Genomic DNA, 91,741 nt, shown 5'->3' with positions numbered 1-91,741 from the left:
AAACTCATAAAAGGGATTCCCAAACAGGCGAAGATATGATTCAACGCTTCTCAAATCATTGAGGAGGTTTTGATGCGCCGCCGCCGGTATGAACTGACAGATTATGAATGGTCGATCATAGAGCCTTTGCTGCCGAACAAGCCGCGCGGGGTGCCTAGGGTGGATGACCGCCGGGTGATCAACGGCATCTTGTGGCGCTTTCGGGCGGGAACGCCGTGGGCAGACATTCCCGAAAGATATGGTCCCTACACCACCTGCTACAACCGGTTTGTCCGCTGGCGCAAGGCCGGGGTGTGGGACCGACTGTTCGAGGCGGTGAGCAAAGCCCATGACGGTGACATCATTATGATCGACAGCAGCTGTGTCCGTGTGCATCAACAAGGGGCCACGGCAAAAAGGGGGATCAGGACGATGGCTGCATGGGCCGTTCCCGGGGTGGACTGACCACCAAAATCCACGCCCTCGTCGATGCGGATGGTCTGCCGATCAGGCTTTCGCTGACTGCTGGACAGACCCACGACAGCAAACCGGCCCTTGATCTGATTGAGGACATCAAGGAGGAAGCGATCTTGCTCGCTGACAAAGCCTATGATACCGACGCGCTTCGTGCCTTCACCACAGCGCGCAGAGCTTGGGCCAATATTCCGCCAAAAGCCAACCGCAAGCAGTCCTTTACCTTCAGTAAATGGCTGTACCGACACCGTAATCTCGTCGAGCGTTTCTTCAATAAGCTCAAGCACTATCGGGGCATTGCAACGCGCTATGACAAAAACCCGGAGAATTTCCTCGCCGCTGTAAAACTGGCTTCAGTCTGTATCTGGTTGAAAAATTATGAGTCTACGACCTAGTCCATACGCTTGTGTTTGCGCCGTTTCTCGAACGCCATGTACGACCAAGGCATACTGCCAACATAAAGCGCGCCGATGATAATCATCACAAGCCACGTGCGCACAAACAGCCCCGCGATCACGATACCAATCAGCAGCATCACCGGCACAAACCACTCACGCGGTATCCGCAGCGCTTTCAGCGAAACCGTGGGTATGGTTGAAACAATAAGCATGGCAATCGCAACGGTGTAAACTGCCACGACGGGCGCATAGTCCTTCACAAAAGTGTTCTCAAGTGCAAAGTCCACCATCAAGGGGGCCAGCAACAGATTTGCCCCCATGGGGGCGGGCACACCGGTCAGGAAGCCAAGCCGTTTCCTTGGCTCTTCTTCATCATCAAGGCGTGCATTGAACCGCGCGAGGCGCAAAGCCATCGCTGTCGCATATATCAGGGCAACGGCCCAACCAAGGCGGTCCAGCGACTGCAACCCCCAAAGATAGAGAACAACGGCCGGCGCCACGCCGAAAGCCACAACATCGGAGAGAGAATCAAGCTCGGCACCGAAACGGCTCGTGCTCTTCAAAAGCCGCGCCACCGTGCCGTCAAGGCCGTCGAACACACCAGCAAGCAAAATGGCAAATACCGCCAGTTCCCACTTCCCTGCGAGCGCAAACCGGATCGAGGTAAGGCCTGCCATGAAGGCAAAAAGCGTCACGGCGTTCGGCAAGATGGTCCGAATGGAAAATGCCCTGAAAAGCAACGCCTTCTCTTTTGCCATGTCGCCCTCCTCCTGCGTCATAAACGTCCGGTGTCCGTTGCGTTATTTCGCAGCGCGCGCGATAACAGTTTCGCCGCCAATCATTGTCTGACCAACCTTGACGGTCGCCTCAAGGCCCTTGTCGAGATAGATATCGGTACGACTGCCAAAGCGGATCAGGCCAAAAAGTTCGCCCCGGCCGACGCTTTGGCCGATCTCGAGATCACACAGGATACGCCGTGCCACAAGGCCCGCCACCTGTGCGAAAGCAACATCATGGCCGTCCACTGTCGTCATGCGGATAAGCTGACGCTCATTCTCCTCGCTGGCCTCTGTTGCTGCAGCATTCAGGAACTTGCCCGGCACATGCGCCAGGCCCGTGATTTCACCGGCGGCCGGTGTGCGGTTCACATGCACGTTAAAGACAGACAGGAAAATCGATACCCGCACCCGTGGTTCGTCGCCCATGCCAAGCTCCGCAGGCGGTGCCGCTTCGCTCACCGCGCACACGGTACCATCGGCCGGGCTGACAAGCACTCCCTCTTCGTCAGGTACGACACGCTCAGGGTCGCGAAAGAAATAGAGGCACCAGGCGGTAAGAATCAACCCGATCCAGCCAAGCGGCTCCGCGAGGAAAAACAGGCCCACCGAGACGGCAAAAAATATCACCACAAAGGTGTGCCCTTCCTTATGGATTGGCGTCATCACTACATCCGTTGCCTTCATATTTGAACCCTTTAGGTAACTGAAATTGCGCACACACTGGCGATTTGCAGGCCCGGCGTCAAGTCACGCCGTAGCCATGCCTGGCTTTTTAAGTTGTATAAAACATTCCCCTTGCGCTGTCGCCGGTGTTTCGTCCAAAACAGAATGAGGGTGTCATTAACACTTGCTTAAACAGAACGCGCGATTTTATGCATTATGGCACACCACATTTGTGATGAGGGAAATCAGGCTCCATGAAACTGCACGAAACGCTGGACAAGGTACAAGGGCATCTCGACAGCCTTGACGACCCCCAGTTCGACAAGATCGACTTTGAGTGGGAAGGGATCAAGTTTCACGCCGTGGCTGACAGTGACCCGGAGGGCGGCAAAATCCGGCTATCCGCAAAACTGGGCCAGCTCTATTTTACCGTTGAAGACGCCGCACAGCGCACAATGGCGATCGAGCGTGTTTACGCTACAAACCGCGGCATTGATGGTGCCTATAAAATCGAAAAAAACGGCCACGTCAGCTTCAATAGCGTTACACAAACCGACCACCATTTAGCAGGCACAGACCTGATGGGCGCGCTTACACTGATCCTTCTGGAATCTGAAACACACCTAAGGGCCCTGCGTTCGCACCTCAAGCCGGTGGATGACTAGCCCTCGGCCCCGTTAGTCGCCGCCTTGTTGGGTAGGCGGAAAATCTGCCCCGGATAAATCAGGTCTGGATCGCGAATCTGTTCGCTGTTTTCCTTGAAGATCACCGTGTAGCGCACGCCCGAGCCATATAACTGGCGTGCAATTTGCCACAAGGTATTGCCTGGTTTGACAAAAACACCGCCCTCGGCCGCTTGCGGATCAATCGGCGACCCTGTTCGGAACGGCTGCTCAATCCGCAACTGTACCTGCCCGTCACCAATTGTCTGGTCAACCCGAATAAGGTGGTTACCGGCGGTCAACATACGGTCCTTAAGCGGAATGCTCCAGCGGCCACTGTCCGTCGCACGAACACTGCCGATAAACTCATCGTCCAGATAAAGCCTGACATCAACGCGCGGCAACGATCGCCCGGTAAACACCGCAGCGCCGCCGTCGCCATAATCGATGGTATCGACACTCAGACTTTCGCCCACTTCACCGAAGGCAGCCACGCCCGGTTTTTGCAGAACCGTACTGGCGCCGTCGCCGCTTTTTGGCGTCAATACAGCAACCACACCATTTTGTTCACGCTCGACAAACCGTTTGTCGTCACGTTCGGGCACCGACACAACAACCACGTTGTCGGCCTCGGCAATCCGGTTATGGTTTTTGTCCACGGCTTTGAGGTTAAGTTCAACTGACCCCGCCTCCAGCGGCTCCTGAAGGATCATCACCCACTCGCCGTCATCATTGGCGACAACCTCCGAGATTTTCTTGCCGTTTGCATAAAGTTCCACGCGTGCGCCCGGGGTCATGCGGCCGGCAATAACGCCGGTCCCCCCGCGAGAGATGCGTACGAGGTCAAACTCCGGCACCACCTCGTTCGCCGCTTCGGCTTTCTGGTTGGTATCGGTTTGCTGGGTCGCACTATCTGGTGAAATTGTGTCTGGCGCTGGTTCGCCACCAAAAATAACATACAGCACGGCAGCAACACCGATCAAAGCGGTTACCGCTCCAATCGCCATCCTGCGCATGTCGTCGCTTTTGCTTTCAAGTGGGCCCATATCACACCATACTAGTCTTTCAATAAAGCCTTAACAATCGGGCCTTTATAATGAAAGATGATTTTATTAAAAACATGTCAAAACTTTGACCTCAAACGCTTTCTCTTATCCCACATATATAAAGGATTAAAAAGTGCGAGCCTTGTCCAGCGTATCAGTCTCTCGTGAAAGTAATATCAAGACAGTGTGTGTTTATTGTGGCTCCCGCATGGGAAAAGGGCCTGAATATGAAGCATTGGCTAACGAACTCGGCGGCGTGATTGCCAGCGAAGGCATGAATCTGGTCTACGGCGCAGGCAGCGTGGGCCTGATGGGGGTTGTGGCGCGGGCGGCGCGTGATGCAGGGTCGGACGTCATCGGCATTATTCCCGAGCATCTGGACGCCGTGGAGATCACACAAGAGGGCCTGAGCGAACTGCACGTCACGCGGAACATGCACGAACGGAAAAAAATGATGTTCGACCGGTCAGATGCCTTTATCGTGCTGCCCGGAGGCCTGGGCACATTGGATGAGACCTTGGAAATCATGACATGGGCCCAACTCAGCCTTCACAAAAAACCAATTATCCTCTTGAACCACAAGGGATATTGGTCGCCGCTGCTGGAACTCATCAATCATGTGGTTACGGAAGGTTTTGCTTCCAGGGAAAATGCCGCTTTGCTTCAGGTGGCGGAGAATGTGACCGAAGCGATGAAGCTTCTTGCAAACGCCTCACCGCAAAAGGAAGCATCAAACAGCGAATTGATGTAAAAAAGGCGCAAATGAGTAAAATTTGCCCCTGTTCACTCTTCAACTATATGAATTGTGATGATAGGGTGCGCGCAATTTCGCGCCGTCTTCTCCCGGGCGCACTATTACCCCATGGGACAAAAACTAGTTTGAGGGACCAATGAGCAAAATTACCGTAAAAAATCCTATTGTGGAAATCGATGGCGACGAGATGACCCGGATCATCTGGCAATGGATCAGGGAACGCCTTGTCCAGCCGTATCTGGACATTGATCTGCTTTACTACGATCTCTCTGTCACCAAACGGGATGAAACCGACGACCAGATTACCATTGATGCTGCAAACGCCATCAAGGAACACGGTGTCGGTGTAAAGTGCGCGACCATAACACCTGATGAACAGCGTGTTGAAGAATTTGACCTCAAGAAAATGTGGCGCAGCCCGAACGGCACGATCCGCAACATCCTGGGCGGGACTGTTTTCCGTGAGCCCATCATCATGAAAAACGTGCCGCGTCTGGTTCCGGGCTGGACCAAGCCGATTGTTATCGGCCGTCACGCTTTTGGTGACCAGTACCGTGCGACAGACTTTCTTGTGCCCGGCGCCGGCAAGCTGACGATGAAGTTCGAACCGGCAGACGGCGGCAAAGCCATTGAACGCGAAGTTTATGACTTCGAAGAAGCCGGTGTCGCGATGGGCATGTATAATGTCGATGCCAGCATCCGTGATTTTGCCCGTGCGTGCATGAACTATGGCCTGAGCCGCCAGTGGCCGGTATATCTCTCTACCAAAAACACGATCCTGAAGGCCTATGATGGCCGTTTCAAGGACCTGTTCATGGAAGTGTTCGAGGCCGAATTCAAAGATAAGTTCAAAGACGCTGGCATCACCTATGAACACCGCCTGATTGACGACATGGTAGCCTGTGCGATGAAATGGGCCGGAGGTTTTGTCTGGGCCTGTAAAAACTATGACGGTGATGTGCAATCTGACACCGTGGCGCAGGGCTTTGGTTCACTGGGGCTGATGACCTCCGTCCTGATGACGCCGGACGGAAAAACGGTGGAATCCGAAGCCGCACACGGCACGGTAACGCGCCACTATCGTCAGCATCAGGAAGGCAAGGAAACGTCTACTAACCCGATTGCGTCCATCTTTGCCTGGACCCGTGGTCTGAAGTATCGTGGTAAAATGGATGGCACACCTGAGGTAATCAAGTTTGCCGAGGCCGTTGAAAAGGTCTGCATCAACACCGTTGAAACCGGCAACATGACCAAAGACCTCGCGCTTCTTATCGGCCCGAACCAGTCGTGGATGACCACAGGCCAGTTCTTCGACAAGATCGACGAAAACCTGAAATCAGAGCTTAGTTAAACTCAGGACATCGGAAACAAATTAATGAAAAGGCCGCTCACTGAGCGGCCTTTTTTGTATCTGGTCTGTTTTTCTAGCTCGCTGCAATAGCGGCTTCAATGGCGCTGATCGCGTCAGTGGCCCTGGCGCCATCAGGTCCCCCCGCCTGCGCCATGTCGGGACGGCCGCCGCCGCCCTTGCCGCCCAGCGCTTCCGCGCCTACGCGCACAAGATCCACAGCGCTGGCCTTCGATGTCAGGTCATCGGTAACCCCAATAAGTATGGCAGCCTTGCCATCGTTCGTCGCAATCAGGCAGACGATGCCGCTGCCCATGGATTTTTTGGCGTCATCCGCCATACCGCGCAGGTCGCGAGGCGGCACACCATCAAGCACCTGTCCAATAAACTTTATCCCTGCAATTTCCTTAACCGCCGGGCCACTGGAGTTCCCACCAAGCGCGGCCTTTTTGCGCGCCTCTGTCAGTTCTTTTTCAAGCGTTTTACGCTCGCCCTGCAGGGCCGCGATCCTCTCAGGCAATTCCACGGGATTTGTTTTCAACTGTGACGCGGCTTCCTTCAGCAGCTTTTGCTGACCAAGCAGATGGTCAAGCGCGGCAGCACCTGTCAGCGCCTCGATGCGGCGTACACCTGCGGAAACCGCGCTTTCCCCGACAATTGTGAAAAGCGCAATATCGCCAAGTCGTTCAACGTGTGTACCGCCACACAGCTCAACCGAATAATGCGGTTTGCTTTTGTCCGGGTTATCCCCCATGGAGACAACACGAACCTCGTCACCGTATTTCTCGCCAAACAGCGCCATGGCGCCCGCGTCAATCGCATCATCATAACTCAGCAGTCGTGTTTCCACGGCTGCATTATCGCGTACAATGCGGTTCACTTCACGCTCAACTGCCGCCAGTTCGTCTTCCGTCAGCGCTTTCGGATGCGAGATATCAAAACGAAGACGGTCCGGCGCCACGAGCGACCCCTTCTGGGTCACGTGTTCCCCGAGTTCACGGCGTAGTACTTCATGCAGGACATGGGTGGCGGAATGATTGGCCCGTAACCTGTTGCGGCGATCTGTATCCACGATCATATCAAGCGCGTCGCCGACCTTGACAAGCCCTTCCTTAACCTGGGCTTTATGAACGTGAAGCGCGCCAACCATTTTTGCCGTGTCGGTTATCTTAAGCTTGACCCCGGCGGCTTCCATGGTTCCCGTGTCTCCCATCTGGCCGCCGCTTTCGCCATAAAATGGTGTCTGGTTGGTCACCACCATAACATCGTCGCCAGTCTCCGCGCGTTCAACACGTTCACCGTCTTTTACAAGGGCAACAACCTGGCCCTCAGCCACCTGCGTCGTGTATCCGACGAACTCCGTCGCGCCTTCTTCGTCCTGGATATTAAACCAGACCTTTTCCGTCGCTGCGTCGCCTGAACCAGCCCATGCCGCCCGGGCTTTAGCGCGCTGTTCTTCCATGGCAACCTTGAAGCCGTCCACGTCCACACCGCGATTTTGGCCCCGAAGATGGTCCTGCGTCAGGTCAAGCGGAAAGCCGTAGGTATCATACAGCTTGAACGCAACCTCACCGGGCAGTTCCTTGTCGTCAGCAATTTTTTCAAGTTCGTCTTCAAGCAGCCGCAGTCCTTTGTCCAACATCTGGCGGAAACGGGCTTCCTCAAGCTTCATGGTCTCTTCAATAAGCTTCTGCGCACGGCCCAGTTCAGGAAACGCCTGGCCCATTTCACTGACCAGCGTCGGTGCAAGCTGATGCATCACCAGATCCTTGGCGCCGAGCAAATGTGCATGGCGCATGGCACGGCGCATAATGCGGCGCAGCACATATCCACGGCCTTCATTGGACGGCAGAACCCCGTCTGCAATCAGGAAACTGCAAGCGCGCAGGTGGTCCGCAATCACCCGGTGCGAGGCCTTGTTCTCTTCCGTTTCCCTGGCCCCCGTAGCCTCAATCGATGCTTCAATCAGACGGCGGAAGGTATCGATCTCATAATTGTCATGTGTCCCCTGCATGACGGCAGCAATCCGCTCAAGCCCCATGCCGGTATCGATGCTGGGTTTTGGCAGGTCTATCCGTTCACCGGACGCAAGCTGTTCAAACTGCATGAACACGAGATTCCAGATTTCTACAAATCGGTCACCATCTTCATCCGGGCTGCCGGGAGGGCCACCCCAGATATGGTCGCCGTGATCATAGAAAATCTCAGAACAGGGACCACAGGGCCCCGTATCGCCCATAGACCAGAAATTATCCGCAGTCGCGATGCGGATGATGCGTTCGTCGGGCAAGCCCGCAATCTTTTTCCATAGATCAAAGGCCTCGTCGTCTTCGTGGAAGACGGTCACCGTAAGCTTGTCCCTGTTCAGTCCGTATTCCTTGGTGATCAGGTTCCAGGCAAACTGGATAGCATCGTCCTTGAAATAATCGCCGAACGAAAAATTACCAAGCATCTCAAAAAAAGTGTGGTGACGCGCTGTATAGCCTACGTTATCCAGATCATTATGCTTACCGCCTGCGCGCACACATTTTTGCGATGAAGTCGCGCGCACATAGTCGCGGGTTTCAGCCCCGGTAAACAGGTTCTTGAACGGCACCATACCCGCATTGATAAACATCAGGGTTGGATCATTGATCGGCACCAGGGGTGCGGACGGCACGCGCTCGTGGCCTTTCGATGCAAAGAAGTCCAAAAAAGTTTTACGGATGTCGTTCGCGCCCGCCATAGGTATAAACCTTTACTTCATGTTACAGACCGCCAGCCAAGCGTCAGGCTGATGGCAAATTAAACTTCTGGCTCTTGTAACGACAGGCCGTTTCGCTGTCCAGCCAATGTCACACCTGTTGTCAGCTTTTTCCGCCTCATCACTCCAATAAAAAAGGCGGCACACCGCCGCCTTTTAACCAACTACACCTGAGAGGAACTAGTCTGCGGTCTCTTCCCCTGGCGCAACGAGCATGGCTTCGTTCACAAGCCCTGCATTTTGCCTGATCGCCCGTTCAATCTCGTTTGAGACATCCGCATTCTCAACAAGGAAGCGTTTGGCGTTCTCCCGCCCCTGTCCGATACGCTGGCTTGAATAGCTGTACCAGGATCCGGACTTTTCAACCACGCCAGCTTTAACACCGAGATCGAGGATTTCACCTGTTTTGGACACGCCTTCCCCATACATGATGTCAAATTCCACCTGTTTGAAAGGCGGTGCCAGCTTGTTTTTCACAACCTTGACCCGCGTGGCGTTACCGACAATCTCGTCCTTGTCCTTGATCGCGCCGACCCGGCGAATATCAAGACGAACGGATGCATAGAACTTCAGGGCGTTGCCGCCAGTCGTTGTCTCGGGGCTGCCATACATTACACCAATTTTCATCCGAATCTGGTTGATGAAAATAACAATGGTATTGGATTTCGAAATTGACGCCGTCAGCTTGCGAAGCGCCTGGCTCATCAAACGGGCCTGCAAGCCCACGTGACTATCGCCCATCTCGCCTTCAAGTTCCGCCCGCGGGGTAAGCGCTGCCACAGAATCCACAACGAGGATGTCAACAGCACCGGAACGGACGAGAGTGTCGGCGATCTCGAGTGCCTGTTCGCCAGTGTCCGGCTGACTGATGAGCAACTCGTTAACATCCACACCGAGTTTGCGCGCATAAACCGGATCAAGCGCGTGTTCGGCGTCGACAAATGCAGCGATACCTCCCTTTTTCTGAGCTTCGGCAACCGCGTGCAGAGCCAAGGTTGTCTTACCGGAACTTTCTGGGCCATAAATCTCAACGATCCGACCTTTAGGCAGGCCACCAATCCCGAGTGCGATATCAAGGTTTAGCGAGCCTGTTGAAATGGTTTCAATCTCGATACCACTCTCGCGTTGCCCGAGCTTCATGACCGAACCTTTGCCGAAGGCTCTGTCGATCTGGCCCAGTGCCGCTTCGAGTGCTTTTGTCTTATCCATGGATGTTCCCTTTACCAACTGCAGTTCCGGCATTGACATGATTGGTCCCCTTATTCCACAGGCGTTAATCCCTTGCAATGACCGTTTTGTACCTTCTTTGTTCTCATTGTGCAACAGGTATTCTCATTTTGTTCTCACAGCCAGGCCGGAACATGGTTCAATCAGCCCAGTATACCTTTGACCTGTTCGGCCAAATCTTTGAGGGAAAAAGGTTTTGGCAGGAAGAGGAAATCTTCATCCTCAAGATTTTGCCGGAACATATCCTCGGCATAACCAGAGACAAAGATCACCGGCAGATCAGGGAATACCTTGCGCGCTTCCCGCACCAGCGTCGGCCCATCCATGTTTGGCATGATAACATCGGAAATAAGGAGGTCTACGGTATCGTCACCATCAATCAGGATATCGAGTCCTGCCTCGCCCGATGATGCTTCAAGCACGCGGTAGCCTTTGTTGCTCAAGGCGCGGCTTGCGAACATCCGGACTGGGTCTTCGTCCTCCACAATCAAAATGGTGCCTTTGCCGGTGAGGTCTCGCGCGGGCGCCTCGGTACGTTTGGCATCCTGGCCTTCCTCGGCTCCCCCTGTGTGGGCCTTGAAGAACAGCCGGAAGTTAGTGCCAACACCCTCTTCTGATTCAACAAACACAAACCCGCCGGTTTGTTTGACAATGCCGTATACGGTCGCCAGCCCGAGTCCCGTGCCCTGTCCAACTTCCTTTGTTGTGAAAAACGGCTCAAAAATCTTGGCGAGGTTATCCTTGGGAATGCCGCAACCGGTATCAATAACCTCAACCAGCACATAATCATCCGGAACGATCACATCATATTGCTCGATGAGTTTGTGGTCAGCGCCTACCATACTGGTTCTAATCTCAAGCTTTCCGCCGCCCGCCATCGCGTCGCGCGCATTCACCGCCAGGTTGATAATCACCTGCTCAAGCTGCCCCTGATCAACTTTCACCGGCTGCAAATCGCGGCCATGCATCACCTTCAGCTCGATATTTTCGCCGATCAGACGGCGGATCAGGTTGGAAAGTTCAGCCAGGACATCCGTCATCATCAGAACTTTCGGCCGCAGCGTCTGCTGACGGGAAAACGCCAGCAGTTGACGCACCAGATTGGCGGCCCTGTTAGCGTTTTGTTTGATCTGGATAATGTCGGAGAATGACTGATCGCCCGCATCGTGGCGCACCAGCAGCAGATCACAAAAACCGATAATTGCCGTCAGCAGGTTATTGAAGTCATGCGCCACGCCGCCGGCCAGTTGCCCCACAGCCTGCATTTTCTGCGCCTGGACAAACTGGCGTTCCAGACTTTTCTCCTGGGTCGTGTCCATCATATAGAGGATCACCATGGACTCTGTCCCCGACACAACTGGTGAGGAGACGATCTGGCCAACGCGCTCCGGCTGTGCGTTATAAACCACGTCGAGGGGAAGTGACGCCGGGCGGCCTTCGCATCCGTTTTCTATCAGCGCCTTCAGGTCATCGCGATCATCCTGCTTCACCAGATCAAGTACACTGTCACCCGGCTGAACCCGTTTCCCTGCCGGATGTAACCGCAATGGTCGATTAAACTCCAGCAACCTAGCCTGCTTGTCCACAACCGCAACGGCAACCGGCGCATTATCGAAGATTGGGTCGATCAGGATTTTATGGTCTTCCGCAAACTGTCCAACCCCGGCCCGATTGGACTTTTGCAGGAAGCGGTAGCGTCCGATCTGGCGCTCATGCTCACGCGTTGCGAGCGGCACATCGATCACGTCCACATCAATGCGCTGATTATTGCCAACAAGTAGCTGGCTGTCGCCAGACCGAAGCTGAATTTTGATCGGCATCTGACCCGGTTCAAGCTCAAGCCACTCGCGCATCACTTTGTTGATGTAATGCAGTTTGCCATCACTGTCTTCGAGCACAACCGCACAGCCGAGTTGTTCAAAGACAGGCGCATCCCAATTGCCAATAATGGCCCGTTCATGCTCCAGGCGCTGCCGGTCACCGTCGCAGGCGACATGCCACATGATGTGCCGTTTGACGCGCTTTCCGGAGACGAGGAGCGAGTTTCGTTCGTCGTCTGGTGTAATGAATTCCCGGTCACCAGACCCCGTGGTCAATACCGTCGCTAGCAGGCTACCAAGGGCTGCCTGATCTTTCTTTCCGCGCAGAAGGTCCTGGATAATTCTAGGCGCACCGAACGCCAGTCGTTCAAATGCAGCGTTCGAGGCAACAACCTCGCCGCTGAGATTGGTTATCACGACGGCGCGCCGTTCAAGCGCCACAAGCGCATCAACCAGATCCTTGTCGACGACCTCCCGCCTGCCAACGGACTGCCCCACTTGCCCCAGGGCACGTAAAAGAGTGAGCGCTGTGGCAATCAGGAGCGCGCCGCTCACAACAACAGCGACAAAAAAGCCCCAGATCACCCAAATCAGGAAAGCGATACCCGCTGTACCCACAAGCGCCGCAAGCGCGATGGTCAGGAGTTTAATGCCGGACTTTGCCTCGCTATCAACCAAGGCTTCCTTTACCGGTAGCGGCAGGCGGCTTTCCATAAATCAATCTCTCCCCGACATTTCAGAAACTGTAGGCCTGATCTCAGGTCACGTTCAAGCCCTCTCAGCGCTTACGTCCTGAAAAGCCAGCCTTCCTCAACTTCATAATATAGCTGATGACGCCGGCAACCGCCTTATAGTGCTCGGGCGGAATCTCCTCATCAATATCGACGCCAGCATGCAGCGCGCGCGCAAGCGGCGGGTTTTCGATGATGGGGACACCATGCTCTTCCGCCATTTCCCTGATCCTAAGGGCAACTGTATCAACACCTTTGGCCACAAGCTTCGGTACGTCCATGGTGCCATGTTTATATTCCAGAGCAACCGCATAGTGCGTCGGGTTGGTAATAACGACATCAGCCTTCGGGATATTCGCCATCATGCGCTGCATGGCGCGTTCACGCCGGATCGAACGCAGCCTTCCTTTCACGTGCGGGTCACCATCGGACTGCTTGCGTTCGTCTTTGACCTCCTGCTTCGTCATACGCAACTTCTTGATATATTGGTATTTCTGATAGGAATAATCGATCGCTGCGACGATGGTCAGGAAAATCAACACCGCGATCATCAGCCGGACCGCCATGGTGTAGATCAATCCCATCAAATCAATGACCGAGAGATACATGATGGTGTCGATCAGCTCTCGCTCGGGCAAAACCACAATCAACACGGCCGATGTCACCCCGATAAGTTTCAGGGTTATTTTCACAAATTCGATGAAAATCCGGGTGGAGAAAATCTTCTTAGCCCCTTTGAGCGGGGATAATTTGCTGAGGTCAGGCTTTAATTTCTCAAAAGTAAAGGTGGCCCCATGCTGGATATAGCTGGCGGCGAGAGCAATAACGACAAAAATGCTGAAGGGGATGATGATGATAAAAAAAACTTCGCGAACCAGCGCAAAAATATTCGCTGTGGCGCCCACCTGCTCCGTATCCATCAGGTGGATGTTGCCCATAAATACCTGCAGGCGCAACGCCACGGATGACGCCATAAAAGGCCCCAGGCCAGCAACAACTGCTGTAGCCGCAGCAAGCATAAACCAGGTTTTGAGTTCCTGGCTCGAGGCAACCTCGCCCTTCTCTTTGGCATCCTGCAGCTTTTTGGCTGTCGGCTCCTCGGTTTTCTGACTTTCGTCTTCGTCAGCCATCGCTCACCCCAAAAAACCCAGCAGGAGATCGCGAAAACGATCAAGAAACAGCTGCATCATGCCGCCAATAAGCAGCATCATAATGGAAAAACCCATAAAAATGTTCACCGGCATACCGATGAAAAACACCTGAAAGCCCTGCACCATGCGGGAGATAAGCCCGAGACTGAGGTTGAAAATCAGGCCATACGCGATGAATGGCGACGCCATATGAAACCCCAGCAGGAAAGAGTCCGAGACCATCTCGGTCACCAGCGTGGCAAAGTCGGCATAGGGTAAAACTTCCCCGACTGGAAACTTCTGGTAACTGTGCGCCATCCCCAAGATCATGAGATGATGCAGGTCAAAAACCACAATCAGGGTAATAGCGATATAGGTCATGAACGCGGCAACAAGCGCGCTCTGTGACCCCTGCGCGGGGTCAAACGATTGCGCTGCGGCAAGGCCGGTCTGGAAGGCAATCACGGTGCCCGCCACATGCGTGGCTGACATCAGAATTCTGGTTGCCAGGCCAATGATGATCCCGACCAGAAATTCCCGGAACATGAGAGCAAATAACCCAAACACGCTTTCAGGCATAGGAGGCATCAGGTCGCGAACGCTGCTGTATACAATGACCGAGATCGTCAGTGCCAATCCAGCACGAATACGGCCCGGCACCGAGCTTTCACCCAGAATTGGCATTACCATCACCAATGCGGCAAGGCGAACGGTAACGAGCAAGAAACCAAAAGCTTCGACCGGTAATACGTTGCCTAACATGGGCTTAACCGCCCGATATGATACGCTCTGATATCCTCAGCATGAAGGCAGACAAATTTCGCCCCATGTAAGGCAGCGCAATTAAAAGTACGGTAAACACAGCGATGATTTTGGGGACAAAGGTGAGGGTCATTTCCTGAAGCTGTGTAAGGGTCTGGAAAAAGGCGATGGCAACCCCAACCATCAGGCCAACCGCCAGAATTGGCCCTGCAGTCAGCAGCAGCACAATCAAAGCATCTCTCGCGACCTCAAGTACATCAGGACCGGTCACCTGCTACCCCCAAAGTTTTGGTGCATCAATGCCTAGATCGGCATCTTCAGAATATCGTTGTATGCCGAGATCACTTTGTCCCGTACACTGATAACCGTATCAACAACCATCTCAGCATTAGACACAGCAGTCACAACGTCCACCATATCCGCTTGGTCGACCAGCGCCTTGGCACTTGTCACCTCTGCCGTGGTGGTGGCTTTCTGCACGTCGCCAACTGCCTGGTCAACGAGTGCGCCAAACGCCGAGTCCGCCTTTACGCCGTCCGCCCCATCGCGTGCACCAAGCCCACCGGGCTGCATTTGCTTTGTCGCTTGCGAATAAGCGTTAACGGCATCAAGCTGTTTGATATTCATCACTTACTCCTAGCGCAGCAGGTCCAGGGTCATCGTCGCCATACGACGTGTCGCCTCGAGCGCGTTGAGGTTTGACTGATAAGTCCGTTGCGCCTGCCGCATGTCCATCATTTCAATCAGACCATTCACATTAGACGTCTTGATATACCCTGCCCCATCAGCCGCCGGATTACCCGGATCGTATTTCTTGCCGAACTCTTTCTGATCATACGCAACAGCGCCAGGCTTGACGAGCGTCACACCGTTCGCACGGTCAAGTTCGGTCTCGAAGGTAACAATTTTGCGGCGATATGGATCAGCCCCGGGCTCCATTGCGATAGAGTTCTGGTTGGCAATATTCTCAGAAATGACGCGCATACGTACCGACTGGGCCCTAAGACCCGCCGCCGATGCCATCATGGCTTTTTGTAAATCCATTGCCTGTCTCTCAATCGCGGTCCAGAGGAAGGGCGGTCAGGTTCTACCGACCACCATCCTTGCCAATAGCTTTCTTCAAAAGCCCCAAATTCTTTTTGTAGAGGTTGACAACCATGCCGTATTTCATCTGATTATCGGCCAAAGTCATCATTTCCTCTTCGAGAACCACTGAGTTTCCATTCGGTGATTCTTCACGTCCCTTGATCTCCACAATCCGGGAATTGTCGGCGCTGCCACCGGAAATATCCATATGCCGCCCGCTTTTGGCCCTCATCTGAACAGTCCCTGAGGTGCCAGCCGACATCTCTTCCACAAGGCCGGAAAACTGCTGTTTTTCCAGTTCCTTGGCGCGATACCCAGGGGTATCGGCTTGTGAAATATTTTCCGTAATCACGGCCTGATTGTTATTCAACCAGTTAAGGCGCTGTTTGAGCGCAGCCATAATCGGTATGTTTGTCAGATCCATCGTCTCTCCGGACATATCGCCTGAATTAAACTTATATACACCATAACATGACCCAAAACGGGTTAACAAGTTGCAAACAATCCTAAATTTTCTTGGACAGCCCCAGCCCTTATGTCCTTGCATTTTTAAGGGAACTGACGCTGAATATCAGGATGAGCGAAGCTGAAAACAAGCATGTTCCCGGCACAAAAGCCGTCGCGGTAACGCGCGCCGACAACAATAGTGCGCCTCGGATCTCCGCAAAAGGCCATGGGTATGTCGCTGAAAAAATTCTCGACATTGCCTTTGCTGAAGGCGTTAGGGTTCGGCAGGACAAAGACCTTGTTGAACTGCTGGATGCCTTTGATGTTGACTGCCCCGTGCCTTTTGAGGCACTGCATGCGGTGTCGCTGATCCTTGAGCGTGTCTACGCCGAGAACCACAAACTTGAAACCACAAGAGCCGGGCCGCAACAGGACTCGGTTGAAGCCCCTGTTGCACAACCCATGACAGATACGGACCGCTGAATATGGAATATCTTGGTGTTTTCTCCGTTTTGTTCATGATGCTGGGCGCGCTTGCGCTGATGGCATGGCTCGTACGGCGGTTTGGCCTCCTGCCCGGCACACACCGCCAGAAGCCCGGCGACAAGGAACTGGAAATAATTGCAAGCCGTCTTCTCGACGCCAGAAACCGGCTGATTGTTGTGCGCTGGCGTGACCGGGACTATCTTATCGGGACTGGTGCAAACGGGGTCACCCGCATCGATAGTAAAGGTCCGGGATTCGCTGAAATGATTGAGGCCGGCGGTGATGCGAAAGAAGGGGAAAACCGTGGTTAAATTTGCATTACATCGCAAACTGATCACCAGAAGCATGATCATTCTGGCACCACTGGCCATCGCCCTGCTTGTCGGCATGGCGCCCCCTGCCATTGCGCAGTCAGTCAATATCGATCTTGGCCAGTCCGGCTCCCTCAGCGGACGAGTTGTGCAGCTTATTCTCTTGATGACAGTTTTGAGCCTCGCACCCAGTATTCTGGTCATGATGACAAGTTTCACACGCATGGTAATCGTATTTTCGCTGCTCAGAAGCGCAATGGGCACCCAGCAATCACCGCCAAATATCGTGATCGTTTCGCTTGCGCTTTTCCTTACGGGCTATGTTATGATGCCCACATTCACGGCGGCATGGGATCAGGGCATCCAGCCACTCATCAACGAAGAAATTGATGAAGTTGAGGCCTATAACCGGGCGTCGGTACCCATGCGCAATTTCATGTTGTCTCAGGTCCGAGAAAAAGACCTTGAACTATTCATGACTCTGGCCAACGACCCAGAAACGGAAAATGTGCAAACGGTCCCGATGACTACGCTCGTGCCGGCGTTCATGATTTCCGAGATCCGTCGTGCATTTGAAATTGGCTTTCTGCTGTACGTGCCCTTTGTCGTGATTGACATGGTGGTGGCTTCGATCCTTATGTCGATGGGTATGATGATGCTGCCACCCGTGATGATTGCCATGCCATTCAAGCTGATATTTTTTGTCCTCGTGGACGGCTGGAACCTGGTGGCGGGCTCGCTGGTGCAGAGCTTCGGGACCGCTCCGCCGCCGGGCGTCGGCCAATAGAAGAACACCACACAAGATAATTAGTTAACCTAATTAAATTATCGTAAGTTGTGATATACCAATGAGATTAGTCTGGCTTATCCTCATCGACGATGGGCGGTTCGCCAATCTGCTCCCACAGCTCGATCTTGGTGCCTTCAGGGTCAAGTATCCAGGCAAATTTACCGTATTCATACTCTTCCATTTCCCCTATCTGCTCGATACCGGCCCTTTTTAGCCGGTCCAGCAGAGCCTCAAGTCCCCGCACTCGCAGGTTGATCATGAACTCGCGGCCGGAAGGGCGGAAATATTCGGTTTCTTTTTTGAAGGGGCCCCAGACAAAATAGCCCGCTTTCTCGGGATCATCATCCTCGCGAAACACAAAGCTGGCCCCGGTCCCATCAAAAGGAAAGCCCAGCTTGTTGCGGTACCAGTCAACAAGGCCTTCGCGATCACGACACTTGAAAAAGATACCTCCCACACCGGTGATGACACCGTCATTGTCGCTCATCGTTTTTCTCCCTCAACTTATTACCGGGAGAGTCTAGCCCCTGGGGTCGCTTTTGACGACCCCAGATTTGCATGACCTTCGAGGTTAATAGACCTCTTCCTTGGTCTTGAGAAACCGCAACGACGGAAAGTCATCTTTAGCCTTGTCAAGATGCCAGGTGTTACGCGCGAGGTAAACTGGTGCACCAGCATGATCCACGGCCATCGACGCCCGGTTCTGTTCACCAAACTTTTTCAGTTCGCGCGGGTCACCCTCTACCCATTCCGCCGTCATCAGGCTTGTCGGCTCGAAGCGGCACGGAATCTGATATTCTGTGCGGATGCGATCCGCCAGCACATCAAACTGCAGCGGGCCAACAACGCCCACCACCCAGTCACTCCCCAGGTTAGGCTTAAAAACACGGGCAGCCCCCTCTTCCGCAAGTTGCTCAAGTGCCCGGCCAAGATGCTTGGCTTTCATCGGATCATCCGCCCGCACTTTTTGCAGAATTTCCGGCGCAAATGACGGCACGCCGGTAAAGCGAATGATCTCGCCCTCCGTCAAGGTGTCACCAATGCGCAGATTGCCGTGGTTGGGGATTCCGATAATGTCGCCAGCATAAGCTTCTTCAGCGACCTCTCGGTCCTGAGCAAGGAAAAGCTGCGCATTATGGATTGCCAGGATCTTTCCGCTGCGGACATGCTTCATCTTGATGCCCTTGCGGAACCGACCGGATACCAAACGTACAAACGCAATACGGTCGCGGTGCTTGGGGTCCATATTCGCCTGAATTTTGAAGACAAATGCGGACACCTTCTCCTCCAGCGGATCAACCTTGCGCTCAAGCGCCTTACCGGCCCGAGGTTTTGGTGCAAAGTCAGCCAGCCCTTTGAGCAATTCCTGCACACCAAAGTTATTGATAGCCGATCCGAAGAAAACAGGGGTCAATGTGCCTTCAAGATAAGCCTCACGGTCAAAGGCCGGGCACAATGCGCGCACCATCTCAACATCAGCGCGCAATTTTTCAACGGCATAGTCAGGCAACAATTCATCAAGCTTCGGATCGTCAAGGCCACGGCATTCAATGCCTTCGGTCACGAGGTCGCCCTTACCGCGATCAAACAGAATAAGCTGATCGTGAATCAGATCATAACAGCCCTTGAATTCACGCCCCATGCCTATGGGCCAACTGGCTGGCGATACATCCAGCGCCAGCGTCTGTTCCACCTCATCCAACAGCTCAAACGGGTCCTTGGCTTCACGGTCCAGCTTATTGATGAACGTTGTGATCGGCATGTCCCGCAGACGACAGACTTCGAACAGCTTGCGGGTTTGAGCCTCGATGCCCTTGGCGCTATCAAGCACCATCACTGCGCTGTCAACCGCGGACAGGGTACGATAGGTATCCTCCGAAAAATCTTCGTGGCCCGGCGTGTCGAGAAGATTGAAGGTCCGGCCTTCATAGTCAAACGTCATCACAGACGATGCGACAGAAATACCGCGCTCCTGCTCCACCTTCATCCAGTCAGAGCGCGCCCGCCGACGCTCACCCCGGGCTTTCACTTCCCCGGCCGCCTGAATGGCGCCACCGAAAAGCAGCAATTTTTCGGTCAGGGTCGTTTTACCCGCATCCGGGTGCGAGATGATGGCAAAGGTACGCCGCCGATCGATAGGGCCGCCAAGTGTCATTACGAATCGTCCAAAATTCAGCCCCGAGCTGCGGGAGCAGTTGAAATTCTGCGCGCACCCTAGCGCTTTTTTCACTGAATGAAAGGAGAATTAAGGACAATTTTAATCAAATTTGTCGCAAAAATGTCACGCTCGATCATTTTCTAGCGCCATCTTCCGAAACACCCTTGGCTCTCCTTGCAACCTAAGCGGATTTCATGTACTGCCCCGTCCATTAACCATATAGGTGGCAGGCACCATCTGTAAGGCGCAGATTTCTGCGAAAAATGATCAGGCAACTTGTATCAACTACGTTAACTATGAGGCTGCCCGTGACTACCTTACATACACTTTCATATGACACCTGTTTCCACAGCTTTTCCTTTGAAGGGTTCCCAATTCACCTGAAGGAATACTCAAAGGGGCTGACGGATATACCGCTTGTTTTTATCGGCGGTGCATTTCAAAACATTAGCCAGGTTGAGAAGTTGAGCATGGCCCTCGCCAAAGAAAGCTGGGTCATTGTCATCGACACGCCCGGCAATGGCGATACCGGCGTACTGCCACATACCTTCTCATTCGAGTTTATTTGTCGTGCCATCCACTTTGGCCTTAAACGCCTTGGTGTGGATGTCATCAACCTTCTGGGCTGTTCATATGGCAGCATTATCGCAATGCGCTATGCCCAGATGTATCTTGGCGTGGAAAAACTCATCCTGGCATCGGCCATGGAGAAACTTCCCGATGCACTGGTTTATGAATTTAACCTGCTGCTGTTCCAGCTTGAATGGAACCGCATGGAAGAGTTCGCGGCCGGGTTCACCAACCTGATGACCAATCTGGACCTCAGGGAAAGCAACAAGCTTTGCCGCATCACCGCTGGCAAACTTGAAAACGCACTACTTAATGCGACAACCGGCATCAAAGAACAGTTCCGCCACAACACGCTACGCATTCTGCGTGACGGCAAGACAGACCTTTCGTTGATGCCGGACGTTGATGCCACGGTCTTTACCGGGGAACATGACCATTTTGTGCCCGTTGCCGCCAATCAGCGTGTCGCGGACAGTTTCAGGCGTGGACGCTTCATTGCGGTGCCTGATGCGGACCATATGATCCATGTCGAGAAATTCCGGACCATGATTGATATCGTATTGGGCGCGGTAAGAGGTGACCTCGATGCCGAACCGGTTAAACAGGCCGCGTAACAGCTGACACCTTCAACAAGACAAAAAGCCGGGAAGTGGTGCCAGCCACCTTCCCGGCTTTCGCCATTTAATACGCCTGCCCCGTTCCGGGATGAGGGAAAGGGGAGGGAAAATTCACCCGAAATCCGGCCTGCGTAACTCGCGTCTCGACACTGTTGGCGCGCTCTTCAGCGGCGCACCCAAACCAGCCAAGGATATTAATGGACCATATAGTCCAGAAAAAAAATTTTGCAAGACCCAAAGATCGTTTTCGTAAAAACTTCGTCATTTTCCTAAGCAGCATGATAGAATTAATGACAGCGCTGCCAATGCCGGTGCGCTGCGGATTGCAGCAGGCTTTAATTTCGTTGCCTTTGCACCAGTTCGGTGTCACTAGGTGAGCAAACATCGCGGTGCTGTATACAGCCATCCGCCACCCAATGTGAGGGAGAGTTCCCGTGAATACGATAACCATGCTTGGCCTTCTTGCGGGCAGCCTTACCACCATAGCCTTTGTACCGCAGGTTCTTCGTGCCTGGCGGACCAAGTCAACGAAGGACGTATCACTCAGCATGTTTACTATTCTGTGCGCTGGTATCTTTATGTGGATCGTTTACGGCTTTGTAATTGGTGATCTTCCTGTGATCATCGCCAACGTCATCACCTTTGGGCTGGCAAGCTCGGTCATCGTTGCCAAGCTCCGTTTCGGCTGAAATAAAAAATTCACAACAGTCATGAAAAAGGCCGGAGATAACCGGCCTTTTCCATTTAATCGATATCCGGCAACGCGCTCTACTTGAGTGAACGCTCAAAAAAATCGAATGCCCTGTTATACAGGTGCGCCTGCACATCCCCCCGGATGCCATGCTTCTTGCCCGGGTATGTCATCAGTTCAAACGGCTTGTTCTTATTCTGCAGCACCGACATCAGCTTCACGGAATTGTCGAAGAACACATTGTCGTCTGCCATGCCGTGGATCAGCAACAGATCACCGTTGAACGTGTCTACATAGGGGAAAACACTGGACTTGTTATAAACATCGCCCGGCGCGTCAGGGTGCCCGAGATAACGTTCCGTATACCCCGTGTCATACAACCGCCAATCGGTCACCGGCGCCACAGAGACACCAGCCTTGAAGACATCGGGCTCCTTGAAGAGCGCCATCAGGGTCATATAACCGCCGTAGGACCATCCCCAAATGCCAATCCGGTCACCATCGATATAATCGCGGCCTTTCAGATAGTTGACACCAGACACCTGATCATCAATCTCGACAGTTCCCATGGCATTCTTGATATGGCCTTCAAACGCGAGGCCCCGGTTCCACATGCCGCGGTTGTCCAGCACCATCACTACATAACCGTTACGGGCAAGATAGTTGTTGAAATCAAGCTTCCACTCCCGCCTCACACGCTGGCCATGCGGTCCGCCATATGGTGCCATTACCGCGGGATATTTTTTTCCTGCTTCGAGGGTGGCCGGGCGGTACAGACGATAATACAGGTCTGTGCCATCGCTGGCTTTGATCGTGCCAAATTCTGTCTCTACGGAACCGTCATTATAGGGAGCAAACGGATGCTCACTGTCCAGTTCGTTGGCAAGCACCGCAGACCTGGTGGTGCCGTCAGCCAGCGAACGCACCATTATCTGAGGTGGCTGGTCCGGGCTTGAAAACTTATCAACGAAAATACCATCACCCACTTCCACCTGATGCCAACCCGCTTCGCGGCTTATGCGCACCACTTCGCCGCCCTTGAGCGCAACGGAATACAGGTGTTGTTCGATCGGACTATCCTTGTAGCCCGTGAAATAAACAAGGCCAGCCCCCGCATCGACCTTCTCAATTTCATTTACAACCCAGTCGCCTGCGGTTAACGCCCGGATTTCCTTACCATCCGACCCATAAAGATAAATGTGGCGATAGCCGGTTTTCTCGCTCGTCCAGACAAAACGCCCGTCAGCCAGAAAATTCAGGTTGTTGTGAAGGTTCACCCAGATGTCTGACTTTTCGCTCAACAGAGTTTCTACACCACCATTTAAATCGGATGCGATCATATCAAGCAGTGTCTGGGAGCGGTTAAGGCGCTGAAAAATGACATTGCTGCTGTCGGCTGTCCAACCAACACGCCCCAGATAGATGTCCTCCTCATCACCCAGTGACACCCAGTGACTTTCGCCGGAGGCGACTTCAGCCACGCCCAGTTTCACTGTAACATTGGCACTACCGGCCTCCGGATAACGCTGCTTGAGGGTCACAACACCGCCATCTGGCTGTACTTCATAGCGGTCCTTGACGATCACCCCGCTTTCATCAAACTGTTCATAAGCAACCTTGGTCTCATCTGGTGACCACCAGTAACCGGTATACCGCCCCAGCTCTTCCTGTGCGATAAACTCGGCCATGCCATTGGCTATCGTATCGCTCGAACCCGTTGTGAGCTGCTTTTCAGTGCCGCTGTCCACGTTCACAACAAACAGCTCCCGATCTCGCACGAAGGAAACATACGTCCCTTTCGGGCTAAACTTGATGTCGGTTTCATATTCGGGGGTTTTAGTGAGACGCTTTACCTTCCCCTCCAGCGGCAGGACATATACATCACCCCCGAGCGGAAACAGAAGTTTGGTGCCATCGCCGGACCAAAAGTAACTGAGAATGCCAGATTTGCCGGTCAGCGTGCGGTTACGCTCGCGCCGAGCCTTTTCTTCCTCGCTCAACTCCTCCGCTTCGCCGCCCAAAAGCACATTTGAGTCCACAAGAAGCGTCGCATCACCTGTCGTGACATCAAATTCCCACAGGTCCAGTTGCGCCTGATTCTCTTCCTTGCCACGCAGGAATGTCACCCGCTTGCCATCTGGCGACAGCTGAAGCCCTTGCACAGTGGGGCCACTCAGGCTTGGGCTGCCAAGCAGGCGTTCAATTGTAAGGTCATCCGCTTTTGCTGCCGCCGTCATTGATGCGGCACATACCAGCGCCGCCGCAATATTCATCTTCTTCATTGGTCCACCCTGTTTATGATTAGAGCAGCAAAACTGCCGCCCTTCCCTTCTCTGTTATGTGTTTTCCCGGTCTTTGGGCACACAAAGCTGCCGGAAACCAGCCGCGACAAACGGCACCATGCGTTCATACGCGCTTACCATATCCTCGGACTTCGCCACCCCGTCCGACAACTGATCAATACGGCCAGTATGAGCGAAGGTCAGTGTCAGAGCCCCGGAAAGGAAATGGTAGCTCCAGTAGATATTTTCAGCTTCCGCGTCCGGCAGCGCCTTTTTCAGCGCATCCATGAACCGGCGCACGAGCGGGTCGAAATATTTGGTCATAAGCTGCCCGCCCCATTCCGGCGAGTTGTTGATCTGTGCGATCAACTCAAAATAATGCAGCCAGCCTTCATCTTCCTGATAGCCATGGGCCAGAAGCGGCTTGAGGAAAGCATCAATGATATCTTCCACCGATGGGCCGTCCTCGCCTGCGTCCGCCTGACATTTCTCAAGCGCTTCAAGGCGTGTCTTGTTCAAGACCTCGGCGCGACGCAGCAGCACAGCGTCAAAAAGGCCGCGTTTACTGCCAAAATGATAGCTTGCCAGCGCAAGGTCTACCTTGGCCCTGTCTGCAACCATACGCATCGAGACACCATCAAAGCCATGCTTTGCAAACAAAGCTTCAGCCGCGTCCAGAATTCTGTCTTTACGTTTGACCCGCCGGTTCGGTGTGGTTTTTGCCACTCTTCCCCCTCCATTTCCTTCACTCTTAGCCCAAGGCGACTATGCACGTAAATCCCAAACAGCACTAAATTCAATGATCGTTGAATTTTTATATTGACATTTCAACGGATGTTGAATTTTAATAAGACCAAGGTCGATAAATCTACTCACAACCCTGGGGAGGGAAATATGAGAGTATCTAACGCACTACGCGTTGCCCTGATGGGCTGCGCAGGCTCCGCTGCGATGGTGGTCGCCAATCCAACTCTGGCGCAAGAGAGCGCAGATACAAGCGTGATGGCGCTGGAGGAAATCCAGGTCACAGCGCGCAGACGCACAGAAAGCCTTCAGGATGTTCCAATTGCCGTTTCTGCATTTTCCGGAAGTGATCTTGCCCTGCGCGGCGCAGCCGACATCACAGAACTGGCACAAATGGCGCCAAGCGTAACGCTTGAGCCTTCCCGCGCGACCAGTTCCACCCTTACAGCGTTCATCCGCGGCGTAGGTCAACAAGATCCGCTCGCGGGTTTTGAGCAAGGGGTAGCGCTATACCTTGATGATGTTTACATGGCGCGCCCTCAAGGCGCCCTCCTCGACATCTATGACGTTGAACGGGTTGAAATTCTGCGCGGCCCACAGGGCACACTTTATGGCCGTAATGCGGTCGGTGGCGCGATCAAATATGTCACCAAGCGCCTGTCGGACGAGCCCGAGTTTGGCCTCAAGCTTTCTTATGGCAGCTATAACCAGATTGATGCCGTCGCCAAGGCTTCCATGCCGGTCAGTGAGAAGGTTCGCGTCGGCGCAACCGTCGCATCGCTCAATCGCGACGGGTTCGGTGAAAACCTAACCACAGGCGAAGAACACTATAACAAAGAGATCCTTGCCGCACGCGCCAGCATCGAGTTCCTGCCAAGCGACAGTTTGTTCGTCCGCATTTCCGCCGACTACACAGATGATGATTCGAATGCGGTGGCGGGCTATCGTCCCTATCCCGGCGCGGTCAGCGGCACACCGGTAACCGATAGTGTTTATGACACTTACGCTGGCGCCACCGAGAACGGTTCCACCAGCGGTATCAACGGCAATAACGAAGTCACGGCAAAAGGCATCCAGGGCACAATTGAATGGACAGCCAGCGACACAGTGACGCTTAAATCCATCACGGCCTACCGTGAAGACTATACCGAGTCTGTCATCGATTTCGACAGCCTGGCAGTCGATGACATGGACGCTCCCGTTATTTATGATAACGAGCAATTCAGCCAGGAATTCCAGCTTCTTTACACTGGCAACAAATTGTCCGGTGTGTTTGGGTTTTACTATCTGGACGCCAGTGCATCGAACGACTTTGACGTAGTGCTCGGCCAGCTTGGCCGCGTTGCTTATGGCGACGAACTGGTTGCCTACACGGGCGGCACGGTGGATACCAAGGCATGGTCCCTGTTCGCTGACCTCACCTATGAGGTGAACGATGCGGTTTCCGTCTCTGTTGGCGGTCGGTACACAAACGACAAGCGCTCCGCCGATATTTTCCGCGGCAACTATCTTGGTCAGGGCTCACCCTTCTTCGGCTTCGACGACAGCATCTTCCTTGCTGCAACAAGCGACTTTGAAAATGACCGCACTTTCAAAGATTTCTCGCCGCGTGTCGCGCTTGATTACAAGGTCAGTGATGATGCTCTTGTCTATGCCTCCTTCAGCCGCGGCTTCAAGGCTGGCAGCTTCGACCCGCGCGGGGCAAACTTCTCCTCACCCGAGGTAGAAGACGGTTTTGATGCCGAAACACTCGATAGCTACGAGATTGGCCTCAAGTCCACATGGTTGGATGGCCGCGCGCGCACCAATATTGCCGCTTTCTACAGCGATTATAAAGACATGCAGATCCCCGGATCCCTACCGATCGACAGTGACGGTGATGGCACCAACGACGGCTTTGTCGGCACCGTGACCAACGCTGGTAAGGCAACGATCAAAGGTATCGAATTTGAAGGCACTTTCCTTCTTTCCGAAAACCTGACCCTGCAGACCTCGCTGAACCTTCTCGATGCCGAGATCAAAGAATGGCTGTTGAATGGTGTAAACGTCGCGGACCAGCGGGCCGTGCAGAACACGCCCGAATTCATGTCCTATGTCGGCATGACCTACATGATGCCAATGTCAAACGGCAGCACCATCAGCTTCAACGGCAACTGGTCGCACAAAGGCTCGATCGTTCAGTTTGAAACGCCGGTCACGGAGATTGATCAGGATGCCTACAGTCTCTTTAATGCCAGCATCGTCTGGACGTCAGAGAACGGCAACTATTCACTTGGTCTGCACGGCAAGAACCTTGGTGACAAGGAATACAAGACCGCGGGTTACAATTTCCCGACCCTCGGCCTTGAGAACAACATCACCACCTTCTATGGACCACCACGCACCATTACGGCAACGCTTGGCGTGAAGTTTTAAACCCCAGGTATGGGGCCGGAGAGAAAGGTCACTCCGGCCCCTGCCCGCCGCCCAAGGCGGTAATCCATTCAACTCTTGATGTGGGATCGTCAAATGGCTGCATTTGATACCAGTGCTCCGCTGTTGCCGGAAATCCTGTCACTGCATGGCAAATGGAAAGACAGCAAGCCCGCGCTTGTATGCGAAGAACAAGTGGTGTCGTGGCACCAGTTTGAAGACAATACAAACCGTATCGCGAACGCGCTGATCGAGACCGGCATCTCCCGCGGCGCCATGGTGGGCGTTGTCATGAGCAACGGCATCGCAATGGTTGAAGTACTTGTGGGTATCATGAAATCAGGCGCTTGTTCGGTACCGATTAACCTGTCGGTCAGCGACGAAGCGCTTGAAGCCATGCTCAATGATGCAGATATCAGCGCGCTGTTTTGCACAACAGACCAGCAAACCCGGCTTCAGCCTTACCTTAAGTCGCACCCGGATGTCCTTACGGTAAGCGACACTGCCCTGGCTGCCTTCAGCAAGGATGCAGATACAAATCTACCCGCCCCAGGATTAACCGGGGACGACCCGCTGAATGTTATCTACAGTTCTGGCACCACGGGTATGCCAAAAGGCATCCTTCATGTGCATCAAGGCCGGCGAGACTGGGCATATGATCTGGCAATTGCCCTGAGATACCATTCAGCGGCGAAAACCCTGTTTACCATCGGGCTGTATTCCAACATCAGTTGGGTTGGCATGCTGTGCACACTGCTTTCCGGCGGCACCATGGTCATCGCACCAAAGTTCGACGCCCACGACGTGCTGCAGACCATACAGGATCGGGGCATAACCCATTTTGCGATGGTGCCGATCCAGTATCAACGCCTGATGGAGGTACCCGGGCAGGCCGATTTCGACCTCTCCTCCATCGAGGCCGTCATGAGTTGTGGCTCGCCACTCCACGCAACCCTGAAAGAGACCTTGTTCAAGCGTCTTGGCCCCAAAGCTGTGATTGAGCTATTCGGCCTGACCGAGGGTGTTATCACCACCCTTGACCCGGAGGATGCTGAAGGTCGCATGGCCTCCGTTGGCAAGCCCCTTATCGGTACCGACATCAAGATTATCGGTGACGATGACAGGGAAGTACCCCCGGGCCAGTCCGGCGAGATTGTTGGTTGTGGCCGTATCGTTATGCCCGGTTACCTGAACCGCCCCGATGCAACGATCGAGGCGACATGGACAGATGAAACCGGTAAAGGCTGGCTCAGAACCGGGGATATTGGACAATTGGACGATCAGGGCTACCTCTATATTGTCGACCGCAAGAAAGACATGATCCTCTCGGGCGGACAAAACATCTACCCGCAGGATATTGAAGCGGTATTGATCAAACATGAAGCCGTCAATGACGTGGCTGTCATCGGCATACCCAGTGAACGCTGGGGCGAAACGCCACTGGCAATTGTGGTGCCCGAAGCAGGTTCAAACCTGGATAGTGTCGCGCTCGCCAATTGGGCCAACGCCCTGCTTGGCAGGCAGCAGCGCATATCCGGTGTAACGCTGACGGACGCGCTGCCGCGTAACCCAAACGGCAAGATACTGAAGCGCGAGCTTCGCAAGATTTATGGGGGAAACTGACATGGGGGAATATACCGATTGTTATTTCACCAACCCGGACGGGCTGAAGCAGCACTACCGGGACTATAATAGCGCGGGGGCCGATGCCCCCGTTGTGCTTTGCATGCCCGGGCTGACACGCAACCCAAAGGACTTCGAGGCGATCGCAGACCACCTTGCAGGCCGTTGCCGTATTATCGCGATCGCAAACCGCGGCCGTGGCCTGTCGGAGTACGATCCTCAGCCCAGCCGTTACACCCCTATCACCTATGTTGCGGATGTCATGACCCTGTTGAAACACCTTGGCGTTGCTCAGGTGATTGCGCTGGGTACATCGCTGGGCGGATTAATGACCATGCTCATGCAGGCGATGTATCCGGGCGCCCTCAAGGCCGCGATAATCAACGACATCGGGCCGGAAGTGGACCCAAAAGGCATTGAGCGCATCAAAAGTTATGTTGGCAAAGGCACGCCGCCGCAGACATGGCAGGAAGCAGTTCGCGCCGTCAAAACAGCCAACGCGGGCGTGTACCCGAACTTCACCGACACGGAATGGGAAGGGTATACCCGTAACCTCTATGCAGACAATGGTGGCAAACCGGTGGTGCAATATGATCCCGCCATCAGCCAGAATTTCGAAAGTGCCAATGACCAAAGCGCCCCGGACCTCTGGCCAGCCTTTGCTGCGCTCCATAACATCCCGGTTGTGGTTTTGCGGGGTGAGCTATCGGATATCCTCTCTGCCAACACGCTGGCGCGCATGGCCGATGAACATCCGGACCTTGTGCCGGTCACTGTGCCAGGCCTTGGCCACGTCCCGTTGATGAGCGAACCGGTTTGCAAGGCTGCAATCGACGGCCTGATCGCACGGTTTCTGTAATAATTTCCACCTTTTTATGGACACACCATACGGTCTGTGGCAATGCTGCGGACCGTATTTTTATTTCGTGGAGTGAGCCGTGAGTGAACAATTATTGCCAATAAGCGCCCAAGATGTTTACGAAGCTGAAAAGGCAATCGGCGGCAGCATTAAACGCACGCCAATGGAAAAGTCACAAACGCTCTCCCAGATTACCGGCGCCGAATGTTGGTTCAAGTTCGAGATTTTCCAGTTTACAGCTGCTTATAAAGAGCGCGGCGCACTGAATAAGCTGCTGTCGCTGCCGGACGGCACAAAGGGTGTGATAGCGGCGTCAGCGGGCAACCACGCGCAAGGCATCAGCTATCATGCCGGGCGCCTTGGTATTCCGGCCACCATTGTCATGCCCGAAGGAACGCCCTTTAACAAAGTCAAACGCACAGAGGAACTGGGTGCACGTGTTGTGCTTACGGGCGCCAACTTTGAAGACGCCACCAAAGCGGCCTACGCGCTTGCAGACAAGGAAAACCTGACCTTCATTCACCCTTTTGATGATCCTCTGGTGATGGCAGGCCAAGGAACCGTGGGGCTTGAGATGCTGGAAGATGTGCCGGAACTCGACACTTTGGTTGTGCCCATCGGCGGCGGCGGTCTCATTTCCGGCATTGCGACAATCGCCAAGCATATCAATCCAAAAATCCGTATTGTGGGTGTGCAAACCGAAGCCTTCCCGGCCATGAAGGAAACCATTGAGGGTAAATCGCTGCGCGGCGACAATATCTCGATCGCTGAAGGCATTGCCGTAAACAAACCCGGCCTGAAGACACAGGACGTTGTTCGTTCACTCGTGGACACCATTGTCACTGTGCCCGAACGACACATCGAAGCCGCCATCATAACGATCATGGAGATCGAGAAAGTGGTCGTGGAAGGTGCTGGTGGCATTGGCCTGGCCGCGGTGATGCACCACCCGGAACTGTTCAGGGGGCACAAGGTTGGCATCGTGCTTTCGGGCGGTAATATCGACAGCCGCCTGCTAGCGAGCGCCATTATGCGCGGCATGGCACGTGACGGCCGCCTTGCCCGTCTGAGGATCACGATGATGGACCAGCCCGGCGCACTTGCGAAAGTGACAGATGTCGTCGCAAAGGTGGGAACCAACATTATTGAGATGCGCCACCAGCGCGAGTTTGGCGCCCTCTCCCTGAAGCAGACGGAAATGGAACTGGTGATTGAAGCGAAGGACCGCGATCATGCACAAAGCCTTGTCGACGCGCTGGAAGATGTTGGTTTCAAGGTCGATTTCGCCAAGACGGTATAGCCTCCCGCACATTTCCAGGCGTTGATGTCGCTGGGTACTTTTACCCTTTCTTGAGATGTGGGCTCTGTATGGCTAGAGGCTCACATCTATTGTTCTACCCGTAGCGTTTCACCGGTGCGCAAACTCCACCACCATCCCATCCGGCCCATTGCACTGGAAAGTAAGCGCGCCGTTGATGCTACCCAGCAGCCTGCATATAGCTACGCCTGATGTAGTCAGCCGCTCATGTATGGCCCTCATGTGCGCTTCGCTATCCATGTTGAAGCCAATATGAAAGCCGCCCGGATAAACCACCGCTTTTCCGCCCGCTGATTGGCTGAGAACAAGCACAAAGCCCCCCGCGTCCTCAAGGAGCGCGAGGGTGCCTTTATTCAAGACCAGCGTGAGATCCAGATACCGGGAAAAACGTTGCCGCGGTACAGACGTCACTCACCGGCAGGTCACAATGATAGAGGATCATGCCTATTTTCTTTCCTTCGCGGCACTGGCAAAGGAGCGCACGAAAGGCATACCCCGACAGACAGACAGCAACTCGTTTACTTGCTGGCTGTCGGGAGCTCCCGCACACGGGATACAGATCATCCTGTTTCAGTGGATCGAGCCGACTTACCCGTTAAAACAGCCCTGCTCTTTTTCGACGCATGTAATAACGCGTCAGGCTCCGCCGGAAAACAATAAGGCCGGGAAAGTTACCCTTCCCGGCCTTATTGTATTTTTGTGCCTGTATTGTTATTCCGCCGGGATGCCCTTGGCTTCCTTTTCTTCGATCTCACGCAGTTTCGCAGCCACATAGCCTGGTGACTTGGTATATTTCGCAAACATATCGTAGAAGACCGGCACGATGAAGAGGGTGAAGAAGGTGGCCACAATCACACCACCGAACACCGTCACACCGATCGTCTGCCGGCTGGCCGCGCCAGCGCCGGACGCGATCATCAGCGGTACTGCCCCCATGGCGGTGGACAGGCCCGTCATCATGATCGGCCGCAAGCGCAGGGCCGACGCTTCGAGAAGCGCCTCCCGGATATCCTTGCCTTCGTCCCTCAACTGGTTCGCAAACTCGACAATCAGGATACCGTTTTTCGCAGCAAGGCCGATCAGCATAATCAGGCCGATCTGGCTGTAGATATTGAACGTGCTTCCGGCAAGGTAAAGGCCGAGCAAGCCACCAAGCACCGCCAGCGGTACCGTCAGCATGATGACAAACGGGTGCACAAAACTTTCAAACTGTGCTGCAAGGATCAGGAACACCACAACAAGGGCCAGCGCAAAGACAAAATAGATGTCGCTACCTGCTTCCTTATATTCGCGGGTGGCCCCCTTATAGTCGATCGTTGTCACATCCGGGATCACTTCGCGGACAAGGTTTTCCATATATTCCGTGACCTCGCCAATGGTATAGCCCGGTGCCACGTTGGCCGATACGGTCAACGCACGCACACGGTTGAAGCGGCGCAGGTCACCGGCGCCGGAATCCTCAGCAACATCCACAAGGTTCGTGAGCGGGATCAGGTCACCCGTCCGGGCGGAGGCCACATAGATATTCTCCATATCAAGCGGCTGCCTGCGATCCAGTTCCTGCGCCTGCAGGATAACGTCATACTCTTCGCCATCATCCACATAGGTGGTGACCTTCCGTCCCCCCATCATGGTTTCAAGCGTGCGGCCGATCTCCCGGATGGAAACACCCATGTCTGACGCCCGCTCCCGGTTGATACGCACGCGGTATTGTGGTTGGGTTTCCTCATAGTCGGTATCTACATTCACCAGGCCGGGATAGTTAGCCAATTCATCGAGGATGATCTGTTTGAAGCGGCCAAGTTCGTCGTAGGTCGAGCCACCGATCACAAACTGGAAGCTCTCCGAGCCGCCACCACGGGTCAGGCCTGTGCTCTCTATAGGAATCGCCTGCGCGCCCGGCACGTTGTTCATGAGCTTGGGGCGTAGCTCCTCAAGAATCTCGGTGGAGCTTCGCTCACGCTCGTCCCAGGGCTTCAGGATAATAAAGCCCCACCCGCTACCGCCATCAACGCGCAGCAGGAAACGCTCAAGCTCGCCGGTATCGAGAAAAGGTAGCACCTGCTCTTCAATTTTGAGCGCCTGAGCAACCATGAATTCATGGCTTGCTCCCTCTGGTCCCTTCACCCGCATAAACAGGTTTCCGCGATCCTCAATCGGCGCCAGTTCGCTTGGTATCCGGCTCTGGAGGCCTGCGATCAAGGCAAAACAGGTCACGAAAGTCATCGTCACAATAACCTTGTTGCCAAGGCATATCCGCAGAACGTGGGTATAGCCGTCCTGCAGGCGTTTGAAGGTACGGTCGAGCCACTTTGCAAAGGCCGGTTTTTTATTCCTGCGGCGAACAAGCAGGGAACACATCATGGGTGTCAGGGTCAGCGCCACCAGGCTTGAGAAGGCAACCGCGGCGGACATTGTAATGGCCAGCTCACCAAACAGCCTGCCAACATTCCCCGTGAGGAACATGATCGGCACAAACACGCCAATCAGCACCATGGTTGTGGCAATAACAGCAAAGCCTACCTGCCGGGCACCACGATAGGCAGCCAGAAGCCCCGGCTCGCCCTCTTCCACCCTGCGGTAAATATTCTCAAGCACCACAATGGCGTCGTCCACAACCAGGCCAATGGCCATCACGAGACCCAGAAGTGTGATCAGGTTGATGGAAACATCAAAAAGGCTGAGCACCCAGAAGCTTGCAATAATACAAACCGGCACCGTGACCGCGGGCACCAGCACCGTCTTGATATTGCCAAGAAACAGGTAAAGCACCAGAACCACCAGCCCCATCGCAACGGCAAGCGTGAAATAAACCTCGTCGATGGCCTTCTCGATAAAGACAGATGTGTCATAGGCTACCGTTAGCTCCATGCTCTCTGGCAGTACTTCGCGAATTCGCTCGGCCTCGGCTTTTGCCGCTTTGGCGACAGCAAGGGTGTTGCCTTTTGACTGTTTGACAACACCAAGCCCGATGACCGGGATACCGTTACCCCGGAAGGTCCGTTCATCACGTTCCGCCCCCAGTTCAACCGACGCAATATCCGCGAGGCGAACAAAACCGCCGTCAGCCCCTTTCCTGATAACCATGGTATTGAAGTCAGCCGGATCGGCATATTCCCGGTTCAGGCGTACAATGGTATCGCGGTTGAGCGATTCGATTTTCCCTGCAGGCAGTTCCACATTTTCCGACCTCAGAACATTCTCGATATCGGTCACCGTAATACCGCGGGCCGCCATGGCCTGCCGGTCGAGGTTGATGCGGATCGCATAGCGCTTCTGACCGCCAATGCGCACGCCTGACACGCCATCAACCACCGACAGACGGTCAACAATGTTGCGTTCGGCATAGTCGGTCAGTTGAAGAATATCCATCACCGGGCTGGTCAGGTTAAACCACAAAACGGGCCGTGTATCGTTGTCGGCCTTCGAAATTTCGGGCGGCTCCACCTCCTCCGGCAGGTTGTTGAGCACGCGGCTCACCCTGTCCCGCACGTCATTCGCTGCCGCATCGATATCCCGGTTAAGCATGAACTCCACATTGACGCTGGAACGACCGTCGTTGCTGTTTGACTCGATTGTTTTGATGCCCGGCACCCCCGCAATCGCGCTTTCGATAATCTGTGTCACGCGTGTTTCGACAACAGCCGCGTTCGCGCCGGGGTAGTTGGTGCGCACACCAACAATGGGTGGATCAACATCCGGCAGCTCACGCACCGCGATCTGCTGGAATGAAATCAGGCCAAAAGCGATCAGCAACAAGCTGATCACAACGGCAAAAATGGGACGTTTTACCGAAACATCAGACAAAATCATGATGCAGCTCCATTGGCAACATCCGTCGCCATATCACGGACCTTCATACCCTGGCGGCCCAGCCGCAAGGTACCCTCGACAACCACCCGGTCACCGAGCTCAATGCCCTCAACCACTTCAACATAGCCCGGGCGGCGCAAACCAAGCTTGACCTCGCGGCGCTCCGCTTCATCACCATTCATTACAAACAGATATTGGCGCCCACCGGACGGCACGATGGCTTGTTCCGGCACCGCAAGCCCATCCCAGGCCTTGCTCAGCACCTGCACCGTCATCAGCAGGCCTGGGCGCAAAAGATTCTCGTCGTTGGGGATCTCTGCGCGAACGATGACAGAACGGGTAATCGGATCAACCCGGCTGTCTATGGTAGTGATCACCCCCTTGAAGATGCGCCCCGGATAGGCGGAAACTTTTGCTTCAACGGCCTGCCCCGGCTTGAGCGTTGCAATGAACCGCTCCGGCACAGAGAAATCGAGCTTGATGGTATCAATCGCATCAATTGTGGTAATCGGCTGGTTGGACGACAGCAGCGAGCCCTCGCTCACCCGGCGCAAACCAAGAAGACCATCAAAGGGTGCCACGACGCGCTGGTCCTCAAGCCGGGCTTTCGCTGCCTGCTGCCGGAACCGTGCTTCATCAAGTCGACGCTGCTCTGCATCCAGTGTGGCGGTTGAAACGTTGCCCTGATTGACAAGGTTCTTGATACGGGCAAAGCTGCTCTCCGCTTCCTTCAGGTTCGCATCGGCCTCGCGAAGCTGCGCAATCTCTTCCTCATCCTCAAGTTTGATCAGAATATCGCCTTTTTCAACAATCTGGCCGTCGTCGAACTGCACGCTGCGGACGGTGTCCGACACGCGGGCTGTCAATGTCACGGACTCACGGGCACGGGCGGTGCCAAGTGCCTCTACAACATCGGCAAATTCCCGTGTTTCAACAGGCTTGCTGACAACGGTTACTGTACGACCACCACGCATGCCGCGGTCATCGCTCAATCCATCGCTATAAAGAAGCCAGACTGCGGCTCCCGCCAAAGCGATAAAAATCGCAATCAACACTATACGGCCAGATTTCATACCACCCTCGTTCATTTCGACCCCTTGGATACTACACTGAAACAATGGAATTATGCTTCCGGAAAAGCCATGTCCCACTGTTTACGAAGTTCGTCTTGTCCGGTTTGCCCCAAACATTCAACGAGATAATCAGTTTCATTAAGAAAAGTTGATCACAACGCCGTGAAGCCCGTCTACCACATTGGTTTACGAAGCCCGCCATGGCTACTGCATGATACCGGTTACACCCCAGCAATTTTCGACGTGCCGTTCAAAATCGGCGGCGAGTTGAGTGGTGGCAGCGGCAAGTTGATATCGCGGCCTGAACAGCGCCAATTTGCGCTTGTAGTCAAAGCCGCTCAAATCTATCGCCGTGACCCGCTCGTCCACCAGACTTTCAGGCACGACCGTACCGCCAATTCCCGCTGCCACCATGGCGATGGCGCGGCTGTCATTTGGTGTGCGGTACACAAGGCGTGGGCGCACATTCTGGTCTGTAAAATAACGGCTTGTCTCAGAAAGGACCTCGCACCGGCTGCGCACAATCATATAATCTTCCGCCAGATCTGCGGCACCCACAGAACGTTTGCCAGACAACCGGTGCTCAGGCGGCAGGATGAAAACATATTTTTCGTCGAAAAGCGGCAACGCCTTATCTTCACCCTCACCGCGGTAAACAGAAAGGGCATAGTCAAGGCTGCGATCATCCAGACGGTTGGTCAGCTCCTGCTCCGTCCCATCATAAACTTCTACCGTAACCTTTGGTTCAGCTTTCTTGTAGCGCGCCAGCAGCTCGCCAACGGCCCTGTTCGATAAAGTGGTTAGCACGCCAAGCCTGAGCACTGGCGCGGTTGCTGTCTCCTCAAGTGCCTGCATGGCCAAATTGCATTCATGAAGAATAGCCTTCGCGCGTGGCAGGAATCGGGTACCCGCGTCGGTCAGGAATACCCGCCTGTTGGAGCGTTCAAACAGAGGCTGGCCAACCTGTGCCTCAAGTTTCTTGATGCCTGCCGACAGTGTCGGCTGCGTCACGAATGTGCGGTCGGCAGCACGGGTGAAACTGCCTGTTTCCACGACGGCGAGAAAATAGCGAAGAAGGTATAAATCCATCATAGACGTTATCTATGGTTTCCATTTTATCAATCAATTTTACCAATACCACCCTTTTCCATATATTGCCACCGAACGCAAGAGCAATGCCCGGTCCCGGGCAGACAAAAGTGTGCGATTTCAGGAGACAGTTTATGGCCGTGATTACCTCCGGCATCCACACCGGTACACCGGACTTTGAAGCCAATGCCGCGCATATGGAAACGCAAGTTGCCGATCTGCGTGCCAAGATCGCAACCATAAGCCTTGGTGGGCATGAACGCGCCCGTGAGAAACACGTATCGCGCGGCAAGCTGCTGCCGCGTGAGCGCGTGAACACACTGCTTGACCCGGGCACCCCGTTTCTGGAACTGTCCCAGCTCGCCGCTTACGGCATGTATGACGCGGATATTGCCTCCGGCGGGGTGATCACCGGCATTGGGGTTGTCGAGGGCACCGAATGCATGATCGTCTGCAACGATGCCACGGTAAAAGGCGGCACCTATTACCCGGTAACCGTGAAAAAGCATCTGCGCGCTCAGGAAATTGCGCGGGAAAACCGCTTGCCCTGTATCTATCTGGTCGACAGCGGCGGCGCCAATCTGCCAAACCAGGATGACGTATTCCCGGACCGAGATCATTTTGGCCGTATTTTCTATAATCAGGCCACCATGTCGGCCATGGGTATCCCACAGATCGCGGTTGTGATGGGTAGCTGTACCGCAGGCGGTGCCTATGTGCCTGCCATGGCGGACGAAAGCATCATCGTACAAAATCAAGGCACCATTTTCCTCGGCGGCCCGCCGCTGGTAAAGGCTGCCACTGGCGAGGTGGTAACAGCCGAGGACCTCGGTGGCGGTGATGTGCATGCGCGCACATCCGGCGTTGTCGATCATCTGGCAAAAGATGACTATCACGCGCTGGCGCTCGCCCGAAAAATTGTATCCAATCTCAATCATGGCAAGGAACTGCCGCTCAGGAAACGCGAAAGCGTCGAGCCGCTATATAGCCCCAAAGAGGTTTACGGCGTTATCCCGAAGGACACGCGCCAGCCCTATGATGTGCGGGAGATCATCGCCCGGGTGGTTGACGGCAGTGAATTTGACGAGTTCAAGAAGCTTTACGGTGAAACACTGGTGTGCGGCTTCGCCCACATCCACGGCTTCCCGGTGGGTATTGTTGCCAACAACGGCGTTCTGTTCTCGGAAAGCGCACTCAAGGGGGCGCACTTTGTTGAACTGTGTGCACAGCGCGGTATCCCGCTGGTGTTTCTGCAGAATATCACCGGCTTCATGGTCGGCCAGAAGTATGAGAACGGTGGTATCGCCCGTGACGGCGCCAAAATGGTCACAGCCGTCGCTTGTGCCAATGTGCCCAAGTTCACCATCCTGATTGGCGGCAGTTTCGGCGCCGGTAACTACGGCATGTGCGGCCGCGCCTACCAACCGCGTTTCCTTTGGATGTGGCCTAATGCCCGTATTTCCGTGATGGGTGGTGAACAAGCGGCAGGCGTGCTTGCCACCGTCAAGCGTGACGGCATGGAAGCCCGTGGCGAGGCATGGTCCGCAAAGGAAGAAGACGCTTTCAAGGCCCCCATTCGCGAGATGTATGAGGAACAGGGCCATCCCTATTACGCCAGCGCCCGCCTCTGGGATGACGGGGTAATTGACCCCGCAGACACCCGCCGGGTGCTGGGCCTTGCGCTTTCCGCCAGCATGAATGCCCCCATTGAGCCGACGAAGTTCGGCGTGTTCCGGATGTAAGGAGTATCATGATGGTAGACACACTTCTCACCAGCATCGATGAACGCGGCGTCGCGACAGTTACCTTGAACCGCGCCGATGTACATAATGCTTTCAATGATGACCTGATCTGGGAACTCAACAACGCCTTCGGCAAGCTTGGTGCCAACGATGATGTACGTGCGATAGTGCTGACGGGTGCAGGGAAAAGCTTCTCGGCAGGCGCTGACCTCAACTGGATGAAGGAAGCCGCGCACTATTCCGAAGAGCAGAACATGCGCGACGCGCTCACACTCTCTGGCATGCTGTCCACGCTCAACAATTGCCCCAAGCCGACAATCGCGATTGTCAATGGCGCCACTTTTGGCGGCGGTGTGGGTCTGGTCTCCTGCTGCGACATCGCCATTGCTGTGGAAGGGGCGAAGTTTTCGCTCTCCGAAGTACGCCTTGGGCTGACCCCTGCGACGATCTCGCCCTATGTAGTGGCCGCAATTGGCGCCCGCGCTGCGCGGCGTTATTTCCTGACGGCAGAACGCTTTGACGCCGACGAAGCCCGGCGTATAGGCCTTGTACATGAAATGGCGCCATCCCTGCAGGATGCCTTCAGTCTCGCGCACGTGTTTCTTAAAAACATCCTCGCTGGCGCCCCTGTCGCTCAGCAGGAAGCCAAGGACCTTATCTCCGCTGTTGCAGAGCGAGAGATTACCGAGGAACTGCGCACCAATACAGCCCACCGGATCGCAGCGCGCCGCGCCAGCGATGAGGGCCGTGAAGGACTGTCAGCCTTTCTGGAGAAACGTAAACCGGTATGGAGTGTTGACGCATGAGCAACCGCATCAAAAAACTGCTGATCGCCAACCGGGGTGAAATTGCCTGCCGGGTTATCTCAACTTGCCAACGCATGGGCATTAAAACCGTCGCTGTCTATTCTGACGCTGATGCAAAGGCCCTGCATGTCGAAATGGCGGACGAAGCCGTCCATATCGGCCCGGCGCAAGCAACAGAGAGCTACCTGAAAGCAGACAAAATCCTGAACGCCTGCAAGGTTACCGGCGCGGACGCCGTGCACCCGGGCTATGGTTTCCTGTCGGAAAACCCTGCATTTGCAGAGGCATGTGAGGAAAACGGCATTATCTTTGTCGGCCCTTCTGCCGCTTCTATGCGCGCTATGGCGCTCAAGGGTGCTGCGAAACAGTTGATGGAAGACGCAGGTGTGCCCGTCGTACCCGGCTATCACGGTGAAGACCAAACGCTGGAGACCCTCACCCGCGAGGCAGAACGCGTGGGCTACCCTGTCCTGATCAAGGCTGTCGCTGGCGGCGGCGGCAAGGGCATGCGCAAGGTGTTTGACGCCAAGGATCTTCCGGCTGCCATTGAAGGTGCCAGGCGCGAGGGTAAAAACTCCTTCGGTAACGAAACGCTCTTGATTGAGAAATATATCCAGAAGCCACGCCATATTGAGCTTCAGGTTTTTGGCGACAGTGAGGGCATAGCCGTTCACCTGTTTGAACGCGACTGTTCCCTTCAGCGTCGCCATCAGAAAGTGGTGGAAGAAGCCCCTGCCCCCGGCATGAGCGTTGAGATGCGAGGTGCGATGGGGGATGCTGCCGTCCGTGCCGCAGAGGCCATCGGCTATCAGGGTGCAGGCACGGTCGAATTTATCGTTGATGTCGCCAATGGCCTTGACGATGCGCCTTTCTTCTTCATGGAAATGAACACCCGCCTGCAGGTGGAACACCCGGTGACCGAGATGATCACCGGGCAAGACCTTGTTGAATGGCAAATCCGCATTGCGGAGGGCAACCCGTTGCCCCTTAGCCAGGACGAAATCGACGTGCTTACCGATGGGCACGCGGTCGAAGTGCGCCTTTACGCGGAAGACCCCTATAATGACTTCCTGCCCGCCACCGGCAGGGTCAGGCTGTTTGACCCATTCGCAGACCCCGGTCCCACGGGCCGTATCGACGCTGGTGTGCGTGCTGGCGATGAGGTTTCCATCCACTATGACCCGATGATCGCGAAGCTGATCGCGTGGGGTGAAGACCGCCAGCAGGCCATCGATGCTCTTCGGAACCTTGTGCAAGAAACCCCGGTAACGGGTTTGAAAACAAACAGGGATTTCCTTTTGGCCGCCTTGTCAGAACAGGACTTTGCCAACGGCGACGTGCACACGGGTTTCATTGAGGAGCATAAAGATACGCTGCTTAAAAAACCTGTCCCGACAAACAGGGATTATGCGGTTGCATCCTTCGCTATAGTGGCGGCCCGACAGGCGCGTGCAGGCGGCGATGATCCATGGGCCATTCTCGACGCTTTCCGCATGAACCTGCCCGCCAGCGAACAGCTATGGTTTGATAAGGGTGAAAACGATGTCCTGACTGTCAAAATGCGGGAGGATGGCACACATCTGACTGCAGAAATTGGCGCTGCAAGCTTCGCGGCCGATATTGTCAGTTTTGCGGACAACGTGTTCACCTATGTGATGGAAGGCCGCCGGGAGCGCCTGTTTGCCGAGGTGGACGATAAACACGTCACCCTTGTCAAGGGCGAAGCCACCCTCACCCTTGCCCGACATGCCCGTGATGGCGGCGGTGATGACGAAGCCGACGGCCCCGGCACCATCCTCGCGCCCATGCCTGGAAAAATCCTTGATGTGAAGGTTGCCGATGGTGACATCGTCGAAAAAGGCCAGCCTCTTCTGGTCATGGAAGCCATGAAGATGGAGCAGACAATCAACGCACCGCGCGACGGCAAAGTCACAGGCCTTGGCCTGAAGGCCGGCGATCAGGTCACCGGCGGTGCTGTGCTGCTGAACATCCAAGATACAGAATAAAAAACACCCCCAGAAGGAACCCCCGAGAATGTTTGAGTTTCCGCATTTAAAGTTTGGCCACGGTGAAGAGATTGAGATGCTGCGCGAAAGCGTGTCACGTTTTGCCCGTGACGAAATCGCCCCACGTGCCGCAGAAATTGACGAGAAAAACCTTTTCCCATCAGACCTTTGGCAAAAAATGGGTGAACTGGGCATTCTCGGCATGACCGCCCCTGAAGAACATGGCGGCGCTGACATGGGCTATCTCGCGCATGTGGTGGCTATGGAAGAAATCAGCCGCGCATCAGCCAGCGTTGGTCTCAGCTACGGCGCACATTCAAACCTGTGTGTCAACCAGATCACCAAAAACGCGAACGCGGTGCAGAAGGCGAAATATCTGCCCAAGCTGATCTCCGGCGAACATGTTGGTGCGCTAGCGATGTCTGAGCCCGGCGCCGGATCCGACGTGGTTTCCATGCGCCTGAGAGCCGAAAAGACCGATGATGGCTTTGTTCTTAACGGCAACAAAATGTGGATCACCAATGGCCCGGACGCCGATGTGCTGGTGGTTTACGCCAAGACGGATATGGATGCCGGCCCGCGCGGTATTACGGCTTTCATTGTTGAAAAAGGTATGAAGGGTTTCTCAACCGCGCAGAAGCTGGACAAACTTGGCATGCGTGGGTCCAACACCTGCGAACTGGTGTTCGAGGACTGTTTTGTGCCCTATGAGAATATCGTTGGAGAGGAAGGCCGCGGCGTAAACGTCCTGATGTCAGGCCTTGACTATGAACGCGTTGTGCTTTCCGGCGGCTCGCTTGGCATTATGCGCGCCTGTCTTGATACGGTTGTGCCCTATGTGCATGAGCGCAGCCAATTCGGCCAAGCCATTGGAACCTTTCAGCTAATGCAAGGTAAGCTTGCCGATATGTATTCCACCTGGGGTGCATCCCGCGCCTATGTTTATGCCGTGGCGGCCGCATGCGATCGGGGAGAAACCACGCGCAAGGACGCCGCTGGCTGTATCCTGTTCGCCAGTGAAAAGGCTACATGGATGGCGGGTGAAGCAATCCAGACACTTGGCGGTAACGGCTATATCAACGAGTATCCGACCGGCCGCCTGTGGCGCGATGCCAAGCTTTACGAGATTGGCGCAGGCACCAGCGAGATCCGCCGTATGCTGATTGGACGTGAACTGTTCAACGAAACAGCCTAACCACGGAAAGCCGTTCCGGCATGCACAAATGTGTGCCTGAATCGGGCGGAAACTGTGCGAAACCTGTGCGGAAAGTGAGCGAAAACCGTGCGGCGCAGATACCACTTTTTCGTGCCATCAGCTGCCGACTCACTCAACCGTAAAATACCGTTATTTATGAATGCGGTATGATACATTTCCTCAACAATCGCTGAAATAACAGCGTGCTCTTCATAAAATTACAAAATTGCGACTTAAAGCTAACGTAAGATTGCAAATCCCGGTGATGTTCGACAGCTCATTGCGCCCTGACTTTGGCATAATCGACGCGAACGGAGGGTGCCGAAACAAGGGGATTTGTGGGAGTTTCCACAACCCGCCTATACAGCATATGCGCAGTGGGGGTATAATCGGCGCTCGCGCCAGACGAGTATGCAAACAAATCCAGCCCGATGGCAAAGCCGGGGGCTAGAGAAAAAGATTGATTTTTTCAAAAAATAAGTCAGTGTTGCTGACATATTTTTCAAGGGTGAAAAACCCAGTGCTGATAACCACGATAAGGGTGTGAAGCGTCATGTCTGAATACGGACCACTAAAATTTCATGTACCTGAACCGCCGGGCCGCCCCGGCGATGCGCCAAACTTTGACGGCATTGTCATTCCTGAAGCCGGCTCAGTACGCCGACCGGATGTCGACTGTCCTGCGGCCGATATGAAGGAATTGGCATCGACCATGATCCGCGTGCTGAACACGGATGGTGAAGCGGTCGGTGAATGGGCAGAAGGGCTGGACGATGATGTCCTGCTCAAGGGCCTCAAGAACATGATCCGCGTGCGGGCGTATGACGAGCGCATGATGACGCTTCAGCGGCAGGGCAAAACATCCTTCTACATGAAGTGTACCGGCGAGGAAGCGATTGCAGTTGGTTTTCGGGCCGCACTGTCAAAAGGCGACATGAACTTCCCGACCTATCGCCAGCAAGGCCTGCTCTTGTCAACCGACTATCCCATGGTTGATATGATCTGCCAGATACTCTCAAATTCGCGCGACCCGCTCAAAGGCCGCCAGTTGCCGATCATGTATTCCTCGAAGGAACATGGCTTTTTCTCAATCTCCGGCAACCTTGGCACACAGTTCATTCAGGCCGTTGGCTGGGCGATGGCAAGCGCGATCAAAGGTGACACCAAGGTGGCGGCGGGTTGGATTGGCGATGGCTCCACAGCCGCGACCGACTTTCATGCCTCGCTCGTCAATGCGTCGGTATACAAGCCGCCCGTTATCCTCAATGTGGTGAATAACCAGTGGGCGATCTCCTCGTTCCGCGGCATCGCGGGCGGCGACCACGCCACCTTTGCCGAGCGCGCGCTTGGCTATGACATCCCTGCCCTGCGCGTGGATGGCAACGACTTCCTCGCAGTATATGCAGCGAGCAAGTGGGCCGTTGACAGGGCCCGCCATGGTTTCGGCCCGACCCTGATTGAATGGGTCACTTACCGCGTTGCTCCGCACTCCACGTCTGACGATCCGAGCCAGTACCGGCCCAAGGAAGAATCCGAAGCCTGGCCGCTTGGCGACCCGATCCTGCGGCTGAAGAACTATCTTGTCGCCCGCAAGCTCTGGAGCGATGAACAACAGGTTCAGGCTGAGGCCGAGTATAACGATGAAATCCGCGCTGCGACCAAAGAAGCCGAGAGCTACGGCGTCATGGGTTCAGGTGCGAGCCCCAAAGACATGTTTGATGATGTTTACAAGGAAATGCCACAGCACCTTCGTGAACAGCGTCAGAAGATGGGAGTATAACCATGCCGCGCATGTCAATGATTGAAGCCATCCGCGATGCGATGGATGTGAAACTTGGCCAGGATGACAATGTGGTCGTCTACGGCGAGGACGTGGGCTATTTCGGCGGCGTATTCCGCTGCACGGCGGGCTTGCAAAAAAAATATGGCACGAACCGTGTCTTCGACAGCCCGATCAACGAAAGCGGCATTGTCGGCACCGCCATCGGCATGGGCGCCTATGGCATCCGGCCCTGTGTCGAGATCCAGTTCGCTGATTATATCTATCCAGCCTATGACCAGATCGTCTCGGAAGCCGCGCGGATACGCTACCGCTCGAACAAGGATTTCACCTGCCCCATCACGATCCGCACGCCCTGCGGCGGCGGCATTTTTGGTGGCCAGACCCATAGCCAGAGCCCGGAATCGCTTTTCACCCACGTCTCTGGCGTGAAGACGGTGATCCCGTCAAACCCTTATGACGCCAAGGGCCTGCTGATCGCTTCGATCGAGGACGACGACCCGGTCATTTTCCTTGAACCAAAGCGCCTGTATAATGGCCCGTTTGACGGCCACCATGACCGCCCGGCCTCCAACTGGTCCAAACACCCGCTGGGTGAGGTGCCGGAAGGCCACTACACGGTGGAGATCGGCAAGGCAAAGGTATTTGCAGAGGGCGATGATGTCACCATCCTCACCTATGGCACCATGGTCTATGTTGCCGAAGCCGCAGTGAAGGAAACCGGCATCAACGCCGAGATTATCGACCTCAGGTCCCTGATGCCGCTGGATATCGACACCGTTGTAAAGTCGGTTGAAAAGACCGGCCGCTGCATGGTGCTGCATGAGGCGACACTGACCTCGGGCTTTGGCGCCGAACTGGCCGCGCAGGTGCAGGAACGCTGTTTCTATCACCTGGAAAGCCCGGTTGTGCGTGTCGCAGGCTGGGATACCCCCTACCCCCACGCTCAGGAATGGGATTATTTCCCCGGACCGGCGCGGGTTGGCAAAGAACTCAAAGCGATGATGGAGGCTTGATCATGGGTGTTTACAAGATACGCATGCCGGATGTCGGCGAAGGCATCACCGAAGCCGAGATCGTCGAATGGAATGTCAAGGTTGGTGACGCGGTTCAGGAAGACGATGTTCTTGCCGCGGTGATGACCGACAAGGCGACGGTTGAGATCCCGTCCCCGGTTGACGGAACGGTTAAGGAAATCCTGGGCGATATCGGCGAAATGACGCCCGTGGGCACCGTGATCATCGCGCTTGAGGTGGAAGGGGAAGGGAACAACATCCCGGACACACCAAAAGCCGAGGAAAAGGCGGAAGAAGCACCCAAGGCTAGCGAAAAAGCCGAAAAAGCGCCAGAGTCCGCGCCTAAAAAGACCGAGGCTTCCAAGCCTGAACCCAAAAAAGCGCCGGTTCCAAAGCCGTCGGCCATGAAGGCCCATACCGGTGCACCGCGCGCCGAAGGCGAAAAACCTCTGGCCTCTCCTGCCGTGCGCAAACGCGCGCTGGATGCAGGCATCAAGCTACAGTATGTGCATGGTACCGGCCCCGCAGGCCGCATCAGCCACGAAGACCTGGATGCCTATATCTCCGGCGACAGCGCACCCGCTGTTGTTGGTTCCGGGCGCAGACCCAATACCGGGGTTACGGAAACCCGCGTGATTGGTCTCAGGCGCAAGATCGCCGAACGCATGCAGGACGCCAAGCGCCGCATCCCCCACATCACCTATGTGGAGGAGGTGGACGTAACCGAGGTTGAAAGCCTGCGCGAACACCTGAATGCCGCCAAGCGCGATGACCAGCCGAAGCTTACCATCCTGCCCTTTATCATGATGGCAATGGTGCGGGCGCTGAAGGTTCAGCCGAAGCTAAGCAGCCACTATGACGACGATGAAGATATGCTCTACACCTACGGTGCAGCACATATCGGCATGGCTGCGCAAACGCCGGGCGGCCTGATGGTGCCGGTTATCAGACACGCGGAAGCCCTTGATATCTGGGGCCTTGCCGACGAGGCCAAACGCCTTGCCAGTGCCGCGCGCGATGGATCTATCAAGCGGGAAGAGCTAACGGGTTCAACCATTACGCTTTCAAGCCTCGGCCGCATGGGAGGCATTGTTTCCACGCCGGTTATCAACAGCCCCGAGGTGGCGATTGTCGGCGTCAACAAGGTTGCCGTGCGTCCGGTGTTCAAAGACGGCGGTTTTGTACCGCGCAAGATCATGAACCTGTCGTCCTCCTTCGATCACCGTATTGTCGACGGTTGGGACGCGGCCGAATATATTCAGGAGATCCGCAATCTCCTTGAAAACCCGGCCATTCTCTTCATGGAGGCGTAAATGTCAGAGACGATTAACTGTAAAGTGCTCGTGCTGGGTGGTGGGCCCGGTGGCTATGTTGCCGCCATCCGTGCCGGCCAGCTTGGCTTCGACACCGTATGTGTTGAAGGCCAGGAACTTGGCGGTACCTGCCTCAATGTAGGCTGTATCCCGTCAAAGGCCATGATTCACGCCGGGGACGAGTTCGAGAAAGTCATGCATTTCACGGGCGAAAACGCGCTTGGGATCTCGCTCGAGAAACCCAAGCTCGATTTCAAGAAAACCGTGGCGTGGAAAGACGGCATTGTGAAGCGCCTCACAGGCGGTATTGGCGGCCTGTTCAAGAAGAACAAGGTCAGGCACGTCGCCGGTTGGGGCACCATGGTTGACGGCAAAACCTGTGAAGTCGCGACCGAAGACGGCACCGTGACCGTCAAAGCGGAGCATGTCATCCTCGCCACCGGTTCCGTGCCGGTAGAGATACCATCCCTGCCCTATGGCGAGAATGTTATCTCCTCCACCGAAGCCCTGTCGCTTGACAAGGTGCCAGGCAAACTGACGGTGATCGGCGGCGGCTACATCGGGCTTGAGCTCGGCATCGCCTACGCAAAGATGGGCGCCAAGGTCACGGTTGTGGAAGCATTGAAACGTGTTCTGGCCCAATATGACAAGGACCTGACCAAACCGGTTGTCGCAAGCCTCAAGAAGCTTGGTGTCAAGGTTTTGACGGAAACCAAGGCCAAGGGCTTGTCGAAAGACGGCAAGTCGCTCGTGGTTGAGACCAAGAATGGCAACGAGGAAGAGATCAAGTCTGACAAGATCCTTGTCACCGTCGGCCGCCGAGCCAAGACGGAAGGCTGGGGCCTTGAAGGCCTTGACCTCACCATGAACGGCCGTGTGGTGGCGATAGACGACAAGTGCCAGACCTCAATGACCGGTGTTTATGCCATTGGTGACCTGACGGGCGAGCCCATGCTGGCACACCGTGCCATGGCACAGGGCGAAATGGTCGCGGAGATCATCGCGGGTAAAAACCGCACGTTCGACAAGGTCTCCATCCCCGCGGTGTGTTTCACCGATCCCGAGATTGTCACCGCAGGCCTGTCGCCAGAACAAGCCACGGAAGCGGGTTATGACATCAAGGTGGACCAGTTCCCCTTCATGGCCAATGGCCGCGCGATGACCATGGAGGCCGAGGACGGCTTTGTGCGCATCGTCGCCCGCAACGACAACCATGTGGTGCTGGGTATTCAGGCGGTTGGCAAAGGCGTATCTGAACTGTCGGCCGCCTTCTCGCTCGCGCTTGAAATGGGCGCACGGCTTGAGGATATCGCCGGTACGATCCATGCCCACCCGACCCAAAGCGAGGGCTTCCAGGAAGCCGCGCTCAAGTCGCTCGGCCACGCGCTGCATATCTAGGCCTGATTACATCAATCCTGATCAAAAGGGCGCTCCTTCCGGGGCGCCCTTTTTGCATGTGCATTATCTTTTGCCATATTGCTGTAACCCCCGGTTTCCGTAACGTCACAGCACATCATGCATGAGAGAAAATTGTGCGTTGGCATGATATTTCTTGTGCCTATTCACAAATTTCAAAACACCCCTGAAAACAGACAGAAGATTGCGAAAATCGCTAAACTTCGAAAGCTCATTTCAAAAGAGAAGTGCCATACTCCGCGCAACTCAAATCCCGCGAGGAACAATGAAAACACGCGGCGGACCTGCTATTATACATAAGCAGACAAGACCGAAGGAGCAGGCGGGAGTTTGAGGTGCGTTCGTAGGGGGCGACGCCCCCGAACGGGACATCAACTTGGAAGGGATCATATAAATGCCCGTATTCGATTCACGCAGCTTCAGAAACCACGAAAACGTTGTCTTCTGTGCTGACGAAGCATCAGGCCTTAAAGCTATCATCGCGGTACATTCGACCGCGCTCGGCCCTGCAACCGGCGGTACCCGTTTTTGGGACTATGCTGCTATTCACCGTCGCTCCGCTCCGATCGATATTGCTGAAACCCGCGGCGAGCAAGATGCTGTCTACGACGTTCTACGCCTGTCGCGCGGCATGTCGTTTAAAAACGCCATGGCCGGCCTGCGCCTCGGCGGCGGCAAGTCCGTTATCATCGGCAACCCCAAGGAACTTGGCACGCCAGAGCTGATGCGCGCTTTCGGCCGCATGATCAACCGCCTTGGCGGTAGCTATTATGCCGCGGAAGACGTGGGCACCAGCCCCGACATGCTGGCAACAGCAGCCGAGACGACCGACTATGTCTGCGGTCTTGACGGCGGCGACTTCGGCACCGGCGACCCGTCGCCGCACACTGCCCTTGGCGTGTTCACCGGCATTCAGGCCTCGGTCAAGCATCGCCTTGGCAAAGACGACCTGAACGGCATACGCGTGGCCGTGCAAGGCCTTGGTCACGTTGGCCAGTTCCTTGTTGACCACTTGCGCGGCGCTGGCGCCAAAGTCATCGTGACCGACATCGTGGACGCGAACATCCAGGCTGTGCTCAGCCGCGGTGAAGCTGAAGTTGTCAGCCCCGACGTCATCCACGCTGTGGATTGTGATGTTTATGCCCCGTGTGCGCTTGGCGGCACATTGAACCCGAAAACCCTGGGTGACATCAAGGCCACGATTATTGCAGGCGCGGCCAATAACCAGCTTGAGACCGAAGGCCGTGAAGACGAACAGTTGCGCCAGCGCGGCATCCTCTATGCGCCTGACTATGTGATTAATGCTGGCGGTATTATTTCTGTCGAATCAGAAGTTTACAAAGAGAAGATGAATGCAGCAGCCCGCGAGGAGAAAGTGCTCCGCATCGGTGAAACGCTGACAAAAATCTTCAAGGCAAGCGACAAGGAAAAGCGCCCGACTGGTGTGATCGCCAACGAGATGGCCGAAAACATCATCCGCAAGGCCAATGAGGCCAAGCTCGCCGCCGCCGCAGAATAAGATACGCACAAAAGAGGCCCCTAGCCTTTCCAAGATAAGCCCTCATGCGACAGCATGGGGGCTTTTCCTTTTTGTGCCGCATGGGTAAAAGAAAACCATGATGCAGGAAGACGTGACAACCGAAACGCTGGCCTCCAACATCCGCGACGCACGCCACGCGCTCGGCTGGAGCGTGGAAGAGCTTGCGGACAAGGCGGACCTTGAAGTTGATCTTGTGCGCAAGATCGAACGAGGTGGCGATTGTTCGGGCCCCTTGCTTTTGCAGCTGTCCCGTGCGCTGGGCATCCCGCCCCAGGTTCTGATGCCCACAAACCCACGCGCTGAAGAGGAAGAGCCGGGGAAAAGCAACAAGTGGCCCACCATCATCGTCACGATACTTTTCTTCATCGTGGCGGTGCGCACCCTGCTTGCGAGCTTCAACCACTAAGCTTTCCGCCAGCTACCGCGCGGCCCATGGCCGTGGTAATCTCCCGCCATCACGCAGGACCGCATCACATGGGTCTGCGTCACACAGGCCTACACCAAACAGCCCCACTCCAAACAGATCACGACACCGGGAGGAATATAATGATCAAACACACACTTGTTGGCGCGGCACTGGCGCTTGCTGTCACGGTCCCCGGCCTCGCAGCGGATGACGAGATCATGGCTATTGACCAGACCTTCGCCGCAATGTCGGCCTCGCACGGCGTTGCCGCCGCCTTCTCGCACTATCTGGCGAATGACGCCGTGAAACTGGACGGCGGATCACACGCCAAGTTCGGCCACGACGTGATTGTGGCAGAGCTTGAAGGCTTGCCAACGGACACAACGCTGGACTGGAAGCCCGAGGACGGAAAAATCGCAGCGTCTGGTGACCTCGCCTACACATGGGGCACCTATGTATTTTCCATGGTGCGGGACGGCCAACGCCGCGAAAGCCACGGCAAATACATCACGATCTGGGAAAAGCGAGATGGCGAATGGAAAGCCATCCTTGATGGCGGAAACACCAGCCCCGGCCCATGGGACGGCAAAGGAAACTGAGCGTATAAAAAGGGCGGCGCCGGAAGCACCGCCCTCTTTCATTCGTTTGTGCCGGCAGGCCTAGAAGTGCTTGCGGATCAACATGCCAAAGGTCCGCGGTGTGTTGGTCCGGAAACCAAGACGCGCACGGCCGCCACGCTCACGGTCGAACGAGAGGTTGGCGTTTTCGTCAAACACATTGTTCACATAGGCCATGAACTCAAGACTTTCCCAATTGATGCCGAAACTCAGGTTCATCGTCTGGTAGCTGTCCAGCTCCAGGTCCAGCGACGTCACCTCGGTCCCCGTCGCGCCGCGATACGGCAGGCCAGAGACAAAGTCACCCGCACCGGCTTCCTGATCGGACGGCTGGGTATAAAGGCTTCCACGGTGCTGGAAGGTTGCGGACAGATACGCCTCCGCATCGTCGCCAGCCACGTCAAACGGGAAGCTGTAGGTCGCGGTTGCACCGAAGTTGACCTTTGGCACAGACGCGAGGCGGTTGCCCTCACGCACGCCACCAAGAACCGCGCCGATGCTGTCGTTCACCGTTGAATCAAACTCTGATTCAAGCAGGCTACCAGCAAAGGAGAGGTCAAGACCTTCAAAAGGTCGCGCCTTGAACTCAAGTTCGACACCCTGTGTGTGAGCCTTGGGCACGTTGAACGAAATACGCGACGAACAGGACCCCGCGTCAAGCGTAACCTGCAGGTTCGAGATGTCGGTGTAGAAAGCAGCCGCGTTCAGGCTGAACTTGCTGCCCTGCACCTTTACGCCCGCTTCGTAGTTCCAAAGCGTCTCGTCATCATAGTCCTGGAAGCCACCAAAGATTTCGAGGTCATCCGCGTTACAGAGTGCGGTGTTCAACGGGTCGTTCACACCACCGAGACGAAAGCCCTTGGAGACCTGCGCGTTGATGGTGACATTGTCGCTGGCGCGGTAGCTGGCGAGGAAACGCGGCGTAAAGCCGTTGGATGCCGTCTCGTCCACCTGATCCACAACGCCGTTACCAAAGAGGCCAACCTGGGTCACGCTGCGCTCTTCCTTATAGTCATAGTAACGGCCACCAGCTGTCAGCTCCAGCCGGTCGGTGACATCATAGGTCAACTCGCCAAAAATTGCGATCTGCTCAAGCGTGTATGGCAGTTCGGAATAAAACGGTGAGTCCACCGGCGCCACACCCGCGCGCGTTGCTTCTGCGGTGCCGGCACCCAACACGGCGTCCGTGTAGGCGTCATACCCCGGCGTTGGCAGATATTGCTGATAGTAGCGGTCGGTATTGGCATAGAAACCACCGATAATCCACTGCAGCGCGCCGTCACCATTGGAGCTGAGACGAACTTCCTGTGTGAACTGTTCCACAGCCGTCGTATCCCGCAGGTTGGACGGCAGGTTGATCGCAGCTGCCGGGTACCCAAGGTCGATGGACACACTGCCCGTCAGCGCGCTTGCATCGCGGCTCACGAGAATGTCACGATCAGTATAGCTGGTGATGGAAGTCACATCAAAACCGTCAAAGCTGATCTCACCGGTAAGGTCGGCGATCAGCGTTTCATCCTTGAAGCCCTCACGCAGTTTCAGGAACTGCTCGCGGCCTTCAAAGGTGGTTGGCTCGTCCATATATGGGTTGGCGTAGACGTTATAAACCTCTTGCCGGTTGAACCCATCCATATCGATTTCCTGATAGATCACCCGCGGGGTGATGGTCAGGGTATCGCTTGGTTTGAATGTAAAGGCAACCCGGCCGCCCGTGCGACTGCCGCTGTTCACATTCTCCGTGATATTTCCGCTGGGGCGGTGTGCATCGATAAAGCCCGCGTATTCAGTATGATACGCAACAACGCGTACTGCCGATGTGCCGTCAGAGATTGGCAGGTTTGCCATGGCCTTGATATGGCCGCCTGTACCACCCCCGGAAACCGTGTTCAGGTCACCTTCCACATTGCCTTCGAATTCTTCCACATTGGGCTGGTTCGTGATGTAACGGATAGTACCGCCCACAGAACCGGAACCAAAGAGCGTGCCCTGCGGGCCCCGCAGTGTTTCAACGCGGTTGAGGTCATAAAGGTCAAGATCAGGCGTGAACAGCGATAGCGAGATCACAGATTCGTCCAGATACACCCCAACCTGTTCCTTCACACCGGGCTGGTCGCGAACTACCTGCCCGGCCGACACACCGCGGATGGAAACCTGGCTTTGGCCCGGCCCGAGGTTCTGGATCATCAACCCCGCAACGTTGCGGGAGAGGTCTTCAAGGCTTTTAGCGCCTGAGCGGCGAATGTCAGCCTCGGTCTGTGCATTGATGGAAAACGGTACGTCCTGGATGGAGGAAGCGCGTTTGGTGGCCGTCACAACGATTTCCTCAAACCCGAAATCCTTGCTGTCCTGCGCCGTATCCTGTGCGGTTGCCGGAACTGCGAGAGCCCCGCCAAGCGCAAGCGCAAGCACGGACACACCCGTACGCGGGCGCGCGTATTTTTTTGTCATGATTAAACCCTTCCCTAGGTTTGTTTCTTCCCACTTTAAACAAATTGCGTCGGCTTTTTTTTAGCAACGCAAGCGACCGGTACCTTTGGTTTCCGGTCAGCGTAGCTGAGACGAATAAACGGCATGTTTTGGGAACGGTTTTTGACGGAAAATACAATGACAGCGCTGACAAAACGCTATTTAAAACAATTCACTAAGAAAAGCGCATAGAGAGATGCATTCAGACAGGAAAAAACTTTATTGGGAGAAAATTTTTCTCAATAAAAAGGGGTTGTCACCACGCGACAACCCCAGGCCCAGCCCATTTATTATTTTTGTATTAGCTCGCAGCTTTAGCGAGACGCCCACCCGCCTTTGCGTAAGCCTGCGTACCATTGTTATGAACTTTATCTTCCTCAAGGACGGTATCCGCAGGATAAATGCTTTTGTCTGCTTCCAGTTCGTCATAAATCGGCCCGAAGTCCTGATATGTTGCCTCGAGAAGCTCTTCAAAGCTATCAATCACCCAGTAGGTCTGCTGGAAGTCGTCAATGCGGTAGTCCGTCTTCATCAAACGCACGAGATCAAAATGAATGCGGTTGGGGCTATTGTCTTCAAGGCAGAAGATGCTCTCTGATTTTGAGCTGACGATGCCCGCGCCATAAATGCGCATGCCTTTTGGTGTGTTGATCATGCCAAACTCAACCGTATACCAGTAAAGCCGGGCCAGGTTTTTCAGCACACCACGCCCCATCGCGCGCTGGCCGCCCTTGCCGTACGCCTCCATATAGTCTGCGAACACCGGGTTCGCGAGCATAGGCACATGGCCAAACACATCATGGAACACGTCCGGTTCCTGAAGGTAATCGAGTTGCGCTTCGCTGCGGATGAAGTTGCCCGCCGGGAACCTGCGGTTTGCAAGGTGATCAAAGAACACCTCATCTGGCACCAGGTCAGGCACAGCTACTACTGTCCAGCCAGTGCGTTCCATCAGTTTTTTGGACAAATCCTCAAACTTCGGTATACCGCCATCCGAAAGTTTCAACAGATGCAGGCCATCCATGAATTCATCGCATGCGCGGCCCTCAAGCATCTCCGCCTGGCGAGCATAAAGCCGGTCCCAGCGGTCATGCTCTTCGTCGGTAAAATGCTCCCAGTTCTGGTCAACGGTATAATCCTCGTTAACCTCTACTTCCCGACCAAGTCTCGTCTTAATTTTCATGACTTACTCTCCGATACATATAGCTTGAACCACGCTTCAGCTTTTGGGGGTGTCCGGCTGGTTTTCCGGTGCGGCGGCAATGAAGGGTTCAAGTTTGTTGCAAGCTGCATCAATGCGAACAAGCGTTGGAAAAGTGCTTGTATCCACGTCAAAGCGCCGGGCATTCCACATCTGTGGCGCAAGATAGATATCAGCCATGCCCGGTTTGTCACCGAAGCAGAATTTTCCCGTATGGGGGCTTGCACTGACAATTTTTTCCAGCGCTGTGAAGCCCTCGACAATCCAGTCACCATACCACTTTTTAGTGGCCGCATCATCAGCACCAAACTCGGCCTTCAGCTTCTGTAGCACAGACAGGTTATTGAGCGGATGGATGTCACAGGCGATCAGGCTGGATAGCTGCCGCACATAGGCCCGGTCCACGGCACCTTCCGGTAACAGCTTTGTGGCGGGATAGACTTCATCCAGATATTCAAGGATGGCGGGGGACTGCGACAGTTTCACCTCGCCATCGACAAAGTAAGGTACCCTGCCCTGCGGGTTGAGCCTGCGGTAAGCGTCCGACTTCTGCTCGCTGACGCCGGGCACAAGGTTGACAGCCTCGTATTTATACTCAAGCCCCTTGAGCGCAAGGGCAATGCGCACGCGATACGCGGCTGACGACCGGAAATAACCAAAAAGTGTGCGCACGGCCTGCTCCTTACGCTTTCTCGACCACCTGATCGATGGCACCAAAGATAGAGGCACCATCTTTGTCGAGCATTTCGATGCGGATAGTGTCACCAAATTTCATGAAGCTTGTTTTTGGTGCGCCGTGTTCGATGGTTTCGATCATGCGGATTTCAGCGATACAACTGTACCCAACACCGCCTTCGGCCACGGGCTTACCCGGTCCGCCATCAAGTTTGTTTGATACCGTGCCCGAACCAATGATGGCACCAGCCCCCAGCGGACGGCTTTTCGCTGCATGCGAAATGAGTTTGGCAAAATTGAACGTCATGTCCACACCGGCCTCGGGCTTGCCGAACAAGTCACCGTTATAGCGGGACAACAGCGGCAGGTGCACCTTGCTACCCTCCCAAGCACCACCCAGTTCGTCCGGTGTAATGCACACAGGGCTGAAAGCGCTTGACGGTTTCGACTGGAAGAAACCGAAGCCTTTGCCAAGCTCGCCCGGAATAAGACCACGGAGCGATACATCGTTCACCAGCATCAGCAGCTTGATGTGCTTGCCAGCTTCTTCGGTTTTCACGCCCATCGGTACGTCATCGGTAATAACCGCAATCTCGGCCTCGAAGTCGATGCCCCAGCCGTCATCCTGTGGCATTTTCACCGGCTCGTGCGGCGCAAGGAAAGCGTCAGAGCCGCCCTGATACATCAGCGGATCGGTCCAGAAGGTTTCTGGCATTTCAGCGTTTCGCGCCTTGCGCACCAGTTCAACGTGGTTCACATAGGCCGAGCCATCAGCCCACTGGTAGGCGCGCGGCAGGGGTGACGCACAGTCGGCCTCGTTAAACGCGTCGCCTTTCACGGCGCCTGAATTGAGCGATTCGTAGAGCGCGCGCAAGCGCGGCAGCACAGATGCCCAGTCATCAAGTGCCGCCTGCATAGTTGGCGCTATTTTCTCCGCCGCCGTCATGCGCTTAAGGTCTTTCGAGACTACAACAAGCTTGCCGTCGCGGCCATGTTTTAGGGATGCCAGTTTCATACGTACCTATCCTGAATTTCTTAAGTTTATTGTGTGAGGTGCTGGCGGCTCGTCAGTCGCCAATGCTCTCAAACTCACCCTCACCATGAAGCCATGCCGCATGTTTGGGTGCTTTTTTGGTTTTTGACCATTCTTCGATCATATCGGGTGCGATCCGTTTCAGTTCCGCAAGCATGCCCGGCTTCGCCGTATTGGCTGCAAGTTCCAGGCGATGCCCGTTCGGGTCGAAGAAATAGATCGACTTGAAGATGGTATGGTCGGTCGGCCCCAGGACTTCAACACCCGCCGCTTCCAGGCTTGCCTTCGCTTCATGGAGCGCGTCCATGTCAGCCACTTCAAAGGCGATATGCTGAACCCACTCTGGCGTGTTGCCGTCACGACCCATCTCAGGCTGGTTTGGCAGTTCAAAGAAAGCCAGCACGTTGCCATTCCCCGCATCGAGAAAGATGTGCATATAAGGGTCAAACGCACCAGTGGAAGGCACATGGTCTTCCGCAATCGCAAGCTGGAAGTCCATGTTCAGGTGCTTCTGGTAAAACTCGATCGTCTCTTTGGCGTCTTTACAGCGATACGCCACGTGGTGAATACGCTCTAACTTCATGGCATTGCCTCCGGTTACACGGGGATTGCGCGATGGTGGGACTGCGGGTGCAGCCCCGTCCAGGCTTATGCAGCGTTGTCGTCAACCTTGAGGGCGCCACGACGGATCTGGTCACGTTCCATCGATTCGAACAGCGCCTTGAAGTTGCCTTCGCCGAAGCCTTCATCTTTCTTACGCTGGATAAACTCGAAAAAGATCGGACCAACCTGGGTTTCAGAGAAAATCTGCAACAGCAGGCGATTATCGCCCTCTTCCGTGGAGCCATCAAGCAGAATACCGCGCTTTTTCAGTTCGCCGACCGGCTCGCCGTGGCCCGGCAGACGCTCTTCCAGCATTTCATAGTATGTCTCGGGCGGAGCGGTCATGAACGGCACACCCTTTTCTTTCAGGCGGTCCCAGCACTCCAGCAGATTATCGCAAGAAAAGGCGATATGCTGGATACCTTCGCCGTTGTAGGCCATCAGATATTCTTCAATCTGGCCGCTCCCGCCGGCAGATTCCTCGTTAAGCGGGATGCGGATCAAGCCGTCCGGCGCGGTCATCGCACGGGATGTCAGGCCCGTGTATTCGCCCTTGATGTCGAAATAGCGGATTTCGCGGAAATTGAAGAAGCTCTCATAGAATTTCGCCCAGTAATCCATGCGACCGCGATACACATTGTGGGTCAGGTGGTCGATAACGTTGAAACCACAACCCTCGGGGCGATGGTCGACACCTTCAAGCCATTCGAAGTCGATATCATAGATGCTTTCACCGTCCTTGAAACGGTCGATGAGGTAAAGCGATGCCCCGCCGATACCCTTGATCGCCGGCAGGCGAAGTTCCATCGGGCCGGTTTGTGTGTCAATTGGCTGTGCACCCTTCCCCAGCGCCAGCTTATAGGCCTTTTGGGCGTCTTTCACCCGGAAAGCCATGCCACACGCCGATGGACCATGCTCTTCACCATAGTAGAAGGCCGGGCAATTTTTTTCATAGTTGGTAATGAAATTGATATCGCCCTGACGCCACAGTTCCACGTCTTTCGAACGGTGGCGTGCCACCTTGGTAAAACCAAGTGTTTCAAAAGTGTCCTCAAGAAGGCCCTTTTCGGGTGCGGTAAATTCGACAAACTCAAAACCACACAGGCCCATTGGGTTTTCAAAGAGATCGGCCATGTTCAATCACTCCATCATTCTCTATACAGTATGAGGTTGGCACCATTAGCCTTTACGTGGCTGTATTTTATCTTGAATACTGGTGCCGATTTATATTTGACGCCATATTAGTTTCATCCGTAACTAATTGCAAGGGGCGTAAACGGGGTAATGATGAAAAAAAGTGACGATACGCTGCATTTGGGCGAATTCCTACCGTACCGACTTTCGGTTCTCTCAAACCGCATCAGCCGGGCAATTGCCGATGGTTATGAAGAGCAGTTCCAGCTTAGCCTGCCCGAATGGCGCGTGATGGCGGTGCTGGGGGGCGAGCCTGACCTATCGGCCGCACAAGTAGCCGAGCGTACTGCCATGGATAAGGTTGCCGTCTCCCGCGCGGTGAACAAGCTATTGGATGCTGGCAGGCTGGAGCGTCATTTCTCGCCCGAGGACAAGCGCCGCTCGGTGCTCGCCCTCTCAGAAGAAGGTGCCAAGATTTACCACGAGGTGATCCCGATCGCCCTTGGTTACGAAAGCCGCATTTTAGATAAGCTCAGCGAACCTGAGAAACTTGCTCTGATGTCCCTCCTCGACAAGCTTGAGGACATTCAGCTACACACCTGATGGCTTAAAGTGGGTTGTCGGCCGGATAGCCAAACAGGTAGCCCTGCAGGAAATCCACGCCCGCGCTCTCGAGCATGCGGGCGGTTTTTTTATCTTCCACCCCTTCCGCAATCACCTTGATATTCGACTGCTTGGCTGAATCGACAATATTCGCCACCAGAGTCCATTTGCGGCCATCTTCAAGCAGGTCGCGGGTCAGCGACTTATCAAGCTTGATAAAGTCCGGCTGGATTTGGGTGATGGTGGCAAGGTTGTTGAAGCCGGTACCAAAATCATCAAGCGCAATGCGGATGCCATGATCCTTGAGACGGGAAACCAGCCGTTGCAGCGTTTCAAAATCCGGGAACTGCTGGCTTTCAACAATCTCGAAAACCAGTTGCTCATGCGGGAGGTTCGTCTCCCCCAGCACTGTTTTCAGCCAGTTATTCAGCCCCTCTTCGCTGTCCACACTGAACGGCAGCACGTTCACGAACACATTTTCCTTGAGGTCGAAGCGCTTGGCTGTCCGGAGGGCACTTTCGCCCGCCGCAAGGTCAAGCGCATAGAGCATGCCCGCGTCTTCCGCGGTCTCAAAGAGCACCGGCGCCGGTATTTCAACGCCGTCCGTGTGCAGACCACGGATCAGGAACTCATACCCCAGAACGTCGCCATGGTCCTCGGCAGAAACAATCGGCTGCAGCAGCGACTTGTAGCGCCGGTCGGCCAACATATCGCCCAGCCAGCGCGCCGACAACTTGAGTCCAAGTTCCTGCAGCGACTGCATGGCGCCAAATTCCCTGAGGCCGGGTCGGGCGCTTCCGGACAGAAGCGCACGCACGGCTCGGCGCTCCTCAACGGACAATCTGGGTTCAAGAATGGGCAGAAGGCTTTCCATGTCATCCGACAGGAAACAGATGACCTCAGGCTCGCCAAGCGGCACCTCGATGATCTCAGCATCAACCAAGGATGTGCGCACCTTGGTGGCAACATCATCGTTTGCACACCAGAAAAACGCATGGCCGATACCGGTTACATGCGGATATAAAGATTCGTCAGGCAACGCTCGACCCCTCAAGCTGTCTGAATTGTTCAGCACCATTTTTTAGCACTCAAACACTTTTTCCCACAGCCGTAAAGGTTTGTTTCCAGTTCGCCTTATCGCTGACAAGCAAAAGAGAAAGCAAAAGGCGAGCTTTCCTGCCACGCAATCCTCCCGCCGGGACGAGGCCACGGGCAATGAGGTCTATCTCGGCACCCTTGTATCCATAGGTAGCCTCAAATACCCGCCCACCACGGGTGCGACTGGCCAGAATAACAGGCATCTCGGCGGCCAACTTTTCAGCTTTGCAGGCCCATAACTCCGACAGATGGCCTGCGCCATACGCCTCAATCACCACAGCTTTGTACCCAAGGGATGGCAGCATATCGAGCATGCGTCCGTCGTCATCCAGCACCGCACCCACAAGAGCAACCGGCGCGAGCGACGTCGCCTTCAGGCCATGCCCCTTGCGTGCGGCGCGGCGCCAATAAACATGACCTTCGGAAACAACGGCAACCGGCCCCTGCTCTGATGAAAACGCCTGCAGTGTGGAGGTATGTTCCTTGGCCACACACCAGGGGTCATGCACTTCACCGTTCATCACGAGGCTGACACTGCCCGCGGGTGCACTGAGCGCGGCGCGCACCGCATCAAGCAGGTTTGCCGGGCCGTCGGCCCCCGGCTGGTTTGGCGTACGCATGGCACCGGTGAAGATGAGCGGCCGGTCCCCCTTGTAGACAAGGCTGGCGAGGAATGAGGTTTCTTCCATCGAGTCTGTCCCCTGGGTGACAATAACCGCATCCGCGTCTGAGGCTTCAGCACGGTTACACAGGTCAGATATCAAGTCACAGGTGAGGTTGGCGCTGCCCTTTTGCACAAGGGTTTCAGCGCGAAATTCAGCCATTTCAACAAGGTCCGGCACGGCGCGGACAAGCTCGGCGGCTGATAAAGTCGGTGTGACCCCCGACCTGTCGCCGGGGGTCATCGCGATGGTTCCGCCGAGGGCGAAAACCTGAATGACGGGCTTTTTTTCCATGCCCGCCTTGTAGCCTAGTTTACGTTACGCGCCAATAGCTTCCAGCGCCGGAACGTAATTCAAATTCTGGTCGCGGGCGACGGCTTCATAAGTGATCTTGCCTTCAATGACGTTAAGGCCTTCCAGAAGGTGCTTGTCGTCCGCCAGCGCTTTTTTCCAGCCTTTGTTGGCGATAGCCAGTGCATGACGCAGCGTCGCGTTATTGAGCGCCAGCGTGGACGTACGCGCAACACCGCCTGGCATGTTGGCGACACAGTAGTGCACCACTTCGTCAACGATATAGGTCGGGTTTTCATGTGTCGTCGCCTTGGAGGTTGCAAAACAGCCACCCTGGTCGATAGCGACATCCACCAGTACCGAGCCGCGCATCATCTTGCCGATCTGCTCACGGTTCACCAGTTTTGGTGCCGCGGCACCTGGGATCAGGACAGCGCCGACGACAAGATCAGATGCCAGGACATGCTCTTCAACCGCGTCATTGGTGGAAAAAACCGTCTTCACCTGGCCTTTGAAGATATCGTCGAGCTGCTGCATACGGCGGATTGACCGGTCGAGGATGGTGACATCAGCCCCCATGCCAACGGCCATGCGTGCCGCATTTGTACCCACAACGCCGCCACCGATCACGGTTACTTTAGCAGGCGCCACGCCCGGTACACCGCCAAGCAACATGCCGCGGCCGCCTTGGCTCATCTCCAGCGCATGTGCACCAGCCTGAATGGACATGCGACCGGCAACCTCAGACATCGGCGCAAGCAGCGGCAGCCCGCCAAACTGGTCTGTCACGGTCTCATAGGCAATGGCAATCGCGCCGGACTTGATCAAACCCTGTGTTTGTGCGGGATCGGGCGCAAGGTGCAGGTATGTGTAAAGGATCTGGCCTTCGCGCAGCATTTCGCACTCAACCGCCTGAGGCTCCTTGACCTTCACGATCATCTCGGCTTTGGCGAAAACCTCAGCGGCGGTGTCGATGATCTTTGCGCCAACAGCTTCATACATGTCATTGGTGAAGCCAATTTCAAAACCGGCGTTGTTTTGTACGATCACGTCGTGGCCGTTTTCAATCAGTTCACGCGCGGAGGCAGGCGACAGGCCCACACGATATTCACGGTTCTTGATTTCCTTAGGTACACCTACAAGCATTATGCCCTCCTCAGATACTGGTGCTTGCGTGAAAGGAGATGTGTTCACCCTCCCCGAAATTGGCGCCCAATCTACGCCAAAGCGCTTGGAATGTCCTTGCAAAGACATGCGGCTTGTCGCAGTATCTTGCATGAATTGACTAATAATTTTAAATTTAACGCAGGAATCTGCGAATGATTAACATTGATAAGATTGATCGTGCGATCCTTGATGCTTTGCAGCAGGACGGTCGACAATCAAACGTAGAGCTCGCAAAAAAGGTCGGCCTGTCTGAAAGTGCGTGCCTGAGGCGGGTTAAAAACCTTGATGAAAAAGGTGTCATCACCCACTACACCGCCAATGTGAGTGCGGCATCTGTTGGGTTGCCAGGCTCTGTTTTTGTACGTGTATCGCTTGTCGACCAGCAGGAAGAAAAGCTGCGCAAGTTTGAAGAATCGGTCCGCAGCGTGCCGGAGGTAATGGAATGTTACCTGATGAGCGGGGACGTGGACTATATGATCCGTGTTGTCGTGGGCGGCGCGCCGGATTATGAGCGCATTCACAACACACTCACCCGCCTGCCAGGCGTGGCACGCATCCATTCAAGCTTCGCGCTCCGCACGGTGCTCAAGCGCACCCGGCTGCCGCTCGGAAATCGTCAGACTTAATCAAGCCATCCCGGCACGGGCAGATTCTTCGAGCGTAAAAATTCAGGGTTAAAGAGCTTGGACTGGTAGCGGAGGCCGCTATCGCACAGGAGCGTGACAATCGTGTGCCCCGGCCCCATCTGGCGCGCGAGACGGATAGCCCCGGCCACATTGATGCCGGTGGACGAGCCGACACAGAGGCCTTCCTTTTTCAGCAGGTCAAAAGCGATGGGTAGTGCCTCGTCGTCCGGGATCTGGAAGGCTTCATCAATTGGTGCATCTTCAAGGTTTTTGGTAATACGGCCCTGCCCGATGCCTTCTGTGATAGAGCTGCCCTCGGCCTTCAGTTCACCGTGCTTGACATAGTTATAGATGGCGGCTCCCATCGGGTCGGCGAGTGCGACAACGACATTCTTGTTGAAGTCCTTAAGGCCCATACCGGTGCCGACAAGCGACCCGCCTGAGCCGACGGCAGTGATAAAGGCGTCCACCTTGCCGTCCGTCTGCTGCCAGATTTCCTTGGCCGTGGTTTTGATGTGCGCCTCACGGTTGGCCACATTGTCAAACTGGTTGGCCCAGATCACACCATGCTCCTCCGATGACGCCAAGTCTTCAGCAAGGCGCTTGGCCACATGGTTGAAGTTGCCGGGGTTCGAGTATGGTGCGGCAGGCACAAGCTTGAGGCTCGCGCCCATAGTGCGCAAAGTATCAATCTTTTCCTGTGACTGCGTTTCCGGCATCACGATCAGCGTGCGGTATCCCTTGGCATTGGCGACAACCGTCAGGCCGATTCCGGTGTTGCCCGCAGTGCCTTCAACGATCAGGCCACCCGGCTCCAACTCGCCGCGCTTCTCGGCTTCCTCGATGATATTGAGCGCGGGGCGGTCCTTGAGCGAACCGCCGGGATTAGCGTATTCCGCCTTGCCAAGGATAGTGCAACCGGTCAACTCGGACGCATATTTCAGCTTGATCAGGGGTGTGTTGCCGATCGCGGCCAAGGCACCGGTATACTCGCTCATCTGTCTCTCCACTCTCGCCCGCATAGCCGGGCTCTTTTCAGAAGCAGGTTCTTAAGTGGCATGGCCTTGCGCCATTTCAAGAGCGAGATCAAGCGGATTTTCGAAGTTTACTAGAAAATTTTTCTTTTAAATAAAAACAGGCGCCGAAGCGCCTGTATGAAATTCCATATTCCGTGGCTTAGTTGGACTTATCTTGCAAGCCGTCTTTGATCAGACGATCAATTTTCGCTTCAAGAAGGTCAAGTGGCAAACCGCCCGACGAAAGCACTGCGTCATGGAAAGCCCGCACGTCAAAACGATCCCCCAACGCTTTTGTTGCCTTTTCCCTCAGTTCAACAATCTTCAGTTCACCCATTTTGTAGGCAAGCGCCTGACCCGGCCAGGAAATATAACGGTCCACTTCTGTGCGGATATTGTGCGTGGATAGTGCGGAGTTTTCCTCCATCAGCTTGATGGCCTCGGCCCGTGTCCAGCCCTTCATGTGCATGCCGGTATCCACCACAAGGCGGCAAGCGCGCCACATTTCATAGGTCAGGCGGCCAAAACGCTCGTAAGGCGTCTCGTAAATATCCATTTCCAGACCAAGGCGTTCGCTGTACAGCCCCCAGCCTTCACCAAAGGCGTGTGGATAGATGCCAAGGCGAAACTCCGGAACATCCTCAAGTTCCTTTGAAAGCGCGATCTGCAGGTGGTGGCCCGGCACAGCTTCATGAAGCGTGAGCGCCGGCAGGGTATAAAGCGGGCGCTTGTCGAGCGCATAGGTGTTCACCCAGTAATAACCACCGCGGGGTGCATCGAGCGGCGCACCGGAATAACGGCCCGTGGTGTAATTGGGGGCGAGTACGTCAGGCACCGGCTCAACGCCATATGGCTGACGCGGCAGGGTATTAAAAAGCTGCGGCAGGCGGCCGTCGATCTTCTTCGCAATATAGGAGGCGTGCATCAGGAGTTCTTTTGGCGACTTGGCGTAGAACGGCTCGTCCGTGCGCAAAAACTCAAGAAAGTCGGCAAAACTGCCTTCGAACTCAACTTCCTCGATGATCTCTTCCATCTCTGAGCGGATACGGGCGACTTCACGAAGACCGATTTCATGCACCTTCTCCGCCGTCAGGTCCGAGACGGTTGTATAGTAGCGCACCATGGCTTCGTAATACTCAGCACCGCCCGGCGTTTCGCTCACGCCGATACTCTCCCGCGCTGCGGGATAATATTCATCTTTCATGAAGCGATTAAGTGCCGCATAGGCTGGCATCACCGTATCCATGATCGCGGCTTTCGCCTCCGAGCGCAGGGCCTCTTGCTCGGCCTCGCCCACACTGTCGGCCATTTTACGGAAGGGGTCGTAGAATGTGCTGTCTTCCGCCTTTTCCTTCACGATAGCCGCAAACGACGGCAGAAGGCCATCTAACACCACCTTGGGCATAGTGAAACCTTCATCCATCCCGACACGCATGTTGACGATATTTTCTTCAAGATAGCGCGGCAGGTCCTCCATACGGCGGATATAGGCCCTGTAGTCATCCGCCTTTCGGAAATTGACGGAAGCCCCCATACGCGTCGGCCATGTATGGAAACCGCTGTCGGAATATAGTGGCATGCGCCAGGTGCGATATTTGGCGTCCGTCAGGCGGCTCTCGATCATGAAGCGGAACATGTCGTAGTTCAGTTGATCATCTTCCGACAGCCGATCCCTTTTGATAGCAAGAAGTTCAACCAGGAAAGCCTTATTGGCGGCTTCACGACGAGCTTCATCTTCTGGTGTTACGCCCGTCATGCGGTCTGCGACCGGCCGTGGCTTGCCACGCGGCCCGGTACCAGGGTGTTCAGCATAGTGGTTGTCGCGCTCCTTCTGGAACAGAACATAAAGCGCGTTCGTCTCTTTCTTGCTGGGCGCAGCGGTTGCAACACCGCCAAAAGCCAGCGTGGCAACCACAAGGGCTCCAAGCACCCTCTTCAAGCCACGGACATTCATAACTATCCTCCCCTTTTACCCACTCACGATATTTTCAGACAAATGTTCATATCCGTCCTTGAATGTATTTCTTTCATGCGGAACAATTGCGCGCAAGTCAAATGGGAGGACTTTATGTGGCTTAGAAAAACAATGACCGCTGCGACATTTCTTTGTGCCGTGGCCGGGGGGACATCAATGACACAGGCCGACGATGCAAAACCCGAATATGCACTGGTGATCCACGGCGGTGCCGGCACCATCACGCGCGATAAGCTGACCCCCGAATTGGAGTCTGAAATCCGCGGAACGCTCGGTGAGGCTCTCGCGACAGGCAAAGCCATCCTAGCAGATGGCGGGTCGGCGCTGGACGCTATCACCGCAACCATTCAGGTGCTTGAGAATTCGCCACACTTCAATGCAGGCAAAGGTGCCGTCTTCACGGCTGAGGGCAAGAATGAGATGGATAGCTCCATCATGAATGGTTCCGACCTGAACGCCGGCGCTGTCTCTGGCGTCAGCAATGTGAAAAACCCCATTACCCTCGCCCGCGCGGTGATGGAAAAATCTGTGCACGTAATGCTGCAAGGTAGTGGCGCTGAACAGTTTGCAGATGAGCAAGGCATCGAGCGCGCCGACGACGCCTATTTTTTCACCGACTACCGCTGGGGCCAGTTACAGGACGCCAAAGTCAAACAGAAAGGTCCGCTTCTGGACCATGATGGCAAAACGCATTCCTCCGTCGAAGACATTACCAACGGTGATTACAAATTTGGCACCGTGGGCGCTGTCGCGCGCGACAAGAACGGCAACCTTGCTGCAGGCACGTCAACTGGCGGCATGACTAACAAGTCCCACGGTCGGGTCGGCGATGCCCCGATTATCGGTGCAGGCACATATGCGAACAATGCAAGTTGCGCGGTATCAGCGACCGGGCACGGTGAATATTTCATCCGTGCAACCGTCGCCCGTAACATCTGCGCCTTGATGGAATATGCGGGCCTCTCGCTTGAGGAAGCCTCCTACCGTATCGTGAAGAACGAACTGGTTAAAATGGGTGGAGACGGCGGCATCATCGCCGTAGATAAGGACGGTAATACTGTTATGCCGTTCAATACACCGGGCATGTTCCGTGGCCGTGTCACCAGCGAACTGAAAGCTGAAGTCGCGATCTACGAAGACTGAATTTCAGCCAAATAATCACATAAAGTAAGGGGAGCAAACTATTATGATTGCTCCCCTTTTTTAGTTTCGAATTTTAGAAAGCCGCCCGGAAAGACACCTTCAGGTTACGTCCAGGCAGCGGCACGAGGTCCTTGAGGAAACTTGTGTGCTGGCGTGCCTCAACGTTCCCCAGGTTAGTGCCGCGAAGCTCAAACGCCAGGTCCTTGTTATCAAAAGGCCGAAGCGTGAGATATGCATTCCATAACAGATAGTCATCTGTGGGCAACTCATGCGCCGTTGTCCGGTTCTGTGCGGCTTCATACTCAAGCTCGGTCCGGATATCAAAGAGGTCGGCCCGCGCTTCAATACCAAAGAGCGCGGAGAACGGCGGAATACGCGGCAGGTTATCGTTACCTGCAACGCCCTTGAGTTCAGCCCTTACCATGTCCGCCTGCGCGTCAACGTGAAGGTCAATCTCACCAACGGTTTCGGTCTTGTAGGTGCCGACATGATACTCTGCCTTGGCCTCAAAGCCATAAAGTCGCGCATCGTTTGCCGTGAAAGCGAAGACCTCAAGGCCATCTTCCTCTTCGCCTGTCACCCGCTCATAAATGAAGTCATCATAGTTGGTCAGATATCCATTCAGCACAAAACTGAAAGCCTCGGTCGAATAGGTATAGGTTGCTTCGATGCCAAGCGCGGTTTCAAGTTCAAGTTCCTTGTCGCCAAGCTCATACGCGTTGGTGGCAAGGTGCGGGCCATTGGAAAACAGTTCCTCTGTCGAGGGTGCACGCTCTGTCCTGAACACAGATACCCCGACAAAGGCACTGTCTGTCAGGTCATAACCAGCCCCCGCCGAAAGGCTGAAACCGTCAAAGGAACGGTCATCGGCAGGGTTTGCATCCACTTCATATTTGGTGTGTTCGTACCGCCCGCCGACATCCAGTTGCCACCGGCCGAGCGTGAAATCCTTCACCGTATAAATGCCTGCCTGAGTCCCCACGGTTGCGGGTACAAAAGCTTCATCTCCGATCGCGGAAAAATCGCGCCTCTTGACCTGGAATCCCGTGGAGCCTTTCCACGTCTCACCACCCTTTTCCGCCAAGTCGAGGCGGCCTTCCCAGCCCTTGTTCTTGAAAACCGTACCGATTTTCTCGCCTTCCAGCTCTGTGTGCTTATAGTCGGCATAGGCAAAGCGCATTTTGGCTTTTCTGAACCAGCCTAGATCAGTCTCTATCTCGCCGTTCAGATCAAAACGAACCTGATCGAGATCAATGGACACAAACTCCTCTTCACCCGCATGGCCTTCTTCTCCAGCCGCGCCGTCCTCTTCTTCGTGCGCATGGCTATGGCCCGGCACACCGTACTGGCTGTCAAGCTTGCGCACGTTCATGCCGATGAAGCCATTGTCGAACACCATACTTGCCCCCACGGAGCCGCCTTTTGTCTCGGTCGCGGTATTTTCAGCGATACCAAAGGTTTCTTCGTGTTCTTCCTCCAGCTCTTCATCCTCGCCTTCGTGCTCAGCTTCCTCGAGGGCCCGAAAAGCGGCGGACTCGGAAAAGCCGGGGATTTTATAGTCATCCGTTTTGCGGTACATGGCATCACCGTGCACCACGAGGTCTGTACTGCCGAGGCTGGCAACACGCGCATTCACCGCACCCGTCACTTCGTCCCCGTCATCAACCGTGCTGTGGCTATAGCGGAAACCACCCTCCACGTCGTCTTCAGGCACATACGTGGGTATACGGCCGTCAAACACGTTAACGACACCACCTGCGGCGGAACTGCCGTACATCAGCATGGCAGTGCCGCGTAATATCTCGATCCGCTCTGCCAGCGCAGGCTCAACCGCGACAGCATGGTCGGGGCTGGTGCTGGAAGCATCAATTGAGCCGATACCGGCGTCGAGCACCCTGATGCGGTCACCGCCAAGGCCCCGAATGATCGGGCGACTGGCACCCGGGCCAAAGAAGGTGGACGACATGCCCGGCTGGTGCTTGAGTGTTTCACCGAGCGAGCCATCGAGCTGGCGCATGATATCTTCCTTGCGCATCACAGTCGCGCCAAGGATGGTTTCTCCAAGCTTGCGGCCCTCATAGGCCCCGGAGACAACAATTTCTTCGAGCCTTTCTTCAGGCGGTGCTTCAGCATGAGCGACGTGTGGCGCGGCTGCGACCACCAGCAGCGAGGCAGAGGTGTATAGCGCCATCTTTCTTTTTACCGCGTAAGAATAATTACCAAACATGATTTTCGTTTCCTGTTTCCCTGATGGGTAGATTTGTCTCAGGCACCTGATGCGGCGCCGCATTATCTGGAATCAGGAAAATTCAGGTGGCCCCCGGATAACGTGCCGTGAACGCGACACGGCGTAAGATGCTGCCACATAGGCTGGCACCTCGGTACTGCCTTCATTCAGCGGAAGTGATACCCCTGCTTCCCCGGGCGCAACAGCAAGAGCATGGTCCGCGAACTTGCAGAGCATGCAACTTGTATCAACAGGGCTATCCGCGTCATGGCCCGTAGCGTGGACAGCACTGGCCGACTGCAACGCGATATAGATAAGCGCTGCAAATACCCTTATTGGTTTTTGAATATGCGTGACCTTGATCACGATATCCCCCTTCAATCACATGAACATTGCGACGACTGCCGCACAAATTCGGGCAGACGTCGATAAAGCCCGCACAACAGCGGGCTATGTATCTAGTGAGTGGGGGGTGGGCCGCGAATAGCTTCGATGCGGACTGTCGCAACAACAGCAGCGGCACCAAGCAGCGCTTCATGAAATTCATGCCACACCGGTGGCTCTATCACAGGCCCCGGCTTGGCCAGATCAGCGTCGGACAAATGTTTGCAGGCCGTCGAGATGATACAGGGATGGCCGTCATGCAGATGTTTGCTGCTGCCATAGGCAGACGCATGGGCCGTTGCCATGATTTGCGCAGCGACAAACACAACGATCAGCCAAGGCAAAAGCCTTGCGCTAGCCACTCGTTGATATGTCGCGCTAAAGGTCATCCCAGTTCCATTTTATCGGCATATGAAAACCACAGCCCGGTAACCACCTGCCTACGCTATACTATAGCACCCATCAAGCACATGTACGACGAATTGTTCTGTTGGAACGATTAACCGAGTTCCTGCAGCAAGGCATCCAAGGGGTCTGCAGGCCTCTTTTCCTGCGGCGCGTGGCCGTCAGCGGTCACAGGACGAATATTTTCTGCTTCATGTGCAGGCTGATACTGCGGGGGCTGCCCCGCTTCGCTGCTGGTGCCGTGTATTTCCTCAGCCAGAACCTGATTGATAACAAGCAACAATTGGCGACGGTTGATCGGCTTCGTGACCACGTCCTCCATACCCGCCTGCTTGAAACGCTCAAGCTGCTCCGGGAACGCATCTGCGGTACAGCCGACGATGGGCACATTTGCCATGTCACCGTCCATGGCACGAATCCATTTCGTGGCATCAATACCGCCAAGAACAGGCATCTGGATATCCATCAGGATCAGATCAAAGTCCCGCTCTTCCACCAAGCTACACGCCTGCGCGCCATTCTCAACCGCGGTCAGGTCATGCCCGAGTTTCCCGAGCATATTAGCCAAAATTCGCTGATTGATCAGATTATCATCCGCCACCAGTATCTTGAGTTTGCGACGGGCCTCTGCATCCATCACTGTGGCCCGTGGATCAAAAGCATGTTCATCCACGAAGTCGGCCTCGTTACCTTCCGTGCATGCAAAGGTGAACCAGAACGTCGCCCCCTCCCCCTCATCGCTATCAACGCCGATTTCTCCACCCAGCAGGACACAGAGCTGTTTACAAATGGCAAGACCAAGCCCCGTACCACCGAAGCGGCGCGTCGTAGAGGCATCGGCCTGGGTAAATTTCTGAAACAGCTTGCGCTGCGCTTCCTTGCTGATGCCAATGCCTGTATCGATAACAGACACCTTGACCCGAAGGTTCGAACCCTCTTTGCTTTCCTGCTCCGCACGGATAATAACGCCACCGTTCTCGGTAAACTTTAGCGCGTTACCGACAAGGTTAAACAAAATCTGCCGCAAGCGTGTCGGGTCGGAAAAGATGACAGCTGGTAAATTTTTGTCACATTGCCACGTGACGCTGAGGCCTTTTTCCGTCGCTTTAGGTTCGAGGAAATGCGCGGTGTCAGAGATAATTTTTTCAAGCCTTGTGCCCTGGTTTTCCAGTTCGACCTTGCCGGCTTCCAGTTTGGATATGTCAAGTATGTCATTGATCACCGTCAGCAGGGTCTGCGCAGATTGCTGCAGCGTAACAGCGAAATGATACTGGTTTTCATCAAGCTCCGTATCCAGCAACAGGTCGATCATACCGATGACGCCGTTGAGCGGTGTCCTGATCTCGTGGCTCATTGTTGCAAGAAATTCCGATTTGGCGACGTTCGCCGATTCAGCCGCATCGCGCGCCTTTGAAAGTTCATTCGCGAGCTTGGCGAATGCTTCCCGCTGTTCCTTCAACACCGCCTCGTTACGGCGTTTATCTTGAACAACCTGCTGAAGGTTATATTCAACCTCGGAAAATTCTGCGAGCCGGGCACGGGTATTGTCCGCCGCGCGCCTCAGGTGCGTCAACACGCTGACGAGATCATCCCGACCTTCAAGGGCAAGCTCCGCCTCTTCATCCAGTGGCTGCCCGGTAAGCACCGCTGACTGCACACTTTCGATAAAAGCTTCCGCAGGCTTCACTAGGCGCCGCTCAAGTGTAATCTGAAGGGCCACGCCCGCTATACCGCCTAGAAAACCGGCAGCCAGAATGGGCAAAAAGGTGACAGGTGCGCCGGGTGTCAACGTAAGTGGCACAACAGCGCCGCCGGCTGCAGTAAGCCCCAAAATCCAAGGTAACGCTTTAAGCACTTTCGGCATATGTTCTCAGCAACTTGATGGCCCGGCTGGAATATCAAAGGAAAAGGGTACTTTGTTGCGCGCTTTTAGGCAACCAACAGATGCGGTCTCCATCTAAAACTGAACCCGTTTCGTGAAGCCGCCATCGACAATTAGGTTCGTGCGGGTGATCCATTTGGCAGCCGGACTTGCAAGAAATACCACACCGTTGGCAACTTCTTCCGGCAGACCCAGGCGGCCAAACGGCTGACGCTGCACTGTTGCGCTATAGGCGTCCGGCTGTTCGCGTTCTATGCCGCCCCAAAAGCCGTCAGGAACATGGATCGGACCGGGCGAAACACAATTAACGCGAATGCCGTGCGGCGCCCCAGCGGCACCAAGCTGGCTGGCGTACGCCACGAGCCCCGCCTTAATGGTGTTATACGCCCCGGGGCTACCAAAATCCTCAAGCCCAGCGATGCTGGCGATGACAACGATAGCACCATCCCCGGACGTGGCCATATGTGGCAAAACATGATCACAGCCCCTGACCGTTGCCATCAGGTCTACGTCAAAAGCGCGCTTCCAACCCTCTTCCCCCGCCAAGGAGCCACCACTGACGTTGGGAATAAAAACGTCTATACCTCCAAGAGCTTGGGCGCGTTCATTGATCCAGTTACCGTAAGCTGTGGGATCGGCGACATCCAGCGCAGCACCACTTACATCATAACCGCCCTCCTGAAGTGACCTAACCTGCGCGCTGACCTGCGCCCCGTCACGCGCACAAAAGGCAACACGTGCCCCTTCACGCAGAAAACAATCCACAATAGCCGCGCCTATTCCGCGCGTACCGCCTGTCACAAGAACACGTTTTCCCTTAAGGCCGAGGTCCATGGATAATCCTTCCTGCCCTGCCGCTCCTACCGCCTCAGAAGGTTAAGCTTTGGCGGCGTCCGCGTGCGCCATATCCCTCAGATCCCGGCGCAAGACCTTGCCGACCGGAGATTTGGGCAATTCCTTGATAAAACATATGGTTTTGGGAACCTTATACCCAGTGAGGTGTTCACGGCAATGGGCGATCACTTCCGCCTCGGTCAGGTTTTCATCACGGCGCACAACATAGGCTACAACCTTTTCGCCGCTCTCGCCGTCTGGAGCGCCGACAACCGCCGCTTCAGCCACGCGGTCAAAGCGGGTTAACACGTCCTCGATATCCGTGGGGTAAACGTTAAAGCCAGAGACAATGACCATATCCTTTTTCCGATCGACAATCGAAAGGTAACCTTCATCGTCCATTACGGCCACATCGCCTGTCATCAACCAACCACCATCAACAATGGTGGTAGAGGTTGCGTCCGGGTTATTGAGATAGCCACGCATAATTTGCGGGCCGCGAATCCAAAGCTCGCCAGGCTGACCTTGGGGTAACTCATTACCCTCGTCGTCCACGATACGAATTTCTGTTCCAGGGATTGGAATGCCGCAAGTACCCCGTTTTGGCGGGCGATTAAGCGGCATGGACGAGACCACGCAGGTGCCTTCAGTCAAACCATAACCTTCGTAAATGGGTGCTCCTGTCAGCTCTTCCCAGCGCTGGGCCGTCGCAGGCTGCAACGGTGCCGCGCCCGAGAAGCAATAACGTAGCGTCGTCGGCGGGTTTTTAACGAACCAGTCTTCCTGTAGCAGGCCAAGATACAGCGTGTTCACGCCCGGCATGACCGTGATATCAAACTTCTCAAACACCACCTTGAGGTTAGCAAGGGGCCGTGGCACGGGTACCAGCACCACATGCATGCCTGTATACATGCTGTTCAGCATACCAACAGCCAGCGCATAGACATGATATAGCGGCAATACGAGGAGCAGACTTTCGTTTTCCTCGCGTTCAATGCCATCATCGCGCTTATTGGCCTGCGAGATATTCCCCACCACATTCCCGTGGGTAAGCTCCGCTCCCTTACTGCGACCGGTCGTGCCACCTGTATACTGGAAGATGGCGATGTCCTGATGACCCTGGCCTTGCCGATATTTGCTGACACTCACTCCCCGCGCCATATGCTTGAGGCCGGTCTTCACAACATTTGCGAGCGTGCCCGCTGTTGGCGCATTCAGGGGCGGCACTGCTTTCTTGACATACTTGAGGGCAAAGCCCAGTAACGCCTGTGGAAGCTTGGGGAACAGGTCGACAAGCGACAGGGTATACACCCGCTCGACAGCGGTGCCATCAATGGACTGTTTGATCCGGTCACCAAAGACATCAATGACAAACCATACCTTGGCACCACTGTCCTTGAGCTGGTGGTTGGTCTCGTCAGTAGTATAAAGTGGGTTCACATTGGTAGCGACAAGCCCTGCTTTGAAAATACCAAACGCCAACACCGGATAAGCAAGTGTATTAGGGCACTGAATGGCCACCACATCCCCTGATTTCAGGCCCAGATCCTCACGAAGGTAAGCCGCAACAGCATCCGAGAGGCGACCTACGTCGGCAAAGCTCAGGGTGTGGAAATGTCCCGTCGGTAAAATGCAGCTTACGGAAGGCTTATCCCCATGTTCGGCGACACATTTATCCACCATTTCGCCCAGATGCGACGCAAGCATATCCTCTTCGGTGAATTTCACCTGACCCATTGTTGAACCTTCCATTATGTCTCCCACCCTCAAAACTAAATATTCATCATTCCGGCACTGCTTCAAGCCTGTTCATCAGTTCATCCGGTTTTTCAAGCAGCCCCGCAAACTCCTCAGCCATGCGGTAGCTTTCGTCCACCACCTTGCGCCAATAGGCCCAACGTTCAGTATCATTCATTTCAGTAAAGTTTTTCCTATCAGGTATACGGCCGTGTGGCAGCGAAGCGACAAAGTCATCACTTGGTGCCAAAATCAGCTGCTGATCAAGTGCAGTGGCACCCACACGGCGTCTTTTATAGGTTTTATCAAACCAGCCAGGCGTCAGGTGTCCGTAGAAATGCGGATAGAGCACAATGCCATCCTCGTAGGACCATGGCACATCAAAATGGTAGTCAATCACCCCGCCGTCGCGGTATACCCCCTTTGGCGCGCCCTCAATATTGCGTACCGGATCAACCGCAAAAGGGATGGACCCGGACGCCATCAACGCATCATGCAAGGACGTGGGCTTGAGCTTTACGTCAATGCGGTCAAAATTCTGCCAGAGCGGCGAACATGCCACTTTTTCACCAGAATAGAATACCGCCCGCTTGAAAAAACGGCCAAGGGCGGCCCGGCTAATTGCGTTGACAGAAGCCGCAGCCAGTAACCCAGCGCCTTCCACGAAACGGGTATCGCTGGCCGTCGGACCTTCGCAACGTACAGCAACAATATTAAGGTTACGGCGCTCATTATTCAGGATCACTTCGCATACCTCGCGCCCCATGACTTCTTCAAGAATTTTATAGGACGCCAAGCTTACGGCCTTTGGCGTGGCACCGTCTTCATTCCGATAGGTAAAATACGCGTCCTCAAATCGCTTGAGCATGGCTTTTGGGTCAGGATGGCTGGCAATGGTCATGCGCCACGCACCAATCGACGAGCCAACCATGTCGACAGACTGAGAGGCAGTCGCAAGCCAGTCGCCAAAGACAAATTGATCCATCCCCCTGAGAACCAGCCACTTCGGACCACCAGACGCGCCCACAACCATGCGCACAAGGGACGGTGTGAGCCCCTCCTTTTCGATGCGTCTGCGCGCTGTTTTCCCGGCAATAAGCCTAAGGGACTGCATATCGTTCCCAATCGTTACCCTGGTAGTTGAGAAGGAAAATATACGGGTTACCACCTTTTTCAAGACCAACCAGTCCAGAAATTTATTAATTGCTGCAACAGCTAGGCAAAATGAAGCAGCAAGGAGACGACCGAACGGGCTTCATTTGTCAGCACGCCCGGCGCGGCACAGAGGTGTTCCAACTCACCAAGAGTGACCCACAGATTATGGCCGTCGTCATCCGCCACATGGCCTTCGGGCACAAGGGCAACTTGATAGCGGCAGCAGGCCTGCATGAAACGCCCGCCCTCGTCCGATTGATCAATGCTGATAAGTGTTTCCGCGGAGTTTCCGTCAACCAGCGCGCTCAGCCAGTCAGGTTGTGACGCCGCAGTTTCCTTTTTGAAGCTGGGCCCAAATTCCACCCCGCCGGTCAAGCCTACCTCTATCGCAGGGCGCAGCAGGAACTGTAAGTGACCATTCCGCTTCTGACAGAGCAACACGACTTCATCACTTGAAGTTGAAAGAACAAGCGGCTGGTCCCAATCTATTTTTTCCCGCTCAGGCGCGTGAACATGATACTGACGCACCTCAATCGACGGACCTCCTTGTCCCGCTGCATGGACCCTGTCATCCAGCACCGCCCACCCCGGCAGCGCTTCAAGCGCCACGGCCTCCACACTTAAAGCGATGTGTTGACGTAACGCAGCAACCCTTTCCAAAGCGATAGGCACGATGTCCCGCTCGCCGGGAGCCTGATAGGAAGCATATAAAGCCTGTTGATAAGGACCTGCCCCCGAAAAGGGCACACCTTCACCGGCGACATACTTCCATGGCGAAGATACAATCACGGAGCGTGCATCGGTATTGATCGCGAACTCCGTTCCAAGCGCCTGCCGTATCGCCTCGGCTGACAGCCAGTGATAATGCTCGTTCACGATCTCCGCTTTTTCTTCAAGCAAACACATTGCATTCCGGTTGAACTTTTTCAGGAACCGGGTTCCCTGCTCTGATTGCAGACTGTCACTCACGAGCGCATCACTGGTGCCGGTAAAATACGCCAGATATGCTGTGGCTGCCCCACCATGCCGTCGCATATAGTTGCTGTGTGTGGCCTGTACGCTGGGCGCAAGTTGCACAGATGCGATATTGCCCGGCTCGGCCTTCGCCTGCACAAGCCATTGGTAACCGTCGTCACCTTTTGCAACCATGAAACCAAGGATGCCTATCTCTGGCTGATTAATGATGGGCTGGACAAGGCCGTCCAGATCACGAACATTACTCCCAGCTATAACCCCATGAACAGAGAAAAAGCCACCTGTCATGTGAGACAACTGCCCGTTGCCCATCTGCCATTCCTTGCTCTGCGCGAACGTAATGGCCTCAAACCGCATCGCGCAGTTGACGCGCCTTTCTGCCAACCATTCAAGCATGGTCATTCATCTTCCGCCAACGCGGGCTGGTTTGAAGTCGTTCTTTTGCCTCGCGAGCCACAAGCTGCCAGTTTTCGTGCGTTGGCAGCTCTTCGCCAGTGCGCCTTTTAAGCATTGACGCCATTGCATCGCCAGGCTTGCCCCGCAACATTGCAGAAGCCTGCGCATGACCGTCCCAACCAAATGTCTTGTATAGCTCGGCAGTCTCTTCGGTTATCAGGCTTTCATACACCCAGGAATGTTCCTCGGCAGCATATTGATATTTGAAGAAGGACCAATTCCGATGCGGCTCGCAGGTTGCGACCTCCCGATGCAGAAGCTCTCTGGTCTTGTCGGTGCCCAGCTTCTGTATTCGCGCCAGCCAATAGCCGCCCTCGCTATCGTTCAGACCATAGAGTTGTTCTTCAGGGCTTTTACGAAACCAGGCCGTTTTTTCTGCGTTGCAGTAAATAACCGACATATGATCGTCAAAATGACATTTGATGTCGCTGCGCCACGCCCTTAGCACCCAATCCTCAAGAGGGGTCCGGTAAATTTGGCGCGCGGGCTTCCACGGACCGACTGTCTCCAGCGCGCTTCGCCGCACCACCCAAGCCGACACCGGTTCAAACAAAACCGGCATGTTGAAAAATGCATCTCTGGCCGTGCGACTGCTTGGGGTTTGCTCCCAACAGATTGGCTTGTTGTCATGATTGTTCAGCGTCGTCAGCGCGGCACCGGCGGCATAAAAGTCAACTTCTTGGCGATCCATTGTCTCAATGGCCCGCTCAAGGTGATCCGGCAGCCAGATATCGTCATGGTTGACGAAGGCAACAAACTCGGTTTCTGCGGCGTACAGCCCGGCGGTGTTGGGGCCGGATTGCTCACCGCAGCGGGTTTGCAGGTTCAGGTAGAATATCCGTTCGTCGTTAAAGCCCTCCATCATCTTTTCGGTTTCCGGGGCACACGCGTCCCCAATCACCAGCAACAGCCAGTCCTTGACTGTTTGGTGCAGTATGGATTGGATGGTGTGGTTCAACAGATGGGGGCGATTGTATGTGGCAATGACAATCGTGACTCTGGCCATAAACGCGTCTCGACATAAACAGGATAATTGGCGGCCAGCATATGAAGCGCCGCAGCGCTCCACAAGATTTAATCGGTCCGGACCTTACAAAACTTCCGGGGCTTAGGGCTTTAGAATAACCTTGCCCTTGGCCCTGCGCTCGGTCAGGCAGGTAAAGGCTTCGACGACATCGTCCAGTTCGAACACATCATTTACCAACGGGTCAATGATGCCTTCCTCGAACATCTTGAACATTTCCATGGTGTTCTGCACCTGCAGGCCCGGGTTTGCGCGCGCCCAGTTGCCCCAGAACACACCGACGATTGAGCATTGTTTGAGCAGACACAGGTTCAGTGGTGGCTTCGGAATGTCCCCCGCTGCAAAACCAATCACCAGCAATCGGCCGCCAGGCGCCATGGTGCGAAGCGCCGCTTCAGTATAGTCGCCGCCAACAGGGTCATAGATAACGTCAACGCCCTTACCTTCGGTGATTTCCTTCACCCGTGCTTTCACGTCTTCATTTGAATAATTGATGACGTGGTCCGCACCGGCTTTTTTACATACCTCAAGCTTTTCGTCACTGCTGGCAGCCGCAATAACAACTGCGCCCATGGCTTTACCCAGTTCAACAGTGGCAAGGCCTACGCCACCCGCGGCCCCCAACACCAGAAGGATCTCACCTTTCTGGATATTCGCCCGCTGCTTGAGCGCATGATAGCTGGTGGCATAGGTGATGGTGAAGCCCGCGGCCACTTCAAATGGCATCTTCTCCGGCATTGGTACCAGCGTCTTTGCAGGTGCCGCGATCTTTTCCGCAAACGCGCCTGTCTGGTTGAAGAAAATCACCCGGTCGCCAACCTTAACGTTGGTAACCCCCTCACCCAGGGCCTCGACTACTCCCGCACCCTCACCGCCTGGCGTGAACGGCAGGTCCGGCTGGAACTGGTATTTACCGGCCACCATCAGCACGTCCGGGAAGTTAAGCCCAGCGGCTTTCACGTCGATCAGTACCTCACCCTTGCCTGGTTTTGGCGCGTCAATCTCTTCCACGGTCAGGCCAGTATGCGCACCAAGTGTGCTACATCTTACTGCTTTCATCGTCTCTCTCCCTTGAAACAGATGAGGCGGGCATCGGTTAATACCCCGCGGCCCGCCTCCTGAAGACTTTAATTGGCTTGCTTACGCAACTTCAAAGAGGCCAGCCGCCCCCATACCGCCGCCAACACACATGGTGCAAACGACATACTTGGCGCCGCGACGCTTACCTTCGATCAATGCATGGCCAACCATGCGTGCGCCCGACATGCCATAAGGGTGGCCGATGGAAATTGCCCCTCCATTGACGTTCAGCAGGTCGTTCGGGATACCAAGCTTGTCACGGCAATAAACCACCTGTACAGCAAACGCCTCGTTGAGTTCCCACAGACCGATGTCATCCATCTTCAGGCCGTTGGCTTTGAGGAGTTTCGGAATGGCGTAAACCGGCCCAATACCCATTTCATCTGGTTCAAGGCCCGCAACAGCGATACCGCGATAGTAACCAAGCGGGCTCAGGCCGCGCTTCTCGGCTTCTTTCGCATCCATCACCACAGAGGCAGAGGAACCGTCCGAAAGCTGGCTCGCATTACCGGCGGTAATGGTACCACCTTCAATCACTGCCTTGAGGCCACTTAGGCCTTCAATCGTTGTCTCAGGGCGGTTACCCTCATCCTTATCCAGCGTGACGTCATGGAAGGTCATTTCCTTCGTTTCCTTGTTCACCTGCACCATTTTGGTGGAGATGGGAACGATCTCATCATCGAACTTGCCAACGGCTTGCGCGGCAGCTGTACGTTGCTGTGATTGAAGGCTGTATTCATCCATGGTTTCACGGCTGATGCCGTAACGGTCTGCCACAATTTCCGCCGTTTGAAGCATCGGCATGTAAGTGTGGGGGTGCATCTCAACAAGGCTTTTGTCAATCGCCTGCCAGCGGTTCATATGCTCGTTTTGAACCACGGAAATGCTGTCCAGGCCTGCACCCACGACAATATCCATGCCATCATACATCACTTGCTTGGCAGCCGTTGCAATGGCCATCATGCCGCTTGAACATTGCCGGTCCATCGTCATGCCGGAGACGGTCACAGGAAGGCCAGCGCGAAGTGCCGCCAACCGACCGATATTGGGACCAGAGGAACCTTGCGTCAGGGCACAGCCCATGATCACGTCTTCAATTTCGCCGCCTTCAAGGCCAGCGCGCTCAACTGCATATTTGATGGAATGGGCACCAAGTGTTGGTGAAAGCGTAGCATTGAGGGCGCCACGATAGGCCTTGCCGATCGGCGTCCGTGCTGTTGATACGATGACTGCTTCCCGCATTCGTTTGCTCCTTACATTTTGATGCCGAGCGCTGCTGCGGCTTTTCCGATAAATTTCATGGATTGCTGACCACCCTGCACCAACTCCTGCTGGCCGTCAGGGTTGCTCAGGTCCGCCATTTGGGCGCGTACATTCTCAGGTGTCTGATCCTCAGGCTTCAGGTGGATGCCGTCTGTCTCGTAAACAACTGCGCGGGCATAACCACCAGCGCCGGCGGCAAGCACCGTACGGTTCGGCGCGTCCTTGTCGCACAGGGTAATAAGGCCTGCAGTTACCGATTCCGGGGTCGACAGTTTCAACGCCTCTTCCGGCAACAAGCCTTCAGTCATGCGTGTCGCCGCCATTGGCGCAAGGCTGTTCACCTTGATGTTATATTTGGCGCCCTCAAGGCACAGCGTGTTCATGAAACCAACAACCGCCATTTTGGCCGCGCCATAGTTGGACTGGCCAAAGTTGCCGTAAAGGCCCGAGCTTGATGTGGTCATCACGATGCGGCCATAAGCTTGCTCACGCATGATCTCCCACACGGCCTTGGTGCAGACCACAGAGCCCATCAGGTGCACTTTCACGACAAACTCAAAGTCCTCCACGCTCATTTTCGCGAAAGTTTTGTCGCGCAGCACACCTGCATTATTCACAAGGATGTCAATCCGGCCCCATTTTTCCATGGTTTTTTTGACCATATCGGCAACCTGCGCCTCATCGGCGACGTTGGCACCATGCGCAAAAGCTTCACCGCCAGCGTCAACGATCTCTTTCACCACAGCTTCGGCCGCCGCGCTTGAGCCCCCAACACCATGGACGTCTCCACCCAGGTCGTTTACCACAACTTTAGCGCCGCGCCGCGCAAGTTCCAGCGCGTGGGTACGGCCAAGGCCACCACCCGCACCCGTTACGATCGCAACCTGATCATCAAAGCGAATGCTCATCTCACTCTCCACAATTACTTAATTAGATTATAGGGTTAGCTGCTCAGTACCTGCATGGTCAGCCATTCGGCGATCAGCGCGGGGCGCTCTTCGCCTTTAATCTCCATCGTCAGCTCGGTTTTCAACAGGAAACGGTTCCCCGGCTTCTCGGAAACGTCAAGCAGCTTTGAGCGCGCCCGGATTTCGCTGTTCACCTTCACCGGGCTCATAAAGCGCACCTTGTCGGACCCGTAGTTGATACCCATAACAGCACCTTCAATACCGATAGCCGCGTCCGCCATCAGGTACGGCGCCATTGAAAGTGTGAGAAAGCCATGCGCAATCGTTGTGCCGAATGGTGTTCTCGCAGCTTTTTCGGGGTCAATATGAATGAACTGATGGTCAAGCGTGACGTCCGCAAACGCATTGATGCGTTCCTGATCAATTTTGAACCAGTCGGAAACACCGGTTTCCTTGCCAATATAGTCTTTGAGTTTGTCTTTGCTTACAGTGATCGCCATAATGCTTCCCTGTCTGAAGAATTGTTCAATGCTTAAGGTAGCGCGGAAATGCCGCCGTCAAGCGGAATAATGCCACCCGTGATATAGCCTCCCGCGCGTGAACACAACATGATGAGTACACCCGCTACATCTTCCGGCTCGCCACAGCGATGCAGCGGCACGCGTTCTTCCTGCGCACGGCGGCGTTCCTTATTTTCCGTCACGAAAGCCATCATGCGGCTCGGGAACGGGCCCGGCGCGATGGCATTCACCGTAATATGAAATTTTGCCAGTTCGTTTGAAAGAATTTTGGTCAGGTGGTGTACCGCTGCCTTCGATGCGCCGTAGGAATAAGCAGTGTTCGAGACGGGCCGTGTTCCCACAACCGAGCCAAGGTTCACCACCCGTGCCGGGTCTTCCTTCGTGCCTGCCTTTTTGAGAAGTGGCAGCACAAGCCGTGTGAGATCTGCGACTGCTGTCACATTCAGCCGAAAGACATCGTCCCACTTCTGACGCGGGAAGTCCTCAAACGGCGCTCCCCACGTCATGCCGGAATTGTTGACAAGGATATCGAGCTTGCCTTCGCGTGCCTCGATCTCCTTCGCCAGTCCTTCCGTGCCCTCAGGTGTCGATAGGTCAGCCTGCAGCGCAATCACCTCACCCGGACCAACGGCGTTCAGCTCCTCCGCCACGTCCTCACAGCTCGCAAGCCTGCGGGAAGCAATATAAACCTTGCAGCCCGCACGAACGAGCGCTTCGGTTGCCATCGTCCCGATACCGGAACCACCGCCGGTGACAAGGGCAACCTTGCCACCGATCTGGTATAGTGTTGAAAGGTCCATGGTGCGGCCTAAACGCTGTTTGTGCGGTATTTCTTGAGCTCGGTACGCGCGATTACCATGCGGTGCACCGCGTCCGGCCCGTCCGCGAACCTGAGCGTACGCTGGCCATGCCACATGTTTGCAAGCGGGAAGTCCTGGCTGATACCCTGCCCGCCATGCATTTGCATGGCCTCGTCGATCACCTTCAACGCCATACGCGGCGCCACAACCTTGATCTGGCTGATATAAGGCTGTGCGGCTTGTGTGCCAATTGTGTCCATCATGTGTGCGGCCTTAAGGCATAGAAGACGCGCCATCTCGATCTCGATACGCGCTTCAGCGATGATGTCATAGTTGGCGCCCAGCTTCACCAGTGTCTTGCCAAACGCTTCTTTCGCCAGCGAGCGTTTGATCAAGAGCTCAAGCGCCCGTTCCGCCGACCCGATGGAGCGCATGCAGTGGTGGATGCGGCCAGGGCCCAAACGGCCCTGGGACACCTCAAAACCACGCCCCACGCCAAGCACAAGGTTCTCCTTCGGCACCCGCACATTGGTAAAGCGGATGTGCATATGGCCGTGCGGCGCATCATCATGACCAAACACCATCATGGGGCGCAGGATTTCAATGCCCGGCGTACCGGCCTCAACAAGGATCATGCTGTGCTGGCTCTTGCGTGGCGCGTCCGGATCGGTGCAGACCATGGTGACATACACCGCACAGCGCGGATCGCCAGCACCGGAAGCCCAGTATTTTTCGCCGTTCAGGACATATTCGTCGCCGTCAAGCACCGCGCTCATGGAAATATTGGTCGCGTCTGATGACGCCACGTCCGGTTCGGTCATCAGGTACGCGGAACGGATTTTCCCGTCCAGCAAAGGCTTAAGCCATTTTTCCTTGTGCTCCTCGGTACCGTACCGTTCGATCACTTCCATGTTGCCGGTGTCAGGCGCCGAACAATTGAAGCTTTCTGCTGCCAGATGAGAACGGCCCATTTCTTCCGCCAGATAGGCATATTCCACGGTTGTCAGGCCAAACCCGGCATCCGACCCTGTCAGCCAGAAGTTCCACAGCCCCGCTTCCTTTGCTTTTGCCTTCAGGTCTTCCAGAATTTCTGTCATGCGCGGTGTGAAAGCAAAACGTTCGCCCGTGCCGCCAATTTCGTGATGATACTCGTCTTCAACCGGCACCACATGCTCGTCGATGAAGGCGCGAACCCTGTCCCGCAGCTCTTGGCCCCGTTTTGTTAACCCCAAATCCATGGACATGCTCGTTTCCCTTCTTACTGCTGTTCGGGCCGCCAAAGGCCTCGATATGTTGTTTTGATACCATTGCGATCAATCTTGCCTGAGGCAATCATCGGTAACGCCTCTTTTGTCATCCAGATTTTCTCCGGCACCTTGAAACCTGCCAGATGTTTTGCCACTTCAGCCTTGAGCGCATCTTCAGTCGTCTCGTCCTCAACCGAGACAACTGCACCTACGAGTTCACCCATGCGCTCACACGGCAGGCTAAATACAGCCACATCCTGAACGCCCGGAATGGCGTGCAATACAGCTTCTACCTCAAGTGTCGAAATATTCTCCCCGCCCCGAATGATAATCTCTTTCAGGCGGTCAACGATATAAAGGTATCCCTCGTCATCAAGGTAACCAACGTCGCCGGAATGAAACCAGCCGTCCTTGAACGCACGTGCTGTCGCTTCCGGATTTTTCCAGTATTCGCGGATATTGGTCACACTTTTAATGCAGACTTCACCGGGTTTACCCGTCGGCATCTCCTCCCCGGTTGCCGGGTTCAGTATCTTCACATGGATCAGGGGTGGTGTCGCTTTGCCGGTACTTGTCGGGCGTTCCACATATTCATCCGCCGACAATACAGCCGTCAGGGAGTTCGTCTCTGTCAAACCGTACCCGATGCCCGGGTTCGAATTTGGGAACACCTCCTTGATCAGCTTGACATGTTCAGGCGGACGCGCCGCACCGCCCCCACCAAGATCCTGAAGACTCGACAGGTCATATTTGTGCCTCAGCGGCGACGTCGCCATTTCAAATGACATGGTTGGCACACCCGTCATGCCAGTGACGCCCTCCGCTTCAATCAGCCTGAACGCTTCTTCCACATCCCATTTGTGCATTAGCACAAGCTTGCGCCCAAGCGTCGCAGAGACAAGTAGCACCGGCAGAAGCCCTGTAACGTGGAAAAAAGGTACAGTGGCCAGCATCACCGGCTGGAAATCCGGGTCAGGGTTAAGCCGCCCCAGCATCTTGAGGCCCAGCGCGATACACACCCAGTTCATCAGCACTGAAACCACTGCACGGTGTGTGGAGAGAGCCCCTTTGGGAAAACCTGTGGAACCGGACGTATAAAGCATCATGGCGTCGTCTTCCGGCCCCAGATCAACCTGCGGCCACACCATGGGCTTCTTGTCCCCAAGGGTGGACGCAAAGTCATATAGCCTCTCGCCAGCTTCGAACGCATCGCGGGCTACAATCACCTTGAGTTCACCACCGGCCATCAGCGGTCGCATGGTTTCCATCCTCGGAGCATCGGTCACGGCAACTTTGGCGCCACAGTTGTCCATCGCCCAGGCCACTTCCTCCTCTTTCCACCATGCATTCATCAGCACCGCAATACCGCCCGCCGCAACAATACCCATATAGGCGATGGGCCATTCAGGATAGTTGCGCATCGACAGGGCAACGCGGTCACCCTTTTTCACGCTAAAATCCTCAACAAGCGCCTGTGCAAACTGTGACGCCATGGCAATTGTCTGGCTGTAGGTGTAGCGATCTTCGCCGTAGACGAGGAACTCGCGCTCCGCGTGGCCAAGGAACATCATGAAGGCGTCCCTAAGGCTTGGTGGCTGATTGACAAAGGCGGTGTGTTTCACACCGTCAATTTCAATTTCATCGGTGGTGAACGGCATACCCGGCTTGGTCAAAAGACCAATCACCTGATCAATCGGTGTTGCCGGATCGACCACAGGCAGGTCAAGGTTATCAAATGCACCCATGATAGCCTCAGTAGCCAGAGCAGCGGGCAAAACGGTCCGCGTGATAGTTGAAGTCCCCATAGAGGTGCTGCAGCACACGCGCGCGCTTTATATAAAAGCCCATATCAAATTCGTCCGTCATGCCAATGCCACCATGCATCTGGATAGCTTCATTGGTCGCGAGCTCCGCGGTTTTGCTGGCCTTGGCTTTGGCAAGGCTGGCAAACCAAGCCACATTACCACCCGCGTCTGCGACCTGCAGCGCCTTGAGAATCGCCGACCGTGTCACTTCAATTTCGCCGAAAAGCTGCGCGGCACGGTGTTGAAGCGCCTGAAAAGAGCCAATGGGCACACCAAACTGCTTACGTTCCTTCAGATACTCCACCGTTTCATTGAAACAGTGCTGCGCAATACCAAGAAGCTCAGCGGCCACAACGATACGGGCACGGTCGAGCGCGCTGTCCAGAGCTTCAAAAGACTTGCCTTCTGCCCCCAGCAAAGCATTCGCTCCAACAGTAACGCCCTCAAAGGTGATCTTGGCCCAGTTGCGGCTGTCAACCGAGATCGTCCGGTCAACGATCAGGCCCGAAGCCCCGCGATCCACGATAAAGAGGCTGAGGCCCTCGGTGGAGCCAGCTTCCCCACCGGTACGCGCAAGCACGATGATCTTGTCCGCGACATGTCCTTCGGGCACGAATGTCTTCATGCCGCTAAGCTTGTACGCGTCGCCTGACTTCTCTGCCTTTAGGGCCGTGCCTTCGGGCGCGTGGCGGCTGCCTTCGTCGACCGCGAGCGTGGCGATAATCTCGCCCGCCGCAATAGCGGGCAGAAGCTCGTTTTTTTGCGCCTCGCTTGCCGCAGCCTTAACCACTGACGCCGCAACAACGCCGCTTGCCAGATAGGGTGAAGCAGAAAGGGTTTTTCCCAATGCTTCCGCCACAATACCTGCACCCACACAGCCAAAGGCCGTGCCGCCGTGGTCTTCATCAATCAACAAGCCAGCAAAGCCCATTTCGGACATTTCTGTCCATAATTCCGTTGAAAATCCCGTCTCGTCGGCGTCATCGCGCAACTTGCGAAGTTGGCTGACTGGCGCCTTCTCGGTGAAAAAGCCCTCGGCGGATTCCTTAAGGAGCTGCTGTTCTTCATTCAATACTAAAGCCATGATGCGCCTCCCCCTTAGCTCGGTAGCCCAAGAATACGTTTCGAGATGATATTGAGCTGTACCTCGGTTGTACCGCCCTCAATCGAGTTACCCTTGGTCCTGAGCCAAGAGCGCGCCACCTCACCATTGTTGGAGAACTGACCTTCCCACTCAAATGCATCGGAACCGTTCACTTTCACGATCAACTCGTGACGATCTTTGTTCAGTTCGGTGCCATACCCTTTAAGCAGCGATGAGAACGCGCCCTGGTCGCCGCCGGCCTTGGCCGCATCCTTTGCACGCTCCAGCGTGAACAGGAAACAGGCGGCGTCAATCTCATGCTCCGCAATCTGGTGCCGCAACATGGTGTCAGGCAATTCACCATCTTTGGTACCCAGCTTGTCTTTCGCCAGCATATTCAAGGGTGTTGGAGTGCCCATGTCGCCAATATTGCTTCGTTCATGCGTCAGCAGATATTTAGCAATGGTCCAGCCTTTGTTTTCCTCGCCGATCAGGTTCTTCTTAAGAACCTTCGCATCGTCAAAGAAGGTCTCACAAAATGGCGAATAGCCGGAGATCAGCTTGATTGGTTTGGTAGAGACGCCCGGCGTTTCCATATCGAACAGCACAAAGCTGATGCCGTCGTGCTTGACTGTAGCGTCTGTTCGGATAAGGCAGAATATCCAGTCTGCCTTGTCTGCATAAGATGTCCAGATCTTCTGGCCGTTAATAATATAATGGTCGCCATGGTCCACCGCTTTGGTTGCCAGCGCCGCAAGGTCAGAACCGGCGTTGGGTTCGGAATAGCCCTGACACCAGCGAATTTCACCTCGCACAATGGGCGGGATAAACTCTTTCTTCTGCTCTTCGGTGCCAAACTTCAAAAGGGCTGGGCCAAGCATCCAGATACCAAAGGATACAAGCGGCGGACGGGCACCAATACGCTTCATCTCAGTTGCCAGGATTTTCGCTTCATCCTTGGAGAGGCCGCCACCGCCATATTCCTTTGGCCATGTCGGCACGGTCCAGCCGCGTGTGGCCATACGCTCAAGCCATTTCTTCTGGTCTTCGCTCTGGAACTTGAACTTGCGACCACCCCAACAGAAATCAGCCTCGCCCTTCATCGGCGTCCGCATGGACTGCGGGCAGTTTTCCTCTAGCCACGCACGCGTTTCAGTGCGGAAAGCTTCCAAATCACTCATGAACCTTGTCCCTCTCAATTCTCAACCGGCCTTCCCTCGGCCGGTAAAATTCAGGCCCTGCTTTCCCGTCAGGACATGAAAAACTAATGGTAAGGATTAAGTCGGTTTTGCTCGGCTTCAAGGCAGGACAGGAAAGATTGTGCATTATCAGCGTAAATGTTGAAACTAATCACATCGAGGCTGGTCGTATGACAAATTCGGCCTACCTCACGGCGTTAACCCCTCCGCTGAGACAATATGCAGCTTGCGAGGCTTTATGGCGGCATTTTCCTACAGGACAGTCTGGAACCTTGCGGGACCAAATATCGTCAGTAATGTGCTGATGGTTTCTATCTCCTTTGCGCATCTGTCAATTGTAGCCCCCTTTGGGCGTGAAGCCAGTGCCGCTGTCGTCACTGGTGGGCGGGTGCATTTCCTCCTGATGGCGGCATCGATGGCGCTTTCCGTAGCCACAACGGCGCTTGTCGCCCGTGCCTGGGGGGCCGAGGATAGTGACGAGGCATCCGCCGCCACCACAAGCTCCCTTGTCCTGTCTGTGCTTATTTCCCTTATGTTGGGGCTGGTAACATTTGCAGCAGCCCCCCAGATCGTCGGCCTTTTTGGGTTGGAGCCCAAAACGGCTATGCTCGCGATTGATTATATCCGCCCGGCGAGCCTGCTGAATATCGTGTTCTCGCTCATGCTTACGGTGGCAACCTCCTTCAGGGCGATTGGCGATGTCATCAGGCCGCTGCGTTTCATCGCCTTCGGTGCGGCTTCCAGCATCGCGGGCTCTATCATGCTGGTCCATGGGGCTTTTGGGCTACCGGAAATGGGCGTCGCAGGTATCCCGTGGGGCACTGCAGGTGGTCAGTCCCTTGTTGTGCTATGGTTTGCGTATCGGTGGTTTTCTCAGAGATATGTCCTCAAACCCCGGCCTGCCGACGCATTAAACGTGAAGCGTCTGAAGCTCCTTGCCAGCATCGGGGCACCAGCGGCGCTTGAACAAATCCTTATTCAAGTCAGTTTTCTCCTCTTTATGATGCTGATCTCGGGCTACGGCACTGCCGCCTTTGCCGCCTACGGGATCGGCATCACGGTATTGAGCGTCACGATTGTTGTCGGCCTTGGGTTTGGTACCGCCAGCGCCACACTCGCCGGCCAACGGCTTGGCGCGAAAGACGCCGAAGGGGCGGTTGCCAGCGGCTGGGCCGCCATGAGGCTTGCCATTGTGGGCATGTCAGCCCTTGCGGTGCTGACCTTCTTTTTTCGGGGGCCGATCGCGGCTATTCTGTCCGCCGATGAAGCCGTCCGCGCCCACACCCAATATTTTGTGCTTATCCTTGCCATTGTGCAGCCTCTTATGGCCGTAGAGTTTGCCATCGGTGGCGCGCTTCGCGGCGCTGGCGATACCAAGTTCCCGCTTGTTGTTACTTTCGCCGGCATGATTGTGGGGCGCCTGACCATCGGGTTGATTGTGCGCGCGCTTGGCGGACCAATTGAGGCTATGTACGCGGTTATCATTGTCGATTATACCATCAAGGCCTGTCTGCTTATTCTGCGGTACCGCAATATCAACTGGCTTGAACTTGAAACCCACCCGCAGGCGCCCCTTGCGCTGCAGTCCGTTGCCGGGGTCAGCCGGGGGACCGTACGGTCCTTCTTTTCAAGGCGGAATGACGATAGTCCCCCGCTGGGTAAATAAATCATCTCCGCGCTTTGGACGCGCAGCCAAATCGCGCTATCTCTTGCAGTGAATAATTGTCACAGCCAAACGTGTTGGAGGGGATCATGGCAAAACCAGGCATGCTGGACATCGGCTCAGTCAAGGACAAGGTATCCGCAACTGAATGGGAGACGCGGGTTAACCTCGCCGCGGCCTACCGCATGGTGGCCCACCTCGGGTGGGACGACCTTATCTACACTCATATTTCGGCGCGCATTCCCGGCACCGACCATCATTTCCTGATTAATCCGCTGGGCCTGATGTTCGAGGAAATCACGGCATCAAGCCTTGTGAAAGTAGACCTGAGCGGCAAACAACTGATGGACACACCGTTCATCCCGAACGCGGCCGGTTTTGTGATCCACAGCGCCATCCATGCAGCGCGTGACAACGCCATGTGTGTGCTTCACCTGCATACTGACTACGGCATTGCGGTCTCGAACCAGAAAGATGGCCTATTGCCGATGTGTCAAAGCGCGATTCCGCCCTGGATGACAGTTGCGTACCACGACTATGAGGGCTTTGCGGTCAATGACGGCGAAAAAGAGCGCCTCGTGGCGGACATGGGCGACAAGAACTGCCTTATTCTCAGGAACCACGGCACCCTGACGGCAGCAAGCAGTGTTGCCAAGGCCTTTGAGATGATGTTCTTTCTGGAGAAAGCCTGTAAAATACAGATCCTCACGCAAAGTAGCGGGGCAGCACTTCATGAACCAAGCAGGGAATCGATCGACAATGCGACACGGGATGTGCGGGTCGTCGCGGGGGCGAATGGTGCAGATAATTTTGTATGGCCCGCAATTCTGCGTAAGATGGATCGGCTTGATTCCAGTTTCAGGGATTAAGGCACCGGCCATCCGGCCTAAACACGAGGTTTTATGAACACGGTACAACCGATTATTGATGAACTCGCCATTGAGCGGCTGGACAACCTACTGTTTCGCGGCGAGCCAAACAAATGGCCCAACAAACATGTTTTTGGCGGCCATATCCTCGCACAGGCCATGGAGGCAGCAAACGCCACTGTAGAGCCAGCGTTTCGCCTGCATTCACTGCACTGCTACTTCCTGCGGCCGGGCATCGCGGACCAGCCCATCATCTATGATGTAGACCCGATCAGGAACGGACGCAGCTTTGTCACCCGCCGGGTTGTCGCCATCCAGAACGGTGAAGCGATCTTCACGATCTCGGTCTCCTTCCATGTCGGCGAGGATGGTGTAGCACACCAGATTGACATGCCTGACGTACCGATGCCGGAAGACCTGGACGATGATGAAGCCTATTATGCGCGAGTGCTGCGCGCCTTTGGTAAACAGCCAAAGGACAAGCCTTATATGCCGTTTGAGATGCGCTCCATTGACAGAATGGACCTTGAAAACCCGGTACCCAAAAGCCCGGAAACAGGATATTGGTTCAAATTGAAGGAACCTATAGAAGGGGACCAGGCGCTGCATGGCCGCCTGATGGCCTATATCTCAGATTTCGCCTTCCTGTCCGCCAACCTCCGACCGCACGCGATGATACCCCGTGATCCGCGTCTCAAGATGGTGGCAAGCCTGGATCACGCAATGTGGTTTCACCGTGACAGTTTCCGCGTTGACGACTGGGTTTTCTATAAGACGGATGGCTATTGGACCGGCAAGGGTCGCGGCCTCGCCCGGGGCGCCCTTTATGACCGCAACGGTCGGCTGTTGGCCTCCACAGCGCAGGAAGCGCTCCTGAGACTAAAGAAAGAGGACTAAGCAGCAAAAAGGCGGCAAAAGTGCCGCCTTATTTATCCCTTCAATCGGTCAGGCCTTAGGCCGGAAACTCATAAAAGGGATTCCCAAACAGGCGAAGATATGATTCAACGCTTCTCAAATCATTGAGGAGGTTTTGATGCGCCGCCGCCGGTATGAACTGACAGATTATGAATGGTCGATCATAGAGCCTTTGCTGCCGAACAAGCCGCGCGGGGTGCCTAGGGTGGATGACCGCCGGGTGATCAACGGCATCTTGTGGCGCTTTCGGGCGGGAACGCCGTGGGCAGACATTCCCGAAAGATATGGTCCCTACACCACCTGCTACAACCGGTTTGTCCGCTGGCGCAAGGCCGGGGTGTGGGACCGACTGTTCGAGGCGGTGAGCAAAGCCCATGACGGTGACATCATTATGATCGACAGCAGCTGTGTCCGTGTGCATCAACAAGGGGCCACGGCAAAAAGGGGGATCAGGACGATGGCTGCATGGGCCGTTCCCGGGGTGGACTGACCACCAAAATCCACGCCCTCGTCGATGCGGATGGTCTGCCGATCAGGCTTTCGCTGACTGCTGGACAGACCCACGACAGCAAACCGGCCCTTGATCTGATTGAGGACATCAAGGAGGAAGCGATCTTGCTCGCTGACAAAGCCTATGATACCGACGCGCTTCGTGCCTTCACCACAGCGCGCAGAGCTTGGGCCAATATTCCGCCAAAAGCCAACCGCAAGCAGTCCTTTACCTTCAGTAAATGGCTGTACCGACACCGTAATCTCGTCGAGCGTTTCTTCAATAAGCTCAAGCACTATCGGGGCATTGCAACGCGCTATGACAAAAACCCGGAGAATTTCCTCGCCGCTGTAAAACTGGCTTCAGTCTGTATCTGGTTGAAAAATTATGAGTCTACGACCTA

81 protein-coding genes are annotated in these 91,741 nt (G+C 55.1%); 31 read left to right on the top strand and 50 right to left on the bottom strand.

The features are described from left to right. Positions 1-72 precede the first annotated feature (72 nt). Positions 73-848 (top strand): IS5 family transposase gene (locus OEU85_RS01545; RefSeq protein ID WP_262689381.1). Its coding sequence is split into 2 segments (ribosomal slippage): positions 73-388 and positions 388-848, totalling 777 coding nucleotides; the frame shifts between segments, so codons are not numbered across the junction. Here the strand turns inward: OEU85_RS01545 and pssA are convergent. Together pssA and OEU85_RS01535 are read right to left on the bottom strand one after the other, a co-directional pair. After that, complete coding sequence (gene pssA, locus OEU85_RS01540; protein ID WP_262689673.1) at positions 845-1,609, bottom strand: CDP-diacylglycerol--serine O-phosphatidyltransferase; 765 nt, start codon at positions 1,607-1,609, stop codon at positions 845-847. The genes OEU85_RS01545 and pssA overlap by 4 nt on opposite strands. A gap of 42 nt (positions 1,610-1,651) precedes the next feature. Continuing rightward, positions 1,652-2,314: a phosphatidylserine decarboxylase gene (locus OEU85_RS01535; protein ID WP_262689672.1), complete on the bottom strand. Its 663-nt coding sequence runs from the start codon at positions 2,312-2,314 to the stop codon at positions 1,652-1,654. Positions 2,315-2,547: 233 nt separating this feature from the next. On the opposite strand from OEU85_RS01535, the gene OEU85_RS01530 reads away from it, so the two are divergent. Continuing rightward, positions 2,548-2,958, top strand: a complete 411-nt coding sequence (locus OEU85_RS01530) for a hypothetical protein (protein WP_262689671.1) — start codon at positions 2,548-2,550, stop codon at positions 2,956-2,958. Here OEU85_RS01530 and OEU85_RS01525 read toward each other — a convergent pair. Beyond that, on the bottom strand, positions 2,955-4,001 hold the full coding sequence (locus OEU85_RS01525; RefSeq protein WP_262689670.1) for a LysM peptidoglycan-binding domain-containing protein: 1,047 nt from the start codon (positions 3,999-4,001) through the stop codon (positions 2,955-2,957). The genes OEU85_RS01530 and OEU85_RS01525 overlap by 4 nt on opposite strands. A 133-nt stretch (positions 4,002-4,134) precedes the next feature. On the opposite strand from OEU85_RS01525, the gene OEU85_RS01520 reads away from it, so the two are divergent. Together OEU85_RS01520 and OEU85_RS01515 are read left to right on the top strand one after the other, a co-directional pair. After that, positions 4,135-4,752 carry an LOG family protein gene (locus tag OEU85_RS01520; protein WP_317277408.1) on the top strand — a complete coding sequence of 206 codons (618 nt, stop codon included), beginning with the start codon at positions 4,135-4,137 and terminating at the stop codon, positions 4,750-4,752. A 139-nt stretch (positions 4,753-4,891) separates the two neighbouring features. After that, positions 4,892-6,106, top strand: coding sequence for an NADP-dependent isocitrate dehydrogenase (locus OEU85_RS01515; RefSeq protein WP_262689669.1), 1,215 nt, complete (start codon positions 4,892-4,894; stop codon positions 6,104-6,106). A gap of 73 nt (positions 6,107-6,179) precedes the next feature. On the opposite strand, the gene alaS is transcribed toward OEU85_RS01515, so the two are convergent. The 9 genes from alaS to flgB form a co-directional block, all read right to left on the bottom strand. Then, the gene (gene alaS / locus OEU85_RS01510) at positions 6,180-8,828 is read right to left on the bottom strand and encodes an alanine--tRNA ligase (protein ID WP_262689668.1); all 2,649 of its coding nucleotides are present in this window, start codon (positions 8,826-8,828) and stop codon (positions 6,180-6,182) included. 198 nt (positions 8,829-9,026) lie between these two features. Then, complete coding sequence (recA, locus tag OEU85_RS01505; RefSeq protein WP_394805372.1) at positions 9,027-10,094, bottom strand: recombinase RecA; 1,068 nt, start codon at positions 10,092-10,094, stop codon at positions 9,027-9,029. A 122-nt stretch (positions 10,095-10,216) separates the two neighbouring features. Next, positions 10,217-12,607 carry an ATP-binding protein gene (locus OEU85_RS01500; protein WP_262689667.1) on the bottom strand — a complete coding sequence of 797 codons (2,391 nt, stop codon included), beginning with the start codon at positions 12,605-12,607 and terminating at the stop codon, positions 10,217-10,219. 64 nt (positions 12,608-12,671) lie between these two features. Continuing rightward, positions 12,672-13,754, bottom strand: a complete 1,083-nt coding sequence (flhB, locus tag OEU85_RS01495) for a flagellar biosynthesis protein FlhB (RefSeq protein ID WP_262689666.1) — start codon at positions 13,752-13,754, stop codon at positions 12,672-12,674. 3 nt (positions 13,755-13,757) lie between these two features. Then, entirely contained in the window at positions 13,758-14,516 is a 759-nt protein-coding gene (gene fliR, locus OEU85_RS01490; RefSeq protein ID WP_262689665.1) for a flagellar biosynthetic protein FliR, read from the bottom strand. 4 nt (positions 14,517-14,520) lie between these two features. After that, positions 14,521-14,787, bottom strand: coding sequence for a flagellar biosynthesis protein FliQ (fliQ, locus tag OEU85_RS01485; RefSeq protein ID WP_262689664.1), 267 nt, complete (start codon positions 14,785-14,787; stop codon positions 14,521-14,523). A gap of 32 nt (positions 14,788-14,819) precedes the next feature. Then, on the bottom strand, positions 14,820-15,143 hold the full coding sequence (locus OEU85_RS01480; protein WP_262689663.1) for a flagellar hook-basal body complex protein FliE: 324 nt from the start codon (positions 15,141-15,143) through the stop codon (positions 14,820-14,822). Positions 15,144-15,152: 9 nt separating this feature from the next. Continuing rightward, the gene (flgC, locus tag OEU85_RS01475) at positions 15,153-15,560 is read right to left on the bottom strand and encodes a flagellar basal body rod protein FlgC (RefSeq protein ID WP_262689662.1); all 408 of its coding nucleotides are present in this window, start codon (positions 15,558-15,560) and stop codon (positions 15,153-15,155) included. 43 nt (positions 15,561-15,603) lie between these two features. Then, a complete protein-coding gene (gene flgB, locus OEU85_RS01470; RefSeq protein ID WP_262689661.1) occupies positions 15,604-16,026 on the bottom strand; it encodes a flagellar basal body rod protein FlgB in 423 nt (140 codons plus the stop codon). 152 nt (positions 16,027-16,178) lie between these two features. Here flgB and OEU85_RS01465 point away from each other — a divergent pair, with 152 nt between their 5' ends. Genes OEU85_RS01465 through fliP form a run of 3 tightly spaced genes read left to right on the top strand, consistent with a single transcriptional unit; the run spans position 16,179 to position 17,633 of the window. After that, a complete protein-coding gene (locus OEU85_RS01465) occupies positions 16,179-16,532 on the top strand; it encodes an EscU/YscU/HrcU family type III secretion system export apparatus switch protein (protein WP_262689660.1) in 354 nt (117 codons plus the stop codon). 2 nt (positions 16,533-16,534) lie between these two features. After that, a complete protein-coding gene (locus OEU85_RS01460; protein ID WP_262689659.1) occupies positions 16,535-16,846 on the top strand; it encodes a FliO/MopB family protein in 312 nt (103 codons plus the stop codon). 34 nt (positions 16,847-16,880) lie between these two features. Continuing rightward, complete coding sequence (gene fliP, locus OEU85_RS01455) at positions 16,881-17,633, top strand: flagellar type III secretion system pore protein FliP (RefSeq protein ID WP_394805374.1); 753 nt, start codon at positions 16,881-16,883, stop codon at positions 17,631-17,633. 67 nt (positions 17,634-17,700) lie between these two features. Here the strand turns inward: fliP and OEU85_RS01450 are convergent, their stop codons facing one another. Together OEU85_RS01450 and OEU85_RS01445 are read right to left on the bottom strand one after the other, a co-directional pair. Beyond that, positions 17,701-18,123 carry a VOC family protein gene (locus tag OEU85_RS01450; RefSeq protein ID WP_262689657.1) on the bottom strand — a complete coding sequence of 141 codons (423 nt, stop codon included), beginning with the start codon at positions 18,121-18,123 and terminating at the stop codon, positions 17,701-17,703. A gap of 84 nt (positions 18,124-18,207) precedes the next feature. Then, positions 18,208-19,791 (bottom strand): peptide chain release factor 3, encoded by a 1,584-nt coding sequence (locus OEU85_RS01445; RefSeq protein ID WP_262689656.1) that lies wholly within the window; start codon positions 19,789-19,791, stop codon positions 18,208-18,210. Between the two features lie 311 nt (positions 19,792-20,102). On the opposite strand from OEU85_RS01445, the gene OEU85_RS01440 reads away from it, so the two are divergent. Beyond that, on the top strand, positions 20,103-20,978 hold the full coding sequence (locus OEU85_RS01440) for an alpha/beta fold hydrolase (RefSeq protein WP_262689655.1): 876 nt from the start codon (positions 20,103-20,105) through the stop codon (positions 20,976-20,978). Positions 20,979-21,045: 67 nt separating this feature from the next. On the opposite strand, the gene OEU85_RS01435 is transcribed toward OEU85_RS01440, so the two are convergent. Then, a complete protein-coding gene (locus OEU85_RS01435) occupies positions 21,046-21,432 on the bottom strand; it encodes a hypothetical protein (RefSeq protein ID WP_262689654.1) in 387 nt (128 codons plus the stop codon). Between OEU85_RS01435 and OEU85_RS01430 the strand changes: the two genes are divergently transcribed. Further along, a complete protein-coding gene (locus OEU85_RS01430) occupies positions 21,416-21,670 on the top strand; it encodes a SemiSWEET transporter (RefSeq protein WP_262689653.1) in 255 nt (84 codons plus the stop codon). The two genes, OEU85_RS01435 and OEU85_RS01430, sit on opposite strands and share 17 nt — an antisense overlap. A gap of 79 nt (positions 21,671-21,749) precedes the next feature. Here the strand turns inward: OEU85_RS01430 and OEU85_RS01425 are convergent, their stop codons facing one another. Both OEU85_RS01425 and OEU85_RS01420 read right to left on the bottom strand, forming a co-directional pair. After that, the gene (locus OEU85_RS01425; RefSeq protein ID WP_262689652.1) at positions 21,750-23,954 is read right to left on the bottom strand and encodes a S9 family peptidase; all 2,205 of its coding nucleotides are present in this window, start codon (positions 23,952-23,954) and stop codon (positions 21,750-21,752) included. A 54-nt stretch (positions 23,955-24,008) separates the two neighbouring features. Then, the gene (locus OEU85_RS01420) at positions 24,009-24,680 is read right to left on the bottom strand and encodes a TetR/AcrR family transcriptional regulator (RefSeq protein ID WP_262689651.1); all 672 of its coding nucleotides are present in this window, start codon (positions 24,678-24,680) and stop codon (positions 24,009-24,011) included. A 168-nt stretch (positions 24,681-24,848) separates the two neighbouring features. On the opposite strand from OEU85_RS01420, the gene OEU85_RS01415 reads away from it, so the two are divergent. The 4 genes from OEU85_RS01415 (at position 24,849) to OEU85_RS01400 (ending at position 30,892) form a co-directional block, all read left to right on the top strand. Continuing rightward, positions 24,849-27,113, top strand: coding sequence for a TonB-dependent receptor (locus OEU85_RS01415; RefSeq protein ID WP_262689650.1), 2,265 nt, complete (start codon positions 24,849-24,851; stop codon positions 27,111-27,113). 93 nt (positions 27,114-27,206) lie between these two features. Continuing rightward, positions 27,207-28,733, top strand: coding sequence for a class I adenylate-forming enzyme family protein (locus OEU85_RS01410; protein WP_262689649.1), 1,527 nt, complete (start codon positions 27,207-27,209; stop codon positions 28,731-28,733). A 1-nt stretch (position 28,734) separates the two neighbouring features. Then, the gene (locus OEU85_RS01405) at positions 28,735-29,592 is read left to right on the top strand and encodes an alpha/beta fold hydrolase (protein WP_262689648.1); all 858 of its coding nucleotides are present in this window, start codon (positions 28,735-28,737) and stop codon (positions 29,590-29,592) included. 79 nt (positions 29,593-29,671) lie between these two features. Then, positions 29,672-30,892 carry a threonine ammonia-lyase gene (locus tag OEU85_RS01400; protein ID WP_262689647.1) on the top strand — a complete coding sequence of 407 codons (1,221 nt, stop codon included), beginning with the start codon at positions 29,672-29,674 and terminating at the stop codon, positions 30,890-30,892. A gap of 108 nt (positions 30,893-31,000) precedes the next feature. On the opposite strand, the gene OEU85_RS01395 is transcribed toward OEU85_RS01400, so the two are convergent. The 4 genes from OEU85_RS01395 to OEU85_RS01380 all read right to left on the bottom strand — a co-directional run bounded on the left by OEU85_RS01395 (position 31,001) and on the right by OEU85_RS01380 (position 36,888). Next, positions 31,001-31,321, bottom strand: coding sequence for a VOC family protein (locus tag OEU85_RS01395; RefSeq protein WP_262689646.1), 321 nt, complete (start codon positions 31,319-31,321; stop codon positions 31,001-31,003). A 300-nt stretch (positions 31,322-31,621) separates the two neighbouring features. Continuing rightward, positions 31,622-34,723, bottom strand: coding sequence for an efflux RND transporter permease subunit (locus tag OEU85_RS01390; RefSeq protein WP_262689645.1), 3,102 nt, complete (start codon positions 34,721-34,723; stop codon positions 31,622-31,624). Beyond that, on the bottom strand, positions 34,720-35,811 hold the full coding sequence (locus OEU85_RS01385; protein WP_262689644.1) for an efflux RND transporter periplasmic adaptor subunit: 1,092 nt from the start codon (positions 35,809-35,811) through the stop codon (positions 34,720-34,722). Before OEU85_RS01385 ends, OEU85_RS01390 begins: the two co-directional genes overlap by 4 nt. Before the next feature lie 189 nt (positions 35,812-36,000). Beyond that, entirely contained in the window at positions 36,001-36,888 is an 888-nt protein-coding gene (locus OEU85_RS01380) for a LysR family transcriptional regulator (protein WP_262689643.1), read from the bottom strand. 131 nt (positions 36,889-37,019) lie between these two features. Here OEU85_RS01380 and OEU85_RS01375 point away from each other — a divergent pair, with 131 nt between their 5' ends. The 11 genes from OEU85_RS01375 (at position 37,020) to OEU85_RS01325 (ending at position 50,704) form a co-directional block, all read left to right on the top strand. Next, positions 37,020-38,627: a carboxyl transferase domain-containing protein gene (locus OEU85_RS01375; protein ID WP_262689642.1), complete on the top strand. Its 1,608-nt coding sequence runs from the start codon at positions 37,020-37,022 to the stop codon at positions 38,625-38,627. A gap of 11 nt (positions 38,628-38,638) precedes the next feature. Further along, the gene (locus OEU85_RS01370; RefSeq protein ID WP_394805373.1) at positions 38,639-39,433 is read left to right on the top strand and encodes an enoyl-CoA hydratase/isomerase family protein; all 795 of its coding nucleotides are present in this window, start codon (positions 38,639-38,641) and stop codon (positions 39,431-39,433) included. Continuing rightward, positions 39,430-41,439, top strand: a complete 2,010-nt coding sequence (locus tag OEU85_RS01365; protein ID WP_262689640.1) for an acetyl/propionyl/methylcrotonyl-CoA carboxylase subunit alpha — start codon at positions 39,430-39,432, stop codon at positions 41,437-41,439. Before OEU85_RS01370 ends, OEU85_RS01365 begins: the two co-directional genes overlap by 4 nt. 28 nt (positions 41,440-41,467) lie before the next feature. Beyond that, positions 41,468-42,634 (top strand): isovaleryl-CoA dehydrogenase, encoded by a 1,167-nt coding sequence (locus OEU85_RS01360; protein ID WP_262689639.1) that lies wholly within the window; start codon positions 41,468-41,470, stop codon positions 42,632-42,634. A gap of 553 nt (positions 42,635-43,187) precedes the next feature. Further along, entirely contained in the window at positions 43,188-44,414 is a 1,227-nt protein-coding gene (locus OEU85_RS01355) for a 3-methyl-2-oxobutanoate dehydrogenase (2-methylpropanoyl-transferring) subunit alpha (protein WP_262689638.1), read from the top strand. Between the two features lie 2 nt (positions 44,415-44,416). Next, positions 44,417-45,430: an alpha-ketoacid dehydrogenase subunit beta gene (locus OEU85_RS01350; RefSeq protein WP_262689637.1), complete on the top strand. Its 1,014-nt coding sequence runs from the start codon at positions 44,417-44,419 to the stop codon at positions 45,428-45,430. A gap of 2 nt (positions 45,431-45,432) precedes the next feature. After that, positions 45,433-46,743 (top strand): dihydrolipoamide acetyltransferase family protein, encoded by a 1,311-nt coding sequence (locus OEU85_RS01345; RefSeq protein ID WP_262689636.1) that lies wholly within the window; start codon positions 45,433-45,435, stop codon positions 46,741-46,743. Then, entirely contained in the window at positions 46,744-48,141 is a 1,398-nt protein-coding gene (lpdA, locus tag OEU85_RS01340) for a dihydrolipoyl dehydrogenase (RefSeq protein WP_262689635.1), read from the top strand. Positions 48,142-48,553: 412 nt separating this feature from the next. Further along, positions 48,554-49,678: a Glu/Leu/Phe/Val family dehydrogenase gene (locus OEU85_RS01335; RefSeq protein WP_262689634.1), complete on the top strand. Its 1,125-nt coding sequence runs from the start codon at positions 48,554-48,556 to the stop codon at positions 49,676-49,678. 97 nt (positions 49,679-49,775) lie between these two features. Continuing rightward, a complete protein-coding gene (locus OEU85_RS01330) occupies positions 49,776-50,105 on the top strand; it encodes a helix-turn-helix domain-containing protein (protein WP_262689633.1) in 330 nt (109 codons plus the stop codon). 140 nt (positions 50,106-50,245) lie between these two features. Next, positions 50,246-50,704, top strand: a complete 459-nt coding sequence (locus OEU85_RS01325) for a YybH family protein (RefSeq protein WP_262689632.1) — start codon at positions 50,246-50,248, stop codon at positions 50,702-50,704. Between the two features lie 60 nt (positions 50,705-50,764). Here the strand turns inward: OEU85_RS01325 and OEU85_RS01320 are convergent, their stop codons facing one another. The 6 genes from OEU85_RS01320 to hppD all read right to left on the bottom strand — a co-directional run bounded on the left by OEU85_RS01320 (position 50,765) and on the right by hppD (position 57,834). Continuing rightward, positions 50,765-53,170, bottom strand: coding sequence for a TonB-dependent receptor (locus OEU85_RS01320; RefSeq protein WP_262689631.1), 2,406 nt, complete (start codon positions 53,168-53,170; stop codon positions 50,765-50,767). A 319-nt stretch (positions 53,171-53,489) separates the two neighbouring features. Further along, the gene (gene phhA / locus OEU85_RS01315; RefSeq protein WP_262689630.1) at positions 53,490-54,371 is read right to left on the bottom strand and encodes a phenylalanine 4-monooxygenase; all 882 of its coding nucleotides are present in this window, start codon (positions 54,369-54,371) and stop codon (positions 53,490-53,492) included. Positions 54,372-54,407: 36 nt separating this feature from the next. Continuing rightward, positions 54,408-55,061 carry a maleylacetoacetate isomerase gene (gene maiA, locus OEU85_RS01310; RefSeq protein ID WP_262689629.1) on the bottom strand — a complete coding sequence of 218 codons (654 nt, stop codon included), beginning with the start codon at positions 55,059-55,061 and terminating at the stop codon, positions 54,408-54,410. A gap of 10 nt (positions 55,062-55,071) precedes the next feature. Further along, positions 55,072-56,079: a fumarylacetoacetate hydrolase family protein gene (locus tag OEU85_RS01305; protein WP_262689628.1), complete on the bottom strand. Its 1,008-nt coding sequence runs from the start codon at positions 56,077-56,079 to the stop codon at positions 55,072-55,074. Positions 56,080-56,131: 52 nt separating this feature from the next. Next, positions 56,132-56,680, bottom strand: coding sequence for a VOC family protein (locus tag OEU85_RS01300; RefSeq protein ID WP_262689627.1), 549 nt, complete (start codon positions 56,678-56,680; stop codon positions 56,132-56,134). 65 nt (positions 56,681-56,745) lie between these two features. Beyond that, positions 56,746-57,834: a 4-hydroxyphenylpyruvate dioxygenase gene (gene hppD, locus OEU85_RS01295; RefSeq protein ID WP_262689626.1), complete on the bottom strand. Its 1,089-nt coding sequence runs from the start codon at positions 57,832-57,834 to the stop codon at positions 56,746-56,748. A 150-nt stretch (positions 57,835-57,984) separates the two neighbouring features. Here hppD and OEU85_RS01290 point away from each other — a divergent pair, with 150 nt between their 5' ends. Then, complete coding sequence (locus OEU85_RS01290; RefSeq protein WP_262689625.1) at positions 57,985-58,437, top strand: MarR family winged helix-turn-helix transcriptional regulator; 453 nt, start codon at positions 57,985-57,987, stop codon at positions 58,435-58,437. A gap of 4 nt (positions 58,438-58,441) precedes the next feature. Here OEU85_RS01290 and OEU85_RS01285 read toward each other — a convergent pair whose 3' ends face one another. Genes OEU85_RS01285 through ald form a run of 3 tightly spaced genes read right to left on the bottom strand, consistent with a single transcriptional unit; the run spans position 58,442 to position 61,634 of the window. Further along, complete coding sequence (locus tag OEU85_RS01285; RefSeq protein WP_262689624.1) at positions 58,442-59,476, bottom strand: EAL domain-containing protein; 1,035 nt, start codon at positions 59,474-59,476, stop codon at positions 58,442-58,444. Between the two features lie 49 nt (positions 59,477-59,525). Further along, on the bottom strand, positions 59,526-60,491 hold the full coding sequence (locus OEU85_RS01280; RefSeq protein WP_262689623.1) for an asparaginase: 966 nt from the start codon (positions 60,489-60,491) through the stop codon (positions 59,526-59,528). A 24-nt stretch (positions 60,492-60,515) separates the two neighbouring features. Next, positions 60,516-61,634 (bottom strand): alanine dehydrogenase, encoded by a 1,119-nt coding sequence (ald, locus tag OEU85_RS01275; protein WP_262689622.1) that lies wholly within the window; start codon positions 61,632-61,634, stop codon positions 60,516-60,518. A gap of 173 nt (positions 61,635-61,807) precedes the next feature. Between ald and OEU85_RS01270 the strand changes: the two genes are divergently transcribed. Continuing rightward, entirely contained in the window at positions 61,808-62,281 is a 474-nt protein-coding gene (locus OEU85_RS01270; protein ID WP_262689621.1) for an Lrp/AsnC family transcriptional regulator, read from the top strand. On the opposite strand, the gene OEU85_RS01265 is transcribed toward OEU85_RS01270, so the two are convergent. Both OEU85_RS01265 and OEU85_RS01260 read right to left on the bottom strand, forming a co-directional pair. Beyond that, positions 62,278-63,279 carry a cysteine synthase A gene (locus tag OEU85_RS01265; protein WP_262689620.1) on the bottom strand — a complete coding sequence of 334 codons (1,002 nt, stop codon included), beginning with the start codon at positions 63,277-63,279 and terminating at the stop codon, positions 62,278-62,280. The genes OEU85_RS01270 and OEU85_RS01265 overlap by 4 nt on opposite strands. 178 nt (positions 63,280-63,457) lie before the next feature. Then, entirely contained in the window at positions 63,458-65,251 is a 1,794-nt protein-coding gene (locus OEU85_RS01260) for a DUF885 domain-containing protein (protein ID WP_262689619.1), read from the bottom strand. A 177-nt stretch (positions 65,252-65,428) separates the two neighbouring features. Here OEU85_RS01260 and OEU85_RS01255 point away from each other — a divergent pair, with 177 nt between their 5' ends. Next, the gene (locus tag OEU85_RS01255; RefSeq protein WP_262689618.1) at positions 65,429-66,415 is read left to right on the top strand and encodes an isoaspartyl peptidase/L-asparaginase family protein; all 987 of its coding nucleotides are present in this window, start codon (positions 65,429-65,431) and stop codon (positions 66,413-66,415) included. A gap of 73 nt (positions 66,416-66,488) precedes the next feature. Here the strand turns inward: OEU85_RS01255 and OEU85_RS01250 are convergent, their stop codons facing one another. The 18 genes from OEU85_RS01250 to OEU85_RS01165 form a co-directional block, all read right to left on the bottom strand. Further along, positions 66,489-68,642, bottom strand: a complete 2,154-nt coding sequence (locus OEU85_RS01250; RefSeq protein ID WP_262689616.1) for a TonB-dependent receptor — start codon at positions 68,640-68,642, stop codon at positions 66,489-66,491. A gap of 72 nt (positions 68,643-68,714) precedes the next feature. Further along, positions 68,715-69,008, bottom strand: a complete 294-nt coding sequence (locus OEU85_RS01245; protein ID WP_262689615.1) for a hypothetical protein — start codon at positions 69,006-69,008, stop codon at positions 68,715-68,717. A gap of 92 nt (positions 69,009-69,100) precedes the next feature. Beyond that, positions 69,101-69,388, bottom strand: a complete 288-nt coding sequence (locus OEU85_RS01240; RefSeq protein WP_262689614.1) for a hypothetical protein — start codon at positions 69,386-69,388, stop codon at positions 69,101-69,103. A 137-nt stretch (positions 69,389-69,525) separates the two neighbouring features. Beyond that, positions 69,526-71,295, bottom strand: a complete 1,770-nt coding sequence (locus OEU85_RS01235; protein ID WP_262689613.1) for an ATP-binding protein — start codon at positions 71,293-71,295, stop codon at positions 69,526-69,528. 93 nt (positions 71,296-71,388) lie between these two features. Next, positions 71,389-72,147 (bottom strand): SDR family NAD(P)-dependent oxidoreductase, encoded by a 759-nt coding sequence (locus OEU85_RS01230; protein ID WP_262689612.1) that lies wholly within the window; start codon positions 72,145-72,147, stop codon positions 71,389-71,391. A 42-nt stretch (positions 72,148-72,189) separates the two neighbouring features. Then, positions 72,190-73,899 (bottom strand): long-chain-fatty-acid--CoA ligase, encoded by a 1,710-nt coding sequence (locus OEU85_RS01225; RefSeq protein WP_262689611.1) that lies wholly within the window; start codon positions 73,897-73,899, stop codon positions 72,190-72,192. Positions 73,900-73,930: 31 nt separating this feature from the next. Beyond that, on the bottom strand, positions 73,931-74,998 hold the full coding sequence (locus tag OEU85_RS01220; protein ID WP_262689610.1) for a hypothetical protein: 1,068 nt from the start codon (positions 74,996-74,998) through the stop codon (positions 73,931-73,933). Between the two features lie 101 nt (positions 74,999-75,099). Continuing rightward, positions 75,100-76,410 (bottom strand): NDP-hexose 2,3-dehydratase family protein, encoded by a 1,311-nt coding sequence (locus OEU85_RS01215; RefSeq protein ID WP_262689609.1) that lies wholly within the window; start codon positions 76,408-76,410, stop codon positions 75,100-75,102. Beyond that, a complete protein-coding gene (locus OEU85_RS01210) occupies positions 76,403-77,476 on the bottom strand; it encodes a glycosyltransferase family 2 protein (RefSeq protein ID WP_262689608.1) in 1,074 nt (357 codons plus the stop codon). The genes OEU85_RS01215 and OEU85_RS01210 overlap by 8 nt, the downstream gene beginning before the upstream one ends. A gap of 102 nt (positions 77,477-77,578) precedes the next feature. Further along, complete coding sequence (locus OEU85_RS01205) at positions 77,579-78,553, bottom strand: NADPH:quinone oxidoreductase family protein (RefSeq protein ID WP_262689607.1); 975 nt, start codon at positions 78,551-78,553, stop codon at positions 77,579-77,581. Positions 78,554-78,634: 81 nt separating this feature from the next. After that, the gene (locus OEU85_RS01200) at positions 78,635-79,816 is read right to left on the bottom strand and encodes an acetyl-CoA C-acyltransferase (protein ID WP_262689606.1); all 1,182 of its coding nucleotides are present in this window, start codon (positions 79,814-79,816) and stop codon (positions 78,635-78,637) included. Positions 79,817-79,827: 11 nt separating this feature from the next. Continuing rightward, positions 79,828-80,745 carry an SDR family NAD(P)-dependent oxidoreductase gene (locus OEU85_RS01195; protein WP_262689605.1) on the bottom strand — a complete coding sequence of 306 codons (918 nt, stop codon included), beginning with the start codon at positions 80,743-80,745 and terminating at the stop codon, positions 79,828-79,830. A 35-nt stretch (positions 80,746-80,780) separates the two neighbouring features. After that, positions 80,781-81,245 carry a MaoC family dehydratase gene (locus tag OEU85_RS01190; protein WP_262689604.1) on the bottom strand — a complete coding sequence of 155 codons (465 nt, stop codon included), beginning with the start codon at positions 81,243-81,245 and terminating at the stop codon, positions 80,781-80,783. Between the two features lie 32 nt (positions 81,246-81,277). After that, entirely contained in the window at positions 81,278-82,066 is a 789-nt protein-coding gene (locus OEU85_RS01185; protein ID WP_262689603.1) for an SDR family oxidoreductase, read from the bottom strand. A gap of 8 nt (positions 82,067-82,074) precedes the next feature. Next, positions 82,075-83,310 (bottom strand): acyl-CoA dehydrogenase family protein, encoded by a 1,236-nt coding sequence (locus OEU85_RS01180; protein ID WP_262689602.1) that lies wholly within the window; start codon positions 83,308-83,310, stop codon positions 82,075-82,077. Positions 83,311-83,324: 14 nt separating this feature from the next. After that, the gene (locus OEU85_RS01175) at positions 83,325-85,058 is read right to left on the bottom strand and encodes a class I adenylate-forming enzyme family protein (RefSeq protein ID WP_262689601.1); all 1,734 of its coding nucleotides are present in this window, start codon (positions 85,056-85,058) and stop codon (positions 83,325-83,327) included. A gap of 7 nt (positions 85,059-85,065) precedes the next feature. Then, on the bottom strand, positions 85,066-86,202 hold the full coding sequence (locus tag OEU85_RS01170; protein ID WP_262689600.1) for an acyl-CoA dehydrogenase family protein: 1,137 nt from the start codon (positions 86,200-86,202) through the stop codon (positions 85,066-85,068). 14 nt (positions 86,203-86,216) lie between these two features. Next, positions 86,217-87,383: an acyl-CoA dehydrogenase family protein gene (locus tag OEU85_RS01165; protein ID WP_262689599.1), complete on the bottom strand. Its 1,167-nt coding sequence runs from the start codon at positions 87,381-87,383 to the stop codon at positions 86,217-86,219. A 256-nt stretch (positions 87,384-87,639) separates the two neighbouring features. On the opposite strand from OEU85_RS01165, the gene OEU85_RS01160 reads away from it, so the two are divergent. From OEU85_RS01160 to OEU85_RS01145, 4 genes are all read left to right on the top strand, one after another. Continuing rightward, positions 87,640-89,067 carry an MATE family efflux transporter gene (locus OEU85_RS01160; RefSeq protein WP_262689598.1) on the top strand — a complete coding sequence of 476 codons (1,428 nt, stop codon included), beginning with the start codon at positions 87,640-87,642 and terminating at the stop codon, positions 89,065-89,067. Between the two features lie 86 nt (positions 89,068-89,153). Beyond that, positions 89,154-89,933, top strand: a complete 780-nt coding sequence (locus tag OEU85_RS01155) for a class II aldolase/adducin family protein (RefSeq protein WP_262689597.1) — start codon at positions 89,154-89,156, stop codon at positions 89,931-89,933. A 33-nt stretch (positions 89,934-89,966) separates the two neighbouring features. After that, the gene (locus OEU85_RS01150; protein ID WP_262689596.1) at positions 89,967-90,830 is read left to right on the top strand and encodes an acyl-CoA thioesterase; all 864 of its coding nucleotides are present in this window, start codon (positions 89,967-89,969) and stop codon (positions 90,828-90,830) included. Between the two features lie 136 nt (positions 90,831-90,966). Beyond that, positions 90,967-91,741, top strand: a protein-coding gene (locus tag OEU85_RS01145) for an IS5 family transposase (protein ID WP_262689381.1) whose coding sequence is annotated in 2 segments (ribosomal slippage) — positions 90,967-91,282 and positions 91,282-91,741 — 776 coding nt annotated over the 2 segments. Because the reading frame shifts where the segments join, the coding sequence is not laid out codon by codon here. This gene is flagged as partial in the annotation.

Source organism: Kordiimonas aestuarii, from assembly GCF_025574465.1.
Taxonomy (GTDB): domain Bacteria; phylum Pseudomonadota; class Alphaproteobacteria; order Sphingomonadales; family Kordiimonadaceae; genus Kordiimonas; species Kordiimonas aestuarii.
The sequence above is the reverse complement of the archived record's forward strand: the minus strand, read 5'-3'. Positions and strand labels throughout refer to the sequence as shown.

What these genes read in the sequence shown, in the direction of transcription:
- pssA (WP_262689673.1), bottom strand. Translation starts at nt 1,609, where the DNA reads ATGGCAAAAGAGAAGGCGTTGCTTTTCAGGGCATTTTCCATTCGGACC.
- OEU85_RS01535 (WP_262689672.1), bottom strand. Translation starts at nt 2,314, where the DNA reads ATGAAGGCAACGGATGTAGTGATGACGCCAATCCATAAGGAAGGGCAC.
- OEU85_RS01530 (WP_262689671.1), top strand. Translation starts at nt 2,548, where the DNA reads ATGAAACTGCACGAAACGCTGGACAAGGTACAAGGGCATCTCGACAGC.
- OEU85_RS01525 (WP_262689670.1), bottom strand. Translation starts at nt 4,001, where the DNA reads ATGGGCCCACTTGAAAGCAAAAGCGACGACATGCGCAGGATGGCGATT.
- OEU85_RS01515 (WP_262689669.1), top strand. Translation starts at nt 4,892, where the DNA reads ATGAGCAAAATTACCGTAAAAAATCCTATTGTGGAAATCGATGGCGAC.
- alaS (WP_262689668.1), bottom strand. Translation starts at nt 8,828, where the DNA reads ATGGCGGGCGCGAACGACATCCGTAAAACTTTTTTGGACTTCTTTGCA.
- recA (WP_394805372.1), bottom strand. Translation starts at nt 10,094, where the DNA reads ATGTCAATGCCGGAACTGCAGTTGGTAAAGGGAACATCCATGGATAAG.
- OEU85_RS01500 (WP_262689667.1), bottom strand. Translation starts at nt 12,607, where the DNA reads ATGGAAAGCCGCCTGCCGCTACCGGTAAAGGAAGCCTTGGTTGATAGC.
- flhB (WP_262689666.1), bottom strand. Translation starts at nt 13,754, where the DNA reads ATGGCTGACGAAGACGAAAGTCAGAAAACCGAGGAGCCGACAGCCAAA.
- fliR (WP_262689665.1), bottom strand. Translation starts at nt 14,516, where the DNA reads ATGTTAGGCAACGTATTACCGGTCGAAGCTTTTGGTTTCTTGCTCGTT.
- OEU85_RS01480 (WP_262689663.1), bottom strand. Translation starts at nt 15,143, where the DNA reads ATGAATATCAAACAGCTTGATGCCGTTAACGCTTATTCGCAAGCGACA.
- flgC (WP_262689662.1), bottom strand. Translation starts at nt 15,560, where the DNA reads ATGGATTTACAAAAAGCCATGATGGCATCGGCGGCGGGTCTTAGGGCC.
- flgB (WP_262689661.1), bottom strand. Translation starts at nt 16,026, where the DNA reads ATGGATCTGACAAACATACCGATTATGGCTGCGCTCAAACAGCGCCTT.
- OEU85_RS01465 (WP_262689660.1), top strand. Translation starts at nt 16,179, where the DNA reads ATGAGCGAAGCTGAAAACAAGCATGTTCCCGGCACAAAAGCCGTCGCG.
- OEU85_RS01460 (WP_262689659.1), top strand. Translation starts at nt 16,535, where the DNA reads ATGGAATATCTTGGTGTTTTCTCCGTTTTGTTCATGATGCTGGGCGCG.
- fliP (WP_394805374.1), top strand. Translation starts at nt 16,881, where the DNA reads ATGATCATTCTGGCACCACTGGCCATCGCCCTGCTTGTCGGCATGGCG.
- OEU85_RS01450 (WP_262689657.1), bottom strand. Translation starts at nt 18,123, where the DNA reads ATGAGCGACAATGACGGTGTCATCACCGGTGTGGGAGGTATCTTTTTC.
- OEU85_RS01445 (WP_262689656.1), bottom strand. Translation starts at nt 19,791, where the DNA reads ATGACACTTGGCGGCCCTATCGATCGGCGGCGTACCTTTGCCATCATC.
- OEU85_RS01435 (WP_262689654.1), bottom strand. Translation starts at nt 21,432, where the DNA reads ATGGTTATCGTATTCACGGGAACTCTCCCTCACATTGGGTGGCGGATG.
- OEU85_RS01425 (WP_262689652.1), bottom strand. Translation starts at nt 23,954, where the DNA reads ATGAAGAAGATGAATATTGCGGCGGCGCTGGTATGTGCCGCATCAATG.
- OEU85_RS01415 (WP_262689650.1), top strand. Translation starts at nt 24,849, where the DNA reads ATGAGAGTATCTAACGCACTACGCGTTGCCCTGATGGGCTGCGCAGGC.
- OEU85_RS01410 (WP_262689649.1), top strand. Translation starts at nt 27,207, where the DNA reads ATGGCTGCATTTGATACCAGTGCTCCGCTGTTGCCGGAAATCCTGTCA.
- OEU85_RS01405 (WP_262689648.1), top strand. Translation starts at nt 28,735, where the DNA reads ATGGGGGAATATACCGATTGTTATTTCACCAACCCGGACGGGCTGAAG.
- OEU85_RS01390 (WP_262689645.1), bottom strand. Translation starts at nt 34,723, where the DNA reads ATGATTTTGTCTGATGTTTCGGTAAAACGTCCCATTTTTGCCGTTGTG.
- OEU85_RS01385 (WP_262689644.1), bottom strand. Translation starts at nt 35,811, where the DNA reads ATGAACGAGGGTGGTATGAAATCTGGCCGTATAGTGTTGATTGCGATT.
- OEU85_RS01380 (WP_262689643.1), bottom strand. Translation starts at nt 36,888, where the DNA reads ATGATGGATTTATACCTTCTTCGCTATTTTCTCGCCGTCGTGGAAACA.
- OEU85_RS01375 (WP_262689642.1), top strand. Translation starts at nt 37,020, where the DNA reads ATGGCCGTGATTACCTCCGGCATCCACACCGGTACACCGGACTTTGAA.
- OEU85_RS01370 (WP_394805373.1), top strand. Translation starts at nt 38,639, where the DNA reads ATGGTAGACACACTTCTCACCAGCATCGATGAACGCGGCGTCGCGACA.
- OEU85_RS01365 (WP_262689640.1), top strand. Translation starts at nt 39,430, where the DNA reads ATGAGCAACCGCATCAAAAAACTGCTGATCGCCAACCGGGGTGAAATT.
- OEU85_RS01360 (WP_262689639.1), top strand. Translation starts at nt 41,468, where the DNA reads ATGTTTGAGTTTCCGCATTTAAAGTTTGGCCACGGTGAAGAGATTGAG.
- OEU85_RS01355 (WP_262689638.1), top strand. Translation starts at nt 43,188, where the DNA reads ATGTCTGAATACGGACCACTAAAATTTCATGTACCTGAACCGCCGGGC.
- OEU85_RS01350 (WP_262689637.1), top strand. Translation starts at nt 44,417, where the DNA reads ATGCCGCGCATGTCAATGATTGAAGCCATCCGCGATGCGATGGATGTG.
- OEU85_RS01345 (WP_262689636.1), top strand. Translation starts at nt 45,433, where the DNA reads ATGGGTGTTTACAAGATACGCATGCCGGATGTCGGCGAAGGCATCACC.
- lpdA (WP_262689635.1), top strand. Translation starts at nt 46,744, where the DNA reads ATGTCAGAGACGATTAACTGTAAAGTGCTCGTGCTGGGTGGTGGGCCC.
- OEU85_RS01335 (WP_262689634.1), top strand. Translation starts at nt 48,554, where the DNA reads ATGCCCGTATTCGATTCACGCAGCTTCAGAAACCACGAAAACGTTGTC.
- OEU85_RS01330 (WP_262689633.1), top strand. Translation starts at nt 49,776, where the DNA reads ATGATGCAGGAAGACGTGACAACCGAAACGCTGGCCTCCAACATCCGC.
- OEU85_RS01325 (WP_262689632.1), top strand. Translation starts at nt 50,246, where the DNA reads ATGATCAAACACACACTTGTTGGCGCGGCACTGGCGCTTGCTGTCACG.
- OEU85_RS01320 (WP_262689631.1), bottom strand. Translation starts at nt 53,170, where the DNA reads ATGACAAAAAAATACGCGCGCCCGCGTACGGGTGTGTCCGTGCTTGCG.
- phhA (WP_262689630.1), bottom strand. Translation starts at nt 54,371, where the DNA reads ATGAAAATTAAGACGAGACTTGGTCGGGAAGTAGAGGTTAACGAGGAT.
- OEU85_RS01305 (WP_262689628.1), bottom strand. Translation starts at nt 56,079, where the DNA reads ATGAAACTGGCATCCCTAAAACATGGCCGCGACGGCAAGCTTGTTGTA.
- OEU85_RS01300 (WP_262689627.1), bottom strand. Translation starts at nt 56,680, where the DNA reads ATGAAGTTAGAGCGTATTCACCACGTGGCGTATCGCTGTAAAGACGCC.
- hppD (WP_262689626.1), bottom strand. Translation starts at nt 57,834, where the DNA reads ATGGCCGATCTCTTTGAAAACCCAATGGGCCTGTGTGGTTTTGAGTTT.
- OEU85_RS01290 (WP_262689625.1), top strand. Translation starts at nt 57,985, where the DNA reads ATGATGAAAAAAAGTGACGATACGCTGCATTTGGGCGAATTCCTACCG.
- OEU85_RS01280 (WP_262689623.1), bottom strand. Translation starts at nt 60,491, where the DNA reads ATGGAAAAAAAGCCCGTCATTCAGGTTTTCGCCCTCGGCGGAACCATC.
- ald (WP_262689622.1), bottom strand. Translation starts at nt 61,634, where the DNA reads ATGCTTGTAGGTGTACCTAAGGAAATCAAGAACCGTGAATATCGTGTG.
- OEU85_RS01270 (WP_262689621.1), top strand. Translation starts at nt 61,808, where the DNA reads ATGATTAACATTGATAAGATTGATCGTGCGATCCTTGATGCTTTGCAG.
- OEU85_RS01265 (WP_262689620.1), bottom strand. Translation starts at nt 63,279, where the DNA reads ATGAGCGAGTATACCGGTGCCTTGGCCGCGATCGGCAACACACCCCTG.
- OEU85_RS01260 (WP_262689619.1), bottom strand. Translation starts at nt 65,251, where the DNA reads ATGAATGTCCGTGGCTTGAAGAGGGTGCTTGGAGCCCTTGTGGTTGCC.
- OEU85_RS01255 (WP_262689618.1), top strand. Translation starts at nt 65,429, where the DNA reads ATGACACAGGCCGACGATGCAAAACCCGAATATGCACTGGTGATCCAC.
- OEU85_RS01250 (WP_262689616.1), bottom strand. Translation starts at nt 68,642, where the DNA reads ATGTTTGGTAATTATTCTTACGCGGTAAAAAGAAAGATGGCGCTATAC.
- OEU85_RS01235 (WP_262689613.1), bottom strand. Translation starts at nt 71,295, where the DNA reads ATGCCGAAAGTGCTTAAAGCGTTACCTTGGATTTTGGGGCTTACTGCA.
- OEU85_RS01230 (WP_262689612.1), bottom strand. Translation starts at nt 72,147, where the DNA reads ATGGACCTCGGCCTTAAGGGAAAACGTGTTCTTGTGACAGGCGGTACG.
- OEU85_RS01225 (WP_262689611.1), bottom strand. Translation starts at nt 73,899, where the DNA reads ATGGAAGGTTCAACAATGGGTCAGGTGAAATTCACCGAAGAGGATATG.
- OEU85_RS01220 (WP_262689610.1), bottom strand. Translation starts at nt 74,998, where the DNA reads ATGCAGTCCCTTAGGCTTATTGCCGGGAAAACAGCGCGCAGACGCATC.
- OEU85_RS01215 (WP_262689609.1), bottom strand. Translation starts at nt 76,410, where the DNA reads ATGCTTGAATGGTTGGCAGAAAGGCGCGTCAACTGCGCGATGCGGTTT.
- OEU85_RS01210 (WP_262689608.1), bottom strand. Translation starts at nt 77,476, where the DNA reads ATGGCCAGAGTCACGATTGTCATTGCCACATACAATCGCCCCCATCTG.
- OEU85_RS01205 (WP_262689607.1), bottom strand. Translation starts at nt 78,553, where the DNA reads ATGAAAGCAGTAAGATGTAGCACACTTGGTGCGCATACTGGCCTGACC.
- OEU85_RS01200 (WP_262689606.1), bottom strand. Translation starts at nt 79,816, where the DNA reads ATGCGGGAAGCAGTCATCGTATCAACAGCACGGACGCCGATCGGCAAG.
- OEU85_RS01195 (WP_262689605.1), bottom strand. Translation starts at nt 80,745, where the DNA reads ATGAGCATTCGCTTTGATGATCAGGTTGCGATCGTAACGGGTGCGGGT.
- OEU85_RS01190 (WP_262689604.1), bottom strand. Translation starts at nt 81,245, where the DNA reads ATGGCGATCACTGTAAGCAAAGACAAACTCAAAGACTATATTGGCAAG.
- OEU85_RS01185 (WP_262689603.1), bottom strand. Translation starts at nt 82,066, where the DNA reads ATGGACCTTTCAACACTATACCAGATCGGTGGCAAGGTTGCCCTTGTC.
- OEU85_RS01180 (WP_262689602.1), bottom strand. Translation starts at nt 83,310, where the DNA reads ATGTCCATGGATTTGGGGTTAACAAAACGGGGCCAAGAGCTGCGGGAC.
- OEU85_RS01175 (WP_262689601.1), bottom strand. Translation starts at nt 85,058, where the DNA reads ATGGGTGCATTTGATAACCTTGACCTGCCTGTGGTCGATCCGGCAACA.
- OEU85_RS01170 (WP_262689600.1), bottom strand. Translation starts at nt 86,202, where the DNA reads ATGGCTTTAGTATTGAATGAAGAACAGCAGCTCCTTAAGGAATCCGCC.
- OEU85_RS01165 (WP_262689599.1), bottom strand. Translation starts at nt 87,383, where the DNA reads ATGAGTGATTTGGAAGCTTTCCGCACTGAAACGCGTGCGTGGCTAGAG.
- OEU85_RS01160 (WP_262689598.1), top strand. Translation starts at nt 87,640, where the DNA reads ATGGCGGCATTTTCCTACAGGACAGTCTGGAACCTTGCGGGACCAAAT.
- OEU85_RS01155 (WP_262689597.1), top strand. Translation starts at nt 89,154, where the DNA reads ATGGCAAAACCAGGCATGCTGGACATCGGCTCAGTCAAGGACAAGGTA.
- OEU85_RS01150 (WP_262689596.1), top strand. Translation starts at nt 89,967, where the DNA reads ATGAACACGGTACAACCGATTATTGATGAACTCGCCATTGAGCGGCTG.